The organism is Photobacterium sp. GB-72, assembly GCF_003026095.1.
In the GTDB taxonomy this organism is placed as follows: Bacteria; Pseudomonadota; Gammaproteobacteria; order Enterobacterales; family Vibrionaceae; genus Photobacterium.
In genome coordinates this window covers 115344-230686 of record NZ_PYNV01000005.1, presented here as the reverse complement: position 1 = coordinate 230686, position 115343 = coordinate 115344, and the positions used below count along the sequence as shown (strand labels likewise).

Sequence of the window (115343 nt, the reverse complement as noted above, 5' to 3'; positions counted from 1 at the left end):
TATTTAAATTTTTGTGATGATATTAAAAAAAATCTTGTGCTTTATTTGTATTTTAATCTCAAATTACTAAACTCTTGATGAATCTATTGGCATACATTAAGAAAAAATATAAGAGTCTAGAAAAGGAGACATTGATGTTTAGAGGTATTGTTCAAGGTCGTGGTGTTATTAAATCCATATCAAAAAGTGAAGATAGTCAACGACATGGTATTGTATTCCCTGAGGGTATGCTTGAGCTTGTTGACATAGATACTGTAATGTTAGTAAATGGTTGCTCCTTGACTGTCGTGCGTATTTTAAACGATACGGTGTACTTTGATATTGACCAAGCATTGGGTACGACAACATTTGAGAGTTTAAAGGAAGGTGATCAGGTAAATCTTGAGATCCACCCTAAATTTGGTGAAGTGGTTGGTCGTGGCGGATTAACAGGGAACATTAAAAGCACGGCATTAGTGACTGGGGTAGAAGAGGATGAAGCGGGTTTTTCAGTATTTATTGATATTCCTAAATCGTTATCTGAAAACTTAATGGTACAAGACGACATTGGTATCGATGGCGTTTCTTCGCCGATCACTGATATGTCAAACAGTGTTATTACATTGCATTACCCTCGTGATTTACTAGCCAATACTAACCTTGCGATGTTAAAAAAAGACGTGAAAGTGAACGTTGAAATTTTAAATGAATGGTAGTGATTAAATTCTGCTATTAAATATAAGCGCATTATTTTAATGCGCTTATTTGTTTTATTTTAAAGCAGTTGGCGCAGTATATAAGTACCACATACTTTGTGGTGTACAAAAAAAGGAGGTGGTGTATGGAAAAAAAAATGCCGACATTCCATGTCGAAACGTTAGACGAATCAAAAACATACCATCATCATGATTATCCTCAGATTATTATAGGATTAATGGGGCAAAGTGAACTGTCGATAGAAGATAGTTCACTTTGTCTTTCTTCTGGTATGGGATGCCGAATTAATGCCAATGTTAACCATGGTTTTTGTGGCGGACCTAACAACCAAGTTTTAGTGATGAATTTACCACCATTGATATCAATGACTGATGTGGAACAGTTCAGTAATGGCAATTTCAGCTTAGATGCACGTACTCATCAGCTTATTTCATTGTTAGCGATTGAATTAAAAGAACATGCTCAGGATAGTGTGTTATCACAATCGATCAGTAACACCTTACAGTGCTTAATTAATCGTAGCTTAATGAGCTTTGATGAAAAAAAAGTAACACGTCTAAATATGGCGCTTATTGATAGTTATATCCAGCAGAATATTCAGAAGAAGATCTCAGTGGCTGATCTATCCAGCATTGCTTTTTTAGCACAAAGCCAATTTTATGTCTTATTTAGAAAGCAAATGGGGATAACGCCACATCAATATGTATTGCGAAAACGATTAGAGTTAGCAAAGCAATTGATTGCAGAAACTCAAAAACCGTTATCGGAAGTTGCACAATTATGCGGATTCTCAAGTCAAAGCAGCTTTAGTCAAGCTTTTCGCCGTCTATACGGGACATCTCCCATACGATATCAGTTCTTTATTCAATAAGTTATAAGTAGCACTTAGCAGTAATATCGCGCTATATGGGTTAACTATATAGCGCTTTTTTATGTGTGAGATCTCGTATTATTCATTGTTGGAGAAAAAATAAAACATCCCGTAGGAATTCATAAGACGAGATAAAATTTTATCCATACTATCTACAGGCAATAACAGATTAATAACATGACAGTGTTGTTTATTATCATCTCACTGAGATGCCATAGAGGAAACCTGATGTTTAAAGCCGTTGATGTACTCCATTCTTCCTTTATAGAGAAGCCGTTAGCTCAATTATGGGCATTAATTTCACCACTGTATGCTGTTGATGAGTCTGAGTGGTTAACACAGTTGCTACCCTTAGCAGAACCTACCGATGAAGAACGTACGTATAGTGCAGCGCAAGCCAGTGAGCTTATTGCTCGTGTCCGTGCCGATAAAAATGCGGTGCAAATGATTGACGCACTGCTATTGGAATATAGCCTAGAGACCAAAGAAGGGATCTTATTAATGTGCTTAGCTGAAGCACTGATGCGTATTCCTGATCCGGCTACTGCTGATGCCCTAATTCGCGATAAATTAAGTGTTGCTGATTGGAAATCTCACCTTAAAAACTCTGATTCATTATTTGTGAATGCCTCAACATGGGGGCTCATGCTAACAGGGAAAGTAGTAACGTTAGATGCAAAACAAGACGGTACACCTACGAATGTAATTAACCGCTTGGTTAATAAAATGTCAGAGCCAATGATCAGACAAGCTATGCACCAAGCGATGAAAATCATGGGGCATCAATTTGTTCTAGGGCGAGATATTTCTGAGGCGATGAAAAACGGCAAACCTAAACGAGAGCAAGGGTTTACTTATTCATTCGACATGCTAGGTGAAGCGGCACTCACCGCTCAAGATGCCGAAAAATATTACCAAGACTACCTAACGGCGATTAAAGCGGTAGGCAAGGTCAATAGTGCCATTTCAGCTCAATCGGCTGGTCAATCATCAGATCCTACCGTATCCATTAAGTTATCTGCTTTGCATCCTCGTTACGAAGTCGCCAATGAAGCGCGTGTGTTAGAGGAAATGTACCATTCCGTACTTGAGCTATTAATTTTTGCCCGCGAGCATAACGTTGGGATCACGATTGATGCTGAAGAAGCAGACAGATTAGAATTATCATTAAAGCTATTTGAAAAACTGTATCGCGCAAAAGAAGTAAAAGGTTGGGGGCGTTTCGGTTTAGTTGTACAAGCGTATTCGAAACGTGCTCTACCTGTATTAGCGTGGCTTGCTGCCCTTTCTAAACAACAAGGTGATGTGATTCCACTTCGATTAGTAAAAGGCGCCTATTGGGATAGTGAACTGAAACTTTGTCAGCAAGCAGGCTTCAATGGCTACCCAGTTTTTACTCGTAAAGAAGCGACAGACAGCTCTTATTTAGCCTGTGCGAGATTTCTACTATCTGAGCCTTTAAAAGGGCTGATCTACCCACAATTTGCGACTCATAATGCTCACACGATCAGTGCTATTGTCGCGATGGCGAAGCATTCTTACTTTGAATTCCAACGCCTGCATGGCATGGGAGATGCGCTATATAACCATGTGATGGATATGCATAAAACACAGGTACGTATTTATGCACCAGTGGGAAGCCATAAAGACTTACTGCCATACCTTGTTCGTCGTTTATTAGAAAATGGTGCCAATAGTTCGTTTGTTCATCGCTTGGTTGATGCGAATTGTCCAATTGCTGAGCTCACACAACATCCGGTTGATGTGCTTAAGCAACGTAAGACATTGCACAATAGCTTGATCCCATTACCGATAGATATTTTTGGCTCTGAACGTAAAAACTCATCAAGTATTAATATTGATATTGAATCACAGTGGCAGCCATTTCATCAGGCGGTACGTGCCTTTGATAAGGTGAGGTGGAAAGCCTCGCCTATTTTGAATGGAAAACCAAAGGCTATTTTAGCTGCCGAGCGAGTTTGTGTGACGGCACCTTATGATCGTGAGGAAGTGGTGGGTGAACTGAACTATGCCACATCATCACAAGTGGATACCGCAATGGCATCTGCCCATGACGCTTTTGCTGATTGGTCACAACGTTCTGCAAGCGAGCGTGCAAATTACTTATTGCTATTGGCCGATAAACTTGAATTACATCAAGCAGAATTAGTGGCGTTGTGTCACCGTGAAGCAGGTAAAACCATCCACGATGCCATTGATGAAATTCGTGAAGCGGTAGATTTTTGTCGTTATTACGCAGAGCAGGCACAAACTAATTTTGCTAAGCCTAAACGCATCACTAGCTTTGATGGTGTCGATCAAGAGATGACCTATCAAGGACGAGGTGTCTTTGTTTGTATTAGCCCTTGGAATTTCCCGTTAGCCATTTTCTTAGGTCAAGTATGTGCCGCTTTAGTTGCAGGTAATACCGTCGTGGCGAAACCTGCAGAGCAAACCTCATTAATTGCTTGTCGTGCTATTGAATTACTACTGCTTACTGGCATTCCACAAGGTGTTATTCAAGTCGTAACAGGATTGGGGCGTGAGATAGGCCATCAGTTGACGTCAGATGAGCGTGTTGCTGGTATCGCCTTTACAGGTTCTACACCCACAGCGCAATTGATTAATCGTACCTTAATGGCACGTGATTGTGCGCCAGTCCCATTCATTGCCGAAACGGGCGGTCAAAATGCAATGATCGTTGATAGTACAGCACTACCGGAACAAGTCGTACGTGATGTATTACGTTCCGCGTTTGCCTCTGCCGGTCAACGTTGCTCAGCATTACGCGTCCTCTTTATTCAGCAAGATATTGCCGAACGTGTGATCACGTTAATCAAAGGGGCGATGGCTGAACTTAAGGTTGGGGATCCGCAATTACATGCTACCGATGTGGGGCCTGTCATTGATCGTGCGGCAAAGCAAAAGCTGCTTACTCATATTGAATCGTTAAAAAACCAAGCGCGATTGATTTGCCAAACGCCGCTGTCAGAAAGCTGTGCGAATGGCGATTTTGTTCCGCCGACGGCCATTGAAATTAAACATATTAACCTATTAGAGCAAGAGCACTTTGGCCCAATTCTGCATATTGTGCGTTTTAAGGCGAGCGAGATTGATCAAGTCGTTAATCAAATTAATCAAACAGGATTTGGTTTAACAATGGGAATACATAGTCGAAATGAGCGTACCTATAGTGAAATAGCGTCACGCGCAAAAGTCGGTAATTGTTATATCAATCGCGATCAAGTAGGCGCCGTTGTTGGCGTCCAGCCTTTTGGTGGTCGAGGGTTATCAGGAACAGGGCCAAAAGCGGGTGGGCCTCATTATTTGTATCGTTTTATGCAGTCAACGATTGCACCAATCAATGTTACTCATCAATGCGAGATGGAAGGAGTAAACGATGAAAAATAATTCACAGTTAATGGCGTTATCTCCGCAATTACAAAAATCACTACAAAGTAGCATTTTTGCGTTTTCGGTATGGAATGATCTGGACTTTGAAACGCGAATCGCTATTCTACGCCGCTGGGCAAAATCGCTAGATAATCAATCTGCGATGATGGTGAATTTTCAGTGTAATAATGCACTGGAAATGGTGGCTGAAATGCAAGTAATGCCAGGGCCAACAGGTGAAAGTAACACGCTTTATTGTGTTGGACGCGGCGTATTTGTTGTCACTGCAAGCGATGACGTCGCTAACCATGTGGTGATTGCTCAAATCGCCACTGCATTGGTGTGTGGTAACAGCGTTATGTTGTGTTTATCGCCTGATCACCCTTTAAATACTGGTGCCATTCTCAGTCAGCTAGAGCCGGCAGGATGTGTCGCCAATGTACTTAGTGTTATTGAGGACATTGAGCTTGAATCGTTAATTCAAAGTGAAGAGGTTGCAGCAGTTGCTTATAGCGGTACTGCTGAACGTGCGTTGAGCTTAGCGCGTCAATTAGCGGCGAGAAGCGGACAGTTAGCGCAATTAGTGGCAGAAACCGATTTTGATCATCTACCTGTCATTGGTAGCCCAAGTTACTGTTTACGCTTTATCACTGAACGTACCAGAACCATCAATATTACAGCCGTCGGCGGTAATGCAACGTTATTAGAGCTTGGTTGTGGAGAAACCGACTGACCAGACCTTGCTTAATATGATAATAGGCCTTTGCCATGAACAAAGGCCACTTAACAGGAAGTACAACTTATGATTGAAAATAACTTCGCGATTACAGCGACCTTTGTAGCGTATCTACTAGGGATGCTAGCGATTGGTTATATCGCCTATAAACGCACATCGAGCTCCAGTGATTACTTTCTCGGTGGGCGTTCATTAGGTCCTTGGCCTTCTGCGATATCTGCAGGAGCATCGGATATGAGTGGTTGGTTATTATTAGGATTACCGGGATATGCATATATCGCTGGTTTTGAGTCATTATGGCTAGCTGGTGGCCTATTACTGGGGACGTGGTTGAACTGGCTGATCTGTGCTAAACGCCTGCGCACTTACAGTATAACAGCAGACAACTCACTGACTTTACCTGAGTTTTTATCACGTCGATTTGATGATAATTCAAAGCTTATCCAAACGATTTCCGCCTTCTTTATTTTGCTCTTTTTCCTTTTCTATACCAGTGCTGGTTTAGTGGCAGGCGGAAAACTATTTGAAACCGTCTTCGGTTTAGATTACACGCTCGCGCTATTTATCGGTACTTTGTGTGTTGTAACGTATACCTTATTTGGAGGGTTCCTTGCGGTATCTTGGACTGATTTAGTGCAAGGCCTATTGATGTCAGCTGCATTGCTTATTGTGCCGATCGCAGCGATGAATGCCGATCCCGTTCAGCTAATAGAAACGCTTCATAACAAGAACCCTGAATTATTAACGCTCTGGCATGATATTAAAGGCCAGCCATTATCATTTATGGTTATTTTGTCACTATTAGGTTGGGGGCTTGGTTACTTTGGTCAGCCTCATATCCTTGCGCGTTTTAAAGCGACACGTTCAAATAAAGACATTGGTACGGCGCGTCGTATTGCCGTGGTGTGGACGGCTCTGTCGATGATTGGTGCGTTGTTAGTCGGCTTAACGGGTATTGTTTATGTTGATGGCAACCTTGGTGGTGAGTTAGCGGATAGTGAAAAAGTCTTCATGTTGCTAGTGAATGCGATTTTCCATCCCGTGATGGCCGGTATTTTACTAGCGGCAATCTTAGCGGCGATCATGAGTACTGCGGACTCTCAGTTGTTAGTCTCTTCATCGGCATTGGCTGAAGATTTCTATAAACAAGTATTTCGTCCACAAGCGTCAAGCAACGAAATTGTTATGGTTGGGCGTATTGCGGTTATTGCATTATCAATTGTTGCCTTCGTTTTAGCATTAAACCCTGATAGCTCCGTTTTAGGTCTTGTGTCTTATGCTTGGGCGGGGTTTGGTGCGGCATTTGGCCCTGTATTGCTATTAAGTTTGTACTGGAGTGGGATGAACCGTTATGGCGCGATTGCAGGTATCGTGACAGGTGCGGTCACCGTTGTGGTATGGAAGCAACTAACAGGTGGAATGTTTGACTTATATGAGATCATTCCTGGCTTTATTTTTGCCACTGTTGCGGTTGTGGTGGTAAGTAAAGCAACGGGTCGTCCGTCAGAAGCAGTACAACAGCAACATCAGCAATATCAAAAAAATCTGGTTGAATTCGATTAATATTATCTAATATTACGCAAGAAAAATCCCTGTATCAGCTTTGCTATACAGGGATTTTTTTTCGCTGAAAGTGCGCTGGCTATACACGTAATGTTTTAGTCAACGAGTGGATAAACACCGTTTTCATCATGTGTTTCTTTGCCTGTGATTGGCGGATTAAACACACAAGCCATCACCATTTCTTTGTCTTTATAAGCACGTAAATAATGCTCATCGTGTTTATCAAGAATGTATAGTGTACCTGGTTTAATTGGGTAAGTTTCGCCCCCAACAACTTCAATTTCACCTTCACCACTCATGCAGTAAACAGACTCTAAGTGATTTTGATAATGAATATGGGTTTCAGTGTTCTCAAAGATTGTCGTGATGTGAAAAGAAAACCCCATCTTGTCATCTTTAAGAAGCATACGAACACTTTCCCAAGTTTCAGAAGCTACACGGCGTTCACTGTCTCGACATTCATCTAATGTTCTAACAATCATTTTTCGTCCTTAAATTACGATGCTTTTCTAAAGTTTTTAGCAACAACGTGCTCAACCGCATTTTCAAAAATTGCTAAGCCTTGCTCAAGCTCTGCCGTTGTAATGGTGAGTGGACTAAAGAACTTCACGACTTCATCATTAGGACCCGCGGTTTCAATCACTAATCCATTTTCAAAACAGGCTTTGGTGATTTGGCTAGACAGATCGCCATCATTACACTCAATACCAATCATCATGCCTCGACCCTTTCTTTGCACAAACATATCAGGATGGTCGTGTAGGCATTTATCAATGACGTTAGCAATAATGTTTGAGCATGTTGCAACGTGCTTTTCTAGTTGGTCATCAGCCCAATAGGTTTCGAGTGCTTTCGTTGCTGTAATGAATGCGTGATTGTTGCCACGGAATGTGCCGTTATGCTCACCTGGGTTCCAAATATCGAGCTCTGGTTTGAATAGCACGATTGCCATTGGTAAGCCGTAACCACCAATTGATTTAGATAGGGTAACCATATCTGGTTTAATACCTGACGGCTCAAAGCTAAAGAAGGTACCAGTACGGCCACAGCCTGCTTGAATATCATCAACAATCAATAAAATATCATTTTGTTTACAGACTTTTTCTAATCGTTGTAACCACTGGTTAGACGCAACGTTTAAGCCGCCTTCGCCCTGTACTGTTTCAATCAAGACAGCGGCTGGCTTGTCCATACCTGCTGAATTATCCGCTAGCATAGTTTCAAACAATTTAAGGCCATCAATGTCCGCATAACCTTCAAATGGAATACGAGTAACATTGTTTAAACTTGTCCCTGCACCTTGACGGTGATGTTGATTGCCTGTTGCAGCTAGCGCTCCAGCTGTACAACCATGAAAACCATTGGTGAAAGCCACAATAGAGCTACGTTTTTTCACTTTACGCGCAAGTTTTAGTGCCGCTTCTACAGCGTTAGTACCCGTTGGGCCGGTAAATTGAGTAACGTAATTAAGTTGGCGAGGAGCTAAAATATTGCGTTCTAATGCTTCAAGGAAATTAGCCTTTGCTGTCGAGTGCATATCTAAACCATGAGTGATCCCATCTTGTTCGATATAGTCGAGCAAAGCCTGTTTTAAAGTAGGGTTATTATGGCCGTAGTTCAGTGATCCAGCACCAGCTAGAAAATCTAAGTAACGATCTCCTTGTTCGGTTTCAAGCCAACTCCCTTTTGCTTTAGTAAAAACGACGGGAAAACTGTTTGAGTAAGAACGAACTTTAGATTCCTGCTTCTTAAAAATATCCATGATATGGCCGTTATAATCCTTTCTGTTTAATTTGAATTAAAGGGATGCGATACAACAATTCCGTATCGTGCTTGCCTTTAAAATGTATATTCTTGTCTAAAAATGTACTGACTTCGCCATTGTTACCATTACGTGCATCAAGTTTATTAAATAACGCCCACGAAGCATTATTCTCTTCCGTAATGGTTGTTTCTATAGCGGTAATATTATTTAGAGAGTCTCGACTTAACAGGTTATCTAACATGGTAAAGGCGAGCCCTTTTCCTCGAAATTGAGGAGCAACGGCAACTTGCCATATAAATAAAGTATTTGGCTGATTAGGTTTTGGGTAACCAGAGATAAAACCTGCTATTTCACCACCATCATCTTTTGCTATAACACACGTATTACTAAAGTGAGTTGTTTGAAGAAAATTACAATAAGATGAATTGGTATCGAGAGGGGGACTGTTTGCGATCAACGTAAAAACGTCATCGCCATCATGAGCTGTTGGTGTTGAAAAAGTCCACTTTTGTATCTGGTCTTCACCTGTATCGGAAGTCATTACCGAAGGTGTTGATATGTCCATATTAAGAGTCTATTCCTTTGAGCTCTAAATAATTTAGTGGGTATTATTACCTATCAGGATGATAATTATCTGAATAAAAGTTGAATAATCGTAATTTATTTGAGCAAGATCTCGTTTATTAATGTACATAAATGAAAGTTAAGTGATTAGAGCTCTAAATTGTTTTGGTTGTTAAAGTATTCACGAAGAACCTTTTTAAAGACTTAAAAGCAACATTATGCATCTTGTTTTCTATTATTATGCTGTAACTAAGCTCGGCATGGTGTGACAGTTTGTGTCGTTATTTACTGATGGGGATATAAATAATAAATAGTGTTTATACTTATGATGTTGATATTTATATGTCGTTGTGAGTGCATTTATATATAGATATATACCTTCAGGTATTTATTGAGTGTTTACTATTCTATTTAACGTTTATCGTTCTCTTGAATATACGATCATTCTGAAATGTCATTTCCCTTAATTATGCTCTTTAATTACTGTCGTTTTCATTTAAAAAGCGCATAGTATTTTCATCATTTCTTGATGGATTAAGGAAACTTATAATGTTAACTATGATTAACTTAGATATTGATAATGCCGTGGCTTTTTCAATTGATGGCAAAGTGACTGAAGATGATATGAAACGTATTTTGTTTGATGCTCAGGCGAAGACAGAATTACACGGTAAAGTTGTTATCTTTGAGCAGATTGACAATTTTGATGGGATTGAATTTTCAGCATTGCTAGAAGAAGTGCGCTATTTGTTTCATGCGGGAATATCACATGTAGCAAAAGTGGCTGTTGTTGCAGAGAAAAAATGGATAGAAAAAATCGTAAAAGTGGAAGATAAGCTGTTTCGTAAAATAGACATTAAATTCTTCCTGCCAGAAGAAAAAGATCAGGCAATTACGTTTTTAAAACAGCAATAATACGATTGAAATTAACCATGCTTGAGAAGTGATAAAATGTTCAAGCATGGTTATTTATAATGGTATAGATACGGTATCGTTAGAGTATCTTAAGTTACATTCGCTTAAAGATAATGGAAGTGTTAATCCCGCCAAACGCAAAGTTGTTGCTCATAATATATTGGCAATCAAGGTTGCGACCTTCGCCACGAATGTAGTCTAAATCACCACATTCAGGATCAACGTTCTCAAGGTTAAGCGTTGGGCTGAACCAGCCGCCATGCATCATTTCTAAACTTAGCCACGCTTCAATCGCACCACAGGCCCCAAGGGTATGGCCTAAATAGCTTTTCAGAGAGCTAATTGGAGTGTTGTTGCCAAAGATACTCGCTGTGGCTTGGCTTTCTGCAATATCACCTTTTTCGGTTGCAGTACCATGTGCTGAAATGTAACTAATTTCACTTGGCGATAAATTTGCCTGTTGCAGTGCCATCTCCATACAAAGCTGCATGGTTTCTTTTTGTGGCTGTGTTACATGGGCGGCATCACAGTTACTCGCAAATCCTACCACTTCGGCATAGATCTTAGCGCCACGTGCAACGGCATGCTCGTATTCTTCTAACACTAATGTGCCAGCACCTTCACCAATTACCAAGCCATCACGATCCGTATCATAAGGTCGTGGTGTTGATTTTGGTTCATCGTTTTTAAGGCTCGTTGCAAACAGGGTATCAAATACCGCCGATTCTGTTGGGCAAAGCTCTTCTGCGCCACCTGCAACCATCACGGTTTGATAACCGTGTTTAATCGCTTCATAGGCGTAACCAATCGCTTGGCTTCCTGAAGTACATGCACTACTTGTGGGAATAACACGGCCACGTAATTCAAAAAATAAGCCGACATTGACAGCTGTTGTATGTGGCATCATTTGAACATAAGTTGTCGCGGTGATAGCACGGGTACTTTTCTCATTTAGCATTACACCAAATGCACTGATTGCAGGCGTACTACCGGTTGATGAGCCATAGGCAATACCCGTTTGACCGTTTGTCAGTACCTCATTGTTCAGTAACCCAGCTTGAGTCAGTGCATTTTCTGTCGCCAGTGTTGATAGTTTAGAAACACGCCCCATTGAACGGATTTTTTTACGGGTGTAATGCTTCGGTAATGTAAAATTTTCAATAGGAGCTGCAAGTTTGGTATTTAAGCCGTCATAAAGCTCATAATCTTGCATATAAATAGTGGCGTTTTCACAAGCACGAAGTTTAGGTTCGATATGTTCCCAATCGTTACCAAAGGCTGTTACACCCGACATACCAGTGACAACAACGCGACGACTCATACTAAACCTCCGTTTACCGAAATCACTTGGCGAGTCACATAGCCTGCAATATCAGACATTAAGTAACTCACCAGTCCTGCTACTTCTTCAGGCTCTCCCATACGACGAAGAGGCACTTGTGGGAGTGCGTGTTCTTTTACGTGCTCATCGACCATACCAGTATCAATCAGGCCGGGCGCGACACAGTTAACTGTAATTTTACGCTTAGCAAGCTCTAGCGCTAATGACTTAGTTGCGCCAATCACCCCCGCTTTTGCGGCACTGTAATTGGTTTGCCCTCGGTTACCGGTGATCCCTGAAACCGATGCTAAGGTCACAATGCGGCCGCCTTTACGCTTTTGCACCATAGGCATTACACAAGGGTGTAACACGTTGTAGAAGCTATCAAGGTTCGTGTGGATCACGCCATCCCATTCTTGCTCTGTCATCGCAGGAAAGGCGGTATCTCGGGTGATCCCCGCGTTACTGACGACACCGTAATAAGCACCATGCTCGGCGATATCGGCTTCAAGTTGCTCGCGGCATTGCTGACGATCACTGATATCAAATTGAATAAGGCGACCTTGACCGCCAGCGTCAGTAATTGAGGCTAATGTTGCTTCAGCGCCTGGTTTATCACTCATGTAGTGAACGGCGATAGTGAAACCATCTTTAGCGAGCTGAATAGCAATTGCGCGACCGATACCCTTACTGGCACCTGTTACGAGTACGTGTTGAGTCATGCGTTTTTCCTATTATTGTTATCTAGTTGCATTTGTTCTAATTGTGATTTTGAGGGAACAAATGCATTGAGTTGACTGCTTGCGACGATTTGCTGATGACAAATGATCTTGCAGTCAAAAACAGCCATACCGTTATTTTCCATAATTTGTTCGGCATGAATGTCTAAAATTTCGTGTTCTTGAAATGCACTACATTCACTGTGGTAGCGACGGCAACCTAGCAGAAAACCAATGGGGGCATCTTCACCTTTTTTCCATGCGTGGAAACCAGACCAACCTGCGACGGTTTGCGCCATAAACTCGATCCCAACATAAGCGGGGATCGACTGTGTTTCTGAATCAAAGTAGAGGCAATGGCGACTGATCGCGACACGACAATGAATATGTTTTTCGCCCACATCAATCAGATCATCAACAAGGATCATCGGTGCTTCATGGGGTAAAAGTTGATGTAATGGAGGGCAATTAGTCATCGGTACGTCCAATAATAAGGCTGATGTTGTTACCACCAAATGCAAATGAGTTACTTAACATGACAGGTTTGGTGAATGCCGTATTTACAGGTGCTAATTGGATTGGCAGATCGTCTGCGACAGCACCATCATTAATTTGTGTTGGTAGCGGTAAGTCGTAACGCAGTAAATGCCAACAAATGGCTGCTTCAACTGCGCTAGCGGCACCTAGCGTGTGTCCTGTTAATGGTTTGGTTGAACTCACAGGGACTTGATTGCCAAAAACGCGTGCAATCGCTTTTGCTTCCATTGCATCATTTAACGGGGTTGCTGTTCCATGGGCGTTGATATAACCAATATCTTCAGGGGTAAGTTTGGCATCTTTAAGGGCTTTTCGCATTGCCATTTCTGCACCAGTACCTTCTGGGTGTGGTGCTGAAATATGGTGAGCATCAGAGCTATCACCGATACCGAGTAACGCAATATGAGGAGCGGGTTGGCGTTCATCAGGCGTGCGAGCTAGCAACATAAAAGCGGCACCTTCACCAATATTTATGCCGTTACGGTTATCACTAAAGGGGTTACATAAGGTGCTAGAGAGTGAATCTAAACCATGAAAACCGTTAAGCGTTAAACGACAGAGAGTATCTGCGCCACCGACAATAACAGCATCCACTACCCCAGCTTTTAACATACGCTTGGCAGATAAAAATACCCGCCCACTAGACGAGCAAGCGGTTGATAAGGTGTAACAAGGACCGGTTAACTGATAATAGTCAGCGATAAATTGCCCTGTATTAGAAGGCTCTTGCTGGTGGTAGTGATAGTCGGTTGGAAAATTTTGGGTGTTTTTTTGGCTTGTTAACGCTTGTTCACCATCGCTGATCCCTGAGGTGGTTGTTCCAACAATGACGGCAATACGATCATGACCATACTGGGTAATTGCGCCATGAATATCAGCTTCAATTTGCTGTAAGGCCGATAAAACTAAACGATTATTTTCCGTATTCTGATGCGGAAAAACGTTGTCATCAATGGTAGGTAATGGTGATGATACTTTACCTATGACAGTCTCAGAGCCGTCATTTAACCAGCCCTGAACTGGTTGCATATCAGGGCTCATTCCCTGGCGTAAGCGTTGGTGGATAATGTCGTTACTACAGCCTAACGCTGAGTTAAACCCACACCCTCGAATATAGATTGGCTGTTTGTCGGCTATCTTTTGCATAGTGCTCGTATTCGGTTATTCAATGATGGCTGAGAGTTCGTTATTTTTGCGTCGATTGTAGTGTTTTAATGTCAATCGTATAGTGCTGTTGATGATGGGTGAAGATAATCTCACCTTTTAAAGGATTGGCATTTTTATAATCAATGTCCGCGATTATATCACCTTTACTATCAATTAGTTGTCGATGGTTTGGTGTTTGTTTTAATTGCCAACCTACTTGCTCTAATGGGGCTTGCCAAGCATTGATTGGCCACAGCGTGATCATGATATTAAATAATACTTGTTTGGGATCGGGTAATGTTGCTCCTAGCCCTGGCATCACGTACGTCTCAACTTTCTGATCTTGGTAATCTAAACTTAAAATACGCGTTCCCCACGAGGAAAAACCAGCTAAAGCGACACGTTTAGGATCAACTTGTAATTGGACGGGCAGTTGATGGCTTTTTTTATTCCATGTCGCAGTGATTAATTGGCTCGCCGTTAATGAGTAACCCAGTTGAGCAGGCGTCGGTAAGGTCACAAGCGTATTAGGTGCAATCTCAACTTGGTTTTGTTGCACCATTGGTTTAGTCGCACATCCCACTAACATCAGGCTAGCTATTAATAAAGTAAGCATACTGGTTGTACGTTTTCTTCTGTTTTTCATCGCTCGTTGCCTTACTTATTTGGGTGTTTGTGGTGTTCTTACTCGAGTCATTGCCAGTGGCGCGAGTAGCCAAGCGATAATGATACCTGTTAACACCGTGATACCAAAGCTGTGGATGGCTTGGGTTTCACTCAGTGCTAATAAGCCAAACGATAAGACCGTTGTTAATGCTGACAAGGTGATCGCGAGCAATGTCGTGATCCCTTGTTGGTGTCCTGTGTTAGGTTTTAGTTCAGCAAAAAAGAGGCTGTAATCAATACCGATACCCAAAATTAATATCAAGGCTAATAGGTTGAACAGGTTAAGTGGGGTGCCTGTTAAGCTAGTGATCGCAATGCCTGCTATCCCTGCAATTAATGATGGCGCGATCATTTTTACCCCTTGCTTTATGCCATAACGCCATGCAAGTAACAGATAAATGGCAAAGCTTGCCGCAATCAGTAGCCATGTGACATGTTCTCTATATTGACCAAAGAGCGATGAAATTTCATCGGCTTTATTGAGATAAGTTAACCCATTATCGTGTTGTGCTAACTCTGCTATGGTGTGCTGTTGCTTGATGTCGTGCAGTAAAATGACAGCGCTATATTTACTTACACCTTGCTGATCTTTGAGTGAACCTAACCACATGAAGCGAAGAGGGGCAGAAACAGATGAGGCGAGGAAGTGCGTCATCGTTAACGGTTCAAAGGTTGCTGAAAACGTAACAGGTTTCGCAAGGTTTAAGCGTTGACTTAGTATTTCACCTTGTTCCTGATAAAGCTGTTTGACTAGTGCGAAATTGGCTTTTTGTTGGTCAAGTGTGGGGATATATTGGCCAAGGCTTTGGTAGCTTTTTAATGCTCCTTGTTGAATTAATCCATCCAAGGTGTGATCGGTTGAGGCAATTTTATTAAGCAGCGCTTGTTCACTATCCGCTTTCACTAACAGCATTTGTTGACTACTGCTTACTCCCGTAATCGCCTTAATGGTGGCTTCTTGTTGTTGTAATGAAGCTGGAAGTGCTTGTAGCTGGCGAATGTCATCGTTGTAGCTCGCTTTAGTTAAACCATAGAGGGCTAACAGTGCTAATAGGATCGGTGTTACCCAGCGAACACTCGGCTGTTGCCAAATATGTAGCCAGCGACCTAATACGCTAGCAAAGGGAATCGACCGAGGTGGGCTAGGTTTAGCGGCAAGGGTTGGATACCAACACACCACAGTGGCGTAGGCGGCAGTTAAACCAATGGCTGAGAATAAAGAGAGTTGCTGCAACCCTGGGAAAGGGGCGACCAACATACCCAAATAACCAATTAGGCTCGTAATTAAACCGAGCGTTATCGCGCTAAAGATATGTTTTAAGCCTTGCTGTGAATTCCAGTGCTTACCTGCGGCTAACCTGTCGGTGAGGTAATGGAAGGCATAATCAATCGATACCCCAATTAAACTTGCGCCAAACACCAAACTAAACAGATGCACTTTGCCAAAAATAGCCACGGTTGTGACAAAGGCGGCAACTAAACCACAGGTGATAGATAACAGGGCAAGGGCTAAAGGCAAGGTGCTGCGATATACCGCGATCAATAACACGATAATGCCCAGTAGTGAGCCTAATCCAATCGTACTGATTTCATCTTCAGCACTTTTTGTCCCGTGGGCGGCATAGAAAATCACGCCAGTTTGCTGAATATCTAATGCGGAACCTGCAAGTGAATACTTACTTTCTATTTGTTTTTCTAAAGCGTGTAACGCGGGAAGTTTATCTTGTAATTCAATGTTATAGGCTGAGCCAGCGAGATTAGCGGTAATTAACGCGTAATGCTTACCTTGATACTCCGTGGTGAGAAAACCTTGTTTGAGACTGAATTTTCCCGCTTTGGCAGTGAGATCGGTAAGGTATTCACGAAATAATAAGAATGGGTCGTTAGTAAGCTCTGTGCCTGTAATGCCAGAAAACGGGTTATACATGGCATTTAATACGTTTTGTGTTTGTTGCTCGGGATGTTCTCGCAGTCGCGTTTGTTGCTCTGGCGTGAGCAATTGAAAGCGTTTGGGGTAATACAGTTTGGCCCATGCTTGTTGCTGATCTTGACTGACTTTGGCATCAATATGGCTAAAGAGTTTTAGCGAAGGTAGTGCTTGGCTAAAATCGTTGGCAGCTTTAATCATGGTATCGCTGTTTTTACTGCCGACAACAAAGACGACTTTGTCGCTCATGCTGGTGGCGATATGATCAAACGCTTGTTGAGCAATAGGATCTTGGCGATTTTCAGGGAGCAGTGCCAAGATGTTCGTTTCGATAGGGAGCTGTTTACGCGCGGTGAGTTGGTAGCCAAGTGCGGCTACCAAAATCAACATAATCGCAAGCCATAAGCTGGCTAACTTAGAATTGGAAAACACGTTTTTCTTCTGATGTCAGAGTCGTTGGGGTGGTGGTTTGTTGGCTAAAGGTGATGAGGGTTTTATCTCCTCGAATTTCGTCTAGCTCTAGCTTATTAATAAACTGACCACCTTCAATTGAAATTTGACTAAAGACTTTATTTAACGGGGCTGCTTTAGGCGTAAGCACTAACTGCCATTGTTCATGGGTTTTACTGTCTTTTAAGCTTTTCAGTGATAAATCAAACTGCTCTTTAAGCTGTGAAGTATCGCCTTTAAACAGTGATAAGAATACGTGGCTAAAGTAAAATACCATTGGATTTTTACTGGCAGCCAGCACTTGTGCAGGTTGATTATCAAATTGTTGGCTGAGTTTATCTTGTGTTAGCACTAAAGAAACAGGCATAGGGGTTGTTTGATGCCACCATAATCCCTTTTTGGCTGATAAGAGAAACTGACCGCTAGAGATGAGTGGTTGATCAAACATGGCCATTTCACGTTGTTGGCTAAAATCACCGCGCACTAAAGGCTCTGAAGATAACTTTGTTTGTAATTGTTCTAGCGTTATTGCATGAGCTGAAATGCTGGTAAGTGCTAACATACACATAGTAAAGGATGCTTTTACCACGCGTTTTAAATGGGCACTAAAGCGAGAATGACTACACATTGTTGGCATGATATGCCTCCACTTTGTCGGTAAATATTTTAGGCGAAACAAAACACATTTCACGTTTGTCTATACTAACAGCCACTTGCATGGTGTATCCCTTCGTCATACGTGCGCCAGTTTCACCATCATAAATGACGTAATCAACCCGCAGACGATTTTCCCATTCAGTTAATGTTGCCGTCACTCGAATGGGGTGATCATAGGGAATCGCTTTTACGTATTTCACTCGGGTATCAATGATAGGCCACACATAGCCAGATGCTTCCATTTCACGATAACTGTAGTGCAATTTGTTCATTAACTGATGACGTGCTTCTTCAAAATAGCGAAAGTAGTTACCGTGATAAATAACGCCCATTGGATCGGCATCTTGAAAGTTTGTGGTGAGTGATAGCTCTGCACTAATCAATATCGGTTTACCTACTGTCATTTATTGATTTCCCAACACACATAAAATAAGAAAATATAAGTTATCAAGATGATAGTTTAAAAAACTATACTCACTCTGTATGTAGAGTGAGTATTTGGTTAATTTTTTACACGTGATAGAGGTTAGTAATACAACGCCCAGTGCTGCTGCTGAATCATATCAATGAACAGACGTAAATCATGTTCAAGCGGGCGATCTTCAATCACAGGTTCAAAGTGCTCTAACACGGATTGATTCATCTTTGTTAATGCAGGACTGAGGTGTGAAGCGTTAAGTTCATCATCACGTTTTCTCAGTTCAATGGCTTGGGTTGCTGCCAGTAACGAAGCGGCAGTCACCTGCTCTGTTAACTGTAATACACGTAAACAGTCACGTGATGCAATGGTTCCCATACTGACTTTATCTTGGTTATGACACTCCGTTGAGCGAGAGAAAACACTGGCTGGCATGGTGTGTTTTAATGCTTCTGCGGTCCATGCTGAAATCCCAATTTGCACGGCTTTAAAGCCATGGTTGATCGGCTTACGTTCACCAACGGCACCGGTTAAGTTAAAGGGTAAGCCATTATTAAACTTATAATCCATTAACTGAGCCATTTGACGATCGAGTAGATCGGCAATATTAGCGACGGCTGTTTTTAGCGTATCCATTGCCATCGCAATATGGCCGCCATAGAAATGCCCGCCATGCAGAACACGCTCGTTATCACCGTCAATAATTGGGTTATCGTTGGCACTGTTGAGTTCGTTTTCAATCATTTGGCGTAGCCAAGGCAGGCTGTCTTGTAAAACCCCAATAACATGGGGCGCACAACGGAGAGAGTAGCGATCTTGTAAGCGATCACTGTTACGAGGTGGACGTTCAGCTTGCAGATCAGAGCGTAACCAACTTGCGATTTGTTGTTGCCCCGGGTGAGGTTTTACCGCAAACAGTGCCTCATCAAAGTGGAAATCATTACCTTGCATGGCGACAGAAACCATCGCGGTGATTTTGGTTGCCATTTGCGCAAGATATTCGGCGCGTTTGTAGGCGAGGCAAGCCAATGCGGTCATCACAGATGTGCCATTCATTAACGCTAACCCTTCTTTAGGGCGTAATTGGATTGGCGAGATGCCAAGCTCTGCAAACACTTCAGCGGTGGGGCGAATTTCACCTTTGTAGATAACATCACGCTCACCAATTAAGGTCGCTGCAACATAAGACAATGGTGTTAAGTCGCCACTGGCACCCACAGAGCCTTCTTCTGGAATACGTGGCACGATGTCATGATTAATCAGCGTGACTAACTGGTTAAGCAACTCATGACTCACGCCTGAAACGCCTTGTGACAGAGAGCATAAGCGTGTGGCAAGGACTGCGCGAGCTTGAGGTTGCTGTAGCACTTCACCTAAACCACAACCATGAAAGCGTGTAAGGTGCAGTGGCAATTCGTCAACCAATTTAGGTGGGATCGCCACAGTACAAGAGTCGCCATAGCCTGTGGTTACACCATAAATGACGCCTTCATCTTTCAATAAGCGTTCAAGAAATGCCACGCCACGATCAATTTTTTCATTAAATGCAGTGTCGTTGTTCATTTCTGCATGAGCACCATTGGCAATCGCGCAAACATCTTCAATTGTGAGGCGTTCAGCACCAAACTTAATGGTTTGTTGAGTTGTTGTTGAATTAGTCGTTGTCATTATTTTTTCCACTAAGCTGCCAAAAATTAAAAAAGTTATACCACTGCAATGGGGCTTGAATTGTGTAAGATTCTAGCCGTGATGCATAGTCTTGAACTGTTTGTTGTAATGCCGTTTCTCGTGTTTTACGAGGTAAGATCAAAGCATCGCTGAAGGGTTCGAAGTAAATATCAAAATGGGGATCTGCTTGGCTGTCATCACGTAAACCAAAGAGTAAATAAACGGGCGCTTTCATGACCGAAGCCAGAATAAACGGGCCTTGTGGAAACGGGGCGGGTTTACCTAAGAAATCGGCCCATACCACACGTTGCTCTTTGGTGACCGACGTTCTATCACCGACAATCACCACCCATTCGCCTTGCTCAATTTTTTGCTGCAACATGATGGCAGTACTTGCGCTGAGCTCATTGACTTGAATAAGGTTCAGATCGGAATCAGGGTTAATGGCTTTTAATACCGCATTAAAGCGCTCTGCGTGTTCGGTAAAGACCAAAGCATTAACGTTTATATCGGGATGACGAGAACTTAACGCACGACAAAGTTCTAGATTGCCAAGGTGAGAGCCTAAAATGATGGCACCTTGTTTTCGTTTGGCGAGATCATCAAAATGTTCACTACCATGAATGGTTAAGTGTTGCTCTGAATAATCGCCTTTCCATGCCACAAGTTTGTCGAGCATGGTATGACCAAACGATAATAAATGATCATAGCTGTTGAGCTTTTTCGGCAAGGAAAGCTGATTTTCACTGGCGTAATGTTCAAGTTGCTCTAGATAATCTTCAGATGCTTTACGAGCCGCTTTCCCTGTTAAGTAGTAATAGCCCATCACAGCTTTTAAGATCAGATTAAATGCTTTTCGTCCGAGCAGAGAATACACCGCAAGTAATGTTTTGATCCCTACAATGGTTCCGCGCTCGGCATGGGATGACCAATGTTGTTGATCGGATGATTTGCGTTTAATTAGTTTAGGAATACGTGGCAACATGCCAAAAAATAGCTTGGTATGCATCCAACTAATTTTGACGTTATCCCACAATGCATCAAAGTGAGAGATGCCATCTTTTGGATAAATAACTTTGGTATCAATAAAACGAATATCGCCGTTATCCCAGTAAAAACGCACCATGATTTCAGTATCAAAATCCATTCTTAAACCAAGCTTGTTGTGATTAATCACATTCATCACGGCATCGATAGGGTATGAGCGAAAACCACACATACTGTCTTTGATAGCAAACGAAAGGGTTTCAATCCAGACCCAAATATGGGTGGCATAACGGCCATAGAGTCGCGATTTAGGGATTGATTCATCGTAGATCGGTTGGCCTGAAATCAGTGAATCAGGATAGTTTTTTGATTCATTGATCAGCTTAGGTAACGCAGATAAATCGTGCTGACCATCGGCATCAATTTGAATTGCATGGGTAAAGCCAAGTGCTTGTGCCTGTTTTATGCCAGCGATAACTGCCCCCCCTTTACCTTGGTTTTGCGGCAAAGTAACAATGTTGATATTGGGGCGTTTGGCTTGTTCCGATAAAATTTTACGGGTGGCTAATTCACTACCGTCATCAACAATGACAATGGGATAACCATAATTAATCAACCCATTCACAACGGCAGGCACCGTTGCGCCATGGTTATAGCAAGGGATCAGAAAACAGGGCTTAAATTCACACATGTTGACGACCTAGCTTAATTTTACCTGATGAATGTTTATGTAGCGTGTTACTAGCATCGATTGAGGTATAGCTAAAATGCAGTTTTTGCTGATCGTCACGCCATTCAAGTGTGAGCGTGATGGTGCTATCTGGCAAGATTGGCTCTTGGAATTTAATCACATCCATACCGTTAAATAAGGTCGGCATATCAGAAAAACATTGCTTGGCAAAATGTACTGCCCAGTCAATTTGGCTCACACCGGGTAATAACGGAAAAGTTGGGAAGTGCCCTTTAAAATCAGAAAGTTGATTGTCAGGGCGCAAGGTGATCTCGGCCTTATAACCATCAATATGTTGAGCGAGTAATGTGGGTGTTCTATTGGTCATCATTATTATGCTTACTATGTCGAGGCGTCATCAGTAAATAACGATTCTAGATCGCTAACTAAACGCTTTCCTTGCGTATTTAAAGGAATGCTATCAACAAGGCGATAGCTGCGCGGAATACCAACCGGCTCAATCCATTGGCGAAGTTGTTGGCGCAGGAGCAACCAAAATTTCCCTTTTCCACGTTGCTGAATGTCTTTTTTTCCTTCATTTGAGAGTGTAATCACTGCGCCTAAAATAAGACGATTATTTTGCTCTAAGGGTAATACTGCGGCTTCTTCAATCCATGGTAACGAACACAGGCGCTGCTCAACATCGGTTAACGAAATACGTTTTTCTTCTATTTTAATAATGCGGTCGGTACGACCTTTTAAAATGAAATGATCGTTATCGATTTGTTCACAATGATCACTGGTTTGATACCACCGTTCTTGATCAATAAACGGCGATAAGATCTTAAGGCATTGCTCTGCATTCAGTGCGATGTCAATGACAGGGAAGCGTTGCCACGGCGTCGAAGCATCATGTTGCTGACGATAAGCAATCCCCCCGGTTTCCGTACTACCAAAGACTTCAAAAGGTAATTGGTTAAATAGTGTTTGGCATTGTTGAGCTGCCGCTAAGGGGAGCGGCCCACCAGAAGAGAAAATGGCGCGATAGTGTTGTGTTTTTTCCTCATTATCAAGGCGTTTTAGCAACGCAGGGCTGCTAATGAGCACACAATTATCACTGGCTTGTGCCATTACCTGCTCTGGGTAGATCAAATCAAAACGACTGAAACTACGATCGCAGCACAGCGGCCATAAAATACGGAACAATAAGCCATAGATATGTTGATGTGAAACGGTACTAACAATCGTGGTTTGCGCTAATTGTTGCCCCCATAGCATTTCTAACTGGGCAATTTCGTTATTTAATAATGCGAGGTTTTTAAGAATGGCTTTAGGTTTTCCGCTAGAGCCAGACGTAAATAGCGTCAGTTGAATATCAGCGAGCGTTAGTGGTTCAAATACAATAGGAACATTGAGTGAGGACTGCCAGCTTATAGTATTCAGCTTAAGGCTAATACACGATGCTGGGCATTGAATATTGTTATCGTGGAGTAAGCCATCAAAATGGTGACTAAGCTCTGCAAGTGCTGCTGGCTGATGATTTCCTGGTAACACCATGTGCTGTTTACTGTGGGCTAATGCCATAAAAGCAACAGCAAAGAAGTAGCTATCTTCGCAACATATTGCCCATTGTTGTTGCTCATAGCTGTTTAGTTTTTCACTCAGCAAAGCAACATCGTTGTGAAACTGCTGCCATGATTGATGACCTGATGGATCAACAGACACCGGAGATTGGCGATCAGACTGCTGCATTAATTGAGATAACGGAATCATTGTTGTCGGCAGTATTAATGGTTTCATGGTCATTCCGGTGTTGAAGGTAGAACAAGTAGAGAGGAGCAATAATTAGAGATTAATTTCTTACTGTGATTTACGTTGAACAAATTGTCGTACAACCCATTCAATCGCAAACAGACTGCCCGCAAGAAGGTAGCTGATCAACCCGTTGTATAACGTCCATATTTGCAGTGGAAGAAAACAGGTCGTCAGTGCGATTGAGCCATTAACAATAAAAAATACACACCATACTTTGGTGACATTGCGCGTATAGCGAACGCCATCTGGTGGTAAATCTGGCTCTTGCAGTCGTGCTAGTCGTTCAATGAGACTCTGTTTTTGCCATAAACTGGCACTAAACAGCCCAAGCATAAGAATATTGACGATCACTGGGTAATAAAGAAACCAGCCATGTTCACGAAAAATGCTGCCGAGTAAAGCGAGGATTAATCCCGCGCCACCGCTGAGCCATGCAATATACTTAAGTTCACGAAGCTGAGTCTGTTTCGCCGCGATAATGCGGAGTAAAAACAATACTGCCAGTAACCCAGCAACCACCCCTAACCCCCAACGGCTTAAACCATAGTAAACCGCAAGGGGGTAGGCGAGTAACGCTAATGCTGACACACCTGTCAGCAAACGCATCATCAATTATTCCTCAATAAGCTCGATCACTGCATCAACTACATCATCAACGGTACGGACAGTTTTGAACTCTTCAGGTTTGATTTTCTTACCAGTAATGTTTTGTAAATGAACGACTAAATCAACGGCATCAATACTGTCTAAATCAAGTTCAGTGTATAGATTGGTTTGCGGTTGAATGTCATCTGCATCAAGCTCAAACAGTTCCACAAGAACATTTTTCACTTGGTCAAAAACTTGGTTACGATTCGCTTCTGTCATTTTTTTTTACGCTATTTTATGAGTTTTTATTATTAGAAATATAGTTTGCTAAGTTAGCAACTGATGCAAAATGTTCACGAGTATTGGTGTCATCTGCATCAATAACAATATTGTATTTTTTCTTAATCGCTAAACCCAATTCCAGCGCATCAATAGAATCTAAACCTAGGCCATCATTAAATAGCGGGGCATCTGTTTCAATATCATCAATGGTGATGTCTTCAAGGTTTAATGCATCAATGATGAGTGTTTTTAATTCGTTATGTAGTTGTTCCATAGTACCTACTTGTGATTGTTATCATGATGCTGAACAGTGTGTTGAGCAGGAAAAAGAGCATCATCAAGATAACGGTTGAGCTTACGTGCTGCTGTTGTGGCGGAATCACTACTTTCAAGAAATGATCCAACCGCTATTTTATCCTTTACTTCGACTAAGAAGAAAGGCTTGCTGTCGGGAACGCGATACCACTTTTTTTCTTTGGTTAAAAAGCTAGGTTCAACCGTGATATGAATAACACGGAGATCCGACGCTGTGCGAACTGCTATTTGTGCAGCTCCACGTTGTAATTTTGATTTTTTCCCCGGCGTAGTACGAGTACCTTCAGGAAAAACTAATAAGACATTACCGCTACCTAATCGTTCACTACAGTCATCGAGCAAACTTTCTGGATCTCTATTGGGAATATAACCAGCGGCTTTAACAATGCCTTTCATAAATGGGTTATGCCAAATAGCCGCTTTTACCAAACAGTCGCACTGAGGAAGTCGAGAAGCGATCAGAACATAATCAATTAAACTGGGATGATTGGCCACAATAAGGCAATTTCTATCGTTCTCTAATAATTCTGTGTTTTCAAAACGGTAATCAATCGTGCCGCAAAAACGCATGGTGCGACAGAAAAAATCAAACGATTGTTGAATAATTTTCTGTATTTTAAATTCGCGCTGTTGGGTATTTTTTGCCGTTCGCGTCATTAACGGGAAAATAATGAAGGTTAAGGTAAGTGCGCCAACACCAAATAAACTAAAGCAAAATCCGGTTGCAACAATACGCCAATATTTATTCAGCTGTTGTGACAGAGTGAGTCTTGATGCTGTCACTTGTTTCGTACCCAATGCCAGTGGTTACGCTGATCTGACAGGTTAAACGCTTCGTTATCTAAAGCGAGATGTTTAATGACATCTAATGTTTGTGGATATCCCATAGCGACTTCCTTGCTGCTTCTGTCTGTTTCATTCCACTGTAGCGTGTAGCCATTACCTGCAGATAAGATAGCACTGAATGCGTAACCTTGATGAGGTTGGGTTTCAAATTCTTGATATTGTTCAGGTAATGGTTCATCAAAATCGACTAATAAAACCTGGTGGTCTGGATTTTCGCTTAGATAACACGCCGCTTCGATGAGTGCAGAGTGAAGCGTGTGCTCTGCTGCCGATAACGATGTCACAGGGATTGGCTGTTTAGTGATGATGGTATAAAGCCCTGCTGCTGTATTGTGAACCGATTGCGAGAAGGCGATGGGGGATGCATCGTCACCCTCAATGATCGATTCAACTAAATTAACAGTGCGGTGTAATTCACCATGACGGCTTGAGAAAATAATGTAATCAATCTGCTGTTGTTCTGAGATATGCAAAGCTGTTTGTAACGCCAATTTGGTTAAATTACTCATACGGCGTCGCATCATCGGCGGTATTTTATCAAACACGATAGGCTCTGGTGCTTGAGGCCAGTTTTGGGTTATTGCCCATTGCTGCCACTCAGCGAGAGATGACAAGCCGAGTGAGCGAGCTTCCCACTGGTTGATTGTAAAGTGCACAGAGTTCATGGTTAACCGTTTGCAATAAATATCGTGTTCTAATGAATGTGGCTTATGATAATAAAGTCTACCTGTGATTGAAAAACATATTTGTGTTGTTTATGGCATCTACCATGAAAAATATTATGTAATGTTTTCAAGGTGTCATTCATTCCAAAATGGAATGTCTATCTTGTTTGTTGCTATCAATCTAGGTGATAATCTTTATTGACGATTAATTAAAACCATGACGAGCGTTAAATGAAAAAGACCCTAGTGAGTATAATGGCGAGTTTGCTGATTGTAGGTTGTACCAGCAAACCTGTCATGAATTTAAACGATGTCTATGTGCCGAGCACTGTCACTGGGCAACAACATTCTATTGATGATGTGCAAAAAGCGATATTAACCGCAGCAGAGCAACGAGGATGGAGCGCTCGAGTAATAAAACCTGGCTTGATTGTGGCAACCCTTTCTGTTCGAACTCATACCGCAACGGTCGACATTTCGTATTCAACATTAAGTTACAGTATTGATTATAAAAATAGTCAAAATTTGGATTATGACGGCACAGATATTCACCGCAATTACAATAACTGGGTGATGAAATTATCTCGCTCTATCCAACAACAACTTGGTGTAACTATTCAGAACTATTAATAAAATTATCGTAATAAGTGCATAGCGAATGATATTAACTAATGACTGATAATTTGTTTTAAAACAATAAGAGTGAGTAAAGGGTCGATAGAATAAGCGGCAACTGTTTAACCTATGTAGGTGTCGTGTGACCGATTATTCTGTAGATCCTTTCAATGCTCTTGATGCAAAAACAGAAGCGCAAAAACTTGCTTTCGCTCCTATCGTATTTCAAACCGCTAAATCTCTGCGTGATCTTGGTATCTTAGCCGCATTAGATGAAGTAAAAAAAGATGGGTTGGATGCTGTAGCCATTTCAAAGCGAACAGGGATCAGTGAATATGGTGTAAAAGTGTTATTAGATATGGGCCTAAGCGCACATATTGTCACTTGGCACGCGCCAAAATACCGTTTAGCCAATCTGGGACATTATTTACTGCACGATGGTATGACTCGAGCAAATATCGATTTTACCGCAGATGTTTGTTACGCCGCGATGATGCACCTTTCTCAATCTATTAAAGAAAGCAAACCCGCAGGCCTTGTTGAATTAGGCGATTGGGAAACCATTTATCAAGGGCTATCTCAACTACCTATGGCCGCCAAAGAAAGTTGGTTTAATTTCGACCATTTCTATTCTGATCGTTCATTTCCGTTACTACTTGAACGTGTCTTTGCGAAAAAGCCTAAACGTATATTTGATATTGGCGGTAATACGGGGAAGTGGGCACAACAGTGCTGTGCGTATGATCCTGATGTGAACGTTACTATTATCGATTTACCACAACAAGTTGAGATGGCACTCACGCAAGCCAAAGAAAAAGGGCTGGCAGAACGCATTTCGGGTGTAGGCACTAACTTACTGGATAAATCTCAAGCATTACCGCAAGGAGCGGATGTGTGGTGGATGAGCCAGTTTTTAGATTGTTTTTCACCGATGGAAATACTGAGTATTTTACGTCGCGTACGTGAAGCGATGTCACCTGATGCGGTGGTGTATATTTTAGAGCTTTTCTGGGATGCACAGCGTTACGAAGCGGCGACCTATAGCTTGAATGCGACCTCGTTATATTTCACTTGTTTAGCCAACGGTAATAGCCGTTTCTATCGCAGTGATGATTTTCTAGAAATAGTCAAAGAAGCGGGCTTTATTGTGACAGAGCGCGAAGACAATATTGGTTTAGGTCATACCTTATTAACCTTATCAGCCGCATAAACGAACCGAACTATTCATTATAAGCGATCATTTGCGTGACTTGCTCTCGGTTATTTTGTCTCACATATTGCTCGGTGTTAACTAACCACTGGGCAATATTGTGCTGATAACGAGGATGGTCGCCTGTCATGGCTCTCGCGTGGCGACAATCATCGAAAGCCATAAATTCTTTATTCCCCTTGAGCTGTTGATAGAGGGTCTCACCAAATTCAAACGGCACAACGCTATCTTCTTCACAGTGTACTACCAAGGCATGACTTTCCGGCACACGATGCAAACTCTGCTCTGCGGCATAATCATCTCGCATAATTACCAGTGCAAACCAATCATAGAGTTTACCAAAAGGGCTTTGGCTTAAAACAAACTGCGCTTCTTTAACGTAACTGGTAAAGGGAGAATCAAGAATAATACCGTCAATTTCAATCGGATTATCAGCCCAAGCCCGTAAAAAGATATTACTGCCAGTAGAGGTAGCGACAACAAATAATGGCTGGTGGTTATATTGATTGATGTAATTAAGGATCGAAATCGCATCAAGGTACGCATCTTTGTCTGTTGCCGTCCCTGTCGAGTGACCAAAGCCTGAATAGTCGAAAGTGATCACGTTAAAACCATAATCTGTCAGCCATGCGACTTTTTCTTGGGTTTGCTCCATTTGCCCACTGTTACCATGAAAGTGAACCACAGTACCGCGAAGATCAGGTGACGGCATAGAAGAAGTATTCGTGGGGTGATAATAGCGATAAGCAATTTTATTGCCAGAGAGCGAATCAAGCCAAACGACCTCTTTACTTGGCATATCATTATTTGATGGTGAGAAAAATGCTTGGTTGGCACAACCAGATATTACAGGAAGTAATAACAGAGTCAGAAGCAAAAAAGAGTTCATGGGCATCTTCCTGATTTGTCATGATGTATTAATAGTGTGTACGCCTTAAAACGAAAATGTGATCTCTTCTGTGAGAAAATAAAACAATGCCCCTAATTGCTGTTTTTTAAGATAAAGCGCTCCCCGTTGTATGGTGTGAAGAAATAACTTTGTTAAACTCTGCGCTGATAATATATCCAAACCGATCGTTGCTTCTTATCTCACACCTGTCAGGTAAGACATTTACAGTGTTAATAAAAGGAAAAAGATGTTGAATAGTAGACAACGTACCCAAGTTGCAATTATTGGCGCAGGCCCATCAGGCTCTGTTGCAGCAGCGTTGCTCAATCAAAATAATATTGATGTTGTTGTCTTAGAGAAAAACACTTTTCCTCGTTTTTCTATCGGCGAAAGCTTATTACCTGCCTGTATGGAAGTGATAAAAAAAGCCAATATGCTCGATGCAGTAACAGGCGCTGATTTTCAATATAAAAATGGCGCTGCATTTCGCCGTCGTGATACCTATACGGCGTTTGATTTTCGCGATAAATTCACAGCAGGCGCTGGTACGACTTACCAAGTACAGCGTGGCAACTTTGATAAAGTGTTAGCCGATGAAGCGGCCAAGCAAGGGGTTGAAATTCGTTACCAACACAACGTAGAAGCAATTGAATGTGGGGACACTCGCTCCGTTATTACGGTTCGTGATGCGTTAACAGGACAAACCTATACGCTCGAAGCCGACTTTATTTTAGATGCCAGTGGTTTTGGGCGTGTATTACCGCGTTTACTCGATTTAGAGCAGCCGTCTTGTTTACCTGTGCGTCATGCCATTTTTACCCATGTGGTGGATCATATTGAAGATAGCGGTGTTGAGCACGATCGTGAAAAGATTTTAATTTCCGTTCACCCAACGAATGAAGATGTGTGGTTTTGGCTTATTCCATTTAGCAACGGGACTTGCTCATTAGGTGTGGTGGCAGAGCCTGAATTTTTAGCCCAATACGATGCTGATGAAAAAACAGCATTGCAGCAAATTGTGGCGCAAGAGCCAACATTAAATAAGCTGCTTAGCAAAGCTGAATACGCCAATCCTGCAGCGCAAATTGGCGGTTATTCTGCCAATGTAAAACACCTTGCGACGAACAACTATGCGTTATTAGGTAATGCAGGGGAGTTTTTAGACCCTGTATTTTCATCAGGCGTGACCATTGCAATGCAATCGGCAGATTTGGTTGTTAGCGCCTTATTGAAGCAATTAGCAGGTGATGACGTTAATTGGCAGCAAGAATATGCCGATAAATTAATGGTAGGGGTAAATACCTTCCGTACCTATGTAGAAGGTTGGTACTCTGGTGAATTACAAAAAGTGATTTTCTATACCGATCCCGATCCTAAAATAAAACAAATGGTGTGCTCGATACTGGCAGGTTACGCATGGGATCAGAAAAACCCGTTTGTTGCTCAATCTGAACGCCGCTTAAGAACTCTCGCTGAAATTTGTAGTTAAGTCGCCTTGCGCCTTTTTCAAGCCATATTCAATGGCTTGAAATAGTAATATTGGTTTTCATAAATAGCGCAGCAAAAACATGATTTTTGTCTTAATTTAATTAGATAGAAGGCGTATAACTAAGACATAAGCTATTTATAAGGAGAGTTCCGATGTTTCCAGAATACAAAGAGTTAATCGATTCTTTAAAAGGCAAAGAAGTTGCTTTTGATCGTCTATACAATAAACACAGCGAGCTTAACGCTGAAATTGAAAAGATGACAGCGAAAGACGGTTACGACGAAGATATTATTGATAAGCTTAAAAAAGAAAAACTATTGCTTAAAGATGAAATCTTGGCTTATTTAAAAAATGCTGAAGCGAAGTAAGAATCTATTCGTCAACAATAAGTAAATTGAAACAGAAAAGATAAGCGCGTGCTTTTCTTTTCTGTTTCTACATTGTACGTATTATTTCTTTCCAAGTTTAGATAAAGGTATACCCGCCATTAGGTTTTGCTCAATCTTCTCTAGACTGATCCCTTTTGTTTCAGGGATTAAGATTAAAGTAACAAAAAGGAAGATGATATTAAGTACAGCATAAAGCCAGAAAGTTTGCGCATTTCCAAGTACTTGTAAGAAAGTAAGGAAAGTAGCGCCAACAATCATATTTGCAATCCAGTTAGTTGCAGTACTCACTGTAATACCAAAGTCACGTGCTTTTAATGGCTGAATTTCAGAGCATAATACCCAAATAAGTGGACCTGCACTCATTGCAAAACCAACGATAAAGATAAGTAAAACGAAGGCTGCGAAATATTGCTCGAAAGATGTTGTTACTCCTTGGTTTAAAAGAAAACCTAGTGTAGCCATACTCGCAGACATAACTAAAAAGCCAAGTTTCAAAATTGGTTTACGACCTAGTTTATCAACCAAACCTATCGCAATGAAGGTCGCAAAGACATTCACTAAACCTACGATTACAGTTCCCCACATTTGTTGTTCAGTACTTGCAAAGCCCGCAATCTTAAAGATTTTTGGTGCGTAATACATGATTACGTTCATGCCAGTAAACTGTTGCATTACCTGCAACGTGACGCCCAAATAAACAGCTCGGCGACAGTTACGATTGGTTTTAAATAATGACCAGCCACTTTGTTTTACCTTTAAACTTTCACGAATAGCATCGAGTTCATGTTTTGCTGTCTCATCACTACCACGCAATAATTCAAGTACTTCTTTTGCTTCAGTATGACGGCCTTTTAAAGCTAACCAACGTGGGCTTCGAGGTAGCATCAGTACACCAATTAATAAAATTAAAGCAGGAACTGTAATCACACCTAACATCCAGCGCCATTGTCCCTCATAGCTAAAAGCGGTATCAGACAAAAAGGCAACAACGATGCCAATAGTAATCATCAATTGATACATGGAGATTAAGCTACCACGCAATTTTTGTGGTGCGATTTCAGATAAATATAATGGGGCTGTAAATGAAGCGACGCCTACAGCTAGCCCGAGGAAAATACGAAATATAATTAATATTTCAGTGTTATTTGCTAAAGCACAGCCCAAAGAGCCAACCGTAAATAAGATTGAAGCAACAACTAAACTATATTTACGACCAAACTTGTTTGATAGCGGTCCAGAACCAATCGCACCAAAAGCGGCGCCAAACATCATTGAACTAACAACCCATTCTTGTGTGTGTGTCGCTAGACCGAATTCTTTAGCAATGAAAGGCAATGCACCAGATATCACACCAATGTCTAGACCGAATAATAAGCCAGCTAATGCTGCAATAATACAGGCAATAAAGACATTTTTATTGAGGTCACTTTTTTCTAAAGAAAGCGTTCCATTAGATCGCTCTTCTGTAATCACTGTCGCCATCATTGAGTCCCTTTATTGGATATTTGGCTGAGACAGTTTCAAAGAGTAGGTAATCCTTTCTGATGAATGGCCCCTTTGGTTTACTGTTTTGAAACTGTTTAAGCACTTTGATCATATTAATAATTTTATTTTTTAGACTTAGCATGAGAGTCGCCTCTGTCTTAGATTTGATCTTTTGACATCGACACACCGTTCATATGCTTAATCATTGAATGTAATGGTAACGTTTACACTAAGTTTTCAACGTGAGAAAAATCACATAAAGAGACATTGTAATAATCATAGATATGCATATTTATGATTTTGAAGATATATATCTTTACCCAAGGTTATTTATTGCGTCAGTCGTTTGGTATAACTTACTGAATTGGATAGAAGATCTTTATCAGAGAATCAAAGGGGGAATGCTATTAGGTTATTGCATATGGTGAGGAAACCGATAAGCAGCCATTAAAAACCAGCTTGTATAGGTTCATATTAGGTCGACTTATACAGCCGAAACTGAAAACTTTAGTCAGTGCTTTGTCCAAGCTAGTCGTAAACATATCGTTAGCCTGATTTGATAGTGTGTTGTTAGAAGCTGCGAAGATAGAGGGAAATGGCATACCTTACTTATGTATTGCTTAAAGTGCGTATGCCAATCGGGTTACTTACAAAAAGTCTCAATATATAAGGCTTCTACTTTGTCTCTTGCCCATTGAGTTTTGCGTAAAAACTTTAAAGACGACTTAATAGAAGGATCGCTGTAAAAACAGTTAATTTTAATTCTTGCATCTAGCCCTTCCCATCCGTAGTGCTCTTGTAAACGCACAAGGATCTTTTCTAACGTCAAACCGTGTAATGGGTTGTTGATTTGTTCTTGGCTCATGATTGAGTGTTCCTACCATCGCGAAATCTGTCGACGGAGTTTAGCAGAATGCGCTGGTCTGGTTTAAGGTTTTCACTAAAATTAAGCCTATCTCGTTAGCTTATCTCTCACAATTAGCTGCCTATTTAGCAGCTAATCGAACAATAGTGGGGTAACGAGTCTTAAATGAGTTCCCAATGTGAAACCACACGCGGTGCTATTGTTTGGTTTTTACTGGTTAACTGAGACGGACACAGTCCCGTCCAGCGTTTGAACGCGCGTGAAAAGGTACTGAGATCAGAAAAACCTAATTGCTGTGCAATGTCAGCTAAACCTAACTCTGAATTATCTAACAGGGATAACGCCATTTCTAATTTATAGTTTTCTAACACCCCACGATAACTTGTTGATAAACATGCTAAACGTCTATTTAAGGTGCGAAAGCTGATGTCCATTAAACTTGCGATATGGTTGCCAGAGGCAGCCTCTAAATCAGGTAGGCTTCTAAGCGCACGATAAACTTGATGAATCACATTGTTCTGCTGGTAGTTTACTAGCTGATGCTTTAACTGCCATAAGCTGTTTTGATGGATCACGGGATCAGAATCGGTTAACGGTAAGGATAACGACTTTTTACTAAAAGTAAGGCGGATCAAGGGAAAGCTATAATGGCACTTTATATTCAGTGCAGATGACGCAATCAAGTTATCAAATAACGGCTGTTCGATGCGTAAATTGGTCAGCGAGGGTAAATACGCATCACCTTTAAGTGTCGTTGTGCCCCACGTTTGCTTGATGACATTCAATAATAGCGCAAAGTGTAAAGCCAATAACGATAGGCTTTCTGTTGAATGTTTTGCGATGGGTTCATTACTTAATAGCCACAGATTGATGTTGTCACCTTTATTTTCATCTAAATGAAAACGAATAGAGCTATTGAGTAATGCGCTGTAGTTGCACAGCGTATGTAATTGCGTGTAGCGATCAGGGCTAGTCCATAGCGCTAAACTATAGAAGTTAAAGGTTAAGGGATTTACTGACTGGGCTATTTTTGTAATTTGGGTGGATAAAGCATGATACTCAGGCGTGATTGTTGAGAGGTATTGTTTTAGCCATAGACCTTCAAAATGTGTCATGTCAAAGGTGTGATTCTCTTCAATATTGAAGTTTGCAAAAGGAATGACACTTTTCCAACCTGAAGAGATTGTATTTTTTAATGATGAGAGTTGAGATTTGACTTCCATTGTTACTTATATACCTCATAAAAGTTACATCTCAGAAACATACCAGCGTATTAAAAGACAAGATTAAATAGAGGGTACAAATTAATGTTACTAAATGCAGTTATCAGTTAGTTGATAATGTGTCTTTAAAGTAACAGCTATGTGTCTTTGTCTTTATTTTTTTATCAGTAAATATGTATCATCGTTGTTTGGTTTATTTACATTAGCAATATTTGTAGCACATTAATATTGTTTATTTTGTGCTAATTCTACGTATGGAAAAATTGTTAATCTATAATTATAGATCAAACAGTCGATAAATTTTGTCGGATAGCTCTATTTTTATTACGATTCATTTTTATTATATATAACCTAATTGGTAAATATAATGGCTGAATTTAGCAATTCTTAACGTCTCTATTTTATATATAGCATTGGATGCATATATTGACTTTTATATTTTAATTTTAATGTATTATTTGTGTTCTTTTCTTAGGGCATATTATCGCTCGTAGTGATCGATATTTTAAATATAATGTTGTCTATTTTTTATGACTTCATATTGTCATTTACAACGTTGAAAATAGCTTCCAATGAGCGTTTGTTTATATTTATTGAGCTTAGAGGTGAACGTTTTTGGGTGCCGTTAAAGGCTTTTATTACCTTTGTTAATCATCATCTTATTATTTCATTCTGTGATATCGGAATTTTATTAATAACGCTGTACCGATACCTTCTTTTAAAAAATAATTTGGCTATATATACAGTCAACTATTTTTATTCCCTTTTCTTCTTTTTTCGCCACAGAGAGCGTCCTGCTAGTGCTGATTGTTATGTTTTCTCTTCCTTGAACTCGCAGTGAAAGAGCAAGAAGACAAGCTTAAATCGCATGATTTTGCCGTTTTAAAATTGAAATTTATTGCAAAAAAAGACAATAAATAGCAAATAACCGTCAACTTTTATGGTTGATAATAATTATTAATACGCTGTGAGTTTTGTGTTTCGCTCATTTTGATTATCGATGTTAATACATAATTATTCGCTTTGCTTACAATATAATCCATTCGGGCTGCAATCATTTACTTACTCAAAAATGAAAAACATTGATTTCATTTTTTTTAATAGCGTTAGTGATAACGATCACGTAAATTTTAATCATCAAGAGGTGGCGTCAAAGTTATTGATTTTAAATGTGTTGCAAGTTGCATTGATATAAATAACACTTTTCTGCTTCGGTATTTAATATTTATTTAACATTTTAGTTGATGAGATATTTGCTCTTGGTGAGGGAGTTTTCTCTTGCGATATTATTCATTCCTTACGTTTGTGTGAATTTAATCACAAGTTGAAATAACCCGTAACAAGTTGAAATGGAGGGGGTTAGCAGGTTATTGCATAAATAAAGAGGATTAGAAATGAATACGAAATCTGGTTCTAGCGATATTTTATCTGCAGCAAAAGTAATAGTGATTGGGCAAATAATATTAGGTTTACTTTTTATTTTTTTTGCTTCTATTACGACTAATTGGTTTGGCGTTAAATCTTCAATTATTGGGGTGGCTATTGCAGTTATTCCTTCATTGTTAGGATTAAGTGCCGCTGCTTTTAAAATAAAAACAAATAAAGACATTAGTATTCGATATTTAGCCAAACTTAATAGTTTTATTAAGTGGGTTTATACCGCGGTAATGATTTTAGCTGTTGTTCGTTTTATTCCAGTAAATCATGTAGCTATGTTATTAGCTTATAGCGTGACATTTTTAGGATGCTTTTTAACCCCGATACTTAACAAACCTCAATTTAGGATGACGTAAGGTGGAAGCAGTAACTACCGCTCACGAATATATTGAGCACCACTTAACATTCCTTACTGTAGGCCACGGTTTTTGGAGCCTAAATATAGACTCCATGTTTATGGTATGGGTGTTAGGTTTACTCTTCATCGGTGTCTTTAAATATGTTGTTAGCCACGGAACCTCTGGGGTTCCAGGTCGATTGCAATGTTTTATTGAGATCACTTATGAATTTGTAAACAACCTTGTTAAGGAAATTTTTCAGACGAGAAGCAAGATAGTCGGCCCTTTAGCGTTAACTATCTTCGTGTGGGTTTTCTTAATGAATATGATCGACTTAATTCCGGTCGACTTCGTTCCTGCATTAGCACGAGCACTGGGCTTTGAACATTTCCGTGATTTGCCTTCTGCTGATGTGAACGTACCGATGTCGATGGCGTTAGGTGTGTTTATTTTAATCATTGGTTACACCTTAAAAACTAAGGGACTTGTTGGCTTTATTAAAGAGTTAACAACACAACCATTTGAACACCCATTGTTGTATCCGGTGAACTTCGTTTTGGAGTTGGTGACATTAATTTCAAAACCAATTTCTCTTGGACTTCGACTCTTCGGAAATATGTATGCAGGTGAAATGATTTTTATCCTGATTGCATTAATGCCGTGGTGGATGCAGTGGGCGTTAAGCGTGCCGTGGGCATTGTTCCACATTTTAATTGTGTTCCTTCAGGCCTTCATCTTCATGGTACTAACTGTTGTGTACCTAGCGATGGCAACTGAAGAACATTAATAAATTAAGTTCGATTTAAGTTTTATCTATTAAATAAATTTTTGGAGTCATTCATGGATATTGTAAGTGCAGTTCTTTACGTTGCTGGTGCGCTTCTCATTGGTTTAGGCGCGGCAGGTGCGGCTTCTGGTATCGGTAATCTTGCGGGTAAATACCTTGAAGGTGTTGCACGTCAGCCAGATTTAACCCCTATGTTACGTACTCAGTTTTTTATCATGATGGGTCTTGTGGATGCGGTACCTATGATTGGTGTAGGTATCGGTCTTTACATCATCTTTGCTGTGGCTTAATAGCCAGAACTACCGTTATAAATCATAACGTTATTTAAATAGTGAGGATGGTATGAATTTAAATGCAACCATGCTTGGTCAGGCAATCTCATTCGTGATTTTTGTTTGGCTATGTATGAAATATGTTTGGCCACCGCTATCTGCGTTAATTGACCAACGTCAGCGCGAAATCGCTGAAGGACTGATTCATACCGAAAACGCGTCAAAAGAACTTGAATTAGCAAAAGCTAATGGTGAAAAGCTTCTGGATGATGCGAAGAAAAGTGCAAATGAATTAGTCGAGCAAGGTAATAAGCGTCGCGCTCAAATTATCGAAGAAGCCCAAGCGGAAGGTGAGAAAGAAAAAGCTCGCATTATTGCTCAGGGCAATGCTGAAGTGGAAAGTGATCGTAATCGCCTTCGCCAAGAACTCCGTGCAGAAATGTCTGACATGGTGATTGAAACGGCGCAGAAACTGATTAATCGTAACTTAGACACAGATGCTAACCGCGATCTTGTTAATAAACTCATCAAGGATATGTAAGCGGAGAGCACATTATGTCAGATCCACTAACTATTGCTCAGCCCTATGCCAAAGCAGCGTTTGATTTCGCTCTTGCCAATGATGCATTGGAACAATGGGAGCAAATGTTAATTATCGCAGCAACGGTTGCTAGCCAACCCGTTATTGCTCAGCAAATTGAAGATAGCGAGCAGTTTGGCGAGCATGACTCATCAGCGTTTACTGACATGTTCTTGGGCGTTTGTGAGGGGCTGCTGGATGAACATGGCCAGAACCTGATCAGAGTAATGGCTGAAAATGGACGTCTAAATGTGATTGCGCAAGTTGCTGAATTGTTCCATGAGCTGAAAGAAGATCATGAGCGCATGGTAACAGCGACAGTAACAACAACCGAGCCGTTAACAGATGAGCAGAAAGCGAACCTGATACAGGCGCTGCAAAAGAAATTAAATCGCAGTGTTGAGCTTGATTGTCACATTGATGAGTCGCTAGTTGGCGGAATGCTAATCAAAGCCGGTGAAATGGTGATTGATGGCTCGCTAAAAAGCTCTATCAACCGACTTGCTACAAGCCTTCAGGCGTAATAGGTAATTAGATATGCAACTGAATTCCAACGAAATTAGCGATTTAATTAGACAACGAATCGCCACCTTTAACGTGACCAGTCAGGCACGTAATGAAGGTACTATCGTCTCTGTAAGCGACGGTATTATTGTTATCAATGGTCTTGCTGATGTTATGCAAGGTGAGATGATTGAACTTCCAGACAACCGTTATGCATTGGCACTTAACTTAGAGCGTCACTCTGTAGGTGCGGTAGTGATGGGTCCTTACGCTGATCTTGCTGAAGGCATGAAAGTAACAGGTACCGGTCGTATCCTCCAAGTGCCAGTAGGTAAAGGTTTATTGGGTCGTGTTGTTAACACCCTTGGTCAGCCTATTGATGGTAAAGGCGCGATTGACAACGATGGCTTTGCGCCTGTTGAAATTATCGCACCCGGTGTCATCGATCGTAAATCGGTTGATCAGCCAATCCAGACTGGTTACAAAGCGGTTGACTCTATGGTGCCAATCGGTCGAGGTCAGCGTGAGTTGATCATCGGTGACCGCCAGACAGGTAAAACGGCGATGGCGATTGATGCCATCATTAACCAGAAAGATTCTGGTATTTACTCTGTGTATGTGGCTATTGGTCAAAAAGCATCAACAATTGCTAACGTTGTGCGTAAGTTAGAAGAAAACGGCGCGCTTAAAAATACCATTGTTGTTGTAGCATCTGCGTCTGAAGCGGCCGCCCTTCAATACCTAGCCCCGTATGCGGGTTGTACGATGGGTGAATACTTCCGTGACCGTGGTGAAGATGCTCTGATTGTTTATGATGACCTGTCTAAGCAGGCTGTTGCTTACCGTCAAATCTCACTATTGCTTAAGCGTCCACCGGGCCGTGAAGCCTTCCCTGGTGATGTCTTCTACCTTCACTCACGTCTACTAGAGCGTGCATCACGTGTAAATGCTAACTATGTTGAGCGTTTTACTAACGGTGAAGTGAAAGGCAAAACAGGTTCATTAACCGCGTTACCTATCATCGAAACCCAAGCGGGTGACGTATCCGCATTCGTACCAACCAACGTAATTTCGATTACTGATGGTCAGATCTTCTTGCAGACTAACTTGTTCAACGCAGGTTTACGTCCAGCGGTTGACCCGGGTATTTCGGTCTCTCGTGTTGGTGGTGCCGCGCAGACTAAGATCATCAAGAAACTGTCTGGTGGTATTCGTACCGCACTCGCACAGTACCGTGAATTAGCAGCCTTTGCCCAGTTCTCATCAGATCTTGATGATGCAACACGTAAACAGCTAGACCATGGTGAAAAAGTCACTGAGCTAATGAAGCAAAAGCAGTACGCACCTATGTCTGTCGCTGAGCAAGCACTGGCTATTTTCTCTGCCGAGAAAGGTTATTTGAATAACGTTGAGTTATCTCAAATCGGTGCATTTGAAGAAGCATTAATGGCATTTGCTAAGAGTCAGTCAGCTGAATTACTAGCAAAAATTAATGAGTCTGGTGATTACAACGATGACATCGAAGCAAGCTTGCACCAGCTTCTAAAAACATTCGTTGATACCCAGTCGTACTAAGCGACGAGAACATTTCCGTCCAAGTACGATGCAGTATGAATGTAGATAGGAGCTAACCATGTCAAATGCAAAAGAGATCCGCACTAAGATCGCCAGCGTGCAAAATACGCAAAAGATCACGAGTGCTATGCAGATGGTTGCCGCAAGTAAGATGCGCAAAGTTCAACAGAACATGGAAGCGACCCGACCTTACGCAGAGAACATGCGTAAAGTGATCGGACACGTGACTTCGGGTTCGTTGGAGTACAAGCATCCCTATCTTGAAGAGCGTGAAGTAAAACGTGTCGCTTACATCATTATTTCCTCAGACCGAGGATTATGTGGTGGCTTGAACATTAATTTGTTTAAGAAAGCACTGGCAGATATGCGTCAGTGGAAAGATCAAGGGGTGGAGGTTGATACCACCTTGATCGGTTCAAAAGCGATTTCGTTTTTCCATCGTTTCGGCAACGTGATTGCACAAACATCCGGTATTGGTGATGAACCAAAACTTGAAGATATTTTAGGCCCAGTTAACGCCATGTTGGAGTATTTCGACGAAGGCAAGATTGACCGCTTGTTCCTGGTTTACAACGAGTTTGTAAATACCATGGTGCAAAAGCCGAAGGTGGCACAATTGCTACCTAATCCTCAGCTTGAAGAAGAAGAGTTAGCCGATGCTAATGAATCAAGCCGCTGGGACTATATCTACGAGCCAGATCCAAAACCCATTCTCAACGAACTGATGCTTCGCTATATCGAATCACAGGTCTACCAAGGCACTGTTGAGAGTATCGCTTGTGAACAAGCAGCGCGAATGGTTGCGATGAAAGCAGCAACCGATAATGCGGGCGAGCTGATTAATGATTTACAGCTGGTTTATAACAAAGCCCGTCAAGCTGCTATTACCCAAGAGCTAAGTGAAATTGTCGCTGGGGCACAAGCCGTTTAAATAGAATTTTGAGGACATCAAATGAGTACTGGTAAGATTGTCAAAGTCATCGGCGCTGTCGTTGACGTGGAATTTGACCAAGATAGCGTACCACGTGTATATGATGCGCTTACCCTTAGTGATAGTGAGCATGCTGAATTAGTATTAGAAGTACAGCAGCAAATTGGTAGCGGTGTTGTTCGCTGTATCGCAATGGGTTCATCAGACGGTCTTCGTCGTGGCCTAGAAGTGGTAAATACCAAAGCACCGATCACTGTCCCTGTGGGTGAAGAAACCCTTGGCCGTATCATGAACGTGTTAGGCTCACCGATTGATGAATGTGGTGAAATTGGCGAAAAAACCAAATATGCCATTCACCGTGAAGCACCGTCTTATGAAGAACAATCTAACAGCTCTGAACTGTTAGAAACGGGTGTGAAAGTTATCGACCTTATCTGCCCATTTGCTAAGGGTGGTAAAATCGGTCTGTTCGGTGGTGCGGGTGTAGGTAAGACCGTTAACATGATGGAGCTTATCAACAACATCGCGAAAGCACACTCGGGCTTATCAGTATTTACTGGTGTCGGTGAGCGTACTCGTGAAGGTAACGACTTCTACTACGAAATGAAAGAAGCTGGGGTACTTGATAAAGTAGCCATGGTTTACGGTCAGATGAACGAGCCACCGGGTAACCGTCTTCGTGTTGCACTTACTGGTCTAACTATCGCTGAAAGTTTCCGTGATGAAGGCCGTGATGTACTTCTGTTTATCGATAACATTTATCGTTACACATTGGCTGGTACTGAAGTATCAGCACTGCTTGGCCGTATGCCATCAGCGGTAGGTTATCAGCCAACACTAGCGGAAGAAATGGGTGTACTACAAGAGCGTATTACCTCAACGAAGACAGGTTCTATCACCTCTATTCAGGCGGTATATGTACCAGCCGATGACTTGACTGACCCATCGCCAGCAACGACGTTCGCTCACCTTGATGCGACGGTTGTACTGTCTCGTAACATTGCCGCGCTTGGTTTATACCCTGCGATTGACCCACTAGATTCTACTTCTCGTCAGCTTGATCCACTGGTTGTTGGTCAAGATCACTACGATGTTGCGCGTGGTGTACAAACCGTACTGCAGCGTTACAAAGAGCTTAAAGATATTATTGCTATCCTAGGTATGGATGAATTATCTGAAGAAGATAAGCAGACAGTATCTCGTGCTCGTAAGATTGAACGTTTCTTGACTCAGCCTTACCACGTAGCGGAAGTGTTTACCGGTCAACCAGGTGTATTTGTATCACTTAAAGAAACTATCGCAGGCTTTAAAGGCTTACTAAGCGGTGAGTATGATGACGTACCAGAGCAAGCATTCTTGTACTGTGGCGCAATCGAAGAAGTGCTTGAAAAAGCGAAAAATCTTTAAGGCGTAAGGAGGCATCATGGCTATTGGCGTAACCGAAAACACGTTCCAACTCAACATTGTGAGTGCAGAAGGTCCATTGTTTTCTGGCCCAGCTCATGCGCTGGCAATTTCTGGCTCTGATGGGGAATTGGGTATACGCCCTGGTCACTCTCCTTTATTGAGCCGACTAAAACCTGGTGTGGCGAGTTTTGTCACTGATCTAAAGGATCCTGAAGAAATCCTTTATATCTCAGGCGGGATTGTTGAAGTCCAACCCTCTGTAGTAACTGTACTTGCCGATACGGCAATGCATGGGAAGGACATTGATAAGGCTCGCGCTGATGAAGCTCGACGCGCCGCAGAAGAAAATATCAACAAGCATGCTGATGATATTAACTTCGCTATGGCGGAAATGGATCTGGCAAAAGCAATGGCACAATTACGTGCGGTTGAATTAACCCAGAAACAGATGCGCCGCTAACCTTGATGGAATAAATACAGTGACCGTTTGTTGGACTAAATCACCATAGAAAAATAAGCGGATATTGTTTTATACCATCAAGGAGGCATTCCTTTTGCATAACCATCATGGTGTGAAAGGAAAAGTAATAGATAGAATGGATGTTATTTATTGCTGATGGTATCTCCAGTAAATCCATCACAATTAAAGCCCTTACTTTGTACCGAGAGTAAGGGCTTTTTCATACCGTTTTAATAGTATGTATTCATTTGTGCTCGTACTTTTTCAAGTTCTTGTTTTAACTTGTTAAGTTGATGCTGCTTTCGTTTCAGATCGTTGGGTCTATTATTTATTTCATCAATCTCATCGAGCTTTTCACGGCGCTCACGTGGGGTGAGTTGGTCATAAATTAAACTGTTTTTTAACTCGTTTAATTTCTCTTTTTGGTTATCAATTTCATGTTGCTCATAGCTCAATTCTCGTTCTGCACGAGAAACATTTTCTTGCGCTGTGTAGAGTTGCTGGCCATGGTTATAGCCTTTTACAAACGCTTTGGCGGTATTTTGCGGGCAGACACCTTGGTAAGACTTACCATGAGATCCGACAAAAAAGCCATGGCTTTCAGTACAGTAGCTGATTAGGCCTTTTTGATAACCGGCTTGATACTGAGAAAAGTCAGCGCGAACATTGTATTCCGAACAGGCAGAGCTACGTTCGTTAAATTGGGTTGAAGAGGCACCTTGAGAGCCATCCATGTAACCCAGTGCTTGCCAGTTAGCTGTTTGGCACTCTTGTTGATTCATGACAGAACATGCGCTCAATGTTGAACACAGCATGAGTGTTATTGTTAAATTCTTTATCGTCATAGCTAACTTGTTACAAAAATATAAAGGTGGATACTCTAAAGGTATCGTTAATAAAGATAAAGGTGTATCTCGTCTAAAATAGTTAAAAACGTGGTGATCTGGATGGTTAAAGTAAACTTTATTTGTAAATAAGTGAGCGGAAATGATATTGGAAAAAAAAGGGGGAGGACAGCAAAGATAGCCTTTACGATTGTCTTTCGAAAAGGCTTAACAGCGATGAATTATAAGCTGACGGCTAGGCGACAATAGGCTGTTTAAAGACGAAATAGCTCAATACGTAAATGGTTTTCATCTTCATAAGCAATGACAGATTGGAAGCCTGTGCTCTTATCGACAATTGAAGAAAATTGATCTTTCAACTTTTCGTCGCCAATAAAGAGTATTTGCGTTGCTTTGGTCATTAAACCATCTTCATCAAAGCTTGATGTTAGATCTTCATCGACAACACAGACCAAGACTTTGCCATAACGCGCATTAAGATCAATGGCATGTGCCAATGAATACTGCGCTTTCGTGTCCAGCTCTGTTTCGATCTCTTGAATCAGGGCAATAAACTGGTAGAGATCGGTTGAGCTCATTTGCTGCAAACGTTCGCGTTCTTGATTTAATGTTGCTTCGAAATCGGTATTTAGCCTTCTACCCATTTGTAGCCAGCTTTTCGTCGTCTTCTTTACTCGTCGATACTGGTGAGATTTGACGATTGGCTTTAGGTATTGAACCAATATATTATTTTTTTCTGCAAGGCTTAGTCGTTTATCTAGTTTTTTGAATTCTAGGTGTAGTAAAGCGTGAGTACTAACGTCTAATAATAGTTCTGATTGGTTCATTCGAGTACCGAGTTGAAACAGGTATTAACAATAATATCATACTATTACTGAGGTAATAGTAGCGTCATATAGTAGACTTTTTTTCAATGACGATATACTAGCATGTTTGTTATAAGCGTGTCATAAACAAACAGTTACTGATAAAAAGTTTATATTTATAAGCGTCACGTAGGGCTTACAGAGGATAAATGACATGAGTAAATAGCGTAAGGTTAAGGTTTTAAGTGTCGCAATAATGCCTATTATCGGTATTGAGAAATAGGCACTTACAATACGATGATTAATGCGCGAACATCGTTTTTTCCATGGGATTGAATGCGGTTAAATCACCCGTCGGATTTAGCAAATGCGGTAGAATTTTGGGTAGATTTAGCTCGATATCTTTATCTGTAACAGGATTAATTATTTTGTTATACCAGCCAAGTAAGCCTAATACGGCATAACCGATAGCGTCATCATTATCACGGTGTTCAAGAATGATTTGAAGAAAGCGCAGTATAGCCTTATCTGGTGTTTTTGCCTGTTCTAATGTTTCGTTATACACCGCAGTTGCTTCTGCGACTAGGCCTTCATACTCAGTATCAATTGCGACCTTAAATGAGCCGCCATCCACAGTTATTTTCATTATAAACATACCTGTTAGTGCTAATCGCAGCATGGTATCGAATTTACGGCAGGCTTTTATTACGCTAACGCAAAAAACGTCTATTTATTCGCTTAGTCTTCGTTAGGATCTGAAAATGTAATATAAGCCACTTGTGCGGGAATTCTATGTTGATCAAAAAAAGCGAGCCAACGTAACTGGTGGTCTTGTAGTTTATCACCGGGTCCTTTGACTTCTACCCACTGATAACCCGTGTCATTAAACATGATCAGATCAGGCATTCCTGAGCGGTGGTGGCGTAAGTCTTTAAGTAATCGACGAAACATTACCGCTAATTGAGCTGGTGGTATATGGCTTAAAGCCAATGTAAGTGCTTGCTGATTAAATAGCTCCCAATGTACCCAGTAGTTAGAGATCCCTTGCTTTGTCTCAAAGTGTGTTTGCCAGCCATCATAGTGACCTTGTTCAATCGCTTGTAAGCGTTCATCAATTACGTCTTTTCGCTTGAGGTAAAACTCTGAATTGAACATATCCAGTGGCGCTAATTGGTAAGGATTAATAAAGCTGCCTTTGATGGGGGCAAAGATAATATCCCACATTGCTAACCCAAAAAGGCTGTTGAGAAATTGGTTCTCAAGATAGAACACCGTCCAACCTTGAGACTCAAAATAGCCAGCAGTGCAGTGTTCAACCCTTTGGTGTTCAGGATTCGCAAGTTGCAGTTGTATCGCTTTTGGAGCAAACGTTTTTGGAGCTGTAAAAATGTGATTGACTGACTTTGCGAGCTTTTTCTCTAACCTCAGACTTATGCCGTATTCATCTTCATTTTTCGCATCATGCTGAATATTTTTCACGACATTGTAGGCTGCTTGGTATTGCTGCTGCGCCATGAGTATTCGTGCTTGTCGTTCACGGCTTGGCGTACGTTCAGTTTGACGAAAGAGAGCAAGTGCTGCGTCATATTGATGGTTTCGCTCTAAATCTCGCGCCATATGATTGATCAGTTTTTGGCGTTTATTTTCGAGAGGCAACCATGAAGTAGCCTTTGGCAATAGTGGTACAAGGGAAGAAATAGTATCGTAGTCTTTCGTTTCATGGGCACGCCAATATAAGTCGGATAATTGGGTTAGTGTCAGCCATTGGTCGACTTGTTCTGTGGTGTGGAACAGTTGCGTGCTGGCATCAATCCGGTAATTTTCAAATTTATGGAGCCCTAAATCACTTAATACAAATTGGCTAAGATCTTGATGGCTATTACCAAAAAACAGCAATAGAAACTTTGCGAGCAGGGTTTGTTGTTGCACCATAACAAGTGGCTCGCTAATGACATTAAGCAAGTATTCACTATCATCATGGCTTTCTAATTTAAATAGTATTTCAGCTTTCTTATCTGTTTTTTCAATAAGGGTTGGGAATAAACGCTGTAGTTCAGGTTTGGTATAGAGTGAGAAAATATCACTGATGCTGATAACTTGCTGCTGGAGAAGAACGGTGATTTCTTGGCTAATAAAATGAGCATTAATCAGCGTATCTTTGGCTAAGTCGATATTTGTAATTTCGTCATAATTAAGTTTGTTAAAACGAAATAAGATCCCTTTACGTGATAGTAAGCGGATCAGCAACATTTGCGCATCGGTTGAAAGCTGGTGGAAAGATTGCAGCCAGTGCTTTTCATCTGTACTTAATAATGAAGCATGATACTGCTCTACGGTTTTAAGTAACGCCTTAAAGTTGTGAAGGTAGTAGTCTTGTTCGAGTTCGATGGTTGCCATATAACTGCACTGTGTGATTGGACGGCTATGTTTATCTGAAAATCGAGTCAGTATAAACATAGCTGCCTTTATACCCAAGTGACTTCGATATCCGAAACCATTAGAAAAGGTTAAGCCCAAATGCGCTTTTCACATCATGTAATACGAGCTGAGTTTCTTGATTGGCTTTTTCGGTGCCTTTTTTCAATACTTCAACTAAATAGGCTTTATCATTTAAGTATTCTTCACGGCGTTGACGAATAGGCGTGATTAAATCTTGTAAGCACGCCTCTAAGATTTTCTTTGTTGTACCATCACCTAAACCACCACGTTGGTAATGCTCTTTTAGTTCAGCGACATAGCTTTGATCTGGATGAAAAGCATCAAGATAGGTGAAGACAACATTACCTTCAATGTTGCCCGGATCTTCAACCCGTAAGTGGTTAGGATCGGTGTACATTGATTTCACCGCTTGGCTTATTTGTTTACTGTCTGCGCCTAACGTAATCGCATTTCCCATTGATTTCGACATTTTGTTTTTACCGTCAGTACTTGGTAGGCGTGCCACATTACTTAGTAGTGCTTGGCATTCGACTAAGATTTCTTTTCCGGCGATATGGTTAATTTTTCTTACGATTTCATTGGTTTGTTCTAGCATGGGTAATTGGTCATCACCGACAGGGATCAAATTAGCCTTGAATGCCGTAATATCAGCCGCTTGAGAAATGGGATAAGTTAAAAATCCGGCAGGAATGGAACGACCAAATGCTTTAGATTGAATTTCATTTTTAACGGTTGGGTTACGTTCAAGTCGAGAAATCGATACCAAGTTTGAATAGTACATGGTCAGCTCAGCCAATGCGGGTAGTGATGACTGTAAACAAATAGTGGTTAAGTTGGGATCGATACCAACTGCGAGATAATCGGCTACCACGTTTAAAATATTAGAAGCGACTTTCTGTGGGTTATGCCCATTATCCGTCAGTCCCTGCATATCAGCGACAAGAATGGTTTGTTGGTACTGATGTTGTAGTTGAATGCGTTGTTCAAGGGAACCCACATAGTGGCCAAGGTGAAGTGGACCTGTTGCTCGATCGCCAGTAAGAATCACGTTAGTGCTTTGTGCTGATGTTGTCATAGTATTCTCCAAAAATAATTGTTGCTACCGGAGAGGACTGAAACAAGATCATAATTGTTCATGGCAAACCTTCCGGCAGCGTATGAACATAAAAATAAGGTGTGTTAGTTCAGCGCCGCTCTAGTAAGAGCGCCACCAACAAAGAAAGAGGTGAGGTGAACTTAATCGTAATTCCATAGAGGAAACAATATCCCTCTAATCTTTTTCTAGCAAGCATTTTATGCTTTATCTTGTTTACTAAAATTGAAAACTAACGACTGATTTTTTGAACATACGAGAATAACTAAAAAGTATAAAATGCAGTACATAAAGATTAAATCGAGGTCTAAATCATGTCATTTAAGTCTACTTATTTCTTTTTCTTCATTTTTGCATCCGTACTTTGGATCGGTATTCCGCTACTTGCTGTTTCCGTTTAATAAGTTTTATTTAATCTTTATTTTGGATGATTATTCTGATTTCAAAGGGGGCTGGCCGGTAAAATAAAGAATATTATTTCATGGTAAATAATCGCTCTAGCAAGGCTACCTAGGTGATTGTGTTGATATTATATTCACTAATATTGATTTTTTATTCTTTATTTTGTGCTAGTACTCTTTTCTTTATCCGATAGTCATCTCATTTATGCAGATAAAAATACTAATCTGTGTAAGATATTCTCCATAATCCGCGATTTTTTTGTAAGAAATATGCGATTTATATGATGATTATTCTCACCTGCTTGTTTGACTCTCATTCTAAAAATAGCGTCATATCCTTCCTTATTGTTTTTTATCTTGTTGTTTATTTTGTGTTTTTTATTTTATTGTTCTTTGTTGGCAAGTAAGTTGATTGTTATTTTTGCGATATGCAATGCTTGTTTCATACTCTTATGATTGGGGCTTTATTCAAATTTAGGATGTTGCTATGTTAAAAGTGTAAACAAAATGTAAAACTACCAATATGAATTTTGTATATTCAAACAAGGATGTTGTATGAATAAAATTTTAATGACGGCAGCCATGCTTGGCGCATCAGGTAGCACCTTTGCTAGCTCTCTTGATGAGAAGATTAATGAGGTTGTTGCCCCGATTGTTAACCCTTTTGTTGGAATGATTTTCTCTTCCATTCCGCTTCCTTTTACGGATGTTAAAGCGCCATGGATTGTACTTTGGCTTGTTGTCGCTGCTGTATTTTTTACCGCTTACATGGGCTTTATCAATATTCGTGGTTTTAAACACGCCGTTAAAATTGTTAAAGGGGATTATGCTGATCCTAAAGACAGTGGTGATGTCACCCCATTTCAGGCTTTATCGACAGCGCTTTCTGGTACTGTTGGTTTAGGTAATATTGCAGGTGTTGCTGTTGCTGTGACAATTGGTGGTGCTGGTGCAACGTTCTGGATGATCCTTGCAGGCTTACTGGGCATGTCGACTAAGTTTGTTGAGTGTTCACTTGCCGTTAAGTACCGTACTTATAATCCAGATGGCACTGTCTCTGGTGGTCCTATGTACTACCTAAGCCAAGGTTTAGAAAAACGTGGCAATGCAGCATTAGGTCGTACGCTTGCGGTTCTGTTTTCAATCTTTGCGATTGGTGGCGCGTTAGGCGGTGGTAACATGTTCCAAGCCAACCAAGCGTATAAGCAAGTTGTTGGTGTAACGGGTGGCGATTTATCTTTCTTTGCTGATAAAGGTTGGTTGTTTGGCTTGATCCTCGCGCTATTGGTGGCATTCGTTATCATTGGTGGTATTAAGTCGATTGCTAAAGTAACAGCGAAAGTTGTTCCATTCATGGCGATTACTTATGTTGGTGCAGCAGTCGTTATCCTAGTGATGAACTACAATCTGATTGATGATGCCTTTGCCCAAATTATTAATGGTGCATTTACCGGTGAAGGTATTACTGGTGGTGTGATTGGTGTGCTAATCCAAGGCTTTAAACGTGCAGCGTTCTCGAATGAAGCGGGTGTGGGTTCAGCGGCGATTGCTCACTCAGCGGTTAAAACCAAAGAGCCAATTTCTGAAGGTTATGTCTCTCTGTTAGAACCGTTTATCGATACGGTTGTGATTTGTACTATGACTGCCTTGGTTATCATTATTACGGGTCAATTAGGTTCAGGCCTTGCAGGTGTAGAATTAACTTCAGCAGCATTTGGTAGCTCAATTTCTTGGTTCCCATTGGTACTTGCTGTCGCGGTTGTTCTGTTTGCTTTTTCTACCATGATCTCTTGGTCTTACTATGGCCTTAAAGCGTGGACGTACCTATTCGGTGAAAGTAAGAAAGCGGAGATGGCGTTTAAACTGATGTTCTGTACTTTCGTTGTTATCGGTGCATCAATGAACCTAGGTCCTGTTATCGACTTCTCTGATGCAATGATCTTCTCAATGGCACTGGTTAACATTGTCGGTCTATACATCATGGCACCAGAAGTAAAACGTGATTTGAAAGATTACCTACTACGTTTGAAAAACGGTGAGATCAAAGAACAAGGTAAAGCTGCAGCGAAACTTGCTAAGCAATAAGGTATAGCTGTTAAATAGAAAAATGCCGAGCAATATGCTCGGCATTTTTATGTTTGGGCTATTTGCAAGGAGTAAACGTTAGCTTATAACCTGATGCTGTTGATGATGCAGGCGTATAGGTTAGGTAACAGTTATCACGATTCATTTTATAACCGATGAAGTGACCTTCATCATTCTTTGCTTGTTCAGCAAATTGTTTAAAGGTGATTCTGTTTTCTCCTGCATGATTGGTAATACGCCAGTCAGTATTAAAATTATCAATTAAGTTCTTTAATGTGCCGCTATCATTAAGCGGATAGCCATAAGCAAATACACAGTCATGACCAGGTTTACTCGAACAGCCGGGGATTTTTAGATCTGCGGCATAAACTCCCGCACCGTCATAACTACCTTTATTTCGTGTTGCAACGTAAGGCTCATTCTCTAGTCCTGCAACGGCTAGTTTAGAATACGTTGTTCCAAATACGGATTTTAATGAGCCTTCAAGCCCTCTTAATGAGGCATCTCTGGCATCATTTTGTAGGTTCATAAACTTAGGCGCAGCGACTACTGCTAAAATACCAAGAATAACAATAACAACGATAAGCTCTATTAAAGTAAAACCATTCTTTTTCATCGGGGATAACTCATACATCATTCAACTTGAGTGGTGTTTTTTGTGGATTGTATTCCTAGGTGATATTTTGGCAATATAATTATCTATTATAGGGTATTATTTTGGTTTGTTATTCATTTTAAGCGCTATTTGTTGAATGCTAGTGAATACGAATTGCTTAACGTTTTAAAAGATAACCTTGATGTGACGAAACATTGATTTTAGTCGGTCAATGGAAAGAGATATTAGCGCAGCGCTAAATAAACAAATGGGTTGATCCTGTTGAAGTAGATTGTCAGCATGCCCATTAGCTGTTAGTGTCGCACCCCTTACGCATGCTTGCTAAATCAACATGCTGATATTCTAAAAACACGCTATGGTGTGTTAGTTGTATACAGGACATAATTTTGAGCCAGACTGCTTTTTCTACGTTAAACCTTAACCCTGATTTGCTCAGTAACTTAACGTCATTAGGTTACGACGCAATGACGCCGATCCAAGCGCAAAGCCTACCTTTAATTCTTGAGGGAAAAGATGTTATTGCTCAAGGTAAAACAGGTTCAGGTAAAACAGCAGCATTTGGCTTGGGATTACTACAGAATCTAAAAGTAAAACGCTTTCGTGTGCAGACGCTAGTATTATGCCCAACGCGTGAGCTTGCTGATCAAGTCGCAAAAGAAATTCGTCGTTTAGCTCGTGCTATTCACAATATTAAAGTTTTAACATTATGTGGCGGCACACCTTTTGGGCCACAGATTGGTTCATTAGAGCATGGTGCACATATTATTGTGGGCACGCCGGGTCGTGTAGAAGAACACGTTCGTAAAGGCTTTCTATGTTTAGATGAACTAAATACGTTAGTGCTTGATGAAGCTGACCGAATGTTAGAGATGGGTTTTCAAGACTCATTAGATGCAATCACTGATGTTGCGCCAAGCGATCGTCAAACACTGCTGTTTAGTGCAACCTATCCAACTCAAATTGCTTCTATTGCAAAACGTATTATGCGTAACCCTGTTGAAGTGAAAGTTGAATCTAACCACGATAATAGCAGCATCTCTCAGCACTTTTATAAAGTAGAGAGTAATGATGACCGCTTACGTGCTGTACGTTTGTTACTTAGCCAGCATCGCCCTGAGTCATGTGTGATTTTTTGTAATACCAAGCGTGAAGCACAAGAAATTTCTGATGATCTTGAAGATTACGGCTTTAGCTCAATTGCATTACACGGTGATTTAGAGCAGCGTGAACGTGATCGCACTTTAGTATTGTTTGCTAATAAAAGCCGTTCAATTCTAGTGGCAACTGATGTGGCTGCACGTGGCCTTGATATTGATAATCTTGATGCGGTGATTAACTATCACTTAGCACGTGATACTGAAGTGCATGTGCACCGTATTGGTCGTACTGGTCGTGCAGGTAGTAAAGGTATTGCTTGTTCGTTATTTAGCGATAAAGAACATTATAAAATCGCATTACTTGAAGATTACCTAGATCGCCCAATCTCAGGTGAAGCGTTACCAGCCGAGCATCTATTAGATCAACCAACGTTCCGCCCTGAAATGGTAACGTTAATGATTGATGGCGGTAAAAAACAGAAAGTCCGTCCGGGGGATATTTTAGGTGCATTGACGGGTGAAAATGGTATCGCTGGTAGTGATGTGGGTAAAATTAATGTCTTTGACTTCTGCGCTTATGTAGCAGTGAAGCGTGAAGTTGCACGTGCTGCATTGAAGAAGTTAGAAAACGGTCGAATTAAAGGTCGTAACTTCCGCTCTCGTCAATTACGCTAACTGCACTTTTAATCAAATAAAAAATCTAAAGAAAAGCCGATAGTAATATCGGCTTTTTTCCAATTCAATAGTAATAAATCACGATATAACAAAGTGTTTTATAAGAAGTAGTGTTGGTATTGAGAGTAAATTAACTCACTAAGGTAGTAAGTCAATTGGAATGAATGTTCATCAATACACAAGGTACAGTCACGCTCATCCTCATCAATGGAGTTGATAGCTATCGCAATTGTTTTCCATAATTGTAATTCACGATTTAGTGGTATATCAGCGATGAGTTTTTCATCACTATTGAAATTTATTGTTAAAATGGCCATGCAGAATAATACAGTGGTAAAGTTGAGCGATGATATGCATAATTATTCCTTTAAGCAATAGTTATGCGGTTTTTATGGCATTAATATCCCAAAATACCGCTTGCTTATCAGAATTTTTTGAATAGTTATTATAAATAAGCTGGTTGAGGTTATGAATATTTAGAGTTAGCTATTAGAGCCGTTTAAATAAGATAAGATGATAGAAAAAAAGCCGATGCAATATCGACTTTTGTAAAACAGGTTGAATAACTTCATTTAGAGATTCAGGAAAAGGCTATAAAAAATAATGTTGGTACTGAACATAAATGGTTTCACCTAGGTGTTGAGGCACTTTAAAAGAGTGATCATCAATACTTAAAAAGCTGTAGATGTCATTAGCTTCATCTTCTTCTTTTAAAGAAATTGCAACCATCTTCCAAAGTTGCAGTTCGTGAGTTGGAGGGATCTTAGCAATGAACTTTTCATTTGCAGCGAATGTAATATTTAATGTAGCCATACTGATAACCTTATAATCTTCCTGTGCAAGAAGAATAGCCCTAAGATACCCACAGGCAATTATTTATGTTTATAGCGTTATTGAGATCTCATTTTTTACTTTTGGTTGTTTGTTTCTAAGTGACTTATTTGCGTAAAAATGGCAACAAATAGTCTCGTCTCTTTATCTTATCCTTGTTTTGAAATCCTCATTTTTGTCATCTATTTGTTCTAAATATGAGCAACAAAATGATAAGGTTGAACTCAGCACCCATTTATTAGTCAGGTAGTGGCAAACAATAGCTTTAGTTATATTGGGCAGATAAGAATATAGCGAGCTATATTCGTTATATTTTAAAATCACATAAATAATGTGATGTGTATTAAGCTATAGAGTATGACCTCATGCATGAAGAAATGATTGGCCTAACTATCGCGGGATTAGGTGTTTTAGGCCTGAGCTGTCAATGGTTAGCATGGCGAATGAAATTGCCAGCTATTTTATTATTATTGATGGCTGGATTAATAATAGGGCCTGTGACAGGAGTATTTAACCCTAATATTTTATTTGGTGATTTACTGTTTCCATTAATTTCATTATCAGTTGCTGTGATTCTATTTGAAGGCAGCTTGACCCTAAATTTTGATGAAATTAAAAATGTAAGGCGTAATGTAAAATCTATTGTCACTGTTGGGGCAATCATTACATGGATGATCACCAGTGTCGCTACTCATTACTTATTGGATTTTAGTTGGCCATTAGCCTTGCTGTTTGGTTCTATGACAGTTGTAACAGGGCCGACGGTGATTGTGCCGCTATTACGTACCGTTAGGCCACAAGCCAAACTTGCTAATATTTTACGGTGGGAAGGGATTTTAATTGATCCCATTGGTGCAATTTTCGTTGTTATTGTTTATGAGTTTATCGTCTCTAGTAGCACCATCCATAGTGTTGAAGTTTTTGGTCTTATGTTGCTGGTGGGTCTGGTGCTCGGTGGTGTTGCAGGTTGGCTATTAGCGCATGTATTACGTCGTCATTTACTGCCAGAATATCTCCAACCGTTTGCTGTTTTAGCATTAGTACTTGGAGTATTTTCAGCGGCTAATGCGTTAGAGCCAGAAGCTGGATTATTGGCTGTTACAGTGATGGGCATGTGGCTGGCGAATGCGAAAGACGTCAATATTCAGCATATTTTGCACTTTAAAGAAAACTTAACAATCTTACTGATTTCTGGTTTGTTCTTGATCCTAGCATCACGCATTCAAATGTCTGATTTCCATGCATTAGGTTGGGGAGCTATCGCTGTATTTGTGGTGATTCAACTGGTGTCACGCCCAGTATCTATTTTCATTTCCACTATGTTTAGTCAGTTAGCCTTTAAAGAAAAACTGTTTTTAGCTTGGGTAGCGCCACGAGGTATTGTTGCGGCAGCTATTTCAGCGTTGTTTGCGTTAAAGCTTTCAAACGATGGGGTAGCAGGTGCAGAACTATTAGTCCCACTAACCTTTATGGTGATTATTGGCACAGTGGTCTTGCAAAGTTTAACTGCGCGACCAATGGCTAAGTTACTGGGCGTTGCGGAGCCTTCACCTAAAGGCTTTATTATTGTTGGTGCGAATGACGTTGCGCGCACTATTGCGTTAGCATTAAAAAAATATGATTGCCGTGTCGTGGTGACAGATTCTAATTGGGATTATATTCGTGCCGCACGTATGGCTGGGCTTGAAACCTATTACGGTAATGCCGTATCAAGCCATGCTGATGAGTATTTAGATGTGATTGGTATTGGCCATTTATTAGCGTTAACACCAGATAAGCATTTTAATGCAGTAGCAGCTATGCACTTTGAAAGTGACTTTGGTAGCCGTAATGTGTTCCGTTTGAACGGGCGTCGGCATAATAGTGGTTTAGAGAAACACTCAGCATCTCAAGCGCATAATGGTGCTGCTTTATTTGGTGAAGATATTAGCTATAAGAAATTAGCGAGTTTGATTAACCAAGGTGGTGAGATTAAACATACTAAGTTGAGTGATAACTTTACGTTAGAAGATTACTACGCGCAGTATAAAGCAAGTCAACTTATTCCAATGTTTGCGATTGATCCTAAAGGTTATATTTATACATATACGGTTAACGATGAATTTGCTGTGAAGGCGGGATGGACGATAGTTTCTTTAATTAAAGAATTAAAAGTTTCAGAAGAAGTTAAAGATATAAAAACAGAAGTTTAGCTCTTCTAGCTATCATCATAATGATAAAGGCACGTTAAACGTGCCTTTTTCTTTTTCTTATATGTTAATATCTTCCACTTAGTTTTTAGAATATCGTGGCTTACCGTGAAACAAAAAATAAGAATGCTTATAAAAAATAAGCGCTTTCTCTTTGATCTTATAATATCAATTTTTCTTGTTGTATTATCGACCACTGCAATGGGAGCAAAGCACCACAATTACTTGTTATCATTATTGGTGTATTGTGTTGGTGTTATGATCCTCGCTGGATATAAGCAAGTAAAATACTGCTTGTTATTACCATTGTTTATTATAAGTTGGCTTTATTTACCAGTAGGTATGATTTATGGTTCACCTAATATTGGATCTGTTGCGTCATTATTAGATACGAACAAGCAAGAAGCATTAGAGTTTATTTCAAATATTCCATCGGATATTATTCCTTGGTCAGCCAGTTTATTTATTTTAATTCTTGTCTTTGCATTTAAGAAAACATCTTATCAACTTAAACATGATATTCCGTTAGTCATTGGATTGGTACTTCTCTATTTTTCACCTTATAACCATCTTTTTGTACGCGGCTATCAATCTGTTACTGATTACTTTGTGCAAGAAAAGGCACTTGAGGCTGCTTTCTCGCATAAAGTGAATTTGGATATTCAGCAGGTTACACCTCAATATCAAAACTATATTGTTGTTATTGGTGAGAGTATGCGTCGTGACTATATGTCATTATATGGTTATCCAGTGAAGACAACCCCGTACTTAGATACTGCCAATGGCTTGTTTTTAAATGGCTATATTTCAACGGCACCAAATACAACAACTTCATTACCACGTACGCTTTCTTTAAGCCAAGGGATAACGTTCAAGCCTAGTATTAACTTTATTAATCTTGCTAATAGCGCAGGGTTTAAAACGTACTGGTTATCTAATCAAGGAAAAATAGGACGTTATGATACGCCTATTTCAAAATTTGCAATTTTAAGTAATGAAACGCATTTTTTGAAAAATGGCAGTTTTAATGGTTCAATTAATTATCAAGACTCCGATTTGTTACCTTTATTTAAACAGGCTTTGCTGGAACCAACGAAGCAGCATAAGTTGATTGTTGTTCATTTAATGGGATCACACGCAAAATTTTGTCGTCGAATAAAGCATGATGATTATCATTTAAAAGATAAACAACTGTCTTGTTATTTATCAACATATCGAGAATTTGATGCGCTAATGAAAAATATGGTAGGGATATTAAAAAATAGTCAGCAATCATATTCATTAATGTATTTCTCTGATCATGGTTTAAGCGATAAAAATAATAAAGGTAAAGATGTTTATTTAGTACACGGAGCGGATCATAAATCAAATTATGAAGTGCCATTCTTTATTTTATCAAGTGATAGTAAGCAACATGAGATGTTGAAAAAGCAAGTTAGTGCTTATCACTTTTTATCGTTATTTTCAGATTGGACTGGGATTACTTCGAAAAAGGTGACGCCGCTATCCATCGAGCAAATTAATGATAAAAACATCAAGGTATTTAACTATACCAAGATGGTTAACTTTAATGATTTAGCTTCTGATCCTGCGGTAAAAATATCAAGCTAGTTTAGTGAGATTAGTGACAACAAAAAAGGTAGAGTACGCATTGTGCTCTGCCTTTTTTATTGAATGTCTGTTATTGCGTACAGCGCTTATAGCGAGACAAAAAACAAAATAAGTACCGGGACTAATAAACTTAAAATAAAGCCACTAACAATAGCGACAGGTACACAACGTATGCCGCCTGAGCTTTGGATCACGGGGAGGGTGAAATCCATCGCTGTTGCACCAGCATAACCTATTGCAGTGTTAGGATAGCGTTGAATTAACAGTGGTATTAATACTAGCGCTAACATCTCTCGTAGTAACTCATTGAGCAATGCTGCACCGCCCAATATGCTGCCTAAGCTATCACCAATTAAGATGCCCGCCAGTGAATACCAACCAAATCCTGATGCCATAGCTAAACCATGATTAATAGGTAAATCGAGCAGTAGTGCTGCGATAATGCCACCACAAAATGATGTCACAATCATCACCAATGCAATGGTCGCGCCTTTCTTATTTAACACGATTTGCTTGAGTGTCATGCCACTGTTACGCAGCTGGATGCCAATAAAGAACAGTAAGAGTAGCAAAATGATCTCACTGGCTTGTGATACCCATGACAGGTCGAAATTAAGTAACAACCCTACCAACAAACCGCCAGCAACGACCAACACTAATTTAAGTGATTCAGCCATCATATGCAGGATAGGTAATTTATGTTGCTTATGATCGGATGCGGTTGGCATTAAGCGATCGATCATTGGCAAAACGAGTAGATTACAAGCACTGATACAGCCAAAAAAAGTCAGTGTATAAAGCAAAATTTGGTTGAGGTTTTGGCTTAGATTATCGAGTCCTGCAAGGCTTAATCCCATCAATGCCAAGATTAATAAAACTAAACGGTTGGTTTGGACATTAATAAAATTGAGGATCTTCTTACTATGAACGGGTATGAGGTAACCAATCACAAGCGGTAAAAAGATCAGTAAAAATCCGGAGAACATAGTATTCCTAGTTAATGGGGTTGTTGGGTAGGAAAGGGATCATAGCGTGTTATCAATAACTTGTAGGAGCAAAAAGCACCAAGAGATCGTTACAGATTGTAAAAATCTAACGGTATTTTTACTAAATTATTGATGCAGTATTAAGCTATTTTTCATTAAACACGCAATTAAGTATGATGCTGCATTAACCGTTATGGTTTGTCACTAAACGATTGAGCACATGGCGAAGCGTATTCATTGACTGAGCTTTTTAATTTTATCTTATTGATTTTATTTGTATATTTTATGTTTTAGATTTATTTTGAGTCAGATCACTAAATAAAACCGCAACATGCCATTATTTGCTATCACATTCACAAACTGAATTATTTGATGTGATCAACTTAATGTTAAGGGATTTATCTGGTTTTTTTTAGTAAATGTTTAACTAATACTTTGACACAGTTAAAAGGCGAAAAGAAATGAATAACGTGTGTTTTCTAGTTCAACCAAGCAATTCACAAGGTCATTCATTGAACAATAAACGCTTTTTATTTAGATAAAAATGTAAACGTTTCCACTCTGTGATTTGAAAGCTTAAGTGAGAAATGCGAATAACAAATTAAATAAATCCAATAAATCAAGGCCTTACTCTGTATCCTACACCACAAGTAAGCGTTGTAGTTGCCATTATTAACGTGCTTTATAGCGGAGATTCTTATGTCTGACTCCAAACGTAATACCATAGGTAAATTCGGCTTATTGTCGATGACCTTTGCTGCGGTCTATAGCTTTAATAACGTCATCAATAACAATATTGAAATTGGTTTATCTTCATCGCCAATGTTCTTTATTGCGACTCTGCTCTACTTTGTCCCTTTCTGTTTGATCATCGCAGAATTTGTATCTCTTAATAAAAATTCTGAAGCTGGGGTTTATGCGTGGGTGAAAAGCTCACTGGGTGGTCGCTGGGCATTTATGGCAGCGTACACATACTGGTTTGTAAACTTATTCTTCTTTACCTCTTTATTACCACGTGTTATTGCCTATGCGTCTTATGCTTTCTTAGGTTATGAGTACATCTTTACTCCAACCACAACGACGATTTTAAGTATTGGTCTGTTTGCATTTGCTACTTACGTTTCGACGAACGGCGCGAAGATGTTAGGTCCAATTACATCGGTTACATCATCGTTCATGTTGTTCTTAACCTTATCTTACATGTGTCTTGCTGGTGCCGCTGTGATGGGGGGTATTCAACCTGCCGATCCAATCACGGTAGAAGCATTAACACCACAAATTAACTGGGCATTCTTTGGTGTAACAGCTTGGATCTTTATGGCTGCAGGCGGTGCAGAATCAGTGTCGGTGTATGTTAATGACGTCAAAGGCGGTCATAAGTCGTTCGTGAAAGTGATTATCTTCGCAGGTCTCTTTATTGGTGTGCTTTACTCAGTATCATCAATTTTGATCAACGTGTTCGTTGAGCGAGAAGCATTGAAGTTTACTGGTGGTTCAGTACAAGTATTTGAAGGCATGGCAACCTACTTTGGCTTACCTGAAATGTGGGTTAACCGTTTTGTTGGTGTCGTATCATTTACTGCCATGTTCGGTTCATTACTGATGTGGACAGCAACACCAGTGAAAATCTTTTTCTCTGAAATTCCAAAAGGTATTTTCGGTGAGAAAACCGTCGAGCTGAATGAAAACGGTGTACCAGCACGTGCTGCATGGGCGCAGTTCTTCATCGTCATTCCACTCCTTATCGTGCCTATGCTGGGTTCTGATACCGTACAAGATCTGATGAGTACCGTGATCAACATGACTGCAGCTGCTTCAATGTTACCACCACTGTTTATCATGCTAGCTTACCTAAACCTACGTTTGAAATTAGATCACCTTGAGCGTGACTTTAAGTTTGGCTCACGTATGACAGGCATTGCAATGGTGTCAGTGCTCATTGCTATTTTCACTGTGGGCTTCTTAGCGTCAACTTTCCCAACCGGTGCAGATACTATGACCATTATCTTCTACAACGTGGGGGGGATTGTAATTTTCCTTGGCTACGCATGGTGGAAATACAGTAAGTATGAAAAATCATTAACGTCGGATGAGCGTCAATTAGAAGCGAAAGCGGCAGTACAACAAGTGTAAAATAACCAACAATAATAAGCTTTAAATACAGCCACTGATGTTTGTCAGTGGCTGTTTTTTAGAATAATCACAGTCTTTTAAATGTCACAAAGGCAACAAATAAAGTGTGATCAAGCGGTGTAATAGCAGCATATTTGATTGTTTGTGTAAGCGTTTTCATTACACTGTTTATATTAATTTCTAATCTGTTATATAAGAGAAAAATAAATGGAAACAGTTTCATACGGTGACTTCGCAAAATTAGATATTCGTGTCGGTAAGATCATTGAAGTGGCGCGTCATAGCAATGCTGATAAGCTATACATCGTGCAAATTGATGTCGGTGAGAAAACGCTACAGACTGTGACTAGCCTAGTGCCTTACTACACAGAAGAGGAGCTAATGGGTAAACAAGTGGTGGTGCTATGCAATTTAGCAAAAGCGAAAATGCGTGGTGAAACCTCAGAATGTATGCTGCTTTGTGCTGAAACAGACGATGAATCGGAAAGCGTACTGTTAACGCCTGAACGTTTAATGCCTGCTGGTGTGAAGGTTGTTTAGCGCTTAATTGGCTACAGAGAATGTAAATGACTATCTGTAGCCACTTTATGTATCAACACATAGAAATATCGCTAATGCTTGGAAATTTATTGCGTAGTAACGGTTCACACGGTTAAATAAGCACAGTTTAAAAAAGAGAGCAATTATGGCGACCATCAAGGATGTCGCTCGTGAAGCTGGGGTGTCGATTGCCACTGTCTCGCGGGTGATCAACAAGTCTCCCAAAGCAAGTAAACAGTCTATTGAAGCGGTGACTAACGCAATGAAACAGTTAGGTTATCGCCCCAATGCGGCAGCTAAAGCATTAGTGCGACAAAATACCGATACCATTGGTGTATTAGTGGGGGATGTATCAGATCCTTTCTTTGGCACTTTGGTTAAAGCTGTCGATGTTGTAGCTCATCAACATGGTAAGCATATTTTGATCGGTAACGGTTATCACAATGCTGACGATGAACGACGTGCGATTGAACATTTGATCAATAGTCGTTGCGATGCGTTAGTGATCCACGCTAAAGCACTTACAGATGAAGAGCTGATTAACTACGCCAACGAAGTGAAAGGCTTAGTGATCATTAACCGCCATATCCCTGCTATTGCTGAGCGTTGTATCTCACTTGATAACCATAAAGGTGCGTATTTAGCGACCGAATATTTGATCCGTCATGGTCATAGCCATATTGCGTGTATCGCCTCTAACCATGATATTGAAGATGCCAGTGAACGCGTGCAAGGCTATTTAGATGCATTAGCGGATAATAATATAATTTTATCAGCAAGTTATATTGAAAAGGCGACCCCAGATAGTGAGGGTGGTGAAACAGCGATGATAAATCTGATCACCAAATCATTACCAATGACAGCGTTGGTGGCTTATAACGATTATATGGCAGCGGGCGCATTAGCGGTACTACAAGAAAACGGCATTCAATCTCCGCAGAAGATGTCGCTGGTAGGGTTTGATGATGGCTTAATTGCCCGTTATACCACTCCAGGGCTAACAACGGTTCGTTATCCGATTCAGATGATGGCAGAAAAGGCTGCTAATCTCGCATTAGCTTTGGCTGATGAGCAACATGTTGATAGTGAGGCTATGCGTTTCTCTCCAACCATAGTTCGACGAGGATCGGTTGAACGATTAGCATCTGAGTAGTGCTTACATGATTGATATAACAAAGCCGACATGATGTCGGCTTTGTTATTGAGAGAAGCGAGAGAGATCTTTTAATGTCTGTTATTGATAATAAAATGTGTACGTTGTGGAATAATCATATTGTTCATTAGGCTTCAGAAAGCAACTGGTTTGCTCCCATTCAGGATGGTTAGGGGAATCGGGTAAGAACTGGGTTTCTAACGCCAATCCTGCGTAATCTTGATACTGTTTACCCTCTCGGGCAGGGGTACTTGTTAACCAATTTCCGCCATACAGTTGCACTGCTGGTTTATTGGTTTTTACTGTCATGATGACTTTGCTATCAGGGGAAATGACTTCAGCAATAACCTCATCAGGCTTTCTTGTTGGGTTTAGCACAAAGCTATGATCGTAACCTTTAGCTTGTTGCTGTTGTTCATCTGCCAGTAAGTCTTTACTTAGTGTTTTGCTTGTTCGGAAATCAAAGCTGGTATTTTCAACTGGTTGTGGCTTATCTAGCGGTATGCCAAGGCTATTAGTTGGTAAATAGTAGTCAGCATTAATACGTACTGTGTGTGAGCTATTATCACCGTCCCATGTTGCCCCTTGGAGATTAAAGTAACCGTGATTGGTTAAATTAACGGGTGAAGTTTTATTACTGTTAGCAAGGTAGTGAATGGTCACTTCGTTGCTATCGGTTAGGGTATAACGCACAGTAACATTTAATGTACCGGGAAAGCCCTGATCGCCATCTTCAGAGATTAAACTAAATAAAACGCTATCTTGGCGTTGCTCTACTATCTGCCAACGGCGTTGATTAAAGCCATCTTCACCACCGTGAAGGCAATTACCGTTTTGATTGGTTGAGACTTGATAAGCTTTCCCATCAATACTAAAGCGACCATTGGCAATACGGTTAGCGTAGCGACCGACAGTTACACCCATATAGCTTTGTTGAGCATAAAAATCAGAAAGGTTATCGACGCCTAGTAACACTTCACGTTGTTCGCTGTCGTTTAATGGCAGGCAACAACTTAACCAAGTAGCACCAATGTCCATTAGCACGATACGCATTCCATGGCTATTAGTGAGTTCAATGATATTAACTGGTTTACCATCATGGGCGAACTGCCGAGTCATAGAGTGCATGAGTGGGCTTTGCATTGGTGCTCCTTAACTGTTAGTTATTTAAGCGGCTTAATGAATTAAGCAATCTTGCCTGCGCCATCTTTAGCTTGGCAGACGTAAATTGACTCTTTTAGTCCTGTTGCAGCTTGGTATTTCGCTTCAACGGCTGCTTTTACATCATCCACTAATGTTGGTGGAACGAGTGCGACAATACAGCCACCAAAGCCGCCGCCGGTCATGCGCACACCACCTTGCTCGCCAATCACGTCTTTGACGATGTTAACAAGGGTATCGACCTCAAATACTGTGATTTCAAAATCATCGCGCATAGAAGCATGGGATTGTGCCATTAGCTCAGCCATACGCTTCATATCGTGATTACGTAGAGCAGTCGCCGCTTCAACGGTACGATCGTTTTCAGTGATCACATGGCGAGCACGTTTTGCTACTAACTCATCCAGTTCGTGCGCTTTGGCATTAAATTGTTCAATGGTGACATCACGCAGTGCTGTGACACCAAAGATACGGGCAGCCTCTTCACATTGCTTACGACGGGTATTGTATTCGCTATCTACTAAGCCGCGTTTTTTGTTGGAGTTGATGATCACAACTGCCATGTCTTCAGGCATCGATACCGCTTGGGTTTCTAGGCTACGGCAATCTAATAACATCGCATGATTTTCACGACCTTCGGCAGAGATCATTTGATCCATAATGCCACAGTTACAGCCAACGAATTGATTTTCAGCTTGCTGACCATTTAAGGCGATTTCTGCTTGGCTGAGCTCAAGATTATAAAGCACCTTAAAGGTTTGACCTATCACCACTTCCAGCGCTGCAGATGAGCTTAATCCTGCACCTTGCGGAACGTTACCTGTTACTGCGATATCAGCACCTGTAAAAGTAAAACCACGTTCAAGTAAGCATTTCACTACCCCACGAATGTAGTTTGCCCACATTTTATCTTGTTGGAATTCGATAGCTTGGGTGAGATCAAATTCATCGGTAGAATTGTCATAATCAACTGATACCACACGAATGATATTGTCGGTACGAGGCGCAGCAGCGACCACGGTTTGGTAGTTGATGGCACAAGGTAAAACGAAACCATCATTGTAGTCGGTATGCTCGCCAATCAGGTTTACACGACCCGGTGCTTGAATAAGGTGGCTTGGTTGGTAGCCTAATACCGTGGTGAAGGCGTGTTTAACATTTGAAATTAGATCTGACATAAAAATCTCACAAAATAGAGTACTAATACCGCAGTTATATTTATGAAAAAGTGTAAGTAATAACTTATTTTTGTTCTTTATAGTGAATATCGCTGAGATCACGTAGGCGTTGTGCAGCTTGCTCTGCGGTTAAATCACGTTGGGTCTCTGCTAACATTTCATAGCCGACCATGAATTTACGCACGGATGCGCTACGTAGTAGTGGCGGATAAAACAGTGCATGTAATTGCCAATGATCAATGTCAGTGCCTTGTTCAAAGAAAGGGGCGTAATGCCAGCCCATGCAATAAGGGAAAGAGCATTGAAATAGATTATCGTAACGACTTGTCAGCTTTTTAATCGCTAACGCTAAATCGTCACGTTGCGCATCAGTGAGCTCACTCATACGACGGATATGCGTCTTTGGTAACAGCATTGTTTCAAATGGCCATGCTGCCCAGTAAGGCACTAGCGCAACCCAATGTTCGGTCTCAACCACAATGCGTGAACCGTCTTTTAGTTCGGCTTCAACGTAATCGACCAATAGGTTGCGACCATTTTCTTGGTAGTAAGCCTTTAGGTTGTGCTCTTTACGTTCGATTTCATTAGGTAAAAAACTATTCGCCCAAATTTGACCATGAGGATGAGGTTGAGAGCAGCCCATGGTCTCGCCTTTGTTCTCAAATGCTTGTACCCAAATGTAATCTTTACCTAACTCTTCAATTTGATCGTTCCAGGTATCAATCACGTTACGAATCTTTTCAACCGGAAGCTCTGGTAAGGTTTTGCTGTGATCGGGAGAGAAGCAGATCACACGACTTAAACCACGTACTCCTTGAGTTTTAAACAACGGATTAGTCGATTGTGGTGCTTCTGGTGAATCTGGCATTAGTGCAGCAAAATCATTACTAAATACATACGTACCTTGGTAATCAGGGTTTTTATCGCCAGAAATACGATCGTTCGTTGGGCAAAGGAAACATTTCTCGTCATAGCTTGGTAGTTGCTCGGTTGATGGCTTTTCATCTTGACCGCTCCAAGGACGTTTAGCACGATGTGGCGAGACTAAAATCCATTGACCAGTCAGCGGGTTATAACGGCGATGTGGATGATCAACAGGGTTAAATTCAATAGCAGACATGTGTTTTACTCTCTTAATTAGTAACCGTTAGGATTGTTTGATTGCCAGTTCCAGGTATCGACCGTCATCTCTTTAACGCTGCGCGTCGCTTTCCAATTGAGATCACGTTCGGCTTTGTCTGTGCTTGCCCAACACTCTGCAATATCACCAGCACGACGAGGACAAATAACGTAAGGCACTTGATTACCGCACGCTTTAGCAAACGCATCGACCATTTCTAATACGCTAGAGCCTTTTCCTGTGCCGAGGTTGTAAATATGCAATCCGGCTTTTTCACGCAGAACGTTAAGTGCAGCAATGTGACCATCTGCGAGATCCATAACGTGAATGTAATCACGAACACCTGTGCCATCTGGGGTTGGGTAATCGTTGCCAAAAATAGATAATCGTTCGCGACGACCAATCGCCACTTGGGCAATAAATGGCATTAGGTTATTGGGAATTCCTTGCGGATCTTCACCTATAGTGCCGGAAGGGTGCGCGCCTACTGGGTTAAAGTAACGTAGTAGGGTAATGCTCCAATCGTTTTCAGCATGGAACAGATCTTTAAAACATTCTTCCACCATGTATTTACTACGACCATAGGGATTAGTGGTGGCTCCTGTTGGTGAGTCTTCAGTGATGGGGATAACCTTAGGATCGCCATACACGGTAGCTGATGAGCTAAAGATAATGCTTTTCACGCCAGCTTTACGCATCGCACGAGCTAACACTAAAGAGCCATTAACATTGTTGTCGTAGTATTCCAGTGGTTGTTCGACCGACTCACCCACGGCTTTTAAGCCAGCAAAGTGGATCACGGCTTTAATATCGTGTTTGGCAAAGACGCTATCGAGAAACGCTTCATCTTGGACGCTACCTTGATGAAACACTGGCATTTCACCGGTTAACGCTTCGATACGTGCCAATACGCCGATTTTTGCATTGGATAAGTTATCGATAATGACAGGAGTGATGCCGGCTTGAAGCATTTGTACGCAAGTGTGGCTGCCGATGTATCCCATGCCGCCGGTGACTAAAACTTCCACTATTTTCGCCTCTGCTGAATTTATGGAGAGAAGAGCCGCGCCTTGCGGTTCTCGACTTTATGCTAAAAGTTTATCAATTAAATGCGTTGACGATCTGTGATCTACCTTGCAATGTGTAAACGTTTACACAGAAATCATAAGAGTTTGCGCATTGATGATAGAAGAAAAGACGATATTGATTTTAACTTGTTGAATATATGTATTATTATTTTAATTTTTTGTTTTATGAATTTTGGTGTAGTGTGACACCTTTTACTAAAAATATTAGTCACAACATAAAACAATAATTAAAAGTGTTATTTTTAAAATATCTCACTAGGATAGTGATCATTGTTGATGGGAAGCAAACTAACTATGGCGACATTAAAAGATATAGCTAATGAAGCAGGGGTTTCTCTTGCAACGGTATCGCGTGTGCTCAACGACGATCCGTCATTAAGCGTAAAAGAACAGACCAAACAACGTATTTTTGAAATTGCTGAAAAACTCGAATACAAAACTAGCAGCTCAAAAAAAGCCGTGGTTGAGAAAAAACAACAGCATTGCTTTGTCGCACTTTATAGCCATAAGCAAGAAGCGGAAGTGAATGATCCGTATTATCTTTCTATTCGTCATGGGATTGAGACCCAATGCGATAAGCTTGATATTGATTTGATCAACTGTTACGACGGTAAGTTTGATTCCCATGATGCAACGATTTCAGGGGTACTGATTGTTGGACGCTGTTCAGATAAGTTATTGAAAGAGCTATCAAAGAAAACCGATAATATCTGCTTTGTGGATTTTTCAGATAATTCAGAACGTTACGACAGCGTGGATATTGACCTTGAAAGGATCAGTAAACAAATTGTCGATTTCTTTATTGAGCAAGGCTATCCACGTATTGGTTTCATTGGTGGACAAGATCAGGCAAATAGCGCTGATATTCGTGAAATCGCGTTTTCTGAATATGGCCAGTTAAAAGGTGTGGTAGATAATAAAGACATTTACCGCGGTGATTTTTCTAGCGCTTCTGGTTATAAATTAGCGAAGCAGATGTTTGCTAATGGTGATTACCCCAGTGCGTTATTTATTGCTTCTGATTCTATTGCCATTGGCGTCCTGCGTGCGATCCATGAACAAGGACTGGCTATTCCAGAAGATATTGCGCTGATCAGTGTCAATGATATACCGACGGCTAAATTTACCTTCCCTTCACTGTCTACTGTGCGTATTCACGCTGAAATGATGGGGATACAAGGGGTAAATTTGCTGGTGGAAAAGGCGCGAGATGGGCGGATTATGCCATTACAAGTTTATGTGCCAAGTAAGTTAAAGCTGCGTGGTACGACTAAATAGCATCAATTAAGCATTTATAAGGCACTGTTTTTACAGTGCCTTTTTATTTTCTGTGAAAAGCGTTGTTTTATTTACACTGTTTTATTTCTGTTATCTGACCTTCGGCCACTTCCTTTAAGCCGATCACAGGATTGGTTTAAATCCCCTCGTAAAATGTGACTCACGTAATGTAAAACGTTTTCATTGATTTATTTTAGTAAAACTTTTACTAAAATCACTCCCAGCAGATTTATCGTCATTAGCACGATTGATCACAGATTAAAAATGTCGGTTTGAGCCGGGAGGCATAACGTGAACAACTGGGAAAACTTCCAACATCTGCATGAGAACCGCATGGCACCACGTGCTTATTTCTTCTCATACGATTCAGTTAAGCATGCAACGACTTTTCAACGTGAGCTAAGTAGCCGTTTTATGCTGCTTAGTGGTCAGTGGCAATTTGAATATTTTTCAAATCCATTATTAGTACCAGAAGAATTTTACAGCCAGCCAATGACACAGTGGGAACAAATTACCGTTCCTAACATGTGGCAGATGGAAGGTCATGGCGATCTTCAATACACAGATGAAGGTTTCCCATTCCCAATTGATGTACCGTTTGTACCATCGGATAACCCAACTGGCGCTTATCAACGCACATTTACATTAGGTGCAGATTGGAACAACAAACAAACCCTTATCAAGTTTGACGGTGTTGAAACTTACTTTGAAGTGTATGTGAACGGTCAATACGTTGGTTTTAGCAAAGGTAGCCGTTTAACTGCAGAATTTGATATCAGCGCATTTGTTCAGCAAGGCAATAACTTACTGTCTGTTCGTGTAATGCAGTGGGCGGATTCCACTTACATTGAAGATCAGGATATGTGGTGGACTGCGGGTATTTTCCGTGATGTTTATCTTGTGGGTAAAGAGCAGCTACATGTGCGTGATTTTACGGTACGTACTGACTTTGATAGCGGATATCAAAACGCCACATTAAGCTGTGATGTTGAGTTAGAAAACTTAACGGCAAGCGCACAAACGGCATTGGTTGAATACCAATTAATGGATGGCACAACACTTATCGCTGAAGGTACTGTGGCTGATCTTCATGTTGCTGATAGTGCTAAAGCGCAGTTTGCCATTGATGTTACAGCTCCTGTGCAATGGAACGCTGAAAATCCATACCTTTACCAACTACTACTGACGCTAAAAGACAGCCAAGGCAATGTACTGGAAGTGATCCCGCAACGTGTTGGTTTCCGTGATATTAAAGTGCGTGATGGTCTGTTCTATATCAACAACAAATACGTGATGCTACACGGTGTGAACCGCCACGATAACGATCATCTTAAAGGTCGTGCTGTAGGTATGGATCGTGTCGAGAAAGATTTAGTGCTAATGAAACAGCACAATATCAACTCTGTACGTACGGCTCACTATCCAAATGATCCACGTTTCTACGAGTTATGTGACATTTACGGTCTGTTTGTAATGGCGGAAACCGATGTGGAAACACACGGCTTTGCTAACGTCGGCGATTTAAGCCGTATTACCGATGACGCTGAATGGAAAACGGTGTTTGTTGATCGTGCGGTTCGTCATGTTCACGCTCAGAAAAACCATCCGTCAATCATCATGTGGTCAATGGGTAACGAATCGGGCTACGGCTGTAACATTCGTGCTATGTATGCGGCAACTAAAGCGATTGATGATACTCGCTTAGTGCATTATGAAGAAGATCGTGACGCTGAAGTGGTGGATGTGATCTCTACTATGTACTCACGCGCACAATTGATGAATCACTTTGGTGAGTTCCCACATGCGAAACCTCGCATTATCTGTGAATACGCACACGCAATGGGTAACGGCCCTGGAGGCTTAACTGAATACCAAAACGTGTTCTACAAGCACGATCATATTCAAGGTCACTATGTATGGGAATGGTGTGATCACGGCATTCTAGCTCGTGATGAACACGGCACTGAATTCTACAAATACGGTGGTGATTACAACGATTACCCGAACAATTACAACTTCTGTATGGATGGTTTGATTTACCCAGATCAAACACCAGGCCCTGGCTTGAAAGAATATAAGCAAGTGATTGCGCCAGTGAAAATCCGTGAAGTGGATGCGAAACAAGGTCAATTTATTGTTGAGAACAAATTGTGGTTCTCGAACATTGATGATTACACCATTACCGCAGAAGTGCGCGCTGAAGGTGAAACCTTGTTGGTTGAGCAGTTCAAACTAACAGATCTGGCTGAAAACTCAGAGCAGATGATCACCTTAGCGTGGCCTGAGCTTGATGAGCGTGAAGTATTTGTCAACTTCACTGTACGTAAAGATTCTCGCACTCGCTACAGTGCAGCAAATCATGATATTGCGGTTTACCAGTTCGAGCTAAAAGTGAATACCGCACAGTTGGAAAGCTTTGTTAATCACAATGCGACTGAATTAGCGATTGAAGAAACACGTTTAGATTATATGGTGAAAGGTTACAACTTTGCACTTAACTTCTCGAAAGTAAACGGTAAGTTGACGTCATGGATAGTTGATGGCAAAGAGCTGATTCAATCTTCACCTAAGCTGAATTTCTTCAAACCAATGATCGATAACCACAAGCAAGAGTATGAAGGTCTGTGGCACCCTGCTCACCTACAAATCATGCAAGAGCACTTCCGAAGTCTTAATGTGGAAATCATCGATGGTCAGTGTGAAATCACTGTCACTAGCATTATTTCACCGCCAGTGTTTGATTTTGGTATGCGTTGTCATTACCGCTACCAAGTCAATGCACAAGGTCAGTTAAATGTGGAATTAAGTGGTGAGCGTTACGGTGACTACCCTCATGTTATCCCTGTGATTGGTTTGGATTTGGGCATTAATGGCGAGTTTGATCAGGTGCAATACTACGGTCGTGGGCCTGAAGAAAATTACCAAGATAGCCGCCAAGCTAACATGATTGATGTTTACAGCACTACGGTTGCTGACATGTTTGAAAACTACCCATTCCCACAAAATAACGGTAACCGCCAGCACGTTCGTTGGGCTGCATTGGCTGATAAACATGGCACAGGTGTATTAGTGAAACCACAGCAAGAAATAAACTTCAGTGCATGGTTTTACACTAACCAAAACCTTCACCAAGCACAGCATACCCATGAGCTTGAGAAGAGTGGCTATATTACCTTAAACCTAGATCACCAAGTGATGGGCTTAGGCTCTAACTCTTGGGGTAGTGAAGTGCTGGATTCATACCGCGTGCACATGAATAGCTTCCGTTACGGTTTAACAATTTTGCCATTTACTGCTGGCGATTGCCGACCACAAGCATTGGCAAATCACGACTTTGACTCAGCGTTTTTTACAACAACGGCTCTACAAACGAATAAGGCGTAATCCATGATCGTATTAGATAGCTTAGCGCAATTTAAATTGGTGTACCGCAATGGACGTAAATGGAACCGTTGTGTAGAAGCCATTGAAAATATTGAGAACATCCAAGAAGGTGTGATGCATTCGATTGGTGATTCACTGGTGTACATGGTGCAAAACGGTGTGACACCAACCAATGGTATGTTTACTGGTAATCGTCGTTACTTCGATGTGCATTACTACCTTGAAGGCAGTGAGCAAGTGGAAGTTGCGGATAAAGCGCAATTAACCACAGAAGTGGCTTATCAAGATGAAACAGACCGTGAAACTTTGGTGGGCAATGGTGAAGTCATTGCGTTATCGAAAGGGCAAATTGCGATTTTTGAAAACGACAAAGCGTACCGTTTCTTAGGTGAAAACCCAGTAAGAAAAGTGGTGCTAAAAGTAACTATCGAAGATGGCTACTTCTTGAATAAATAGTTCCAAGCAGCGTAACAATCAGGCTCACAGTGTGGGCCTGAACTTTTGATATTGATATTCATGAGATTGGCAACGAGTCCCATGGATAGTTTTTTTGGAGTAAATATGACGGAAGTAACTCGAGGTACGATAGGCAAATTTGCCTTATTGTCGATGACATTCGCAGCGGTATTTAATGTTCGTAATATCGTTAACAACAATATCGAATTAGGATTAAGCTCTGCGCCAATCTTCCTATTGGCGACCATGATCTATTTTATTCCTTTCGTATTTATTATCGCTGAATTTGTATCAGCGAATAAAAATTCAGAATCAGGTATGTACGATTGGCTAAAGCAGCCTTTAGGTACCAAGATGGCGTATATGGGCTCATTCCTGTACTGGTTCGTTAACCTATTTTTCTTTATCTCATTACTGCCAAACGTGATTGCTTATGCTTCATACGCCATGATGGGGTATGAGTACAGCTTCTCACCAATCGTAACGTCAGTCATTTCGATTGTGTTATTTGCTGCAGCAACCCATATTTCAACCAAAGGCGCATCATGGTTAGGTAAGATCACCGAAGTAGTCGCTTATGGTGTATTTTCACTGTTTGCTATTTATGTAGTAGGCGCATTGTTGGCGCTTGGTAGTGATCATCAACCAGCGCAACCGATCACATTAGAAGCGATGAAGCCAACTATCAACTGGGCGACATTAGGTATCATGTGTTGGATTTTCCAAGCCGCTGGTGGTGCTGAAACAGCAGCAGCGTATCTTAATGATGTCAAAGGCGGTCATAAGTCATTTATTAAAGTGATTATTGTCGCGGGTATCGTAATTGGTGGTATGTATGCGCTTGGTTCATTACTTGTGAACGTATTTGTGGCGCGTGAAGATTTAACGTATGCGGGGGGCATGGTTGAAATTTTCATGGGTATGGGTAACTACTTTAATATCTCTGAAGCCTTAGTGGGGCGTTTGGTGGGGATAGTTCTATTCATTGCGATGTTTGGTTCAATGATGATGTGGACGGCTGCACCTGTGAAAATCCACTTTTCTGAAATTCCTAAAGGTGTTTACGGTGAGAAAACCACAGAGCTAAACGAGCATGGCGTACCAGTACGCGCTGCATGGTGGCAGTTTGCGTTTGTATTTGCGATGTTAGTGGTTAACGGTTTTGGCTCTGAGTCAGTACAGCAGATGATGAACACTGCTATTAACTTAACCGCTGGTACGGCAATGTTACCGCCAATTCTTATCATGATCGCTTACTTCGTTTTCCGCTGGAAGCATGATGATACCCCACGTGATTTCCGTATGGGCTCACAAAAAGTAGGTATGGGGGTGGTATCTGTTCTTATCGTAATTTTCATGGTGAGTATGACGGCATCTGCGTTTCCTCCAGGTGTTGACTTAGTGCGTGCGTTCTTCATTAACGTCTTTATGACGGCGGTATTCTCTGGTCTTGCGTGGTGGTGGATTTCTCGCTTTGAGAAGAAACAACAAGCCATTATTCAAGCTGAAGAAAAGAAACCGACAGTAGCAACACAACACTAAGCAAGATCGCGAAATAACTATAATATAGATAAGCCGCTCACTTTTGTGAGTGGCTTTTTTTATATTTAATTTAAGTCGATTTTTTTACTTTTTAATTGTTTTTTTTACTGAAATTTTTAGGTTTATTTAAGGATGAAACAACAAATAACACAAAAATAAAGATAAATACTGAAATACCGTATTTTAATGACTGTGATCTTGCTCATGAAGTTCCATAAAAGTAAGCGGGGTGATTTTTTACGAATGTTACATAAGTCATTTATTTTTATTTGGTATTTTGGGGTTAATATCACTGTGAGTGATATGGCTTGGGGGGAAGATCTACTTTTACATTTAATGATTTAAGAAACATAAATAGATAAGCAATGACTGTGATTTCATAGTGTGAAATTACTTCAAAAATAAAAGAAACGTTACTTTTAATCTTTGTATCTAATTGTTACGTGATATTCCTAGGTTGAATTTTAGTAAAATAATTTATGTGACCCGCTTCAATTTTACTCTTGGTTTTAGCCCTTAATATTCCTTCCGCGTACAGAGTAATACCCAAGCTACGCTAAAACTAAAAATACCATAACAGTCCAAATTTTAACGTGGAATGTCTCTTTATATTGAAGGTGTAACAATGACGAATAATCCAATAGTAACTAAGAAAACATTACTTGCCGCAGTGATCGGCTCTTTATTATTGACTGCTGGCTGTAATAGTGATGATTCGTCTAGTTCATCGTCTGAAGAGAAAAAGAAACCAGAATTAGCCCTGCAGTTTAAAGACATTATTGATCGCACAGGTACACCAAAACACCTTGCAGAAGTTGGAGCGGGTAATCACATGGCTTATACGCCATTACATGATGACGGCGCGTGGCATGGTCACCTATTACCAGATTTAAAAGCAAATCCAGAAAATAAAGGTGGCTTTGGTGTGACGGCTATCGCTGAAGAATATAATACTTCGGTAGCAGAGTATTTCGATAAATTATCTATTTTAAAAGATGGTCAGCCTGTTGATTTTAAAGCTGTTGCTTACAGTATTCCTGGCGCGTTAATTCAAACATTAACCGCCGATGATATTCGTGTTGAGATGACATTGCAGTTTGTTTCTTCTCGTTCCTCATTGGTTGAGACGGCCGTTACTAATAATAGTGGTCAAGATCTTACGTTATTGTGGGACGGCAAATTAGTTGAACGTTTCTACGCCCTAGATGGTGTTGAAAAGCCAGTATGCAGTGAATTAGATAAAGATGATAAGCAAGAATGTTATGAAGCAACAGTCGCTGAACAATTACCTGATTTAACGCGTACTTTAACAACGGATAATCATGGGAATATTACTCTACAGTTTGGTAAAGAGCGTGATTCATGGTGGGTGAGAACCCGTGGTGATTCAGCTTTTTATATTGATCGCAGTATTGCCGCTAAAACAACAGTAAAGGGTTTGGAATATCAATCAACGTCAGATATTGGTAATGAAAAAGAAACCAAGATCTATACCGTCTTTAGTCATACTTTAACGGCGGATGAGTGGAAACAAGAGCAGCCAGTTGTGGCTGATATTTTGAAAAATCCTATTAAATATATGAATGCGACCACTAGTCGTTGGGAAAGTTACTTAAGTCATGGTTTAGTAAATGACAATGCAACGACAGAACAAGAGCGGGTTGCAGTGAAAGCGATTGAAACCTTAACTGGTAACTGGCGCAGCCCCGCTGGTATGGTAAGCCATGATACAGTAACGCCATCGGTAACCGCACGTTGGTTCTCTGGTAACTTAACGTGGCCGTGGGATACGTGGAAACAAGCGTATGCAATGGCGCATTTCAATCCTGATCTTGCGATGGAAAACATTCGCACAGTGTTTGAACACCAAGTGAAAGCTGACGATGTGTTACGTCCATATGATAAAGGCTATTTGCTTGATGTGGTGGGTATGAACATGTCTCAGCAACGTGGAGATGCATTGGGCTTAACCGAATTTAATGATGCACAAACATGGAATGAGCGTAATACAAAACCATCACTGGCGTCATGGGCGGTATGGGAAGTCTACACAGCGCTGAAAGATAAATATAACCGTCCAAGTGATGCCAAAGCATGGCTTGAAGAGATGTACCCACAGTTAGTGGCATACCATGATTGGTGGTTAACTGCACGTGATACTAATAAGAACGGTATTCCTGAATACGGTGCGGCAGTGGATCCTGAGCACACGAAAGATGGCCAGCTTATTTACAAATATAAGTTAGAAGGCGATACAGAATGGCAAGTGGCTTATGGTATTGATAATTACAATGCACTGTTAGAGTCGGGCAATTACGTTGATATTAGCAGCCCTGCACAGACTGCAGCGTCTTGGGAGTCAGGTCGTGATGATGCCGCGGTATTTGGTTTTATCGACACTATTGCTGATGCGCAAGGGCTGACTGATTCTGACGAAATTGCTACCATCGATCAGCTAGGTCGTTATGCGAAAAAGAAGTACGAGTTTGATAATAGTTATAATATCAATGCTAAGACTGTGACTTACCGTAATACTGATGCGGTTAATACTGCAAAACTGAATCTGGCGAAAAAAGATTGGCAGGTGAAGTTTAGTGAGAACAAAGACGCATCTGGTGAAGTGATTGGTTACTCACTGATGCAAGAATCGGTCGACCAAGCTTCATACTGGTACAGCGATAACAAATATCTTGCTCAAATTGCTGAGGTATTAGGTCATAGCGATGCCGCAGAAACCTTTACGCAAAAAGCAGTAGAGACTAGGGACTACATTAATAAATGTATGTTTGATACTGACACTGGTTTCTACTACGACATCAATATTGATAGTTCTGAAGCGAAAGAATTAAATAATGGTTGCGCGGGTAAGCCAATTGTTGATCGTGGCATGGGAGCTGAAGGTTGGTCGCCACTGTTTAATGGCGCAGCAACGGATGCAACCGCTAAAGCCGTTGTTCAAAATATGATGGATACCAGAAAGTTTAATACGACAGTGCCACTGGGGACTGCATCGGCTGATAACCCAGCTTATGGTGCCGATATTTACTGGCGTGGTCGAGTATGGATTGATCAGTTTTATTTTGGTGTGAAGGGGATGGCGAATTATGGCTATACCAAAGAAGCGCATGAGATGGTAAATAAACTTTTTACTAATGCAGAAGGTTTAACTAAGCAGCTTCCGATTCAGGAAAATTACAACCCTGAAACAGGGGCGGTGCAGGGCGCAAATAACTTCTCATGGAGTTCTGCTCACCTTTACATGCTATACAACGACTTTTTGAAATAAGTCGTTCAGTGAAAAGTTAATTTGATTCAGCATTAATCCCCCTAATGTTGATAACTCCAACGCCAATACAGAGAACGTATTGGCGTTTTTTATATCAAAGTGGTGAAAACTGTATCTTGTTCTATCTCCTGTCAGGATGTAAACAGCTTATTTATTCATAATTCAACGCGTGAATATATTGCTTTGACCTTTTTTCGACATGGGTGCAGTTATCGTACATCTTCTATATTTACTAAAAGGTGAAAAGAAGATGGTATGAAAACGTCACTATCCATTAGCTGAATCTTTGTTTGCATTTAAGATATAAAGCAATTTATATAGTTATTGGTTAATTGTATGAATTTATAGATATAATTCGCCGCCAAAATGGAACAGATTCGCCAAGGTTGGCATGACGTTAATTGTGAACTGGAATGCCAATGTTCACGCCATACCAAATGATGATAAATACTCTTGGGAATAGACACATGAAATTTCGTTTAACGAGTGTGCTATATACGCTTTTAATCGCACTGTTTTTTACGGCGATACAAAATATTGCGTTATGGCGACATATCACTGAATTATTTGAAGCCAATCCGCCAAATAGTCTTATTTTTGCCATATCCATACCGATCTTTATTTGTGCGGCATTAAATATCATCTTTACCTTACTTATTTGGCCGAAGATATATCGTGTTTTGATCCCTGTACTGATTATTCTGTCGGCATTAGCAACCTATGGTATGTACAGCTATGGCGTATTTTTCGATTACGGTATGATCGTTAATATTTTTGAGACGAATACCGGTGAAGCGACCAGTTATCTATCGCTCGGTGGTGGGATATGGTTATTGGTTATCGGGATTATTCCTGCCATCATCTTTACGTCGATGAAAGTACAATTTAAGCCCTTTTTTAAAGAATTACTGTCAAAATTAGGATCGATTGTTGTCTCGTTGCTAGTGATTGGCTTGATTGCTGCTGGGTATTATAAAGATTATGCGTCTTTGGTTCGTAACCACTCTGAAATTAAGGCGCTGATTAACCCAACTAACTATTTGTCAGCCACTTATCGTTATGCGCAGTACCAGTTAATTGAAGCGAAGATGCCGTTTAAACACATTGGCACTGATGCGGTAAATGAACACGCTGTTATCTCTGAAAAAACAGGTAAACCGAATGTGGTGGTGATGGTATTAGGTGAAGCATCACGTTCGATGAACTATTCACTCAATGGTTACGATCGTGATACCAACCCTGAGCTGGCAAAATTGAATGTGATCAGCTTTAAAGATGTTAAATCTTGCGGTACGGCAACGGCAGCTTCTGTGCCTTGTATGTTCTCTGATATGACTAAAGCGAACTACAACCCAATGACCGCACGTCACCAAGATGGCGTATTAGATGTGATGCACCACGCGGGGATTGATGTGTTATGGAAAGATAATGATGGTGGTTGTAAAGGGGCATGTGATCGCATTAAACATGTTGAGATGAGTGCTGAAATTGATCCTAGCTTGTGCCATAACGGCTCGTGCTACGATCAAATCTTATTGAAAGGCCTGCAGCAATACATTGATGATGCGAAGCAAGATACCTTTATTGTGCTGCATATTATAGGTAGTCATGGGCCAACCTATGACGATCGTTATCCTGCTAAATTTAAAGTGTTTACCCCTACCTGTGATACCAGCGATTTGCAAAACTGTACTCAGCAGCAGGTAAAGAATACCTACGATAACACTATTGTTTATACCGACTATATCTTGAGCCAAGTGATTGATATGTTGAAGCAAGATGATCATCATGCCAATACAGCGATGTTCTATATGGCCGATCACGGTGAATCTTTGGGTGAAGATGGCGTGTACTTGCATGGTTTACCTTATGCAATAGCGCCAAAAGAGCAAACAACGGTACCATTGATTTTATGGTTATCGCCTGAATATCAGAAAAGCCAGCACATTAACCGTGCTTGCTTAGAAAAAGAAGCACAAGCCGGTGGATATTCACAAGATTATCTGTTCCATTCACTACTTGGCATAATGGACGTAAAAACCAACGTTTATGAACCTAAACTAGATATATTTTCACAATGTCGTAGTATTAGCGCCCATTAATGCAATGCTAGCTAACTGATTATAAATAGAGAGAAAAATAATAATGAAACCGGGTGCGACGGGAATAACTCGAATTATTAATGCCGCAGGCTATTCTGTTCAAGGATTGAAAGCTGCATGGAAGAACGAAGCGGCATTTCGCCAAGAGTCAGTGCTACTGGTGCTAATGACTGTGATTAGCTTTTTCTTACCGGTGACTGGGGTAGAGCGAGCAATCATGATTGCTTCATTGTTGTTAGTGATGATTGTTGAGTTGATTAACTCAGCCATTGAGGCAGTGGTTGATCGTATCGGTCCTGAACACCATGAGTTGAGTGGCCGAGCGAAAGACATTGGTTCGGCAGCGGTATTTGTTGCGATGGTACTGGTTGTTGTTGTGTGGGGCGGGATCTTAATTAGCTAGCGACGACACAAAATAATAAAACAGCACACTTAAAGAAATGCCAGAGTGAAAGCTCTGGCATTTTTGTATTTATATACCCAAGTGGCTTCAAGGTGCCTGATTCAGAGCGAGGTCACTGAGTCGAATTCAAGGAAGGCAACGAAGCGGAATAGCGAGCTCTTTCCAAGTTGTCTGACGCAATAAGTCGGCTCAGTGACACGCTCCCAAAGGGCGAGCGTCCTTAGCTCTCAGACTTTGTTAACGATTCTCAATGTAGAACCACTATATCTTCGAATCGTTGCCGCGCCTGAGAACTAAGGTCGTCTCGCTGAACACTGCATCTTGAAGTTACTTGGGTATAGGTATGTGCTTTATCGTTTATTTAATATCTGCTTTCTTATGAGTTAATGCCCATAGGTGCAGCATATCGGTTGCAATTGTTGCTGCTGCAAGGGATGTCATATCAGCGTGATCGTAAGACGGTGCTACTTCAACCACGTCCATACCAACTAAGTTAATACCTTCTAGCGCACGGATAATTTTCAGTGCTTTATCTGATGTTAAACCACCACACACAGGAGTACCTGTACCCGGTGCGAACGCAGGATCTAAACAGTCAATATCAAAGGTTAAGTACACAGGCATATCACCCACTTTTTCTTTGATAGTTGAAACGATTTGCTCAACCGACCAATCATTAGCAGTGCCAGCATCAATCACGTTAAAGCCTAAGCTGTCGCAGTGATCGGTACGAATACCAATTTGTACTGAGTGGTGAGGGGCAATTAACCCTTCTTTCGGTGCATGGTAGAACATGGTGCCGTGATCAAACTTACTGCCTTGATCATAAGTGTCAGTGTGGGCATCAAAGTGGATCAATGCCATTTTACCGAACTGCTTAGCGTGAGCACGAAGCAGCGGCAGGGTCACAAAGTGATCGCCACCAAAGCTTAACATTGCCTTACCTTGTTCTAATAGGCCGGTTGCGTGTGCTTCTAGACGCTCACACATTTGTGCGGCATCACCACAATCAAATACCAGATCACCACAGTCAGCAATCTTGATAGTTTTAAATAAGTTAAATGTCCATGGCCAACGTTTACCTTCCCATGCTAGGTTGGTTGAAATTTGGCGAATCGCGCCAGGTCCCATGCGACTCCCAGAACGACCCGTGGTTGCCATATCAAATGGAATACCAGTGATCACCACATCAGCATCAGACTCCATTGGTGAGAAGTTGAGTGGTTGACGCAAAAAACCAAACGCATTTGCGTATAGTGAGTAATCTGGGTAGTTAGCTAATGTTGCCATGGTTCTCTCCAACAACAATCTTGGGCAAAGCCCTGTTAAGACATCCTATCACACAGGATTGACGTGATAGGGACCTTATTTAGTCTATAAATTAATTAGATAGCACGAACATCTTCGAGGTAAGTGTAGCCTTCAAGACCTTCTGCTAATTCTTGTAAAATTGCATCACGTTCGTGAACAGTTAAATGTTGCTCAGCCATTGTTTGGTATTGGCGTAAAAACTCTTTCGAGTCTAAATGCACGTAGCGCAATACATCGCCAACACTATCACCGCGATCAATTTTTTCTATTTCATAACCACCGTCAGCACGAGTACGAACAACAGCGGTGTCGGTATCACCAAATAGGTTATGCATATCACCTAAAATTTCTTGATAAGCACCGACCATAAAGAAACCAATACGGTAAGGCTCTTCAGCTGACCATGTTGGAACCGGTAGTGTGGTTTCAATACCCTGGCTTTCAACATATTGATCAATGGCACCATCTGAATCACAGGTGATATCTAAAATAATCGCACGACGTTCAGGGGCTTTATCCAAATTGCTTAAAGGCAATACAGGGAAGATTTGATCAATACCCCATGCATCTGGCAATGATTGGAATAAAGAGAAGTTCACAAAGAACTTATCCGCTAAACGCTCATGCAACTCATCTAAAATCGGGCGGTGAGCTCGGTTTTTATCTGAGAGTTTTTTCTGTAATTCGTAACATAGGCGTAAGCTAACTTGCTCTGCCCATGCACGGTCGATAAAGCTGATCATCCCAACCCCAAATAGGGCGTGAACTTCGGCTAAATCGCTTTGGTTATCATGGTAGATCTCAACTAACGAGCGTTGATCGGAATGCTCAGAGAGCTCTTTCCACGACATCCACATGTTCTGTAGCACTTGTGGTGCATCTTCAGTAGGTGCACTAATGCTTTCTGGTTTGTAGCTTTCTACACCCACAACATCGGTGATTAAGACTGCGTGATGCGCCGTTAAGTTACGCCCAGATTCTGAAATAATGCGTGGCATAGCAATATCATATTCAGTACAAATATCACCTAATACATAAACAATGTTGTTTGCATATTCGTTAATACTGTAGTTCATTGAACAACTGCTCTGGCAACGGGTACCTTCATAGTCCACGGCCAAACCACCACCAACATCTATAGTTGTAATACCAACACCGATTTTTTTCAATTCTGCGTAAACTCGGCCGGCTTCACCCACACCATTTCTTACATCACGAATGTTGGCGATTTGCGATCCTAAGTGGAAATGCAACAATTGCAGACAATCTAGCATATCGCGCTGGCGCAGTTCATCTACCACAGTTAAAACCTGAGATGCCGATAATCCAAACTTAGACTTCTCACCACCACTGGCTTGCCACTTACCTTTACCTTGCGAGGCTAAACGAACGCGTAAACCAAGACGAGGAGTAACGCCAAGCTCTTTTGCTTGCTCTAAGATAATGCGTAGTTCTGATAGTTTTTCTAGGACGATATACACTTCGTGTCCTAGCTTTTCACCTATGAGTGCAAGGCGAATGTATTCTTTATCTTTATAGCCATTACAAACAATGACTGAGCTCGCCTCTTGCGCCATAGCCAGCACAGCCATAAGCTCTGGTTTACTGCCCGCTTCTAAACCTAACTGACGTTGTTGCTTAGCGTATTGGCTTTTAAGAATTTCGCTAACGACTTCCTGCTGTTGGTTGACTTTGATGGGATAAACCGCAAGGTAGTCACCAGTATAGCCATAATTTTCAATAGCTTGGTTAAACACACTACATAAGCTGTCGACACGGTGATGCATTATTTCTGGAAAACGCACCAATACCGGTAATGAGGCTCCTGCGGCAATCAGTTCATCAGCAAGTTGCGATAAACCAATGGTATTGCCGGGAGCTTGTAAATTAGGACGTGCAACCACTGAACCATCTTGTGCAATATCAAAATAGTTTTGGCTCCAGTAAGGCGTATTATAAACGTCACGTGCGTTATTAATTGTCCACTCACTCATAGTCTTAATCCTTGCAAGGTACGCGTCAGTTTTTTAAGGCGAACAAAAGCCCTACAGAACTGCAGAAAATATAAATAAAATAGAAGGTTATGGTTACTGACGTCATAAAAGTCAGGATCTAAAGGTCACGCTAATAAAAAAGCAGTCCACATCTAACAGTAGTGTGTTGCATTTAATTACACGTAACTGGGACTATCCGAGTTCGTTTCATCATTACTATTAATGAATATACGTGTCGATCGTCTAGATTGGGTTGGTCTGGTGCTGTTGGCTGCGTTGTCGCATACTTTATTCAGACAAGAAAATGCTTGTAGGTATAGTGCTGCGAATAATTTCATTGTCATTTCCGAACAGGTCGTGCTGCTACTAGCACGGTATGACATAACGTAAAGAGAGGAATTCCAATCTCAGTCTACACCTCAAACCGAAAAGAGGGTGCTTGGCGATTAGACAATTGAATGAGGCTAACTGCAATCAAAAAAGATTTATCGTTATGATAAGAAAGATTAGCCATTAGGCTTTATACCGACTTTAATTGAGAAGAGCGCTAAAGTGCGGTAAAAAAACACTGATTTTTATTTTTATTGTATAGGCAGTATAATGCTTAACTGTATGTTGAATGCAGTCAGTATTAACAGTTTAGTATTAACATCTTATTGTTAGTTTGTGTATTTAAGAGCAATGAGCTCTTAATGGAAGGAGTAGTAACCTGTGGCAGGTGCAAGTTTATTAACTTTGTTAGATGATATCGCGACCGTATTAGACGATGTTGCTGTAATGACAAAAGTAGCAGCACGAAAAACAGCGGGTGTGTTAGGCGATGATTTAGCATTGAATGCCCAACAGGTAACGGGGGTACGTGCTGAACGCGAAATTCCTGTTGTATGGGGTGTCGCAAAAGGCTCATTTAAAAATAAGCTGATCTTGGTTCCCGCAGCGTTATTGATCAGCGTAATAGCCCCATGGCTGATTCAACCAATGCTGTTATTAGGCGGTTTATTCTTATGCTTTGAAGGTGTTGAAAAAATCGTTGAGAAATTATTTCATTCAGAGGCAAACACGGAAGATAAAGTTGATGTGTTAGCGCAAAGTGATGTTGATATCGCAGAGTATGAAAAAGAGAAAATAAAAGGGGCTATTCGTACTGATTTTGTTCTTTCTGCTGAAATTATTGTGATTTCTTTAGGGGTTGTACAAGATCATCCATTTTTAACTCAAGCCATTGTTGTCAGCGTAATTGCCGCGGTTATGACGGCAGGTGTTTATGGCTTGGTTGCAGGTATTGTGAAGCTAGATGATGCGGGTTTATATCTTGTAAATCATAGCGAACAAGCGAGTTTGAAAAACCGTTTTGGCTCGCTATTGGTGAACATAGCACCTTATCTTATGAAGGCTCTGGCGTTTGTCGGCACAATTGCGATGTTTCTTGTCGGTGGCGGTATCGTTGTACATACATTGCCGCATTCCCATGAAATTGTGGAGAACATTGTACAAGCTGTCAATTTGCCTGGTTCAGCGTCTATTCTACCACCATTAATGAACGGTATTGTGGGTGTTATTGCGGGAGCCGCGGTGGTTGCTGTGGTGACGTTGATTAATAAAATTCGCGGTAAAAAAACACACTAGATTGAGTGTTTTTTACCTTTTAAAAGAGAAACTAATTGTAAAGCTTTGCTTCTTCTTACGCGAATAAATTGTAACATATTGTTTTTATTAGTCCATTCAGTGTAAATACAGGATTTGTGAGCAAAATGTTAATTTAACGTCCAAACTTATATCGTTGTAATAGCAGATTGCTTTATTGACGGAGGTTATATTGAAAAAGTATACAGTAGCATCTTTATGTCTAGTCGCAGCACTTGGTGTATCAGGTTGTGCGCAAAATCCATATGGTAATGCTTATGATGTCGGTGAGGCACGCACAGTACAAAATGTATTAACCGGTACGATCATCAAATTAGATGCCGTAACCATGAGTGGTGGCGGTGAAAATATGATTGGTACTATTGCTGGTGGTGCCATTGGTGCCATTCTGGGTTCGAAAGTTGGTGACGGTAGTGGTTCTGATATTGCGGCTATTGGCGGCGGTTTAGCTGGCGCAGCTTTAGGTAATAAAGCGGGTGATGCAATTAGTCAGCGCAATGGCGTTAATATCGTGATTAAACTTGATAGCGGTAGAACCATTGCGGTTGTGCAGGAAGTCGATCCAAATATGATTTTCCGTGTAGGCCAACGTGTTGATATTTATCAGCAGGGTAATACGACACGCGTTGTGCCTGGCAACTAATCGCTAAAAATGAAATGTTTATCAATTTGAAAGGCAGTCTATCAGGCTGCCTTTTTTATATGTTGTGAAATTATAGTTGGATAAATATTTATATCGCTTACACGAGAAATAGACGCTACGCATTCTACATCCCTGCTGTTATTACCGTGGTATAGGCCATTATCGCGGCTGTACTGATGCGTGGTAAGCCTAAAAACGACTGATTACCTAATGTTGGTGTTATTGATTTGTACGATTATCTGGGGTGATCGTAATTACATTACCAATGTAACGTTAATGCGTTAATAACGTATAAAAAAAGCGACCGATTAGTCGCTTTTTGTTTAGGGTTGATGTGCTTGTCGATTAACGAATCGAGTTAAGCATAAACTCCATCACTGGATCGATATCCGCATCTATCTCTAGTGCTTTAGGTAAATAATCGGGTTGTTTTAAGATCCCGCGCTCGATGAGTTCATCAAGCAGGGGCTTAAATTCAAAGCCAGTCTTACCAATAAATAATGATGTTAAATCTTCATTCTTATACGCTTGAATCGCATCTTTTAAGCCACGAAGATATAAGAAATCTTTAGTGAAACCACCACCACGATACACACGTGCCGTTACGGTAAATGCTTCATCATTACTGATGCCATACTCATGTTTTAAACTATTAAAACAATCGTTAAAGCTATCACCATTGACCATCATCTCTACAGCGACAACACGCAACGCCAATGTTTTTAGGCGGTGTAGTGGGAAGCTACCTGATAAGTGCTCACAAAGAATCGCAAGGCCTTCTTGTGTATGCGTATTACCAGGTAAACCCAGTTGTAGGATCTTCAATGGTTGACGTTCAGCATTGACTGACGTGACTAAGTGCACTCCCAGTTCGTGATGAATTAACGCATCTAAATCACCTTGTGTAAAACGACTGTTTGGGTTCACCTTGATCGTTTTACCACTGACCATTGCACGTGCAATTAGCTGTTTAGAAGAAACGATTTTACAAGGAATGTCGTACTCTTGCGCCGCTTCTTTAAACGCTTCTATTGCTTCATTGGCTGTGATTGTGGCAGGTTGCTGCTCTTTGTATTCACAAGCATGAAGAATAAATTTTGCATTAGCAATATCACGTTCATCAGGCTGACCGTAGTAACGTAATGAATTATATAAGAACTCATCAGTACCAATACTACAAAGTAGATCAATACGTACCGCTAATTGGTCGATAACTTTGCGATACATTTTTTGTACGTCAGCATCACGGATACCTTCTACGGGTAGTCGGTAAAGTTGCTCACGGAACTTGTATGGGTCTAAATCAAGTTGGCGATAAGTGAACTGTGGCTGATAGCTATGCGGCTTACTTAAAAAGCGTCGCTTTTCTTGCTTAAGGTTCGTTGGGTTGATGTAGCTAAGCGTATTGATACCACGAGCAATACGATATAGCTGTCGATCCAGTTTGACTACTTCTTTGGATAAGTTCGAAGCAAGCAGATCATTACCTGTTAAACCTTTGGCTTTTGTGCGTTTAGTGATAGTGAAAGCAGCATGTTCCGTTATCACGGTTTTCATGGATTCTTTCAACTTTTCAATCACTAATGGATACGCTTCGCCGCCTTCCTCATTCATGAATACTTTTTTTACTTCAATCGGTAGGATTAATGTGTTTTTAAAGTTTTCTTTAATGAAAGTAGCTTGGTAACCCATGCCTTTAAAGACATCGTTTTCTAATGCTGTTACTTCAAGGTTAGGTAGCTCTATGCTATTTAAACCTTCAAGCATGGCATCAATCTCTTTCCGCCAACGACGACAGTTAATTTGCTTAGTACCGACATTGAATGTTGGTGTTTTCTCGTCAATACGTTGGTAGTTATATGAATGGATGTCATATAACAAACATAACCCAAATTCTTTTTCTAATGTTTCAATAAGACATTTAAGAATACGATAGTAGCGGTTATGTTTTTCATGTGTTTCCGCACGCTCTTCTACCGTTAATGGCTCAAGCCATACTTTTTTACCCCACGCATCGTCATAGATGCAATTGCTTGGGTCACGGTTAAGATCGTATTCGTAACGTGAATCTTCACCCTGAAGAATGATTGGCAGAGATGAAATAAAATCGCCAGTAAATGGATCTTCTTCAAAGTAGCGCTCTTCTTCTGTTAGCGCACATTTTTCTTTTAACTCGCCACGAAGGTTGTGTCCATGATGAATGGCTGTAGCAATATAAGGCTGATATTCGCTAACACGAATTATCAAGCTGCCATCATCAAGTTCCGCTTCAAAGGGAGTCAGGCTGCGGATTTTCTCCAGAACCTCTAACTCAGTATGCAGCATCAGCAATCACCTTTCGAAAATCATTTTTACGTGCAATGCCGACTTCTTTCGCCATTACTACGCTCTCAGCAAAATCCAGGACATTACGTTGAAGTTTCACACGGTTAAGACGATTGATACGGGTAATACCGCCAGGGCTTAATACATTTACTTCAACCAGCTTGCCGTTAATAACGTCTAGTCCAACAAAGAACAGGCCGTCGCGCACAAGCTTAGGGCCAATGTGTTTACATAGGTTAAGTTCTTGCTTTGTTAGTACGTGTTTTACTTCACGGCCACCGGCATGAATGTTTGAACGTACATCGCCTTCTGCTGGTACACGGCGCATTGCACCAATAGGTTCACCATTAAGCAGTAGAATGCGAACATCGCCTTGTTCTGCACCTTCAATGTAATCTTGTAAGATCACATAGTTTTCATCGTCACCAATGTAGAAATCAAGTAATGATTTAACGCTTGATTTTGCACTCTTTTCAACCAAGATAACGCCTTTACCACCGTAACCATTTAGTGGTTTTAGGATCATGCGATCTTGCGTTGATTCGTCTAATACACGCTCTAAGTATTCACGGTTCTTTGATACGTGTGTTGCTGGAATATATTCATGGTTTGGATCGGGTAGCGATGCTGTATATAGCTTGTTATTAGCCACACGCAGACCATCAATATCATTGATAATGAAAGTATGCTCACGCACAGAATCTAAGAAATTAAGTGCCATGGTATCTAGAGGTGGGTTAGCACGCATAAAAATAACATCAAAGCCCGCTAATGGTAGCTCGGCTTTGTTAAATTCAGCTTTGCGGTAAAAGCTTGGAATATTGTTTGATACATCACCTTTTTTTAATACGTTACAGAATGCAATAGCCATGCTGTCACGCATAGTTAAGTTACTTGGTGTTGTTATAGCAACCGTGTGACCGCGGCTTGCGGCTTCATGGATAAGACGTAGTGTGGAGTCGTTTTCGGCTTCAACTTTGTCCCACGGATACATAACAAAACAAATTTTCATAGCTCTACCAAGAAAGTGCCTGTTTACAGGCTATTAAAAAGAAATAAGCCATCGCACGAGAGTGGGATGGCTTCATTGTTACTCGATAAACAGAGGTGAGCCCTCTGATAGTAATTAATAGTCTAAATCGCTATCACTACCACTATCGGCATCATCATCGTCGCCGTATACGCCATTGTTGGGACGTTGCGACACGCATAAGGTATAACTGCGTGCTTTATGAGTGGTGTGGTTCAGGTATTTTAACCAACACTTACCAAATTCAGACACTGCTGCTTGCTGACCTAACACTTCAGCAAGGAACTGAGTTTCAGACTCATCGATTGGTTGAGTAGTCCCTTCATGTAAGGCACGCATAATGCGTCCGTAATTTTCTAAGACGCTGGCTTCACTAATTGTAAAAACCCCCGAGCGATTAAAGCCACGTGGGAAATTTTTATCGTCGTAAAATTTACCTTCACTTCTCATTCATAAAGTCCTTGATGTGATTTGCGGTGATATTTATCCAGACTTGGTGAGTTGTAAATCAAACATTTTTTATCGTTCTAATGAATTTTTTTAATGATTTGATACCATAAATCATCATATCGTTTAAGATCTAGATTAAGCTCTTGCTTATTAGATATATAATGCTTAAATAGCACGATAATCACGCAACTTATCCTTCTTATTCTTGAGAATTTCGCTGTGGATACAGAATTACTAAAAACATTTTTAGAAGTAACTAAGACTCGTCACTTTGGCCGTGCAGCTGATAATTTATATTTAACGCAGTCTGCCGTCAGCTTTCGTATTCGACAGCTTGAGTCTCAGCTAGGTAACCCGTTGTTTTCTCGTCAACGTGGTAATGTCCATCTAACTGCAGCTGGTGAGCGTTTACAGCCTTATGCTGAAGCTATTTTGCAAACATGGGGGCGTGCGAAGCAGGATGTTGCATTAACAGATAGCCTCAATACCCAATTAGCCATTGGTGCATCTCCTTTATTCTGGGAGTTTGATGGGATTTCTGATTGGATTAACCATATCTATGCCAATATGCCTGGGCTAGCATTACGCTTAGAGTCGGTTAAACGTGAAGGGATGGCAAAACGCTTGTTTGATCAGAGCATCGATCTCTTTATTACCAGCGAACCACCGAAAATTGAAAATCTCAATGTACGTAAAGTTCGAGATTACCAATTACAGTTAGTGACTAATAAAAGTAATTGTTGCTTACATGATACGCGTGATATTCCACTTGTCTTTTTAGATTGGGGCACACGATTTTCTGTTGAGCACAGTCGTATTGCTGAGCTTCAGCGTACACCAATTATGCATACACATTCTGTTAAAATGGCGCTTGATTATATTTTAGCGAATGCTGGAGTTGGTTATCTGCCATCGCCTGTTGTCGAAAGTGCTAAGAAAAAAGGCTTACTTCATGTGGTAAAAGACGCGCCAGTTATGGATCAAAGCTTATATTTAGTATGGCGAGAAGATAACGAAAAAGAGGACTTGATCAACGCTTTGGTCGAAGTTCCTTTTAAGAATGTGACCGAAAACAATGGATAAGTTTTTTTGCTGATAAGCAGTAAAATATCTTGTTGTACAGAGAGCGAGTTCCTGAATTAGTCTTAGAAAAAATACGAATTAAGCAATAAATCAAGTGGAAAACAAACAAGGCAGTTGTCACTGATTTTACAAAAAAGCGACGTATTTTTGTCACAATAGAGCATTAATATTGCCTGTGTTCTATTTATTAATTACTTACTCTGGATGTAGTTCAGGAATCGCAAATGGCTAAGTTAGACCAAAAGTTTCACAAGGGCAGCAAATCAAAATTCAACTCTGAATTTAATGATGATTTTCAAGATTTGAATCAATCTCGTAACAAAAAGAAACGTCGTATGACACGTTCACGTTTTGAGAGTCCGGAGTACAGCGATTTCGATTATTAATAGTATTTAGTATCGGCAATAAAAAATTTAAAAAAAGGCGTATCCTAAGGGTACGCCTTTTTATTTAACTATTAATGATGCGAGGAATGGTTATTTTTCTTCGCTTAATGCTGCGTAACGATGAAGTAATTCTGTCAGTACACTTATCCAACCAAATGCGTTGTCAGGCGCATTGGCTAAAATCTTTTCAACTTCAGCACAGTGCTGCTCTAATGTGACAGCTTCCTCTAGCTGGAATGAGATAGCGTAAAAATGCCAAAGAATTAAGCGTGTCATACGTTCAATATTTTGCTTAGCGTTATCCGATTCTGAAAATGCTTCCTTGACTTCACCCAAAGCAACCGCTGTCATGCGTAGCATTGCATCAAATTGTGCTGACTTAAGGCGTTCTTCACTATCCACTTCTTCTTGTTCAAAAGTGAATATTTCCTGCATTACATCTTCCGGCACCATGCGGCTGATTACGCGTAAGCTAAATTCTTCAAGCTCATGGCGAGGCATTGTTAATAGGCAGTTTAAAGTATAATCACGTTGCATAGCTATCTCATGGTACCTGTGCCCGATCGGAATTGATCGCTGGCTTTCTTAAAGGCGTTATTGTGGATGATTTGCGAATAAATTGCGACCCAAAGCCGGATGAATTAACCGCTTATTACGTCACAAAGCATTTGTCATGCCTAATGATACGAAATCAAACGCTGTCTTTTGAGGATAGGTTAATCTCATTACTACGGAGATAGATGTTCAACGAACGCGCCATATAAAATAATGTTTTTTGCCAGCCTTGATAAAAAAATCATACAATATAGAACTGACACTAGGATGACATGATCATTGATAATTAGGATTATGTTTAGCCCAACTATATTGATTTTATATAAGGTAGTAATTTAACAGCCATCTTATTTATCTTATTGTTTGATAATTATTTTTTAGTAAAGTCGTAGTTGTTAAATTGGAAAAATGAATGACATCAAATAAACATCAGCCTGATAATCAACAGGATAAGCCACAGCCATCATCAACGCGTAAATTAATTAAGCGTAGTATTCTTACTGTTGCCATTATTGGTGGCTTGGGCATGGCTTATCTTGGGAATAACTTAAACAAAACCATCAGTGAGAAGTTTTCAGGTCAACTGTGGCAATTACCTTCGGTGGTTTATGCTCGCGAGCTTGCCCTTCAACCAGGAGCGCCAGTTAGCTATAACTCGTTAGTGAATGAGTTAAAAGTATTGGGTTATCAAAAGGTCGCGAAGCCTGATCAAAGTGGTGAATATAAAGCGAATGGCTGGTCTGTTGAATTTGTTCGTCGACCATTTAACTTTAAAGAGGGTGCAGAAGGTGCTCGTCATGTTGTTGTGACATTCAACAGCGAAGGGATCAGCCAAATCAAGGATCTTGATACAAATAAAGAGCTTGGTTTCCTTCATATTGATCCTAAAATGTTGGGCATGTTAGAAGCGAAAAATGACCAGCAACGAATTTATCTCCCTGAAGATAAAATGCCTAAGTTATTAGTCGAAGGTCTTATTGATACTGAAGATCGTCACTTTTATGAGCATGATGGTATTTCTTTAGTGGGTATTGCTCGTGCTTTTGTCGCTAATATCAAAGCTGGGCACACAGTTCAAGGTGGTAGTACGCTAACACAGCAACTTGCTAAAAATATGTTTTTATCGAGTGAGCGCAGTTTATGGCGTAAATTTAAAGAAGCCTATATGGCGATTATCATCGATTATAAATATGGTAAAGAAGAAGTACTTGATGCTTACATGAACCAAGTTTATCTCGCTCAATATGGTGGACGTGGTATTCATGGCTTTGCTTTGGCATCTCGTTATTACTTTGATCGCCCATTGTCGGAATTGCGTCCTGATCAATTAGCACTGTTAATTGGTTTGGTAAAAGGTCCGTCTTACTACAACCCTTGGCGCAACCCTGAGCGCGCGAAAGATCGTCGTAACGTGGTATTAAAAATCATGTTAGACAATAAATTGTTAACGGATAAAGAATATCAAGCAGCAATAAAATTACCGTTGGATGTTCAATCAAAAGGACAACTTGCGAAACGTCAGCCTGCGTACTTTGATCAACTTAAACGTGAGTTAGAGCAAAAAGTAGGTGATGCTTTTGAAGAAGGTAAAGGCTTACGTCTGTTTACTTCACTCGATCCTCAATCGCAAAAGTTGGCCGAAGAATCTGTCGAGAAAATGATCCCGTTAGTGGAAAAACGTTCGGGTAAAAACTTACAAACCGCGATGGTGATTGCTGACCGTACAACAGGTGAAATTCGCGCTATGATTGGAGGAAGTAACCCTAATTTCCCTGGTTATAATCGTGCAATAAATGCACAACGTCAAATTGGCTCGGTAGTGAAACCTTCTATTTACTTATCAGCATTAGAAGACCCAGAGCAGTACACGCTTGCAACTTCACTCAAAGATCAGCCTCTTTCTATTAAGATGCAAGATGGTGCGGTATGGAGTCCTCGAAACTATGATCGTAAATATCGTGGTGAAGTGCCTTTATTTGTGGCGTTAGCCAAATCGTACAATGTTCCGACGGTTAATCTAGGTATGGCTTTGGGGGTTGAAAAAGTCTCAAAAACATTAACAAAATTAGGGATTCCGTTTGAAGAGATCCCTCAAGTACCGTCGTTATTTTTAGGTTCGATCGCCTTGTCGCCATTAGAAGTTACTCAGATGTACCAAGCCATTGGTAATAATGGCTATTTAGCGCCATTAACGGCATTAAATGCGGTGGTTGATGAAGATGGCAAAGTACTCTACCAAAATTGGCCTAAAGCTTCATCGGTAGTGCCAAGTCAGGCTGCATGGTTAACTATGTATGCACTGCAAGATACGGTAAAATTTGGTACCGCACATTCATTGAATAAATTGTTCCCAAATAGCCATTTGGCAGGTAAAACGGGCACGACAAACGATGGTAAAGACAGTTGGTATGTCGGTATCGATGGGCGTGAAGTGGTAACAGTATGGATGGGACGTGATGATAATAAAACTGCCCACCTAACGGGTGCGACAGGCGCATTGCGTTTATATACTGATTACATTCAGCATCGTAAACCTGAGCCATTAATCTTAACTCAACCTTCAGAATTGGAAGGAGAGAAATATACGGTAGCGGCGAACGGTACCTATATTGAAGATTGTTCAGGTACAACACGAATGCCTATTTGGGATCCGAATGGTGATCTTAAACAAAACTGTCAGGTACAAGCTGTGAAGCAACAAGCGAAAGAAGTGCAGAAAAAAGTCGAAGGCTTCTTTGATAAGTTGTTTGATTGGTAATGATATTTTTTGTTTTGCCATTATTGGCTTAATATAAAAATGAAAGGCTAAGTGTTCGCACTTAGCCTTTTTTATATCTGTATATTTTACACTGAAGATCGAACTGCTAAATCAGTTTGTCATACCCCATTTTAGCTCATCATCTAATTCTTCGATGGCATCATCAAGGTAACTTTCCACTTGCTCTTCAACTAAGCCATCGGGCTCTTCAAAGAAAGCAATATGGAAAATAGCATCACCTTCGTTAACTAAAGGCAATGTTTGCTGGCCAATGACGATCCCACCTTGTGGCGCAATAACAGGTGCTTCACTGCTGCCAGCAGGATCGCTAATAGTGGCGATGACTTGATCTTTCGATACCTTCTCCCCCAAGGCCACATGGGATCGAAGCAAGCCATCATAGTCGGCACGAATCCAACGGGTCGCTTTTGGCACCATTGGTTCAATAACTTTTTTGCTACGGCTAGTGCGCAGCATATTTAGATGACGCATTACCTTTAATACGCCTTGAACGCCAGATCCTACTGCATGTGGATCAAGACGTAACGCCTCACCTGCCTCAAATGTGATCACGGGTATGTTAAATGCTTCAGCAGCTGCTCGTAATGAGCCCTCGCGCAGACTTGCGTCAACGACAACCGGCGAGCCAAATGCCATTGCCATCTCTTTAGCTAATGGATTTTCAAGGTTAGCTCTAATTTGAGGTAAGTTAGTACGGTAAATTGCAGCGGTATGTAGATCGATAACATGCGATGCACGACGAACCACTTGATTAAAATATTGGTAAGCCATGCGTCCTGCAATTGAGCCCCGTTCAGAGCCAGGGAAACAACGGTTCAAATCTCGACGATCGGGTAAGTAGCGAGATTTATGAATAAAGCCAAAAACGTTAACCACAGGTACCGCAATAATCGTTCCGTGAAGTTTGTTTAAATCTATTTTTTCAATAACTTGACGTACAACCTCAATACCATTTAATTCATCACCATGAATCGCCGCATTGATTAATAATACGGGACCTGGGTGTTTACCATGAAGAATATCAACAGAAACCGAAAGAGGTGAATGAGTATAAAGACGAGCAATTTCTAATTCACAATTAATGTGTTTACCCGCGTCAATCGATAAGCCGGCAAATTCAAAAGGTGGCGTTTTCTTAGCCATAGATACTTCCTGTATTCGGTAGTGTATATAAGAATAGAAAATTGTTGGATGCCGATAACACAAGGAGGTCAATCATGGCGCATACAATGGCAAAAGAATAAGCGTAAATTCATTTTATAAATAGATAACATTGTCACAAAAATAGTGATGTTTACCGAGTAAAATGTTTCTAAATGTATCTTTGTTGTTATATTAAATTGTTATTATCGTAATAGATACTTGTTGCGAGTTGTTATGTTTGAGCTGAAATAAAAGCACTTCTATTTAAGAAGTGCTTTTCGTGTGTTTTATGATGATTGAACTAAAGCTTGGTGTATTATTTATTCACACTTGCGATTTGGTTTTTATCTTGTTCGACCGATTGTTTAATCAAGCTATTATATTTAGCGACCTCGCTTTCAAACTCTTTCTTTTCTTTACGAGGAACAGACGCTGCCAATGGAATTTTTGCTGTCATTGGATTTACTGCTTTTCCTCGAATTAAGAATTCATAGTGAATGTGTGGGCCTGTTACACGGCCTGTGCTTCCTGATAGCGCAATTTCTTGACCACGTTTAACATGTTGGCCTTTCTTAACCAAAATACGGCTGTTATGTAAGTAACGAGTGCTGTAGTTAGCACTGTGTTTAATGACGACATAACGTCCCGCATAAGGGTGGTTAGTCACTAACGTTACAACGCCATCACCTGTTGCGAGTACTGGTGTACCTGATGGTGTCGCAAAATCCACACCATTATGTGGTTGGCGACGGCCTGTAACTGGGTGAATACGGTTTGGGTTAAATGGCGAACTGATACGGAAATGCTTCGACGCCGGATAAGGGTAACGAAGGAATGCACGTTGTAAGCTATCACCATTTTGGTCATAAAAATTTCCATCAGTGTGTAAATAGGCTGAAATTAAACGTTTACCTGAATAAATGCGGATCGCTTGTAATTCACTATCATTGGTGGCTTGGTTTTTAATATATTTGCGTTTAGTGACAACTTCAAAGGTATCACCTGCTTTTAAGTCTTTATTAAAATTCATTTTATCTTTTAATAAAGACATGATTTCTAGAGTCTCACTGTGTGATAACCCGGCTTTACGAGTTGATGCGCTAAAGCTGCCATGAATTGTTCCAGTCGCAACTGTTTCACGCCATACCCCAGGTAATGTGATCTCTTTTACATCGAAATCGCCATCTTTAGTACGAATGTAATCAATTCGCTGCGCTAAACTGAACTCAAGCTCTAATTTATTCAGCTGGTGATCACTTTCATTAATCCAAAAACGTAATATATCGCCGGGTTTTAACTTATCAATTTGAAGCGTGTTTAAATCGGCTTCCATAATTGATTGGACATCAGAATAGGGGATCGACAGTCGTGAAAAAATCTCACTTAAGGTATCGCCTTTTTTGATCTTATATTCATAACTCGGCGGTATGTCGACTGTCTTTTGCATTGCTTTTGGTGATAATGCTGGGAGAACAACTTCAGGTGTGGTTGAAATGGGTAGCTGTACTTCCGTCTGTTTATGAGGGGTTGATGTTGTATTAATAGATAAAACTGCAGCTACAGTAATAAGAGAAATACCTGCAAGGCTAATATAGCGAAAATTAATAAATTTGCTCAAGATTGTCGTTTTTAACGTAGACATAAATCTGGAATGCTCGTCAGTTTTTTATTTTTAGTGAGTGCAATCGGCACTAGCTTATTTTTGCGATGGAGTATAAAAACATAGCTTTTCTGAACCGTAAATGAACTAATGTTGTGATTAGTAATTCTACGGTGTATTTTTATTAAAAGTAGATAATATCTTACATAAGTTAGTTATTTTACAATGTTTTATATTTTTACTGTTTAAATGATAGACATTGTTCCGATGATTTATTGACAATTGTTATGGGCCTAAAACCATTCTTGTGTTGGTGTTGATATAATATTCGTTACGTTATTGACTAAAAGCCCAAGGCTGAACTGAATGATTCAAAACTTGGGCTGATGAATGAGATTATTTATTTCTATGTTCTTCTCGATAGCGGTTGTTGCTTCGGTTTATACGGGTTTCTTCCCACCGGTTTCTTTCTAAATGCCCTTCCTTATGCCCTGTGGTTGATAAGTAATTATTGTTATTTATTGTCGTCAACACATGGCTTTGTTGTTGCTGATTGGAATTTAATTGTTGAGTATGGTCCAGATACTTAATCGTACTATCTGTGATCTGTTGGGTATATTGTGGAGAACTGGCGGTCATGGCAAAAGCTGATAACGAATGCAGTGTTAATGATAAGACTAGAGTCGTGATAACGCGTTTCATGGTTGTCTCTCTATATTAAGAAGGACACAGTAAACGATATTTCCTCTGAATTAAGCATGATGCAAGTATTCATATTTCATTCATAATTCAGTGACATTTTATTAAAAATAAATACGTTATTATTCACAAATGCTTTTTTTTATGATTCAGCATACACTAGATGTTTTATTCGAAGGTGTATTGAAACCATGAACCACGATTTTCAAGAACAAGCATTTATGATGCGTGCACTTTTATTATCTCATCAATCATTACCAGCCTGTCGCCCGAATCCTCCTGTTGGATGTGTATTAGTTAAAGATGGTGAGGTTGTGAGTGAAGGATTTACTCAGCCGCCAGGGCAACACCATGCTGAAGCGATGGCGCTAGCTAATTATGACGGTCCTTTTACGGATGTTACTGCTTATGTGACATTAGAACCGTGCTCATTCGTCGGACGTACTCCTTCTTGTGCACATACATTGGTTGAACGAGGTATTAAGAAAGTTGTTGTTGCAACACTGGATCCAGACAGTCGCAATAGTGGTAAAGGTATCGCGGTTTTAAAAGAGGCGGGTATCGAGGTTGAAGTTGGGCTTTGTGAAAATGAAGTGTTAGATTTTATTGAGCCTTACTTAATTAGAAATTGATAATATAAATAGAAAAACCCAATTAATAAAAATAGACTTTCATTAATTGGGCTCTTAATCTTTTTATATTATTCTTATTTAAATAAGAACGTTATCTCAACTAAATAGTCTTATTTAGTTGATGTTTTGTGGTGTAAACGAGATGACTCTTTATGGTCATGCTCTTTAGTTTTATGATGACGATGCTCATCATGTTCATGACGATCGCCATGAGTTTGTTCTGGGTGCTTATGACCTACAGGATCACCACCATGTTGTGTATGTGGGTGACTTTTCTCATGATCACGCATTTCATGATGATCACGGTTATGTTTATGCTCAGCACCGTCATCGTAACGACGTTCCATTTTTTCATGCTCGAACTCAGCGCCATGTTGATGACCGCCTTGTGAACCTTTGTGCTCTTGACTATTAAAATGTGCCATAACTAAATCCTTTGATAAACAGCGTTAAAAATAAGTTGGTGTCTGTCTATGGATTTAAATTTACGCTTAATTTAAATATTGAACAATACACGTTTTTATAATCAAAAGTTTTGTTTTTGGTAATTGCTGATATAACGAAATAGGTCTATTAATTAAGGTTTATTCATTTTAAGTGTTAAATGTTCTACGTAAGAAATTAATTAATCTTTACATGTATAAACAAAAATAAAATTGTCAAAATATGCAACTTGACATAGGGTGATTAAATGTCTGAACAGAGCTTAAATTATGTTTTTTAACACCTATAAAGTCACATCACAATCAGTGTTATCTAATGAAGATAAGGTTAATTTAATCAATGACATACATGAACTAATAAGCCGGAGATTTGCTGGTAAAGGGATTAAATTAATTAAAGACTTATCAACTGAAGGGCACTTAAAGTTGCGTTTTGAAGTGAATGGGGAAGAGCTATTACAGCTTAATGTCTCTAATCAGTTGCTTTGAATATGTAACATTTAGTACATTTTATGAAAGTAAAAAGCCGAGCTTTAAAGCTCGGCTTTTTCATGATTATTAAGCGATTATGCTAATAATTCTTTTGCTGTTTCAACAATATTATCTGTTGTAAAGCCAAACATTTTAAATAGCTCTTCAGCTGGTGCTGATTCACCAAATGTTGTCATACCGATGATACGGCCATCGAAACCAACATACTTGTACCAGAAATCAGCAATACCAGCTTCAATAGCAATACGTGCTGTTACATCTGAAGGTAATACGCTTTCACGGTATGCGGCATCTTGCTTGTCAAACAGATCTGTTGCAGGCATAGAAACAAGGCGTACCTTACGACCTTCAGCCGTTAGTTGCGCGTAAGCTTCGGCTGCAATACCGACTTCTGAACCTGTTGCAATTAAAATTAGCTCAGGTTGACCTTCACAGTCTTTAAGGATGTAACCACCCTTAGCGATGTTAGCTACTTGTGCAGCATCACGATCTTGTTGTGTTAGGTTTTGACGAGAGAAGATTAGCGATGTTGGACCATCTTTACGCTCGATTGCGTATTTCCAAGCCACTGCTGATTCAACTTGGTCACATGGACGCCATGTGCTCATGTTTGGTGTTAGGCGTAGAGAAGCAATCTGCTCTACAGGTTGGTGTGTAGGACCATCTTCACCTAAACCGATGGAATCGTGCGTGTAAACTTGAATGTTCTGAATTTTCATCAGTGCAGCCATACGCATTGCATTACGTGCATATTCCATAAACATTAGGAATGTTGCACCGTAAGGAACAAAACCACCGTGTAGTGCCATACCATTGATGATTGCAGTCATACCAAATTCACGTACACCGTAGTGAATGTAGTTACCAGAAGCATCTGTTGGAGTGATTGACTTAGAGCCAGACCACATGGTTAGGTTTGATGGTGCAAGGTCTGCAGAACCGCCCATGAATTCAGGTAAAATTTTACCGAATGCTTCAAGTGCGTTTTGTGATGCTTTACGAGAAGCAATATTTGCAGGGTTTGCTTGAAGATCTGCAATAACTTCCGATGTCACTTGTTCCCAGTTTGCTGGTAGCTCGCCGTTCATACGACGTTTGAATTCAGCAGCTAATTCAGGGTAAGCAGCAGCGTATGCGGCAAACTTCTCATCCCATGCAGCTTCTTTCACTTTACCTGCTTCTTTCGCATCCCATTCAGCATAGATTTCTGCTGGGATTTCAAATGCGCCGTAAGTCCAACCTAGGAATTCACGTGCTGCTTTAATTTCATCAGCGCCTAGTGGAGCACCGTGACAGTCGTGAGAGCCAGATTTGTTTGGAGAACCAAAACCAATGATTGTTTTGCAACAAATAAGTGTTGGCTTACCTGTTTCAGCTTTAGCTGCTTCAATTGCTGCATTAATTGCTGCTGCATCATGACCATCAACAGCAGGGATGACATGCCAGCCGTAAGATTCAAAACGCTCTGGCGTATTATCAGTGAACCAACCTTCAACGTGACCATCGATAGAAATACCGTTGTCATCCCAGAATGCGATCAGTTTACCAAGACCTAATGTACCTGCTAGTGAACATGCTTCGTGAGAAACACCTTCCATTAGACAGCCATCACCAAGGAAAGAGTATGTATAGTGATCAACAACGTCATGACCTTCACGGTTAAATTGTGCAGCCATTGCTTTTTCAGCAAGTGCCATACCAACCGCATTAGTAATACCTTGGCCTAAAGGACCTGTTGTTGTTTCAACACCTGGCGCGTAACCGTATTCTGGGTGACCCGGTGTTTTAGAGTGAAGTTGACGGAAATTCTTCAGATCATCGATAGAAAGATCGTAACCTGTAAGGTGAAGTAGCGAATAGATAAGCATTGAACCGTGGCCGTTTGATAATACAAAACGGTCGCGATCAGCCCACTGTGGGTTTTGTGGGTTGTGATTCATGTGACCACGCCAAAGTACTTCAGCGATATCTGCCATACCCATAGGTGCGCCAGGGTGACCAGAATTTGCTTGTTGTACACCATCCATGCTTAGAGCACGAATCGCATTCGCTAACATTTTATGTTCCATAGTGTTTCCACCAAATATATGAGATTTAAACTTAAGAAAGCGGCAAAGGCCGCTTTCTGGAATACTTAATTAAGCGATTAAAGACGCTCTGCAATCATAGCTTCAAGTTTACCTTGGTCAATTGCGAAGTTACGGATACCTTCCGCTAGTTTCTCAACGGCCATTGGATCTTGATTATGTTCCCATAGGAACTCAGCATGTGTCATTGCTGCCGGACGATCTTTCAGATCAGTTGTTGCTTTTAGTTTCTCAACAACCTCACCTTGTGCTTCTTCTAGTTCTTGAAGAAGTTGTGGACTAATCGTTAAACGGTCACAACCTGCTAGTTCAAGAATTTCACCAGTATTACGGAAGCTTGCGCCCATAACTACGGTATTGTAACCGTGTTCTTTGTAGTAGTTATAGATATTCGTTACAGAAATCACACCTGGATCTTCTTGTGGTGCAAAATCACGACCTTCTTTCGCTTTGTACCAGTCCATAATACGACCAACGAATGGCGAAATAAGGAATACGCCAGCTTCAGCACAAGCACGAGCCTGCGCAAAAGAGAATAGAAGCGTTAGGTTACAGTTGATACCTTCTTTTTCTAGGATTTCCGCTGCACGGATACCTTCCCAAGTAGAAGCTAGTTTGATTAGGATACGATCGTTGCTGATACCAGCATCGTTGTACATTTTGATAAGTTGACGTGCTTTAGTAACACTGCCTTCTGTATCGTAAGAAAGGCGTGCATCAACTTCAGTTGAAATACGGCCTGGTACAACGTTAAGAATTTCTTTACCAATGCTTACTGCAAGCATGTCGCAAGTATCTTGTACTTGTTGTGCTTTATCATCACCTTGTGATTTTGCATAAGCGATAGAAGCATCGATAAGTGGTGCGTATTCAGCGATTTGTGCCGCTTTTAAGATCAAAGATGGGTTAGTTGTTGCGTCTTCTGGTTGGTATTTTTTAATGTCTTTAATATCGCCAGTATCTGCTACAACAGTAGTTAGTGCGCGTAGTTGTTCTAATTTTGTGCTCATATCTATTGACCTTATCTATAGGGCTCATGCCATGCCAGCCACTATTTATAACGTGAAATGCTGTCATGCTCAAAAGAATTTATTACTTATTCTTAACCTGTTCATACAAAGCCATTTACACACATTGTGAGCGAATGGTTTATGTAAGAGCATTTGATGAATTGATAATTGACTTTTTCAGTGTTTTTGTCAATTCAAAATGCGAATAAATCCTGTTTGGATCCCAATAAAAGTGGGTTAAATTGAAGTTAACCGCGAGATGTTGCTCCTAACTAGAATAACTTTGGTTTTAAATGCTGAGCGGATGATCTTTGGGTTGATCATATGTTCATTTTTAGTGAGGTAAACGAATAAAAATTCCACAAAAATCAGATTGGGTAAAAATATCTAACGTGCTTTACTGCAATAATGAAAAAAGCCATTAACTTTCGTTAATGGCTTTTTTTCAATTAGAGATGATCACACTACATTAGAAATTGTAGTTAACACCTACGTAGTACATCGTTGTTTCTGAGTCGATGTTTAAATCTTTGTCGTTATCCGCTTTTTCAAGATCTGTTGATAAGTAGTCAATACCTGCACGAAGATCGATGTGTTCAGCAACGGCAAAGTTAACACCCGCACCCGCAGTCCAGCCAAAACCATCAACATCAATATCGTGACGGTTCATATTGCCGATGCCATCGTAATCGCCATCCACAGCAACGTAAGCAACACCAGCTTTCGCAAATAGGGATAACTGATCATTAATTGGCATCATTACGCGAGGAGTCAGAGTCGCGTAACCTTTTTTAATGTTATCTTGTTCGCCAGTTTGGCCTAATGTTGCTTCAAGACCAAGATTTTCAGTGAAGTTGTAACCACCGTATAAGCCGTATGCAACTACATTTTCGTCGTAGTTATGTTCCCAATGGTCAGCTTTAAGATCCGTTGTTGCATTACCAAGGCTTGCACCTACGTATGGACCAGTCTGATCGGCAAGTGCTACGCCAGATGCTGTTGTAAGAACAAGTGCTAATGGTAATAGAATCTTTTTCATCATAATTTCCTTTATGTTTTTATTGGTTTTTCAAGAGTTAATACTCTAACTCTTGAATGTCACTAACTGCTGATTGGGAGAATATGATGCATTCACAAGCTAAATGTCATGGAATTGAAAAGTGTTTTATTGCGCGGGTTGATTTGACTTTGAGTTAACAATTTACGGACATGACTCAAACAAAACGCACAACGATTGCATTGGTAGTGAATGAATGACATTAAAATACATATTTATAAGCAAGTTTCATTGTTTTTAGTGAATGACTATTCAATGCGCGTTATCTAGAAAAACTGAAAGTCAAAAAATAGTTTATATAATTACTATGAATTCAATCGCAAATTGACATATGTTTCGTGCTACAAACCTGACGCGTATTTTTTATCCGGTATGGTACCTATTACTCAAAAAAGCGTAGTTACGTTTTTGACTGTTGTAATGGGGGAAAAAATGGGATTGATGATCAGATATTTTCGGTATTGGCTTTTTTTGTTGGCTGTAATGATTTCAACGTTTGCTGCAGCAAAACCCCAATATATAAATCCAATACCACTTGCCCAACTTATTAATACGCCAGTTTCAAAAGTTAATGAACAGACTTTTGAACTGCCAGTGATTACTTGGGGCGCAGATATTAATACGATTTATGCGAATGGTAGCCAATCGATCACCTCAAGTAATTCTCTTTTTTCTAGTTATGGACTGAAATTTAGATTAAGTCGAAATGATAAATTTTCAGATCAGCTCACGAATTACTTATCAGGAAAAACGCCATACCTTCGCGGAACATTAGGGATGGTTAATGCTGCTTCTGATTTACTTGTCAGCAACCCTTCTGTTACCCCTATTATTATTCATCAATTATCTTGGTCATCAGGTGGTGATGCTTTAGTTGTTAAACCAACTATTCGTACCGTGGCAGATTTAAAAGGTAAGACGATTGCGCTTCAAGCGTATGGTCCGCATGTGGATTATATGGGAGCTGTATTAAAAGATGCAGGATTAACACCTGATGATGTCACCATTAAATGGTTGCCCGATCTTACTGGAACGAATAATAGCCCAGCCAGTGCGCTATATGAAAATGATGTCGATGCTGTATTTGTAATTCTACCTGATGCGTTAGCACTGACATCGGGGGGAGCTGTAGGTACTGGATCTGAAGATTCGGTTAAAGGCGCGAAGATATTAATGTCAACTAAAACGGCTAACCGAGTGATAGCGGATGTTTATGCGGTGCGAGCGGATTATTTTAATAGCCATCGCAGTGACGTAATGAATTTTGTAAAAGCGTTAAATAGCGCAACAGATGAAGTGAAGGTTTTGTTTAATAATGCGAACGCTCAAAACGCAAAATTGACACCGTTATTGTCTTATTCTGCTGATCTGTTGCTTGATTCTCCCGATGCAATAGAAGATATAAAAGGGCTTTATGCTGACGCAGAGCATTTAGATATTAACGCTAATAAGCAATTGTTTAGTGACATGGCGTACCCAAGAAATATTACGAAAGTCAGTAAAGAAATCCAAACGACGTTAAAGCGACTCGGTTTAACGTCAGCTTCCTCACTTCCTCAATTAGCAAATTGGGATTTTACCCAATTAGGTGCTGATATTGAGTTTAATAATAAATCACGTTTTAACAGTGAGCGTGTCGCTTCAGTGGTTGCAAAGAAACAGCAACAGAATTCATTGGCAGATGGCGAACTGTTTTCTTTTGAAGTCGCTTTTCAGCCTAACCAAAACAACTTTAATTCGTCGCTATATCAAACAGAGTTTAAGCGTGTAATTGAATTGGCCTCTACTTATGGTGGTGCGGTGATCACTGTTGAAGGTCACAGTGATCCTTTGAAATATTTACGCTCTAAGAAAAAAGGCGAAACCGGTGTGGTGTTAAACCGCATTAAACAATCCAACCGCAATATCAGCTTATCGCGTGCGCAAAGCGTTAAACAAAGCGTATTAACATACGCTACCGATCAAGGCATTGCTTTAGATGCGAGTCAGTTTGCTTTAGTTGGTCATGGTTTTGGTAATCCAAAAACAGGGATGTGTGGCAATGAACCTTGTGCTCCTGCAACTGAATCTGAGTGGCGATCAAATATGCGTGTCGTCTTTCGTATTATTCAGTTAGAAGCTGAATCTGATGTATTCCAACCTTTATAAGTGGGCATGATATGAGATTTATAATTTATTCTTGCTGCCTTATTGCTTTTGCTGTGGTGTTTTTTAAACCGAGCTCTGGGGTTAACTCGACAGGATCAAAAGACAGTAGTGCACAGATAAAAAAAACAGATGCATCAAGTGGATATGGATTTGACGCATTAAAAAATGATTGGCCAGCATTAAATAATGATAATGCACTCGTTTCCGATAATTGGCTGGCGACTAACTATCTACTAATTTTTGATGGTAGCGGTTCGATGGATAATACTAATTGTGGTAATGGGCAAAAGAAAATTGTCGCGGCAAAGCAAGCAATACAAACTTTTATTAACGATATTCCTAATTCAGCCAATGTCGGGTTATATGTTTTTGATAATAAAGATGCGTCATTGCGTGTACCACTTGGCAATAATAATCGAGCGACATTAAAACAAGCGATTTATGACGTAACAGCTGGTGGTGCAACACCATTAAAAAGCTCTCTAGATTCGAGCTACGCAGCATTAGAGCGTCAAGCCAGTAAACAATTGGGTTATGGGGAATATAACGTTGTGATTGTTACCGATGGTGATGCAAGCCAGGGAGAAAACCCACAACCTGCGATTAATCGTATCTACCGTGACTCACCCGTTACCATTCATACCATAGGCTTTTGCATTGGTGAGCAACATGCGCTTAATGCAAAAGGGATCACCTATTACCAATCGGCTAATAACCCAGAAAAACTGTTAGCAGGGCTAAAAAATGTATTAGCAGAATCTGCAGAGTTTGATGTCGCTAGTTTTAATTAAGAAAAAGGTCATATATGCAAAAGCATAGTAAGTTTGCTCTTTTTATTTTAGTGCTAGGGGTAATGGGTTTAATTAGCTATAAGTTTTTACAGCCCCATATTGATGATCATGTTTATGCTGATACATCGGATGCGCGTAATACCAAAGGTGTAATAAAAATAGGGATGGATAACTGGGTTGGCTATTACCCACTATGCTCTAAAGAAATGCGACGATTATTACGCAATGAAGGTTATCGTTTATCTTGTATTGATGATGGTGCTAATTACTCCCAACGTATGGAAGGTATAGCTAACGGTGAATTAGATTTTGCCGTTGCAAGTGTGGATGCTTATATTACATCTGGTAAAGTATACCGTTACCCAGCCAGTATCGTAGCTGTCATTGATGAGTCACATGGTGGCGATGCTATTGTCGCGAATACCGATGTTGTTACGTCGATTAATGATTTGAAAACGAATAAATCCTTATCGATTGGTTACACTCATGATTCACCCAGTGAACACTTACTGAGCGCGATATCTTCTCATTTCGATCTTAATCTTTTTAAATCTAACAATGTTAAACGAGTTGCGACTGCTGGCTCAAGCGATGCGTTATCACAATTAATCGAAGGCAAATTAGATGTTGCTGTATTGTGGGAGCCTGACGTGTCAACCGCGCTTGCCGAAGGTAATTTTGAAACCATTATTAGTACTGATGATACGAAAAACTTAATTGTTGATGTACTTCTTGCCAATAAAACCGTGATTAAAAATAAGCCTGAAATACTTGATCGCGTATTAGCAACCTATTTTAAGGTACTTAAATATTATCGTGATAATCCTAATGTATTAGTTCAAGAGCTCGAAAGTATTACAGACTTACCGAATACTCAAGTTAAGCAGTTGCTTAACGGTGTACGATGGATAGGGCTCAACGACAACGTCTCTGCTTGGTTTAGTCAATCCCAGTTACTACTCGATACCATCGATAGCACTATTACAATTATCAATGATACATCAGCAACGCCACAACAGTGGTTACCCAATAATGATCCTTATAGGATAATACATTCCCCTCCTATTCAAACTGTACAACAAACACTTAATGATATTGCTTTAAATGAACCATCACACAGGCCAGTTAGCCAAGTATTTGCTGCATTAAGTGCAAAGCAATGGGCACATATGAGTGAAATAGGCACGTTGAAAACCCGTCCAGTTATTTTCTCTAGTGGTAGCGAGCGACTGACACCAAACGGTCAGCAGCAACTTAATCTTACTGCTGAAAGTTTATCGCATTACCCGAATTTTCGAATTCTAGTTGAAGGTCATACGGGTCTACGTGGTGATAAAGCGTTAAATATCGAGTTATCAGCCAAACGCGCAAAGGCAGTAAAAAGCTATTTAGTTAATCAACTCGGCTTTGAAGCCAGTCGTATTCATGCTGTTGGTAAAGGAAGTGATGAACCATTAATTCAATTAAGTGGGGAAAGTCAGCGCCGTTATGCCAATAGATTAATGCGCGTTGAAATTGCGTTGATGAGTGAAACTTATTAAAAGGAAGTAGATTGGATATTCTGTCGCCTCAAGCTATTAAAAATCAGGTAATTTCAAACAGTATTCAACACCCGATTGTTATATATAGTGGTGTGGTGGGCGCGATTGGAGCCGTATATAGCTTATTGTTCTCTGGTGAGTTATTGAGCTGGGGAGTCACGATTGCAGCTACTGCATTATGCTTTAGTAAATTACTGTGGGGATATAAGGTTAATTATAATTCTCATGCTAAGGCTATTGTTGAGAAGTATCATCGCAGTTTATTACAACAACGAGAGCAAACGCTGGTTGATTTAAAGCAAGAGCTAAGCCAAATAAAACAGCAAGATGCGCTAAAGCAAGTTGATCAATTAGGTTTAAAATTCAATGCGTTCCAGCAGGTATTAGATAGGGTCTTAAATAAAGACGAATTAGCGTACTCACGCTATATCACAATGGCTGAAGCGGTCTTTGTTGGAGCGTTAGATAATTTGCAGACAGTGATTGTAAATACTAAAGCCGTCTCAGGTATTGATATTGACTATATTCAACAGCAACTCAGTGATCTTAATTGCCAATTAACACAAATCACATCGCCTCAAATCTTATTAGAACAAAAAATAGATGCTTTGCAGCATCGAATTGTTATCTATAAAGATGCTCATCAGCATATCACAACCGTATTAATCGAAAACGAACAAGCAATGACAGAGCTTGATCGTGTCACAACGCAACTTTCTCAAATATCGCTTCTTTCATCGCAGCAAGGAATGGAATTAGAAACGGCAATGGAAGAGTTACGTCTACTTGCACAGCGCGCACAAAAATACAGTACTCGTTAAGGATGAACAATGGCACAGGAAAATACGACTCTTATAGTAGCGACGCCTGATACGGTAAAACAAGCCTTAGATATTCCAGTATCAGTTCCTGAAACTCACGATAAAATCAGTACGAAAGTAGAAGAAACCGTTTCAATGTTATTAGCTATCGGCGAACGTGATTTAACGCAGCAACGAGACATGACAAACTTGATGACCTCTTTAGGTGAAGATAGTTGTCGTCAGTTAGCTCAATGTAGCCAGTTATTGAAAACCCCATTGCATACGTTAGTTGATGATGCTCAAGATGGTGGTGGAACAGCAAAAAGCTTATTAGACTTGCAACAACAAGTGAATGCGGTTAACCCCAATCGTACTGATTTTACCATGGGCACGATACGACGTTTACTCAGCTTTCTTCCTTTTGTTGGAACCCCTATAGCGAAATGGTTTTCACGTTATCAAACGGCAGAAGGGGTGATTAAGGATATTGTGCAATCGCTTAGAGGCGGTCAAGCACAATTACAACGTGACAATATCACGCTTGAAGCCGATCAAATTCGTTATCGTGAGCTAACATTTCTGCTTGAAGATTATGTTCGTTTTGGTCAATTGCTTGACGAGAAAGTAAATCAAACAATCGAGACAGCCCAAAATACAGAAACCAAAGTTAAGTTTTTACAAGAGCAGGTGTTATTTCCATTACGTCAGCGTGTGATGGATTTGCAGCAAACATTGGCTGTTAATCAGCAAGCGGTGATTACCACTGAAGTTATCATGCAAAATAACCGCGAGCTTATTCGAGGTGTTGATCGCGCGATAAATGTGACGGTATCTGCGCTTGAAACAGCGTCAGTCATGTCGATTGCACTTCAACATCAGAAAAAACTATTAGATGCGACCCAAGCTGTTAATGACACTACTAATGATCTGATATTACAAACCAGTGAGCAACTTCGAGATCAAGGGGTCAGTATCCAAAAACAAGCTTCTGAGAGCCAATTAGATATCAGTAAGTTAAAACAAGCCTTTTCAAATATTAATGCTGCATTAAATGATATTAGCCAGTATCGAGTTAAAGCTTTACCGCAAATGGCACAATCTATTTTAGAAATGGATCAATTAACCGAACAAATGGAAAGCCGTATTAAAGATGCTGAAAAGGGCAAAGACATTCAACAGAACTTGTCTCAGTTAATTGAACTTTAATCTTTGAAAAGGAATTTAAGATGGAAAATGGAATCAAGAAAAATTTACTACCAGCGAACGGCACGCATTGGAAAAAATGGTACGTACCGTTAGAAGAAGAAAATGCCACCATTAGAGAATGTTTAGCGACTCAAGCTCCAGTGGCTGCTGGCAGCGCAGATATACCATTGATTGTGAGATTAATTGAGAATCCTAAGTTTGATATCCCTGGGATCAATTTATTTAATGGCGCTGTTAGCTTAGAAGATCATGATGTTATTCACCTTTTATTAGGGCGGGGAATGCTACCGAAAGATGAGGCATTTGTTATTGGTTTTACGATGGGCTCATCAAATCGAATGTCAACGGCAGAAAAGAAGATGTACGCGTTTGCTGCTAAATATTTATACCCAGGGCCGTATAAATTTTCTGATGATGATATTGCTGTATTTAAGAAAGCGGCGCATCTTGGATACGTTTCTGACTGTCAGCCATTAGATACCATTAATTGTGCAGAACTAATGGATTTAAGTTTAAAAGAAGCGCGTCAGCGAGTCGGGATAGAACCTGATTTACTGGCGGCTTATTATCAGATTGAAAGTCAGCGTTTTAGTCAATTTGAAGAATGTTTACGTATAACACCTCAAGGTCGAGAAAAACTTGAAGCACAGATTAATGCTGAAAAATTAGCAGGATAAATAAAATTAGAACTTTTTGTGTATGATATTTAAGTAAAAATGCGCGCTAAAGCCTGTTTTTTAAACGAATGGTGGATTTGTTTAAAAATAGGCTTTACAGGTGAGTGATTGCTAGGTATTATTCGCGGCACTTACGGAGAGATGGCTGAGTGGTTGAAAGCACCGGTCTTGAAAACCGGCATACGTTTATAGCGTATCTAGGGTTCAAATCCCTATCTCTCCGCCATATTATAGAGATTCGATTTATCGGGTTTCATAAAGAATTGGAGCGGTAGTTCAGTTGGTTAGAATACCGGCCTGTCACGCCGGGGGTCGCGGGTTCGAGTCCCGTCCGCTCCGCCAATACAACGAAGCCCCGTCAGAAATGACGGGGCTTTTTTGTATCTAAAATTTAAGCGGTCGTTGGTATGTGATTGATGCACCTAGCCGAGGTCGAGAGTCCCGCAGGAATGTCCGCACTGCTTTTCGCTAACATAATGCTGTCTTAGTGTGGTGATCTTGTTAATTAAAAAATACCGCTAACCAAATCGTCAGTTTATTTGGTTCTGTCCAACTTACGCGGTGCTTTTGGTGAGCTGGAATATAAAGGTGATCGCCTTTTTCTATACGTTTAATTTCACCATTGGTAAAACTCACTTCAGCTCTTCCTTCTAATACGATAACCCATTCATTTTCAGATTGATCGTACCATTCATCTACTGGTGTTATATGTCCTTGCGAGACAATGCGCTCAATTCGTACCGAATCGGTTTTAAGTAAGTCGGTAAACTCTTCATTATCAAGTTTAGCGGGTAATTGACTAAAAATATTCATCATGTCTGTTTTCCGTTAACAGGTGGTTGAAGCAAGTTTTCAAGTTCTCAATCAATACTGGTATGTCATCAATGGAGGTATTACCAAAGCCAAGTACAATACCCTGCCAGTTTCGAATAGTATTCGGCAGCTCATAATAACTCAGTGGTCGTACAATAATATTGTGCTTAAAAGCCTGATCACAAAATTGTTTTTCACAGACGTTCTGGTGCCATCTTACGGTAATATGAAGCCCCGCAGCTTGACTGATCACTTCCCATTGCTGGGCAAAACTGTCTTTAATACTTTGGAGCATTTGTTGATGTTTTGCTTGGTATAGCCGGCGCATTTTCCGAATGTGACGAAGCAAGTGGCCGTCATGAATAAACTCCGTCATTGCTAATTGAAGCTGGGCTTGCGTTTCACCGCTGAGAGCATCTTTTATCTCAAGGTAACGAGGAAGAAGAGCTTGAGGGACGACCATATAACCAAGACGAATACTGTTGCACATCACTTTACTAAAAGTACCAATATAGATGATATTCACATTGATATTGGTTTGAGCTGCAAGTCCTTGTAAGGAAGGATAAGGGCGGTGAGCATATTGAAATTCACTGTCGTAATCATCTTCAATAATGGTCACATTATGTTGGCTTGCCCACTTTAGTAATTGGATCCGTTGAGAGATATTAAGTGTTGTGCCTAATGGATATTGGTTGCTGGGGGTAATGTAAATGGCTTTCGCTTTTGTTTTCGATAACTGTTGAAGGTTAATTCCATCGAATGGAGTCACTGAAAGCGGTGCTATTTTTACATTGCATAAGTTAACCACTTTACGCATTTGAGCATAACCGGGATTTTCAACAAGGACTATATCGTTAGGCTGAGTGCTTGCCATTATTGCCATGATTAATGCTTGTTGTGCCCCCGATGTTGAAATGATCCTATCGGCGGTGACATCGACAGAGCGTGATGTTTTCAAGTAATGCGTTAATACTTCTCTAAACTCCCACTCACCTTGTAGATCGTTACAACCAAGAAACTGTGTTCGATCAAACTGTTGTAGATAAAGACGTTGCCACTTTTTTCTAGGAAATGCGGCAAGATCTGGTACGCCAGGAGCAAAGGCATTATTCGTTGTGTTTATTTGTTGTTTGGTTGTGGGTTGTTTAAGTGAATCTTCACTGCTCGTTGTCGTGAGGTAATGATCTGGTAGGGTGGCTGCGACATAAAAACCGCTACCTGCTTGGCTACGAATATAACCTTCAGCAACAAGTTGGTCGTATGTGGCAATAATCGTATTACGACTGACATCGAGTATTTGTGCTAGATGACGAGTTGATGGCAACTTACTGTTCTTCGGCCAATATCCTTGGGTGATTTTATCGCGAATAGCATTAAACAAACTCTGCTGGCGCGAGCCTTGATGATGGCAAAGGGTTAAATCTCCGGTATCAATTAATGTCAAACTGGATCCATCCACTATTCAAAACTGGCTCTTACCTACAGTACCAAAGTTTGATGTTATGTCTATTAGAAGGAAGTGTAATTGTGGATCAATAGGAGAGATTGCGATGTTATCAAGCACAGATAGAACGACGATAAAGAAAAATCCGAATAAAGCCGTTTTCGAGACAGAAAAGCTCTATCAAATAATTGACGAAAGCTTACTTGCACATATTGCTATTGAGCAAAATGAGCAACCTATAGTTATTCCGATGTTGGTATGGCGAGTTGATAATAATATCTATGTCCATGGGGCTAAAAATAGCCGTTTAATTCGTGCGTTAAAAAAGGGGCAACCTTGTTGTTTAACATTTACGTTATTTGATGGTTGGGTACTTGCACGCTCTGCATTTCATCACAGTGCCCATTATCGCTCAGCAATGGTCTTTGGACAGTTTGATGCTATTGATGATAACCAATATAAAAATGCGTTACTGAACCACTTTATTGAGCAAATCGCACCGGGACGAAGTGAATGTGTACGACAAGGTAATGAAAAAGAACTTACTGCGACGGAATTACTCATGATGCCATTAACAGAGGCGTCAGTAAAAATTGGCTGTAATGGAGTAAATGATGATGAACGAGATATGGATTTATCCGTTTGGGCAGGAATTATTCCTTATAAAACGGTGATTGGCCCATTACAAGATGATGAGAAGATGGCAAGTGGAATCGATCAACCTGATTATTCTTTAGCGTATGGAAATCGATGGTATAAATAAACACGATCAGAAAAACTAAGTCCAGATATAGATTACTGGACTTAGTTTTCGGAGTATTAGCAAGATCGATTTAGGTCAAATTATGCTTGATGATGCTTTCTTTGACCTTCTGTCGTTAAACGTGCATTACCATGTGAATGTGCACGACGTTTGCCTTTACATGTTTTCATATCGCCCTTAGCCATTGTAAATCCTTAATTATTAATAGAACAAAGAAGATATTTGTATGATAAATATTTTCTTTATCAGTGCAAGTGACAACTTTGCAGCTAAGTTATTGATACTGTAAATTAAATTATACAAAGTTCGCGTCTTTAATAAGAAATAATGGCAATTGTTTTCGCTATTTAATAAGCAACAAAAGAGAATTAAGGAATGTGCTCATTAGATTGAAAATAACGCTAGCGAGGAGATGAAAACTAGCGCTAATTATTTTAAGTCATTTCTTAACGAGTAAGAAAAAAGCCTGATAACTTAATGCTGGAAGGCGTTATCAGGCTTTTGTTACTCTATTCTATATAAATTTATTCCTCCCAGCGTACCAATGTATCGCTAGGCCAATCATGTCCAATATCCGAGTATTTTTGCTCGAGTACATGACGTTTAATTTTAAGGGTTGGTGTTAAAATACCATTCTCAATTGACCAAGGCTCTTTGATCATTAACACACCTTTGATCTTTGCGTGAGACTCTAGCTCGCGATTAATCGTTTCTATTACATGATGAACGCGTTTCTCGTAACGTTTACGATCAAAGTTAGGGAAGTGATGCGGGAGTGCTAATAAAATAGGGGCCGGCATTCCAGAGCCGACTAAACACATCATCTCGACGTTACTAAGTTCAAACAGACGTTTCTCAATCGGTACGGGCGAGACGAATTTCCCTTTAGCCGTTTTGAAGGTATCTTTTTTACGACCTTGGATGGTGAGGTAACCATCTTCATCAATAAAACCGATATCACCAGTATGTAACCAGCCTTCGCTATCAAAGCTTTCTTTGGTTGCAGCATCATTATTGTAATAACCGGCAAATAGGCCTTTACTACGTACTAATATCTCATCATCTGCGGCAATTTTCAGTTCAACGCCTGGGCCTGCATTACCAACACTACCGACTTTGTCACTTCGGTATGGGTGGTTTAATGTGCTATAGGCAAAAGATTCTGTCATACCCCAAGCTTCGGTAATATTGAGGCCAATACTTTCATACCAACGTAATAAACCCGCAGAAACGGGAGCAGAACCACAGCCTAATACTCGCGCTTCGTTAAGTCCTAAACCATCAGCGAGCTTGCGCTTTATTAAGCCAGAAACAAATGGAATCTTAAGTAACAGATTCAGTTTGGCTGGTGGTAGTTTCTCTTGAATTCGTTGTTGGAAAAGCGTCCATAAACGCGGGACAGAAACAAAAATAGTAGGGCGGTGCATTTTTACATCATCGATAAAGGTATCAAGAGACTCAGGAAATGCCACTTGAAGACCAGACATGATGGATGAACCAAAAATGTAAACCCGCTCAGTTATGTGTGCGAGTGGGAGATAAGAAAATAACCGCTCTGTTTCACCTAATCCAATATGATTGATTATTTGATGTGATGCCCAAGCAAAAGCGCCATAGGTCAGCATCGCGCCTTTAGGAAGCCCAGATGTGCCCGATGTATAAACAATCGACATTAATTCATCATCAGTATGTGCTGGACGTTCCTTGCTTGGGGCATGTTGTTCAATCAGCGTAGAAAAATTATATTTCCCTTCAGGTGTTCCTGGGTAGCTAAAAGAGATCGTCGGTATATCGGATAGCTTTTGTGTCACGCTATTAATGGCATCAGGGCTATCAAGTTTACCGATAATCACTAATTTACTGTCACTATGAGTAATGCAATGCTCAATGGTATCAGCCCCAGCTGTTGGGAAAATAGGAACACTGATATAACTACCTAGCATCATGGCCAAATCACAAATAAACCATTCCGCACAGTTTTTAGAGACGAGAGCAATACGCTCGCCCGGTTGGATCCCCAGTGCACGAAAGGCGCTGACTAGGCGTAAAGCCTTATCTGCAACATCTGCATAGGTGTAGTCAACAAATTCACGGTTGATAATTTGGCGAAGATAGATATCAGTAGGACGTTCTTCTGCCCATTGTAGGATCATGTCATTGGGTAGCAGTTGAGCCATATTAGTTTCCCTTAAATGGTTTGCTACAAGGATGAAATCGTTCGATGACATCGTTTGTTATTATAATGTTAAATTTAAAGCGTATTTTAGGTGCTAGTCAAGGTGTTGCGTAAGGAAAATCAGTGAGCTAAACAGACAATATTTTAAGTTCTGGTGAGTGACTCGGGTATTTATTATTATAAAATCAATCAATTATTTAAAACGCTTGTATGAAATCAATTCTGATTATTTATAGAATAAATTAATGACTTTGTATCAGATTTGTTAACACGATCATGTTTGTTTTGTTGTTGATAAAGGCGATAATAAAAAAGTACTTTTATTGTCGCTTAAAAAGATGACAACTGAATGTAATTTTGCGCCTTTTGGTAGAGTGTTTGATAACGCGATGACGTGCGATCTTGTGATTCACAAATACTGAGTAAATCTTCAATGAAATAACCTAATGCTCGGTTTTCGATGGTTTTGATTTGTTGCTGT

General features: G+C 40.5%; 101 protein-coding genes and 2 tRNA genes (1 of these 103 only partly in view). 48 read left to right on the top strand and 55 right to left on the bottom strand.

The features are described 5' to 3' along the window. Window positions 1-134: 134 nt before the first annotated feature. The 5 genes from C9J40_RS08760 (at window position 135) to putP (ending at window position 7259) form a co-directional block, all read left to right on the top strand. Window positions 135-695, top strand: a complete 561-nt coding sequence (locus tag C9J40_RS08760; protein WP_158259298.1) for a hypothetical protein — start codon at window positions 135-137, stop codon at window positions 693-695. 125 nt (window positions 696-820) lie between these two features. Next, window positions 821-1567, top strand: coding sequence for an AraC family transcriptional regulator (locus C9J40_RS08755; protein WP_107207409.1), 747 nt, complete (start codon window positions 821-823; stop codon window positions 1565-1567). Window positions 1568-1795: 228 nt separating this feature from the next. After that, a complete protein-coding gene (putA, locus tag C9J40_RS08750; RefSeq protein ID WP_107246548.1) occupies window positions 1796-4978 on the top strand; it encodes a bifunctional proline dehydrogenase/L-glutamate gamma-semialdehyde dehydrogenase PutA in 3183 nt (1060 codons plus the stop codon). After that, on the top strand, window positions 4968-5693 hold the full coding sequence (locus C9J40_RS08745) for an aldehyde dehydrogenase family protein (RefSeq protein ID WP_107207407.1): 726 nt from the start codon (window positions 4968-4970) through the stop codon (window positions 5691-5693). The genes putA and C9J40_RS08745 overlap by 11 nt, the downstream gene beginning before the upstream one ends. A 69-nt stretch (window positions 5694-5762) precedes the next feature. Beyond that, on the top strand, window positions 5763-7259 hold the full coding sequence (gene putP, locus C9J40_RS08740; RefSeq protein ID WP_107207406.1) for a sodium/proline symporter PutP: 1497 nt from the start codon (window positions 5763-5765) through the stop codon (window positions 7257-7259). Window positions 7260-7354: 95 nt separating this feature from the next. Here putP and C9J40_RS08735 read toward each other — a convergent pair whose 3' ends face one another. From C9J40_RS08735 to ectA, 3 genes are read right to left on the bottom strand one after another with little or no spacing between them, the layout of a single operon-like run. Further along, entirely contained in the window at window positions 7355-7741 is a 387-nt protein-coding gene (locus tag C9J40_RS08735; protein ID WP_005366605.1) for an ectoine synthase, read from the bottom strand. Window positions 7742-7755: 14 nt separating this feature from the next. Beyond that, a complete protein-coding gene (gene ectB / locus C9J40_RS08730) occupies window positions 7756-9021 on the bottom strand; it encodes a diaminobutyrate--2-oxoglutarate transaminase (RefSeq protein WP_107246547.1) in 1266 nt (421 codons plus the stop codon). 10 nt (window positions 9022-9031) lie between these two features. Continuing rightward, window positions 9032-9589 carry a diaminobutyrate acetyltransferase gene (gene ectA, locus C9J40_RS08725; protein ID WP_107207404.1) on the bottom strand — a complete coding sequence of 186 codons (558 nt, stop codon included), beginning with the start codon at window positions 9587-9589 and terminating at the stop codon, window positions 9032-9034. Window positions 9590-10137: 548 nt separating this feature from the next. Here ectA and C9J40_RS08720 point away from each other — a divergent pair. Then, window positions 10138-10503: an STAS/SEC14 domain-containing protein gene (locus tag C9J40_RS08720; RefSeq protein WP_107207403.1), complete on the top strand. Its 366-nt coding sequence runs from the start codon at window positions 10138-10140 to the stop codon at window positions 10501-10503. A 94-nt stretch (window positions 10504-10597) separates the two neighbouring features. On the opposite strand, the gene C9J40_RS08715 is transcribed toward C9J40_RS08720, so the two are convergent. From C9J40_RS08715 to C9J40_RS08635, 17 genes are all read right to left on the bottom strand, one after another. Beyond that, on the bottom strand, window positions 10598-11824 hold the full coding sequence (locus tag C9J40_RS08715) for a beta-ketoacyl-ACP synthase (protein WP_107207402.1): 1227 nt from the start codon (window positions 11822-11824) through the stop codon (window positions 10598-10600). Beyond that, a complete protein-coding gene (locus C9J40_RS08710; protein WP_045152507.1) occupies window positions 11821-12546 on the bottom strand; it encodes a 3-ketoacyl-ACP reductase FabG2 in 726 nt (241 codons plus the stop codon). Before C9J40_RS08710 ends, C9J40_RS08715 begins: the two co-directional genes overlap by 4 nt. Then, window positions 12543-13019 carry a hotdog family protein gene (locus tag C9J40_RS08705; RefSeq protein ID WP_107207400.1) on the bottom strand — a complete coding sequence of 159 codons (477 nt, stop codon included), beginning with the start codon at window positions 13017-13019 and terminating at the stop codon, window positions 12543-12545. Before C9J40_RS08705 ends, C9J40_RS08710 begins: the two co-directional genes overlap by 4 nt. Continuing rightward, a complete protein-coding gene (locus C9J40_RS08700; RefSeq protein WP_107246545.1) occupies window positions 13012-14226 on the bottom strand; it encodes a beta-ketoacyl-[acyl-carrier-protein] synthase family protein in 1215 nt (404 codons plus the stop codon). Before C9J40_RS08700 ends, C9J40_RS08705 begins: the two co-directional genes overlap by 8 nt. A 40-nt stretch (window positions 14227-14266) precedes the next feature. Then, window positions 14267-14872 (bottom strand): DUF3261 domain-containing protein, encoded by a 606-nt coding sequence (locus C9J40_RS08695; protein WP_107246543.1) that lies wholly within the window; start codon window positions 14870-14872, stop codon window positions 14267-14269. 15 nt (window positions 14873-14887) lie between these two features. Next, on the bottom strand, window positions 14888-17251 hold the full coding sequence (locus tag C9J40_RS08690; protein ID WP_107246542.1) for an MMPL family transporter: 2364 nt from the start codon (window positions 17249-17251) through the stop codon (window positions 14888-14890). Then, window positions 17235-17906 carry an outer membrane lipoprotein carrier protein LolA gene (locus C9J40_RS08685; protein ID WP_107246540.1) on the bottom strand — a complete coding sequence of 224 codons (672 nt, stop codon included), beginning with the start codon at window positions 17904-17906 and terminating at the stop codon, window positions 17235-17237. Before C9J40_RS08685 ends, C9J40_RS08690 begins: the two co-directional genes overlap by 17 nt. Next, on the bottom strand, window positions 17890-18330 hold the full coding sequence (locus C9J40_RS08680) for a thioesterase family protein (protein WP_107207395.1): 441 nt from the start codon (window positions 18328-18330) through the stop codon (window positions 17890-17892). The genes C9J40_RS08685 and C9J40_RS08680 overlap by 17 nt, the downstream gene beginning before the upstream one ends. A gap of 122 nt (window positions 18331-18452) precedes the next feature. Then, window positions 18453-20012 (bottom strand): histidine ammonia-lyase, encoded by a 1560-nt coding sequence (hutH, locus tag C9J40_RS08675; RefSeq protein WP_107207394.1) that lies wholly within the window; start codon window positions 20010-20012, stop codon window positions 18453-18455. After that, window positions 19999-21690 carry a glycosyltransferase gene (locus tag C9J40_RS08670; RefSeq protein WP_107246539.1) on the bottom strand — a complete coding sequence of 564 codons (1692 nt, stop codon included), beginning with the start codon at window positions 21688-21690 and terminating at the stop codon, window positions 19999-20001. Before C9J40_RS08670 ends, hutH begins: the two co-directional genes overlap by 14 nt. Next, complete coding sequence (locus C9J40_RS08665) at window positions 21683-22057, bottom strand: 3-hydroxyacyl-ACP dehydratase (RefSeq protein ID WP_107246565.1); 375 nt, start codon at window positions 22055-22057, stop codon at window positions 21683-21685. The genes C9J40_RS08670 and C9J40_RS08665 overlap by 8 nt, the downstream gene beginning before the upstream one ends. A gap of 14 nt (window positions 22058-22071) precedes the next feature. Continuing rightward, a complete protein-coding gene (locus C9J40_RS08660) occupies window positions 22072-23469 on the bottom strand; it encodes an AMP-binding protein (RefSeq protein WP_107246537.1) in 1398 nt (465 codons plus the stop codon). 60 nt (window positions 23470-23529) lie between these two features. After that, window positions 23530-24093, bottom strand: coding sequence for a hypothetical protein (locus C9J40_RS08655; protein ID WP_107246535.1), 564 nt, complete (start codon window positions 24091-24093; stop codon window positions 23530-23532). A 3-nt stretch (window positions 24094-24096) separates the two neighbouring features. Then, window positions 24097-24351 carry an acyl carrier protein gene (locus C9J40_RS08650; protein WP_107246534.1) on the bottom strand — a complete coding sequence of 85 codons (255 nt, stop codon included), beginning with the start codon at window positions 24349-24351 and terminating at the stop codon, window positions 24097-24099. A 16-nt stretch (window positions 24352-24367) separates the two neighbouring features. After that, the gene (locus C9J40_RS08645; protein WP_045148502.1) at window positions 24368-24628 is read right to left on the bottom strand and encodes a phosphopantetheine-binding protein; all 261 of its coding nucleotides are present in this window, start codon (window positions 24626-24628) and stop codon (window positions 24368-24370) included. A gap of 5 nt (window positions 24629-24633) precedes the next feature. Continuing rightward, window positions 24634-25452, bottom strand: coding sequence for a 1-acyl-sn-glycerol-3-phosphate acyltransferase (locus C9J40_RS08640; RefSeq protein ID WP_107246532.1), 819 nt, complete (start codon window positions 25450-25452; stop codon window positions 24634-24636). After that, window positions 25449-26180, bottom strand: a complete 732-nt coding sequence (locus C9J40_RS08635) for a beta-ketoacyl synthase chain length factor (protein WP_107246530.1) — start codon at window positions 26178-26180, stop codon at window positions 25449-25451. The genes C9J40_RS08640 and C9J40_RS08635 overlap by 4 nt, the downstream gene beginning before the upstream one ends. A gap of 231 nt (window positions 26181-26411) precedes the next feature. Here C9J40_RS08635 and C9J40_RS08630 point away from each other — a divergent pair, with 231 nt between their 5' ends. Both C9J40_RS08630 and C9J40_RS08625 read left to right on the top strand, forming a co-directional pair. Next, complete coding sequence (locus C9J40_RS08630; RefSeq protein ID WP_107246528.1) at window positions 26412-26810, top strand: hypothetical protein; 399 nt, start codon at window positions 26412-26414, stop codon at window positions 26808-26810. Between the two features lie 127 nt (window positions 26811-26937). After that, entirely contained in the window at window positions 26938-28005 is a 1068-nt protein-coding gene (locus C9J40_RS08625; RefSeq protein ID WP_107246526.1) for a methyltransferase, read from the top strand. Between the two features lie 10 nt (window positions 28006-28015). Here the strand turns inward: C9J40_RS08625 and C9J40_RS08620 are convergent, their stop codons facing one another. Beyond that, entirely contained in the window at window positions 28016-28894 is an 879-nt protein-coding gene (locus C9J40_RS08620; protein WP_107246525.1) for an alpha/beta hydrolase, read from the bottom strand. A gap of 247 nt (window positions 28895-29141) precedes the next feature. Here C9J40_RS08620 and C9J40_RS08615 point away from each other — a divergent pair, with 247 nt between their 5' ends. Continuing rightward, on the top strand, window positions 29142-30383 hold the full coding sequence (locus C9J40_RS08615; RefSeq protein ID WP_107246523.1) for an NAD(P)/FAD-dependent oxidoreductase: 1242 nt from the start codon (window positions 29142-29144) through the stop codon (window positions 30381-30383). Between the two features lie 152 nt (window positions 30384-30535). After that, on the top strand, window positions 30536-30751 hold the full coding sequence (locus C9J40_RS08610) for a DUF465 domain-containing protein (protein WP_045152522.1): 216 nt from the start codon (window positions 30536-30538) through the stop codon (window positions 30749-30751). A gap of 81 nt (window positions 30752-30832) precedes the next feature. Here the strand turns inward: C9J40_RS08610 and C9J40_RS08605 are convergent, their stop codons facing one another. The 3 genes from C9J40_RS08605 to C9J40_RS08595 form a co-directional block, all read right to left on the bottom strand. Then, window positions 30833-32257: a sugar porter family MFS transporter gene (locus C9J40_RS08605; protein ID WP_304590046.1), complete on the bottom strand. Its 1425-nt coding sequence runs from the start codon at window positions 32255-32257 to the stop codon at window positions 30833-30835. A gap of 643 nt (window positions 32258-32900) precedes the next feature. Further along, the gene (locus C9J40_RS08600) at window positions 32901-33122 is read right to left on the bottom strand and encodes a VF530 family DNA-binding protein (protein WP_005366553.1); all 222 of its coding nucleotides are present in this window, start codon (window positions 33120-33122) and stop codon (window positions 32901-32903) included. Between the two features lie 161 nt (window positions 33123-33283). Further along, window positions 33284-34345: a helix-turn-helix domain-containing protein gene (locus C9J40_RS08595; protein ID WP_107246522.1), complete on the bottom strand. Its 1062-nt coding sequence runs from the start codon at window positions 34343-34345 to the stop codon at window positions 33284-33286. Between the two features lie 1394 nt (window positions 34346-35739). Between C9J40_RS08595 and C9J40_RS08590 the strand changes: the two genes are divergently transcribed. Genes C9J40_RS08590 through C9J40_RS08550 form a run of 9 tightly spaced genes read left to right on the top strand, consistent with a single transcriptional unit; the run spans window position 35740 to window position 42636 of the window. After that, window positions 35740-36138, top strand: coding sequence for an ATP synthase subunit I (locus tag C9J40_RS08590; protein ID WP_107207378.1), 399 nt, complete (start codon window positions 35740-35742; stop codon window positions 36136-36138). A gap of 1 nt (window position 36139) precedes the next feature. After that, window positions 36140-36907 (top strand): F0F1 ATP synthase subunit A, encoded by a 768-nt coding sequence (atpB, locus tag C9J40_RS08585; protein WP_107207377.1) that lies wholly within the window; start codon window positions 36140-36142, stop codon window positions 36905-36907. Window positions 36908-36960: 53 nt separating this feature from the next. Next, on the top strand, window positions 36961-37197 hold the full coding sequence (atpE, locus tag C9J40_RS08580) for a F0F1 ATP synthase subunit C (protein ID WP_004730405.1): 237 nt from the start codon (window positions 36961-36963) through the stop codon (window positions 37195-37197). 52 nt (window positions 37198-37249) lie between these two features. Beyond that, window positions 37250-37720 carry a F0F1 ATP synthase subunit B gene (atpF, locus tag C9J40_RS08575; protein ID WP_107207376.1) on the top strand — a complete coding sequence of 157 codons (471 nt, stop codon included), beginning with the start codon at window positions 37250-37252 and terminating at the stop codon, window positions 37718-37720. A gap of 14 nt (window positions 37721-37734) precedes the next feature. After that, the gene (locus C9J40_RS08570; RefSeq protein WP_107207375.1) at window positions 37735-38283 is read left to right on the top strand and encodes a F0F1 ATP synthase subunit delta; all 549 of its coding nucleotides are present in this window, start codon (window positions 37735-37737) and stop codon (window positions 38281-38283) included. A gap of 13 nt (window positions 38284-38296) precedes the next feature. Then, window positions 38297-39838, top strand: coding sequence for a F0F1 ATP synthase subunit alpha (gene atpA / locus C9J40_RS08565; protein ID WP_005366518.1), 1542 nt, complete (start codon window positions 38297-38299; stop codon window positions 39836-39838). A gap of 58 nt (window positions 39839-39896) precedes the next feature. Beyond that, window positions 39897-40769: a F0F1 ATP synthase subunit gamma gene (gene atpG, locus C9J40_RS08560; RefSeq protein ID WP_107207374.1), complete on the top strand. Its 873-nt coding sequence runs from the start codon at window positions 39897-39899 to the stop codon at window positions 40767-40769. Window positions 40770-40790: 21 nt separating this feature from the next. Next, a complete protein-coding gene (atpD, locus tag C9J40_RS08555) occupies window positions 40791-42176 on the top strand; it encodes a F0F1 ATP synthase subunit beta (protein WP_107207373.1) in 1386 nt (461 codons plus the stop codon). A 16-nt stretch (window positions 42177-42192) separates the two neighbouring features. Beyond that, window positions 42193-42636, top strand: coding sequence for a F0F1 ATP synthase subunit epsilon (locus C9J40_RS08550; protein ID WP_005366515.1), 444 nt, complete (start codon window positions 42193-42195; stop codon window positions 42634-42636). Window positions 42637-42866: 230 nt separating this feature from the next. Here C9J40_RS08550 and C9J40_RS08545 read toward each other — a convergent pair whose 3' ends face one another. The 5 genes from C9J40_RS08545 to trpS form a co-directional block, all read right to left on the bottom strand. Next, the gene (locus C9J40_RS08545; protein ID WP_107246520.1) at window positions 42867-43418 is read right to left on the bottom strand and encodes a DUF2799 domain-containing protein; all 552 of its coding nucleotides are present in this window, start codon (window positions 43416-43418) and stop codon (window positions 42867-42869) included. Window positions 43419-43735: 317 nt separating this feature from the next. After that, the gene (locus C9J40_RS08540) at window positions 43736-44308 is read right to left on the bottom strand and encodes a DUF2913 family protein (RefSeq protein ID WP_107207371.1); all 573 of its coding nucleotides are present in this window, start codon (window positions 44306-44308) and stop codon (window positions 43736-43738) included. Window positions 44309-44588: 280 nt separating this feature from the next. Continuing rightward, on the bottom strand, window positions 44589-44933 hold the full coding sequence (locus C9J40_RS08535; RefSeq protein WP_107207370.1) for a hypothetical protein: 345 nt from the start codon (window positions 44931-44933) through the stop codon (window positions 44589-44591). A 92-nt stretch (window positions 44934-45025) separates the two neighbouring features. Further along, window positions 45026-46744: a VRR-NUC domain-containing protein gene (locus tag C9J40_RS08530; protein ID WP_233217696.1), complete on the bottom strand. Its 1719-nt coding sequence runs from the start codon at window positions 46742-46744 to the stop codon at window positions 45026-45028. 40 nt (window positions 46745-46784) lie between these two features. After that, window positions 46785-47801: a tryptophan--tRNA ligase gene (trpS, locus tag C9J40_RS08525; RefSeq protein ID WP_107207368.1), complete on the bottom strand. Its 1017-nt coding sequence runs from the start codon at window positions 47799-47801 to the stop codon at window positions 46785-46787. A 974-nt stretch (window positions 47802-48775) separates the two neighbouring features. Between trpS and C9J40_RS08520 the strand changes: the two genes are divergently transcribed. Continuing rightward, window positions 48776-50305, top strand: a complete 1530-nt coding sequence (locus C9J40_RS08520; RefSeq protein WP_107207366.1) for a sodium:alanine symporter family protein — start codon at window positions 48776-48778, stop codon at window positions 50303-50305. A gap of 58 nt (window positions 50306-50363) precedes the next feature. Here the strand turns inward: C9J40_RS08520 and C9J40_RS08515 are convergent, their stop codons facing one another. Beyond that, window positions 50364-50921, bottom strand: a complete 558-nt coding sequence (locus C9J40_RS08515; RefSeq protein WP_107246563.1) for a type II secretion system protein — start codon at window positions 50919-50921, stop codon at window positions 50364-50366. A 386-nt stretch (window positions 50922-51307) separates the two neighbouring features. Here C9J40_RS08515 and dbpA point away from each other — a divergent pair, with 386 nt between their 5' ends. Next, window positions 51308-52693 (top strand): ATP-dependent RNA helicase DbpA, encoded by a 1386-nt coding sequence (dbpA, locus tag C9J40_RS08510; protein WP_045152533.1) that lies wholly within the window; start codon window positions 51308-51310, stop codon window positions 52691-52693. A gap of 98 nt (window positions 52694-52791) precedes the next feature. Here the strand turns inward: dbpA and C9J40_RS08505 are convergent, their stop codons facing one another. Further along, entirely contained in the window at window positions 52792-53010 is a 219-nt protein-coding gene (locus tag C9J40_RS08505) for a hypothetical protein (protein ID WP_107207364.1), read from the bottom strand. A gap of 274 nt (window positions 53011-53284) precedes the next feature. Next, window positions 53285-53506, bottom strand: coding sequence for a hypothetical protein (locus C9J40_RS08500; protein WP_107207363.1), 222 nt, complete (start codon window positions 53504-53506; stop codon window positions 53285-53287). A 383-nt stretch (window positions 53507-53889) separates the two neighbouring features. Between C9J40_RS08500 and C9J40_RS08495 the strand changes: the two genes are divergently transcribed. Both C9J40_RS08495 and C9J40_RS08490 read left to right on the top strand, forming a co-directional pair. Next, a complete protein-coding gene (locus tag C9J40_RS08495) occupies window positions 53890-55716 on the top strand; it encodes a sodium:proton antiporter (RefSeq protein ID WP_107207362.1) in 1827 nt (608 codons plus the stop codon). A 198-nt stretch (window positions 55717-55914) separates the two neighbouring features. Continuing rightward, complete coding sequence (locus C9J40_RS08490; RefSeq protein ID WP_107246517.1) at window positions 55915-57324, top strand: phosphoethanolamine transferase; 1410 nt, start codon at window positions 55915-55917, stop codon at window positions 57322-57324. An 86-nt stretch (window positions 57325-57410) separates the two neighbouring features. Here the strand turns inward: C9J40_RS08490 and C9J40_RS08485 are convergent, their stop codons facing one another. Continuing rightward, window positions 57411-58310, bottom strand: a complete 900-nt coding sequence (locus C9J40_RS08485) for a lysine exporter LysO family protein (protein ID WP_107246515.1) — start codon at window positions 58308-58310, stop codon at window positions 57411-57413. A 699-nt stretch (window positions 58311-59009) separates the two neighbouring features. Here C9J40_RS08485 and C9J40_RS08480 point away from each other — a divergent pair. From C9J40_RS08480 to C9J40_RS08470, 3 genes are all read left to right on the top strand, one after another. Then, a complete protein-coding gene (locus C9J40_RS08480; RefSeq protein ID WP_107246513.1) occupies window positions 59010-60443 on the top strand; it encodes an amino acid permease in 1434 nt (477 codons plus the stop codon). A gap of 207 nt (window positions 60444-60650) precedes the next feature. Then, on the top strand, window positions 60651-60983 hold the full coding sequence (locus C9J40_RS08475; RefSeq protein WP_107246511.1) for a tRNA-binding protein: 333 nt from the start codon (window positions 60651-60653) through the stop codon (window positions 60981-60983). 145 nt (window positions 60984-61128) lie between these two features. Beyond that, complete coding sequence (locus C9J40_RS08470; protein ID WP_107246510.1) at window positions 61129-62136, top strand: substrate-binding domain-containing protein; 1008 nt, start codon at window positions 61129-61131, stop codon at window positions 62134-62136. Between the two features lie 81 nt (window positions 62137-62217). On the opposite strand, the gene galM is transcribed toward C9J40_RS08470, so the two are convergent. The 4 genes from galM to galE form a co-directional block, all read right to left on the bottom strand. After that, on the bottom strand, window positions 62218-63279 hold the full coding sequence (gene galM, locus C9J40_RS08465; protein ID WP_107246508.1) for a galactose-1-epimerase: 1062 nt from the start codon (window positions 63277-63279) through the stop codon (window positions 62218-62220). 41 nt (window positions 63280-63320) lie between these two features. Beyond that, window positions 63321-64475 (bottom strand): galactokinase, encoded by a 1155-nt coding sequence (galK, locus tag C9J40_RS08460; RefSeq protein WP_107246506.1) that lies wholly within the window; start codon window positions 64473-64475, stop codon window positions 63321-63323. Between the two features lie 64 nt (window positions 64476-64539). Further along, window positions 64540-65595 carry a UDP-glucose--hexose-1-phosphate uridylyltransferase gene (locus tag C9J40_RS08455; protein WP_107246505.1) on the bottom strand — a complete coding sequence of 352 codons (1056 nt, stop codon included), beginning with the start codon at window positions 65593-65595 and terminating at the stop codon, window positions 64540-64542. Between the two features lie 17 nt (window positions 65596-65612). Then, entirely contained in the window at window positions 65613-66623 is a 1011-nt protein-coding gene (gene galE, locus C9J40_RS08450) for a UDP-glucose 4-epimerase GalE (protein WP_107246503.1), read from the bottom strand. A 354-nt stretch (window positions 66624-66977) separates the two neighbouring features. Here galE and ebgR point away from each other — a divergent pair, with 354 nt between their 5' ends. The 7 genes from ebgR to C9J40_RS08415 all read left to right on the top strand — a co-directional run bounded on the left by ebgR (window position 66978) and on the right by C9J40_RS08415 (window position 79134). Then, window positions 66978-67961: a transcriptional regulator EbgR gene (gene ebgR, locus C9J40_RS08445; protein WP_107246502.1), complete on the top strand. Its 984-nt coding sequence runs from the start codon at window positions 66978-66980 to the stop codon at window positions 67959-67961. Window positions 67962-68252: 291 nt separating this feature from the next. Then, window positions 68253-71345: a beta-galactosidase subunit alpha gene (gene ebgA / locus C9J40_RS08440; RefSeq protein WP_107246500.1), complete on the top strand. Its 3093-nt coding sequence runs from the start codon at window positions 68253-68255 to the stop codon at window positions 71343-71345. A 3-nt stretch (window positions 71346-71348) separates the two neighbouring features. Further along, a complete protein-coding gene (locus C9J40_RS08435; protein ID WP_107246499.1) occupies window positions 71349-71801 on the top strand; it encodes a beta-galactosidase subunit beta in 453 nt (150 codons plus the stop codon). 105 nt (window positions 71802-71906) lie between these two features. Then, on the top strand, window positions 71907-73343 hold the full coding sequence (locus C9J40_RS08430; protein ID WP_107246497.1) for an amino acid permease: 1437 nt from the start codon (window positions 71907-71909) through the stop codon (window positions 73341-73343). Between the two features lie 625 nt (window positions 73344-73968). Then, entirely contained in the window at window positions 73969-76629 is a 2661-nt protein-coding gene (gene ygjK, locus C9J40_RS08425) for an alpha-glucosidase (protein ID WP_107246496.1), read from the top strand. Window positions 76630-77096: 467 nt separating this feature from the next. Next, window positions 77097-78731 (top strand): phosphoethanolamine transferase EptA, encoded by a 1635-nt coding sequence (gene eptA, locus C9J40_RS08420; protein ID WP_107246494.1) that lies wholly within the window; start codon window positions 77097-77099, stop codon window positions 78729-78731. A gap of 43 nt (window positions 78732-78774) precedes the next feature. Then, the gene (locus C9J40_RS08415) at window positions 78775-79134 is read left to right on the top strand and encodes a diacylglycerol kinase (RefSeq protein WP_107246492.1); all 360 of its coding nucleotides are present in this window, start codon (window positions 78775-78777) and stop codon (window positions 79132-79134) included. 357 nt (window positions 79135-79491) lie between these two features. Here C9J40_RS08415 and speB read toward each other — a convergent pair whose 3' ends face one another. Continuing rightward, a complete protein-coding gene (speB, locus tag C9J40_RS08410) occupies window positions 79492-80424 on the bottom strand; it encodes an agmatinase (RefSeq protein ID WP_107246491.1) in 933 nt (310 codons plus the stop codon). A gap of 95 nt (window positions 80425-80519) precedes the next feature. After that, on the bottom strand, window positions 80520-82439 hold the full coding sequence (gene speA, locus C9J40_RS08405; protein WP_107246489.1) for a biosynthetic arginine decarboxylase: 1920 nt from the start codon (window positions 82437-82439) through the stop codon (window positions 80520-80522). 711 nt (window positions 82440-83150) lie between these two features. Between speA and C9J40_RS08400 the strand changes: the two genes are divergently transcribed. After that, window positions 83151-84065 carry a DUF808 domain-containing protein gene (locus tag C9J40_RS08400; RefSeq protein ID WP_107207356.1) on the top strand — a complete coding sequence of 305 codons (915 nt, stop codon included), beginning with the start codon at window positions 83151-83153 and terminating at the stop codon, window positions 84063-84065. A gap of 190 nt (window positions 84066-84255) precedes the next feature. Further along, window positions 84256-84726 (top strand): glycine zipper 2TM domain-containing protein, encoded by a 471-nt coding sequence (locus C9J40_RS08395; RefSeq protein ID WP_107246488.1) that lies wholly within the window; start codon window positions 84256-84258, stop codon window positions 84724-84726. 345 nt (window positions 84727-85071) lie between these two features. Here the strand turns inward: C9J40_RS08395 and C9J40_RS08390 are convergent, their stop codons facing one another. The 3 genes from C9J40_RS08390 to maoP all read right to left on the bottom strand — a co-directional run bounded on the left by C9J40_RS08390 (window position 85072) and on the right by maoP (window position 88531). Continuing rightward, window positions 85072-87051: a flavohemoglobin expression-modulating QEGLA motif protein gene (locus tag C9J40_RS08390; RefSeq protein WP_107207354.1), complete on the bottom strand. Its 1980-nt coding sequence runs from the start codon at window positions 87049-87051 to the stop codon at window positions 85072-85074. Next, window positions 87038-88063: a glutathione synthase gene (gshB, locus tag C9J40_RS08385; RefSeq protein ID WP_107207353.1), complete on the bottom strand. Its 1026-nt coding sequence runs from the start codon at window positions 88061-88063 to the stop codon at window positions 87038-87040. Before gshB ends, C9J40_RS08390 begins: the two co-directional genes overlap by 14 nt. 114 nt (window positions 88064-88177) lie before the next feature. Next, a complete protein-coding gene (gene maoP, locus C9J40_RS08380; protein ID WP_107207352.1) occupies window positions 88178-88531 on the bottom strand; it encodes a DUF413 domain-containing protein in 354 nt (117 codons plus the stop codon). A gap of 219 nt (window positions 88532-88750) precedes the next feature. Between maoP and hdfR the strand changes: the two genes are divergently transcribed. Together hdfR and C9J40_RS22130 are read left to right on the top strand one after the other, a co-directional pair. Continuing rightward, a complete protein-coding gene (gene hdfR / locus C9J40_RS08375; protein WP_107207351.1) occupies window positions 88751-89614 on the top strand; it encodes an HTH-type transcriptional regulator HdfR in 864 nt (287 codons plus the stop codon). A gap of 224 nt (window positions 89615-89838) precedes the next feature. Then, a complete protein-coding gene (locus C9J40_RS22130; RefSeq protein ID WP_198038485.1) occupies window positions 89839-90000 on the top strand; it encodes a hypothetical protein in 162 nt (53 codons plus the stop codon). A gap of 90 nt (window positions 90001-90090) precedes the next feature. On the opposite strand, the gene C9J40_RS08370 is transcribed toward C9J40_RS22130, so the two are convergent. Further along, window positions 90091-90537, bottom strand: coding sequence for an exoribonuclease R (locus C9J40_RS08370; RefSeq protein WP_107246486.1), 447 nt, complete (start codon window positions 90535-90537; stop codon window positions 90091-90093). Between the two features lie 430 nt (window positions 90538-90967). Between C9J40_RS08370 and mrcB the strand changes: the two genes are divergently transcribed. Then, window positions 90968-93313: a penicillin-binding protein 1B gene (gene mrcB / locus C9J40_RS08365; protein ID WP_107246485.1), complete on the top strand. Its 2346-nt coding sequence runs from the start codon at window positions 90968-90970 to the stop codon at window positions 93311-93313. A 111-nt stretch (window positions 93314-93424) separates the two neighbouring features. On the opposite strand, the gene C9J40_RS08360 is transcribed toward mrcB, so the two are convergent. From C9J40_RS08360 to C9J40_RS21935, 3 genes are all read right to left on the bottom strand, one after another. Next, window positions 93425-94477: a succinylglutamate desuccinylase/aspartoacylase family protein gene (locus C9J40_RS08360; protein WP_107207348.1), complete on the bottom strand. Its 1053-nt coding sequence runs from the start codon at window positions 94475-94477 to the stop codon at window positions 93425-93427. Between the two features lie 316 nt (window positions 94478-94793). Then, window positions 94794-96119 carry a peptidoglycan DD-metalloendopeptidase family protein gene (locus C9J40_RS08355; protein ID WP_107246483.1) on the bottom strand — a complete coding sequence of 442 codons (1326 nt, stop codon included), beginning with the start codon at window positions 96117-96119 and terminating at the stop codon, window positions 94794-94796. A 354-nt stretch (window positions 96120-96473) separates the two neighbouring features. Beyond that, the gene (locus C9J40_RS21935) at window positions 96474-96779 is read right to left on the bottom strand and encodes a hypothetical protein (RefSeq protein ID WP_146144957.1); all 306 of its coding nucleotides are present in this window, start codon (window positions 96777-96779) and stop codon (window positions 96474-96476) included. Between the two features lie 188 nt (window positions 96780-96967). On the opposite strand from C9J40_RS21935, the gene C9J40_RS08350 reads away from it, so the two are divergent. Next, the gene (locus tag C9J40_RS08350; protein ID WP_107246481.1) at window positions 96968-97408 is read left to right on the top strand and encodes a bifunctional diaminohydroxyphosphoribosylaminopyrimidine deaminase/5-amino-6-(5-phosphoribosylamino)uracil reductase RibD; all 441 of its coding nucleotides are present in this window, start codon (window positions 96968-96970) and stop codon (window positions 97406-97408) included. Between the two features lie 110 nt (window positions 97409-97518). On the opposite strand, the gene C9J40_RS08345 is transcribed toward C9J40_RS08350, so the two are convergent. The 4 genes from C9J40_RS08345 to C9J40_RS08325 form a co-directional block, all read right to left on the bottom strand. Further along, entirely contained in the window at window positions 97519-97833 is a 315-nt protein-coding gene (locus C9J40_RS08345) for a hypothetical protein (protein WP_045083097.1), read from the bottom strand. Window positions 97834-98417: 584 nt separating this feature from the next. Further along, window positions 98418-100412, bottom strand: coding sequence for a transketolase (gene tkt / locus C9J40_RS08335; RefSeq protein ID WP_107207344.1), 1995 nt, complete (start codon window positions 100410-100412; stop codon window positions 98418-98420). A gap of 77 nt (window positions 100413-100489) precedes the next feature. After that, window positions 100490-101440 (bottom strand): transaldolase, encoded by a 951-nt coding sequence (tal, locus tag C9J40_RS08330; protein ID WP_107246478.1) that lies wholly within the window; start codon window positions 101438-101440, stop codon window positions 100490-100492. A gap of 469 nt (window positions 101441-101909) precedes the next feature. Next, window positions 101910-102479: an outer membrane protein gene (locus C9J40_RS08325; protein ID WP_107207342.1), complete on the bottom strand. Its 570-nt coding sequence runs from the start codon at window positions 102477-102479 to the stop codon at window positions 101910-101912. Between the two features lie 501 nt (window positions 102480-102980). Here C9J40_RS08325 and C9J40_RS08320 point away from each other — a divergent pair. The 8 genes from C9J40_RS08320 (at window position 102981) to C9J40_RS08285 (ending at window position 110005) form a co-directional block, all read left to right on the top strand. Next, window positions 102981-104645 (top strand): ABC transporter substrate-binding protein, encoded by a 1665-nt coding sequence (locus C9J40_RS08320; RefSeq protein ID WP_233217705.1) that lies wholly within the window; start codon window positions 102981-102983, stop codon window positions 104643-104645. Window positions 104646-104656: 11 nt separating this feature from the next. Beyond that, the gene (locus tag C9J40_RS08315; protein WP_045148438.1) at window positions 104657-105436 is read left to right on the top strand and encodes a VWA domain-containing protein; all 780 of its coding nucleotides are present in this window, start codon (window positions 104657-104659) and stop codon (window positions 105434-105436) included. A gap of 14 nt (window positions 105437-105450) precedes the next feature. Continuing rightward, on the top strand, window positions 105451-106977 hold the full coding sequence (locus tag C9J40_RS08310; RefSeq protein WP_107246475.1) for a phosphate ABC transporter substrate-binding/OmpA family protein: 1527 nt from the start codon (window positions 105451-105453) through the stop codon (window positions 106975-106977). A gap of 11 nt (window positions 106978-106988) precedes the next feature. Then, window positions 106989-107798: a hypothetical protein gene (locus C9J40_RS08305; RefSeq protein WP_005366422.1), complete on the top strand. Its 810-nt coding sequence runs from the start codon at window positions 106989-106991 to the stop codon at window positions 107796-107798. A gap of 9 nt (window positions 107799-107807) precedes the next feature. Continuing rightward, entirely contained in the window at window positions 107808-108986 is a 1179-nt protein-coding gene (locus C9J40_RS08300; protein WP_105061550.1) for a toxic anion resistance protein, read from the top strand. A gap of 20 nt (window positions 108987-109006) precedes the next feature. Beyond that, a complete protein-coding gene (locus tag C9J40_RS08295; protein WP_052955886.1) occupies window positions 109007-109663 on the top strand; it encodes a hypothetical protein in 657 nt (218 codons plus the stop codon). Between the two features lie 135 nt (window positions 109664-109798). Further along, window positions 109799-109889 (top strand) — tRNA-Ser (locus C9J40_RS08290). A gap of 39 nt (window positions 109890-109928) precedes the next feature. Continuing rightward, window positions 109929-110005, top strand: a tRNA-Asp gene (locus C9J40_RS08285). A 159-nt stretch (window positions 110006-110164) separates the two neighbouring features. Here the strand turns inward: C9J40_RS08285 and C9J40_RS08280 are convergent. Further along, window positions 110165-110479, bottom strand: coding sequence for a cupin domain-containing protein (locus tag C9J40_RS08280; RefSeq protein WP_107207341.1), 315 nt, complete (start codon window positions 110477-110479; stop codon window positions 110165-110167). After that, window positions 110463-111938: a PLP-dependent aminotransferase family protein gene (locus C9J40_RS08275; RefSeq protein WP_199188065.1), complete on the bottom strand. Its 1476-nt coding sequence runs from the start codon at window positions 111936-111938 to the stop codon at window positions 110463-110465. The genes C9J40_RS08280 and C9J40_RS08275 overlap by 17 nt, the downstream gene beginning before the upstream one ends. A 91-nt stretch (window positions 111939-112029) precedes the next feature. Between C9J40_RS08275 and C9J40_RS08270 the strand changes: the two genes are divergently transcribed. Next, window positions 112030-112686 carry a pyridoxamine 5'-phosphate oxidase family protein gene (locus tag C9J40_RS08270; RefSeq protein WP_107246472.1) on the top strand — a complete coding sequence of 219 codons (657 nt, stop codon included), beginning with the start codon at window positions 112030-112032 and terminating at the stop codon, window positions 112684-112686. 80 nt (window positions 112687-112766) lie between these two features. On the opposite strand, the gene C9J40_RS08265 is transcribed toward C9J40_RS08270, so the two are convergent. From C9J40_RS08265 to C9J40_RS08255, 3 genes are all read right to left on the bottom strand, one after another. Then, window positions 112767-112871 carry a 30S ribosomal protein THX gene (locus C9J40_RS08265; RefSeq protein ID WP_005366407.1) on the bottom strand — a complete coding sequence of 35 codons (105 nt, stop codon included), beginning with the start codon at window positions 112869-112871 and terminating at the stop codon, window positions 112767-112769. Between the two features lie 339 nt (window positions 112872-113210). Further along, the gene (locus C9J40_RS08260) at window positions 113211-114863 is read right to left on the bottom strand and encodes an AMP-binding protein (RefSeq protein WP_107246470.1); all 1653 of its coding nucleotides are present in this window, start codon (window positions 114861-114863) and stop codon (window positions 113211-113213) included. Between the two features lie 329 nt (window positions 114864-115192). Further along, a protein-coding gene (locus tag C9J40_RS08255) for a leucine-rich repeat-containing protein kinase family protein (RefSeq protein WP_107246467.1) crosses the window boundary here: on the bottom strand, window positions 115193-115343 show its 3' end. The gene runs 1112 nt beyond the window's last position; the window shows 151 of its 1263 coding nt (coding positions 1113-1263); its start codon lies off the right edge, out of view — the gene reads right to left on this strand; it ends in the stop codon at window positions 115193-115195.

Excerpts from the sequence above, each read along its gene's own strand:
- C9J40_RS08760 (WP_158259298.1), top strand. The coding sequence starts at position 135 with ATGTTTAGAGGTATTGTTCAAGGTCGTGGTGTTATTAAATCCATATCA.
- C9J40_RS08755 (WP_107207409.1), top strand. The coding sequence starts at position 821 with ATGGAAAAAAAAATGCCGACATTCCATGTCGAAACGTTAGACGAATCA.
- putA (WP_107246548.1), top strand. The coding sequence starts at position 1,796 with ATGTTTAAAGCCGTTGATGTACTCCATTCTTCCTTTATAGAGAAGCCG.
- C9J40_RS08745 (WP_107207407.1), top strand. The coding sequence starts at position 4,968 with ATGAAAAATAATTCACAGTTAATGGCGTTATCTCCGCAATTACAAAAA.
- putP (WP_107207406.1), top strand. The coding sequence starts at position 5,763 with ATGATTGAAAATAACTTCGCGATTACAGCGACCTTTGTAGCGTATCTA.
- C9J40_RS08735 (WP_005366605.1), bottom strand. The coding sequence starts at position 7,741 with ATGATTGTTAGAACATTAGATGAATGTCGAGACAGTGAACGCCGTGTA.
- ectB (WP_107246547.1), bottom strand. The coding sequence starts at position 9,021 with ATGGATATTTTTAAGAAGCAGGAATCTAAAGTTCGTTCTTACTCAAAC.
- ectA (WP_107207404.1), bottom strand. The coding sequence starts at position 9,589 with ATGGACATATCAACACCTTCGGTAATGACTTCCGATACAGGTGAAGAC.
- C9J40_RS08720 (WP_107207403.1), top strand. The coding sequence starts at position 10,138 with ATGTTAACTATGATTAACTTAGATATTGATAATGCCGTGGCTTTTTCA.
- C9J40_RS08715 (WP_107207402.1), bottom strand. The coding sequence starts at position 11,824 with ATGAGTCGTCGCGTTGTTGTCACTGGTATGTCGGGTGTAACAGCCTTT.
- C9J40_RS08710 (WP_045152507.1), bottom strand. The coding sequence starts at position 12,546 with ATGACTCAACACGTACTCGTAACAGGTGCCAGTAAGGGTATCGGTCGC.
- C9J40_RS08705 (WP_107207400.1), bottom strand. The coding sequence starts at position 13,019 with ATGACTAATTGCCCTCCATTACATCAACTTTTACCCCATGAAGCACCG.
- C9J40_RS08700 (WP_107246545.1), bottom strand. The coding sequence starts at position 14,226 with ATGCAAAAGATAGCCGACAAACAGCCAATCTATATTCGAGGGTGTGGG.
- C9J40_RS08695 (WP_107246543.1), bottom strand. The coding sequence starts at position 14,872 with ATGAAAAACAGAAGAAAACGTACAACCAGTATGCTTACTTTATTAATA.
- C9J40_RS08685 (WP_107246540.1), bottom strand. The coding sequence starts at position 17,906 with ATGCCAACAATGTGTAGTCATTCTCGCTTTAGTGCCCATTTAAAACGC.
- C9J40_RS08680 (WP_107207395.1), bottom strand. The coding sequence starts at position 18,330 with ATGACAGTAGGTAAACCGATATTGATTAGTGCAGAGCTATCACTCACC.
- hutH (WP_107207394.1), bottom strand. The coding sequence starts at position 20,012 with ATGACAACGACTAATTCAACAACAACTCAACAAACCATTAAGTTTGGT.
- C9J40_RS08670 (WP_107246539.1), bottom strand. The coding sequence starts at position 21,690 with ATGTGTGAATTTAAGCCCTGTTTTCTGATCCCTTGCTATAACCATGGC.
- C9J40_RS08665 (WP_107246565.1), bottom strand. The coding sequence starts at position 22,057 with ATGACCAATAGAACACCCACATTACTCGCTCAACATATTGATGGTTAT.
- C9J40_RS08660 (WP_107246537.1), bottom strand. The coding sequence starts at position 23,469 with ATGAAACCATTAATACTGCCGACAACAATGATTCCGTTATCTCAATTA.
- C9J40_RS08655 (WP_107246535.1), bottom strand. The coding sequence starts at position 24,093 with ATGATGCGTTTGCTGACAGGTGTGTCAGCATTAGCGTTACTCGCCTAC.
- C9J40_RS08650 (WP_107246534.1), bottom strand. The coding sequence starts at position 24,351 with ATGACAGAAGCGAATCGTAACCAAGTTTTTGACCAAGTGAAAAATGTT.
- C9J40_RS08645 (WP_045148502.1), bottom strand. The coding sequence starts at position 24,628 with ATGGAACAACTACATAACGAATTAAAAACACTCATCATTGATGCATTA.
- C9J40_RS08635 (WP_107246530.1), bottom strand. The coding sequence starts at position 26,180 with ATGAACTCTGTGCACTTTACAATCAACCAGTGGGAAGCTCGCTCACTC.
- C9J40_RS08630 (WP_107246528.1), top strand. The coding sequence starts at position 26,412 with ATGAAAAAGACCCTAGTGAGTATAATGGCGAGTTTGCTGATTGTAGGT.
- C9J40_RS08620 (WP_107246525.1), bottom strand. The coding sequence starts at position 28,894 with ATGAACTCTTTTTTGCTTCTGACTCTGTTATTACTTCCTGTAATATCT.
- C9J40_RS08615 (WP_107246523.1), top strand. The coding sequence starts at position 29,142 with ATGTTGAATAGTAGACAACGTACCCAAGTTGCAATTATTGGCGCAGGC.
- C9J40_RS08610 (WP_045152522.1), top strand. The coding sequence starts at position 30,536 with ATGTTTCCAGAATACAAAGAGTTAATCGATTCTTTAAAAGGCAAAGAA.
- C9J40_RS08605 (WP_304590046.1), bottom strand. The coding sequence starts at position 32,257 with ATGATGGCGACAGTGATTACAGAAGAGCGATCTAATGGAACGCTTTCT.
- C9J40_RS08600 (WP_005366553.1), bottom strand. The coding sequence starts at position 33,122 with ATGAGCCAAGAACAAATCAACAACCCATTACACGGTTTGACGTTAGAA.
- C9J40_RS08595 (WP_107246522.1), bottom strand. The coding sequence starts at position 34,345 with ATGGAAGTCAAATCTCAACTCTCATCATTAAAAAATACAATCTCTTCA.
- C9J40_RS08590 (WP_107207378.1), top strand. The coding sequence starts at position 35,740 with ATGAATACGAAATCTGGTTCTAGCGATATTTTATCTGCAGCAAAAGTA.
- atpE (WP_004730405.1), top strand. The coding sequence starts at position 36,961 with ATGGATATTGTAAGTGCAGTTCTTTACGTTGCTGGTGCGCTTCTCATT.
- atpF (WP_107207376.1), top strand. The coding sequence starts at position 37,250 with ATGAATTTAAATGCAACCATGCTTGGTCAGGCAATCTCATTCGTGATT.
- C9J40_RS08570 (WP_107207375.1), top strand. The coding sequence starts at position 37,735 with ATGTCAGATCCACTAACTATTGCTCAGCCCTATGCCAAAGCAGCGTTT.
- atpA (WP_005366518.1), top strand. The coding sequence starts at position 38,297 with ATGCAACTGAATTCCAACGAAATTAGCGATTTAATTAGACAACGAATC.
- atpG (WP_107207374.1), top strand. The coding sequence starts at position 39,897 with ATGTCAAATGCAAAAGAGATCCGCACTAAGATCGCCAGCGTGCAAAAT.
- atpD (WP_107207373.1), top strand. The coding sequence starts at position 40,791 with ATGAGTACTGGTAAGATTGTCAAAGTCATCGGCGCTGTCGTTGACGTG.
- C9J40_RS08550 (WP_005366515.1), top strand. The coding sequence starts at position 42,193 with ATGGCTATTGGCGTAACCGAAAACACGTTCCAACTCAACATTGTGAGT.
- C9J40_RS08545 (WP_107246520.1), bottom strand. The coding sequence starts at position 43,418 with ATGAATCAACAAGAGTGCCAAACAGCTAACTGGCAAGCACTGGGTTAC.
- C9J40_RS08540 (WP_107207371.1), bottom strand. The coding sequence starts at position 44,308 with ATGAACCAATCAGAACTATTATTAGACGTTAGTACTCACGCTTTACTA.
- C9J40_RS08535 (WP_107207370.1), bottom strand. The coding sequence starts at position 44,933 with ATGAAAATAACTGTGGATGGCGGCTCATTTAAGGTCGCAATTGATACT.
- C9J40_RS08530 (WP_233217696.1), bottom strand. The coding sequence starts at position 46,744 with ATGTTTATACTGACTCGATTTTCAGATAAACATAGCCGTCCAATCACA.
- trpS (WP_107207368.1), bottom strand. The coding sequence starts at position 47,801 with ATGACAACATCAGCACAAAGCACTAACGTGATTCTTACTGGCGATCGA.
- C9J40_RS08520 (WP_107207366.1), top strand. The coding sequence starts at position 48,776 with ATGAATAAAATTTTAATGACGGCAGCCATGCTTGGCGCATCAGGTAGC.
- C9J40_RS08515 (WP_107246563.1), bottom strand. The coding sequence starts at position 50,921 with ATGAAAAAGAATGGTTTTACTTTAATAGAGCTTATCGTTGTTATTGTT.
- C9J40_RS08505 (WP_107207364.1), bottom strand. The coding sequence starts at position 53,010 with ATGGCCATTTTAACAATAAATTTCAATAGTGATGAAAAACTCATCGCT.
- C9J40_RS08500 (WP_107207363.1), bottom strand. The coding sequence starts at position 53,506 with ATGGCTACATTAAATATTACATTCGCTGCAAATGAAAAGTTCATTGCT.
- C9J40_RS08495 (WP_107207362.1), top strand. The coding sequence starts at position 53,890 with ATGCATGAAGAAATGATTGGCCTAACTATCGCGGGATTAGGTGTTTTA.
- C9J40_RS08490 (WP_107246517.1), top strand. The coding sequence starts at position 55,915 with ATGGGAGCAAAGCACCACAATTACTTGTTATCATTATTGGTGTATTGT.
- C9J40_RS08485 (WP_107246515.1), bottom strand. The coding sequence starts at position 58,310 with ATGTTCTCCGGATTTTTACTGATCTTTTTACCGCTTGTGATTGGTTAC.
- C9J40_RS08480 (WP_107246513.1), top strand. The coding sequence starts at position 59,010 with ATGTCTGACTCCAAACGTAATACCATAGGTAAATTCGGCTTATTGTCG.
- C9J40_RS08475 (WP_107246511.1), top strand. The coding sequence starts at position 60,651 with ATGGAAACAGTTTCATACGGTGACTTCGCAAAATTAGATATTCGTGTC.
- C9J40_RS08470 (WP_107246510.1), top strand. The coding sequence starts at position 61,129 with ATGGCGACCATCAAGGATGTCGCTCGTGAAGCTGGGGTGTCGATTGCC.
- galM (WP_107246508.1), bottom strand. The coding sequence starts at position 63,279 with ATGCAAAGCCCACTCATGCACTCTATGACTCGGCAGTTCGCCCATGAT.
- galK (WP_107246506.1), bottom strand. The coding sequence starts at position 64,475 with ATGTCAGATCTAATTTCAAATGTTAAACACGCCTTCACCACGGTATTA.
- C9J40_RS08455 (WP_107246505.1), bottom strand. The coding sequence starts at position 65,595 with ATGTCTGCTATTGAATTTAACCCTGTTGATCATCCACATCGCCGTTAT.
- ebgR (WP_107246502.1), top strand. The coding sequence starts at position 66,978 with ATGGCGACATTAAAAGATATAGCTAATGAAGCAGGGGTTTCTCTTGCA.
- C9J40_RS08435 (WP_107246499.1), top strand. The coding sequence starts at position 71,349 with ATGATCGTATTAGATAGCTTAGCGCAATTTAAATTGGTGTACCGCAAT.
- C9J40_RS08430 (WP_107246497.1), top strand. The coding sequence starts at position 71,907 with ATGACGGAAGTAACTCGAGGTACGATAGGCAAATTTGCCTTATTGTCG.
- ygjK (WP_107246496.1), top strand. The coding sequence starts at position 73,969 with ATGACGAATAATCCAATAGTAACTAAGAAAACATTACTTGCCGCAGTG.
- eptA (WP_107246494.1), top strand. The coding sequence starts at position 77,097 with ATGAAATTTCGTTTAACGAGTGTGCTATATACGCTTTTAATCGCACTG.
- C9J40_RS08415 (WP_107246492.1), top strand. The coding sequence starts at position 78,775 with ATGAAACCGGGTGCGACGGGAATAACTCGAATTATTAATGCCGCAGGC.
- speB (WP_107246491.1), bottom strand. The coding sequence starts at position 80,424 with ATGGCAACATTAGCTAACTACCCAGATTACTCACTATACGCAAATGCG.
- speA (WP_107246489.1), bottom strand. The coding sequence starts at position 82,439 with ATGAGTGAGTGGACAATTAATAACGCACGTGACGTTTATAATACGCCT.
- C9J40_RS08390 (WP_107207354.1), bottom strand. The coding sequence starts at position 87,051 with ATGCTGCATACTGAGTTAGAGGTTCTGGAGAAAATCCGCAGCCTGACT.
- gshB (WP_107207353.1), bottom strand. The coding sequence starts at position 88,063 with ATGAAAATTTGTTTTGTTATGTATCCGTGGGACAAAGTTGAAGCCGAA.
- maoP (WP_107207352.1), bottom strand. The coding sequence starts at position 88,531 with ATGAGAAGTGAAGGTAAATTTTACGACGATAAAAATTTCCCACGTGGC.
- C9J40_RS22130 (WP_198038485.1), top strand. The coding sequence starts at position 89,839 with ATGGCTAAGTTAGACCAAAAGTTTCACAAGGGCAGCAAATCAAAATTC.
- C9J40_RS08370 (WP_107246486.1), bottom strand. The coding sequence starts at position 90,537 with ATGCAACGTGATTATACTTTAAACTGCCTATTAACAATGCCTCGCCAT.
- mrcB (WP_107246485.1), top strand. The coding sequence starts at position 90,968 with ATGACATCAAATAAACATCAGCCTGATAATCAACAGGATAAGCCACAG.
- C9J40_RS08360 (WP_107207348.1), bottom strand. The coding sequence starts at position 94,477 with ATGGCTAAGAAAACGCCACCTTTTGAATTTGCCGGCTTATCGATTGAC.
- C9J40_RS08355 (WP_107246483.1), bottom strand. The coding sequence starts at position 96,119 with ATGTCTACGTTAAAAACGACAATCTTGAGCAAATTTATTAATTTTCGC.
- C9J40_RS21935 (WP_146144957.1), bottom strand. The coding sequence starts at position 96,779 with ATGAAACGCGTTATCACGACTCTAGTCTTATCATTAACACTGCATTCG.
- C9J40_RS08350 (WP_107246481.1), top strand. The coding sequence starts at position 96,968 with ATGAACCACGATTTTCAAGAACAAGCATTTATGATGCGTGCACTTTTA.
- C9J40_RS08345 (WP_045083097.1), bottom strand. The coding sequence starts at position 97,833 with ATGGCACATTTTAATAGTCAAGAGCACAAAGGTTCACAAGGCGGTCAT.
- tkt (WP_107207344.1), bottom strand. The coding sequence starts at position 100,412 with ATGGAACATAAAATGTTAGCGAATGCGATTCGTGCTCTAAGCATGGAT.
- tal (WP_107246478.1), bottom strand. The coding sequence starts at position 101,440 with ATGAGCACAAAATTAGAACAACTACGCGCACTAACTACTGTTGTAGCA.
- C9J40_RS08325 (WP_107207342.1), bottom strand. The coding sequence starts at position 102,479 with ATGAAAAAGATTCTATTACCATTAGCACTTGTTCTTACAACAGCATCT.
- C9J40_RS08320 (WP_233217705.1), top strand. The coding sequence starts at position 102,981 with ATGATTTCAACGTTTGCTGCAGCAAAACCCCAATATATAAATCCAATA.
- C9J40_RS08315 (WP_045148438.1), top strand. The coding sequence starts at position 104,657 with ATGAGATTTATAATTTATTCTTGCTGCCTTATTGCTTTTGCTGTGGTG.
- C9J40_RS08310 (WP_107246475.1), top strand. The coding sequence starts at position 105,451 with ATGCAAAAGCATAGTAAGTTTGCTCTTTTTATTTTAGTGCTAGGGGTA.
- C9J40_RS08300 (WP_105061550.1), top strand. The coding sequence starts at position 107,808 with ATGGCACAGGAAAATACGACTCTTATAGTAGCGACGCCTGATACGGTA.
- C9J40_RS08295 (WP_052955886.1), top strand. The coding sequence starts at position 109,007 with ATGGAAAATGGAATCAAGAAAAATTTACTACCAGCGAACGGCACGCAT.
- C9J40_RS08280 (WP_107207341.1), bottom strand. The coding sequence starts at position 110,479 with ATGATGAATATTTTTAGTCAATTACCCGCTAAACTTGATAATGAAGAG.
- C9J40_RS08270 (WP_107246472.1), top strand. The coding sequence starts at position 112,030 with ATGTTATCAAGCACAGATAGAACGACGATAAAGAAAAATCCGAATAAA.
- C9J40_RS08265 (WP_005366407.1), bottom strand. The coding sequence starts at position 112,871 with ATGGCTAAGGGCGATATGAAAACATGTAAAGGCAAACGTCGTGCACAT.
- C9J40_RS08260 (WP_107246470.1), bottom strand. The coding sequence starts at position 114,863 with ATGGCTCAACTGCTACCCAATGACATGATCCTACAATGGGCAGAAGAA.